Origin of the sequence: Halomonas sp. AOP12-B1-6, from assembly GCF_052379225.1 — a bacterium.
Lineage (GTDB): Bacteria > Pseudomonadota > Gammaproteobacteria > Pseudomonadales > Halomonadaceae > Vreelandella > Vreelandella casei.
Genome location: NZ_JBQSYK010000003.1, coordinates 228,384 through 342,256, shown reverse-complemented (window position 1 = coordinate 342,256; position 113,873 = coordinate 228,384). Strand labels below are relative to the sequence as shown.

Sequence of the window (113,873 nt, the reverse complement as noted above, 5' to 3'; positions counted from 1 at the left end):
CTAAGCAGCATAATGCCGTTTGCGTCGAGCCTCCAACGCTTAGTGAGCTTGCCAAAGGCGATACGCAGTGGATAGCGCATTGCGTGCACCAGAAAAGCTGGGTAGTGCCTGCATTAGAACGGCATTTTTTACGCCACACGCAGGGTATTCAAAGTATTCGTGAATTTCTTGAGCGTGCCTTAAGTGGTCGCTTAGGACACGGCGTGATTGGGTGCGATAGCTGGACCTATGCCTATCTTCAGCAGGTGATTGGGATCGACGGGGCGCCGGTATTTACGCTGCAGTCGATGCAAGGCGAACAGCTAACACGCTATTTTTCTAGTATCGCCGCAAGCGATGGCCAGTATCCGTCTGTCTACAGCACTCGGACCGGCAAGCAGATATTGCCGGCGTTAGAAACAAAGCGCCACCAGGCTGCGCATAAAGAGCTACAGCGCTTGGCAGCCCATTGCCGTGGGCATTTGGGCATTGCTTGGCACTACTGGCACGAGCGGCTGCGTGAGCCATCGTCAGGTGAGACACAAGCGCTGTGGCTGGTGGATGCGCTGGCCGATGCGGAGCTGCCTGCGGATACTGGCGATATCGCAACGCTCGTGCTGCATGCGCTATTGATTCACGGTGGTCTGGATGATCAGTCATTGGGGGAGGTGCTGCCGTTCTCTCATCACGAAGCGCTGAATGCACGGCTGGCGCTGCAGCGTAAAGGGATCGTTTCAAGCTGGGAAGGGCGTTGGCAGATCGCCCCACTTAGCTACGCTAGCGTTCGCCAATTATTAGAATCGCGCAATTATCTGGTCGATTCGCTTTAAGCCGGCTCTCGCTAAGCGGTAGGCCCACGGAGGGCTCCATGGACGACCAAAAAAAGTACGCAAGACTGTTTAACGATATCGATAGCCAAGCATTAATCACCGTGGGGCTAGTGCTGTTAAGTGCCATTGTGCTGATTATTGTCAGCCAGCGTGGGCTCAACTGGCTGGCTTCGCGGTTACACGGGCAGGTCCGCTTTCGAATATTTGCATTAGTGCCGCTAACGCGCCTGTTTGTGCTGATCACTGCGCTGGCGATTGTCACGCCGATTATTATCGAGCCGTCATTACGCAACATGGTAACGCTGCTGGGTGCGCTGGGTTTAGCCATTGGCTTTGCTATGAAGGACTACGTCAGTAGCCTAATTGCGGGAGTCGTTTCGGCCATTGAGCTACCTTATCGCCCTGGGGATTGGGTCAACATTGAAGGCACCTATGGCGAGGTCAAGCACGTAGGGCTGCGCACTGTCGAGATCCAAACGCCCGATGATGATTTAGTCGCGGTGCCGCACTTAAAGCTATGGGATCACGCCATTTATAATGCCAATAACGGCGGCACCAGTTTGCAGTGCGTGGCGAGTTTTTATCTTCATCCTGAGCATGAGGCGGGCTGGGTGCGCAAAGCGTTGCGCGATGTAGCGCTCACCAGCGCCTACTTGAAGTTCGACCAACCGATCATCGTCGTGGCTGAAGAGAAGCCCTGGGGCACCCACTACCGGATACGCGCCTACCCGGTAGACCCACGTCAGCAGTTTCTGTTTATTACCGACCTAACCGTGCGCGGTAAGACAGTGCTCAGTGCGGCAGGCGTCCGGTCAGCATTGTTACCACCTGATGCTACCCTGGATGCCCGCAACGCTGCGCAGTCAACGTATTGACTGGCTGGCTAACGCTTAAGCTTCGGTGGGCTCTGGCAGCTCGCCGCTGTGGAAGACATTTTGGACATCATCCAGCTCGTTCAACATGCCTAAGAACTTTTCAAACAGCGCCACGTCGTCGCCTTCAACCGGCGTGGTGGTTTGCGGCAGAAATTGAATTTCGTCAACTTCAAAGTCAATCTCACCGAAAGCGTCTAACAGCGCCTGTTTGGCCTTGGCATAATCAGTGTGCGGGGCAAAGACGGTAATGCGTTCGGCTTCTTGCTCAATGTCAGTGACATCAACATCTGCTTCCATAAGCGCTTCCAGTACGGCTTCTTCATCGCTACCGCTAAACGAGAAAATAGCGCAGTGGTCGAACATGTGGCTCACGCTGCCGGGCGTGCCAATTTTACTCTTGGTTTTGGTAAAGCAACCGCGAACGTCGCCAAAGGTGCGGTTAGGATTGTCGGTCAGGCAGTCAACGATCACCATGACATTGCCTGGCCCGAAACCTTCATAGCGCGCGGTAGAGAAATCTTCGCCGCCTGCACCGCTGGCTTTGTCGAGCGCTTTATCAATAACGTGGGAAGGAACCTGATCTTTTTTGGCACGCTCCATCAAGCCGCGCAGTGCAAGGTTGCCATTAGGATCGCTGCCACCCGCTTTAGCGCAAACGTAAATTTCACGTCCATATTTGCTATAGACCTTGGTCTTCGCATCGGCCGTTTTGGCCATGGATTCCTTACGGTTCTGAAAAGCCCTACCCATGTTGCCGTCCTGTGTTAGCCATACCACGCGCATTGAACGGGCGGTATTTTGAAATGTGAAAAGAGCTCAAAGAGCAAATTTTACCCAACAGCGTACCATGCTAACAGCGTTATTTAAGCCGCTCGCCAAAGAGCAGGCCTCACCTGTCGTATACTCGTGGTTTGCCCCCATGGGCTGACATTTGATCTCAGGAATAAAACGGTATGCCGCTGACACTCTGGTTATCATTAGCCGCTATCTGCGCCATGGGGGCGATGTCGCCAGGACCAAGTTTGGCATTAGTGCTACGCCATACGCTAGGCGGCGGGCGGTTGTTTGGCGTGATAGCGGCCATCTTTCATACGCTCGGCGTGGGGTTTTACGCACTGCTGACAGTATGGGGGCTAGGCGCGTTGATTGCCGGTTTTCCGATGCTGTTCCAATTGATCACCTGGTGCGGCGCCGCTTACTTAGCCTGGCTAGGGTTTCAAGCGCTGCGCGCCGGAAAAGCAGGCGCTTTGCATCCGGCTGCCATGGCGACGAGCAGAGGGCAGGCGGCTAAAGAGGGCGTGCTAGTCGCGTTAGGAAACCCTAAGCTGATCCTGTTTTTTGTTGCGCTGCTCAGTCAGTTTGTTAGCCCAGACATGAGTGCGTTGGCGAAAGCGATTATTGTGCTGACCGCGATGGTGATTGACGGTGGCTGGTACGTACTTGTTGCGGTGGTGCTTTCGCATTCAAGAATTCTGCCTTGGTTGCAAAAGAATGCCCACTGGATTAATCGTATTACCGGCGTTCTGCTCATCGTGCTGGCGCTGAGAGTGGTTGCCGGGCCGCTGGTGTAAACAGAATAGCCGTGGCATGGTAATCGCTATGCCGTTTAAGGTGTTTGTAGGGCCTATTTAATGACGATTTACGACCAAGACTGTTATACCCACCAAGCGAAACCGTTCAATCTGCGGGCGTTGCGTGGCCAAGTATTATTGGTGGTCAACGTGGCTAGCCAATGTGGCTTCACGCCACAGCTGAAAGAGTTGGAAACCTTTTATCAGCGCTATCGTGATCGTGGTTTTACCGTGCTGGGATTTCCATGCAATCAATTTGGGCGACAGTCCCCGGAGAATGCCCAGGCGTTCTGTCAGTTTGGTGAACAGCAGTATGGGATCAATTTTCCGCTACTAGAGAAAGTGCATGTGAATGGCGGCCGTGCTCATCCGCTATTTGTGTGGCTAAAGCATCAGGCGCCAGGCGTGCTGGGGACGCCAATGATCAAGTGGAATTTCACTAAGTTCTTGATTGGCCGCGATGGAAACGTCATTGCTCGCTTTGGCCCGCGTGACCACGGGCGCCCATTGCGATTGGCGTTGGAAAAAGCCTTAGATGAATCTTATCCGTAACGTGGCAGTATAAATGCGTTAAACCTGTTCGCCCCGTACCACGGCAAGTCGGTTCATTAGCGCATTCAGGCGGTGGCGCACCATCATGGTGGTCAATCCTGAAAACAACGCCCAGCTTTTACGCCGCCAGCCTTTCAGGCGCAAATTGTGGTTGACCAGCTGCTGCATAAGCTTGCGATCGTTAAATTGGCGCCATTCGCTAGCAATGGAAAGCTGATGGCGCGACATGACCGGCGCCATTTCCAAACGAAACATCCACTCCAATTCTTTAAGCGACATCTCGTAGCGTTGCACGACGTCCAGCATGCGCGAGTAGTCCCGTTCGCTGGGCTCACGGTCAAGCCACAGCGGCGCTAACGCTAGCCAAAGATCGCCGCGTTCGTCTACTAGCTGCTGTGCATTCATGGTGGCCTCGTATGGGGAGTCGTTGCTGGCATAAGGACGTTAACTGATATCGTGACGCGAAACTCTGGTGATCTCAAGCGCGGACAATAGCGCAAGAGCGGACAGCGCGCACGGAGACAGCTAGAATAACCCCATCAAGCCACGACATCGCGATGTCGATAGCCAAATTAATCTGATAACGAGGTTCGAGATGATTATTAAACCCAAGGTGCGCGGCTTTATTTGTACGACTACCCACCCGGTGGGCTGTGAGAAAAATGTTCTTGAGCAGATTGAGGCTACCCGTGCCCGTGGTTTAGATAAAAGCGCCGGCCCGAAAAAGGTGCTCGTGATTGGTGCATCGAGTGGCTATGGTTTGGCCGCGCGTATTACCGCAGCGTTTGGCTATGGTGCTGACACGCTGGGCGTGTTCTTTGAAAAGCCTGCTACTGATGTCAAGCCTGGCACCGCGGGTTGGTACAACAGTGCTGCCTTCGATAAATTCGCTAAACAAGAAGGCCTGTACAGCAATTCCATCAATGGCGATGCGTTCTCACACGAAGCGCGGGAAAAAGCCATTGAGTTGATTAAGCAAGATATGGGCGAGATTGATCTGGTGGTGTACTCGCTGGCATCGCCCGTTCGTAAAATGCCGGATACCGGTGAGCTGAAACGCTCCAGCCTTAAGCCGATTGGCGAAACCTACCGCGCCACGGCTATCGATACCAATAAAGATGCGATCATCGAAGCAGAAGTAGAACCGGCAACACAGGAAGAGATTGACGACACCATTACCGTCATGGGTGGCGAAGATTGGGAACTGTGGATGAGCGCGCTAGATAAAGCGGGCGTGCTGGCGAAAGGCGCTCGCAGCGTCGCGTTTAGCTATATTGGCACCGAAATAACTTGGCCGATTTACTGGCACGGTGCGCTGGGTAAAGCCAAGGAAGACCTGGATCGCGCCGCGACGGCTATTGATAGCCACCTGAAGGCCAGCGGCGGCGGTGCCAATGTTGCGGTGCTAAAATCAGTAGTCACTCAGGCGAGCGCGGCGATTCCGGTTATGCCACTGTATATCGCGATGGTCTATCGCATTATGAAAGAGCAGGGCCTGCATGAAGGCACCATTGACCAGTTGAATCGACTGTTCGGTGAGCAGCTTTACTCCGAGCAAGGTAAGCGCGGCGAGTTTACCACCGATGAGGTCGGCCGCCTGCGGCTAGATGATTGGGAGCTGCGTGACGATGTGCAGCAAGCCTGCCAGGACCTTTGGCCGGAAGTGACGACCGACAACCTGTTCGACATTACCGACTATGCGGGTTACAAACACGAATTCTTGAAGCTGTTTGGATTTGAGCGTAGCGATGTCGATTACGACGCCGATGTCAGCCCGGCAGTTAAGTTTGATGTCGTCAGTCTGTAAGCCTTAGGCCTTGTGACGTGTTTGCTTGATGCTGTTATTGCCGGGCCCTGTGCCCGGCAATTTGCATTGATGCGTCACTTTTTTGCAATAGGGGGCAGAACGCTGCTCTCCACTGCGTAATTGCGTAAGATAGACATTTCATCCAGTTGATGGCGGTTCTTCATGCAGCTCAGTGACTTATCATGCAGCCTAGCGCGCTAACGGCGCAGCCTAATGTGATCCGCAGGCGGGTAGCATTTCTGCTGCTGCCGGGCTTTTCGTTATTGGCCCACGCCAGCGCTATTGAACCACTGCAAATGGCCAACCAGCTGAGTGGCCAAATGCTTTACCACACCGCCACCTTAAGCATGGATAGTCAGCCGGTGCGCAGCGGTGCTCAGCTTTCGCTGCTGGCTCAGCATGCGTTAAGCGAGGCACCGGGCCCTATCGATTTGCTCTTGATCTGTGCGCCTACGCCGCTGCCCTATGCCTTGCCCGCTAAGCTCAACGAATGGCTGCGAGGCCATCAAGGCCGTGGCGTATCTTTAGGCGGTTTGGCCGGTGGCACGGAAGTGCTGGCGCGCTGCGGGTTGCTAGAAGGATACCGAGCGACGCTTCCATGGCAGCGTTTTGAGGCTTTTTCCCAGGCATACCCACAGGTAACGCTCTCCCAGCAGCTGTTTGAAATTGATCGCGACCGGCTGACCTGTGCGGGCGGCACCGCTGCCATGGATATGATGCTCACGCTGATTGGCCAGCATCACGGGGCGCGGCTGGCCGAACAGGTATCTGAGCAGTTTGTTTGCGACCGCATTCGCTTAGCCGATGAGCGCCAGCACGTGCCGCTGCGCAGCCGCTTAGGGCATGCCCCGCAAAGTTTGGTCGATGCCGTGACGCTAATGGAAGCCAATATCGAGGAGCCGCTTTCGACCCTTGAACTGGCTGAGCATTTGGGTATTTCTCGCCGCCAGTTAGAGCGGCTATTTAAGAAATATCTCCAGGCAGTGCCCAGCCGCTATTATCTGGATTTGCGATTGCAAGAGGCACGCAAGCAGCTGCGCGAAACCGATCGCGCGATTGGCGATATCGCCTTTGCCACAGGATTTTCCTCCGGCGCGCATTTCTCAACCGCCTATCGAAACCATTTTGGCATGACGCCAAGAGAAGAGCGTTTGGCTTAGCATGCATAAAACCAAGCGTGGTTATTCATAATTCCCTGTCACATTGCTGAAAGCAGATAACCACGTCAGCGCCTTATACTGTTTTTACCCCATTATTCTATTGGAGAGTTTGCCCCATGAGCACCATCCCAACTCGGCAGGATTTTGATCAATACATGACGCCTAACTATGCACCGCAGCAGATTATTCCGGTGCGCGGCGAAGGTAGCCGGCTATGGGATCAGCAGGGGCGTGAATACATCGATTTTGCCGGCGGCATTGCAGTGAACTCGTTAGGCCACTGTCATCCTGTGCTGGTTAACGCGCTTAAAGAGCAGGGTGAAAAGCTTTGGCATCTCTCCAATATCTACACCAATGAGCCTGCCCTTAAGCTTGCTAAAAAACTGGTAGAACGCACATTCGCTGACAAAGTCTACCTTTGCTCTTCAGGAGGAGAGGCGAACGAGGCGGCGCTGAAGCTGGCTCGTCGTTACGCGGTAGATCACCACGGCGAAAAGAAAGACAAAATCATTTCCTTCAATCAGTCTTTCCATGGCCGCACTCTCTTTACGGTTAGCGTTGGCGGTCAACCCAAATACTCGCAGGGCTTTGGCCCGATTCCTGGCGGTATTTTGCACGCTGAATTTAATGACCTGGAAAGCGTTCGCGCCTTAATGGGCGACGATACCTGCGCGGTGATGGTCGAGCCCATGCAGGGCGAGGGTGGTATTCTGCCGGCTACCTCCGCATTTTTGAAAGGCCTTCGCGAACTGTGCGATCAGCACAACGCCCTGCTGATTTTTGATGAAGTGCAAACCGGCGTTGGTCGTTGCGGGACGCTTTACGCCTACGAGCGCTATGACGTAACACCGGACATTCTCACGAGTGCTAAATCGCTAGGCGGTGGTTTTCCGGTAGGAGCGATGCTGGCAACTGAAAAAGTCGCCAAGTCATTAGCCTTTGGCACCCATGGCTCAACCTACGGCGGTAATGCGCTGGGGTCTGCCATCGCGTTGGCGGCAGTTGAATTTATCGATACTCCAGACGTTCTAGCAGGCGTGCAAGCGCGCCACGATCTTTTCCGTGAGCATTTAGAAACCATTAATCGCAAGCATGGCGTGTTTAAAGAAATACGCGGCATGGGGCTGTTGATCGGCGCTCAAATGTCGGATGCTTTTGAGGGTCGCGCTAAAGATATTCTGCCGCTGGCCATTGAAGAAGGCTTAATGGCGCTAATCGCTGGGCCTAACGTACTGCGTATGGCGCCTTCGCTGGTGATTCCTGAGGCAGATATTGTTGAAGGTATGGCGCGCTTAGAGCGTGCCATTGAGCGGCTTGTTACCACAGCATGAGTGAGCCACAGGCCGCGTTAACCGAGGGGGCGTCGAGAATGCTGGTAGTGCGACCCGTCAAGGCGACGGATCTCAACGCATTGGAGCAGTTAGCTGAGCAAGCCGTGCCTAAGCTAACCAACCTACCTGCTAACCGTGAGCGACTTCAGGAGCGCATTGCGCGCTCTTTGGATGCGTTTAGTGGTGACGTTGAGTTTCCTGAAAATGAGCACTATACCTTTGTGTTAGCGGACGATAGCCGGGAGGAGGTGCTGGGTACGGCCACTATTCGCGCCCAGGCTGGCGCCAGTGAAGCCTATTACACTTATCGTCAAGAAACGCTGATTCACGCCTCCCAGCAGCTCAACGTGCGCCGTGAAGTGCAGACACTCGCGCTCTCTCATGAAGTGTCAGATGCCACCTTGCTGTGTGCTTTTTCGCTTAACCCACGCTACAAGGGCACCAGTGCAGAAAGCCTGCTACGCCGGGCGCGGTTGATGTTTATTGCTCAGTACCCCGAACGCTTTTCGCGCATTCTAGCCGTGGCATTTCCAGGCTATTTGGATACCCACAGCGAATCGCCCTTTTGGGAGAGCGTGGGGCGGCATTTTTTTGCCCGTAGTTTTCAAGATATTAATCACGTGGCGGGAGTGCGCTCGAAAAGCTTTATCGCTGAGGTGATGCCTCAATTTCCACTTTATTTGCCGCTGCTTACGCCTCAAGCGAGGGCCGCGATTGGTCGCGAACATCCGGCTCATGAAGAGGCGCTACAGGAGATGTTGGCGGAAGGCTTTGTGCGCTCTCGTCACGTGGACATTTTCGACGCCGGGCCGATTGTAAAAGCGGAGCGCGAGCGGCTGGAAACCTTTCGTAGCGCCGCTTGGCACCCGGTACGCATTCGCCCTGAACATGCGCTGCCCGATGCTGAGCCGGCGATGGTCGCCAATCAAAAACTAGGCGAGTTCCGCTGCATTGTGTCGCGCTATGCGCTCTCGCCGACGGGTCAGCTAATGCTGTCTCCTGAGCACGCTGAGCGGCTGGGTGTCACCGAAGGGCGAGCGGTGCTTGCCGCGCCGTTGACATTACCCACCGCGGTAGACGCGCTTGATGAAGGAGAAATGTAATGCGCATTCGACCCATTGCCCGTGAAGATTTGGATGGGCTTCAGGCGCTTGCGCAGCAGGCAGGCGTTGGCTTTACCTCATTACCGGATAATCGTGAATTCCTCGCCGGTAAAATTGAAGCCGCCGCCAGCGCATTTGAAGAACGCACGCCGGTAGACGATCGGCTCTACTTCTTTGTATTAGAAGACGAAGAAAATGGCGAACTCGCCGGCTGTTGCGCGATTGAAGGCCAAGTGGGTCGTGAAGTGCCGTTTTATAACTATCGCCTAGGTACGTTGGCACACTCATCCATCCAGCTCGATTTGCATCGCACTATCGATACGCTGTTTTTAAGCTCCGACCACACTGGCGATGCAGAGGTTTGCTCACTGTTTCTGCGTCCTGAGTATCGTGGCGAAGCGAATCGTCACTTACGCAATGGCGCGCTGCTTTCAAAGGCTCGGTGGCTGTTTATCGCTCAATTTCGTGACCGCTTCCCGCAAAAAGTGCTGGCAGAAATGCGCGGCGTGTTCGATGAGAACAATACCAGCCCTTTCTGGGAGAGCCTGGGTAAGCACTTTTTCCCGATGGATTTCAGTGAAGCTGACCGCTTAACCGGTTTGGGCCAGAAGAGCTTTATCGGGGAGCTGATGCCACGGTTTCCTATCTATACAACGTTCATGGCCGAAGAGGCGCGCGCCTGCATTGGCCAGGTGCATCGCCATACCCGACCTGCGCTAGAAATGCTCAACAAAGAAGGGCTGCGCTGGGAAGGCTATATCGATATTTTCGATGGTGGCCCAACGGTAGAGGCGTATATCGACGACGTGCGAGCGGTTCGCAACTCGCGGCTGTGCCAGGTAGACGTTTCATCCAGCGCCCCGCAAGAGAGCGTCAGCCGCTGGCTGGCGGCTACTATCCAAATGCGCAATTTTACTGCCAGCTGGATAGGCCGTGCGCCCACGCATGACAACATCATTGTGCTTAGTGAGCAGGAAGCAAGACGACTAGGCGTCACCACCGGTGACTTCGTTCGCTTACTGGAAACCTAAATCCTGCAAAAATAAGCACGGCATAAGTTTGGTAACGTTAGGAGAGAACGATGCACGCTCAACAGCAGCAATTGATCAACGGCGCCTGGGTAGCCGGTGAAGCAGACACGTTCGCCAAGCATGATCCCATCTCGGCTAAGCAGCTGTGGCAGGGCGCATCGGCATCTAGTGAGCAGGTTGGCGCCGCGATTAACGCCGCACGGGGAGCGTTTCCTAGCTGGGCGCGCACGCCCGTTACTGAGCGTCAGGCACTGGTCGAGCGGTTTGCCGAGATTATAAAAGCGCGAGGTGAAGATCTTGCCCTGGCGATTGCCTCTGAAACCGGCAAGCCGCTCTGGGAGGCCCGCACCGAGGCCGGAGCGATGGTGGGTAAGATTGCCCTGTCGATCAGCGCATACCACGAACGCACCGGTGAGCGTGAAAAATCAGTGGGTAGCGCTAAAGCCGTTCTACGCCATCGCCCCCACGGTGTCATGGCAGTATTTGGCCCGTACAATTTCCCCGGTCATTTACCTAACGGCCATATGGTGCCTGCGCTGCTAGCGGGTAACTGCATTGTTTTTAAACCTAGTGACCAAACCCCGCTAACGGCTGATCTCACGCTGCAGTGCTGGCTAGAAGCCGGGCTGCCTGCGGGCGTTATAAACTTGGTGCAGGGTGGCGTGGCAGTCGGACAAGCGCTGGCTGCGCATCCCGGCATTGATGGCCTGCTGTTTACCGGCAGTGCCAACGTTGGGGGCATGCTACACAAGCAGTTCGCCGGGCAGTTGGATAAAATTCTCGCGCTGGAGCTAGGCGGTAATAATCCCCTGGTGGTTAAGGATGTGCCCGATCAGCGCGCCGCCGTGCTGGCTATTCTACAGTCGGCCTATCTTTCCGGTGGCCAGCGCTGTACGTGTGCTCGTCGATTGATGGTGCCCTTGGGTGACGTTGGCGACCGCTTAATCGAAGCGCTCTCAGAGGCTATTACCAAGCTGCACGTGGCGGGCCAGTTTGACGAAAATCCTGCGCCATTTTACGCCGGTTTGGTTAGCGTGGCTGCCGCGGACGGGCTGCTAAAAGCTCAGGACGCGCTGGAAGCACTGGGCGGCACGGTCATCAATCGTATGCAGCGGCTTCAGGAGGGCACCAGCTTGCTGAGCCCTGCGCTTATCGACGTGACGGGCCTGGACGTTCCTGATGAGGAGCATTTTGGGCCGCTACTCAAGATCCATCGTTACCACGATTGGGATGAGGCGCTTGAGCTTGCTAACAATACCCGTTACGGGCTCTCTGCCGGTCTGATTGGCGGTGATAAAGCCGATTGGGACGACTTTTTACTGCATATCCGTGCCGGGATTGTGAACTGGAATCGCCAAACGACTGGGGCTTCTGGCGATGCACCTTTTGGAGGCGTGGGCGACAGCGGCAATCATCGCCCCAGTGCTTACTATGCGGCGGACTACTGCGCCTACCCCGTCGCGTCCATGGAAGCTGACACCTTGGAGATGCCCGATACCCTGCCGTCGGGAGTCATCCTATGAGCACCGCTGCCATCAGCAATGTCAGAGAAGTCAATTTCGACGGTTTGGTTGGCCCTACCCACAATTACTCTGGGCTTGCGGTAGGTAACGTTGCCTCGATGAGCCATGGGGGCTTGGTGTCGAACCCCAAAGAGGGCGCGCTGCAGGGCCTGCTGAAAATGAAGTCGCTGATGGATGCAGGCTACGCTCAGGGCGTATTGCCACCTCAGCAGCGGCCTGATATCGGCGCGCTGCGTGATTTAGGCTTTAAGGGTAGCCACCGTGAAGTGTTGGCTCGCGCCGCCACCGAGGCCCCGCATTTGCTGCGCGCCGTTTGCTCCGCTTCCAGCATGTGGACGGCTAACGCAGGCACTATTACGCCCAGCCAGGATGCATGGGACAGCCGAGTACATTTCACTCCGGCGAATCTGCAGTCCAGCTTTCATCGTTACCTCGAACCACAAACGACGGGCCGCGTACTGCGGGCGATTTTTCACGATGAGCAGTATTTCGCCCATCACCCGGTGTTGCCCGCCACGCCTGATTTTTCCGATGAAGGCGCGGCCAACCATACGCGCCTTTGCGGCGAGCATGGCGAGCCGGGCGTTCATCTGTTTGTCTATGGCCGCCAGGCGTTTGGTGGCGAGCGTCAGCCAGCACGCTTTCCGGCAAGACAGACGTTAGAAGCTAGCCAAGCGGTGGCTCGCCAGCACGGCCTGACGGAAGCTCAAACGGTGTTTGCTCAGCAGCACCCGGACGCCATCGACGCAGGCGTTTTTCACAATGACGTGATTGCCGTTGGCAATGGCCCTGTACTGCTGTATCACGAAATGGCGTTTTTGGACGAAGAGGGCACGCTAGATGAGCTGCGCGCCAAAATGTCGACGCCCTTGATTCCCATACGCGTACCTCTCGATGCCGTCAGCATGGAAGATGCGGTAGCTTCCTATCTGTTCAACTCACAGCTGCTGTCTAATCCAGACGGTACTATGACGCTGGTTGTACCCAGTGAGTGCCAGGAGCGAGAAGCGGTCTGGCGCACGCTGCAAGGTTATCTGCTGGCGGGCAATAACCCGATCAGTGACGTGATCGTGAAAGACGTCAAGCAAAGTATGCGCAACGGCGGCGGACCTGCCTGCCTGCGTCTGCGCGTGGTGTTATCAGAAGCAGAGCGCGCAGCGCTTACCAGCCGCGTGCTGCTGACCGATGCGCTGTACGGCGATCTTACCGCTTGGGTCAATTGTCATTACCGCGACCGATTAGCGCCCGATGATCTTGCCGACCCGCAGCTTGCAGAAGAATCGCTGACGGCATTGGATGAACTGACGCAACTGCTTCAAATTGGCTCGGTTTATCCATTTCAATTAATTTAAGGTGCCGCCACGCTACTTAGATTTTGACCTTGCCAATATTAAGCAGGGCAATTCCGGTACCAATCAATACAATGCCTAATAGCAAGCCTTCGGGGGCAGCTTCGCCTTGCAAAAATATCGCGACCGGAACGCCTACTATGGCGCCCACCGAACCTAGTAAACTTAGCAGCACCGGTCCGCCGCTTTTCTGGAGCAAAAAGAGTAGAAAGAACTGGCCTGCGAACACTACGGATTGAAGCGCGATCAGTAGAAGCGGAAGGCTTTGCTCGGTGGGTATGCTAAGCGAGAAGCCGGGCAGCAAACCGACACCGAATAGGATAACAACTGCGGCGATTAACATGCCGGGGGCCAGCGCATCGCCAGAGACACCCGCTGGCCAGCGCAGTGTCCTATAAAGATTGCCGATCGCCAACAGTACTGGCCCCGCTAGCGCCAGGAGAATCCAGAGATAATCGGCATCCGGCGTGGAAAGCTTGTGAGCCGCTAAGGTGACGGCGCCTGCAAGGGCTGACAGCACGCCCGCCGCCCGCATTACCTGAAAGCGTTCCAGCTTTAAAATCAGTGCGCCAATGTAGGTGAGCAGTGGGGGCAGAGTAATGGTTAAGGCAACGAATCCTGCGCCGATATGCGGAATGGCGGAGAAAAAGATCAGGTTAGACCCCGCTACCCCCACAAACCCGGCCACGAAGTAATACTCAAGGGTGCGTCCCGTGATAGGTGGCAAGTTGCGGCGGAGTGCGGAGATTGTAATTAATATCAGCGCTGCGCCGATGATCGACCAAAATAAAAAAGCGAGTGCTGATAGCTGCCTTTCACCCGCCAGCTTGGCTAAATTGGTCGATAGGCCCAGCAAGGCACCGCCGGACAATAGGTATGCCAGTGGGGCTAGCCAAGCTTTTTTGGATTGAGTCTTGGGATCTGTAGGTGATGTCATTCGCATATTCTCAACGTCATATCTTGATATCAAGATATTTGTGAAGAGTCTTGACGTCAAGATAAAAAAGCGCAAAATGCAGACATGGATCATGTAGACAGCATTCTCAAACAGTGGCAGAAAGAGCGCCCCGATCTCGACGTGGTGCCAATGGGTACGCTTGGGCGGATTAAGCGGCTGAATCACTACTTAATGCGTGCCATGGAAAAGACATGGTCGAGATACGATCTGAATGGTGCCAGTTTCGATGTAATGGCAACGCTTCGCCGTGCGGGCGCGCCCTACGCGCTATCCCCCGGGGATTTGATGGCGTCCACGATGGTGACATCGGGCACCATGACGCACCGTATTAACGTGTTGGAAAAAGCTGGATTAATAAAACGGGTCAAAAACCCCGACGACGGTCGAGGGTTTTTGATCTCGCTTTCCCCGCAAGGGCTTGAAGTGATCAATGAGGCCGTGATTGCCCACATAGAGACGCAGGCACAGCTAGTCGCGGCCTTAACCGATGAGCAGGTCGTCCAACTGGATAACTTGTTGAAGCAGCTCTTAGTGGGTTTTGAGCAGCAGTAATAGCCAACATATTCGTATGCTAATCGTTATTTAATGTGAGCGTTAAAGTAACAACTTCTATCACGCTCCATTGCTTTTAAGTGCCTAAAGACGGCGCCGCTTTACCTCGACGATGGCGGCTAAGCTGACCTCGTGTAGACTCTTTACTGTCTACACAATCGATCAGCACAAGGCCCGACCAGCGCCATGACCCATTCGAACCACCATTTTTCCGATGCTGAGCAGCGTGGGCTGTACCGCGCTATACATGAGCGGCGCGATGTACGCTCGCAGTTCCTGCCTGATCCTATCCCACCAGAAATACTCGCGCGGCTTCTTAAGGCCGCCCACCATGCGCCTTCGGTGGGGTTTATGCAGCCTTGGGATTTCATCGTGATTGAAAGCCGAGACGTTAGAGAATCGGTACTGGCGATGTTTGAGCAGGAGAATCAGAAGGCTGCCGAGCAGTTTGAGGGAGAGCGCAATGAGCGTTACCGCGGTCTTAAGCTACAGGGCATTATGGAGAGTCCGCTTAATCTCTGTATTACCTGCGACCGCAGTCGGGGCGGCCCTAATGTGTTGGGACGCAATAGCATTCTAGAAACCGACTTATTTAGCACCTGCTTAGCCGTGCAAAACCTTTGGTTGGCGGCGCGGGCAGAAGGGGTTGGCGTCGGTTGGGTGAGTATCCTCGATCAAACGCAGCTGAGTGCTGCCCTCAAACTTCCTGATCATGTGTATCCAGTGGCGTACCTTTGCCTTGGCTATGTGAGCGAGTTTTTAGATCAGCCGGAGCTTGAAGCGAAAGGGTGGCGCTCGCGACTGCCGTTAAACGAGTTAGTGCACAGCGATAGCTGGGGCCAGCCGCCGACGGATAGCCAACTTGACGCAGCGCTGAGTGAACCGCGATAGCGCTTTGATCGCTGCTTGGCTCTCTCTGTACTCTGACCTTGGCTTCCTATAGCGGGGTGTCTCATTAGCCGCTATTGTATTCGTTCTTGCTTAATAAGGTAGAGGCAGCTAATGCACGATATTACTCTTCAGCGTCTCAGCGCCGACGACCCCAATATTCCGATCGTGGCAAGGTGGACCTTTGGCGCCTGGGGGCATTTGCACCCAGGGCTTACGTTGGAAGAGGCTATCGAGCTGACAAAAGCTGAATGCGGTAGCGCAGCGGTACCTTCTATTTTCGTCGCGATGAATGGGGAGTTGCCTGTCGGCACGGCCAGTCTGGTTGCCGATGATATGAGCATTCGCAGTGAACTGACTCCGTGGCTAGCCTCCGTATTTGTGGTACCCGAATGGCGGGGTAAGGGGATTGCTTCTGCCTTAGTGCAACGCGTAGAAGCCGAGGTGCTTGAGAGCGGTATGGAGCACTTTTATCTGTATACCCCTGATCAGCAGGCGCTTTATCGGCGTTTGGCTTGGCAAGAGGAAGAAACGCTTGAGTATCGAGGTGAAACCGTCACGCTGATGTCACGGCAGCTTGCGCAGTGACATCGCGACAGTTTTATAACAACAGCAATAGGTGATGCTATGCCTGAATTACATCAACTGACGGCGACGCAACTTTTGGACGGCTACCGAGCCCGTTCCTTCTCCCCAAGCGACGTGGCGGGTGCACTGATTGAACATATCGCCACGTGGGAGCCGCACATTAATGCGCTCTATGCTTATCAACCTGATGCATTCATTCGCGCCGCCAAGGCTTCTACTCAGCGCTGGGCCAAAGGCCAGCCAAGTGGGCATCTGGATGGTGTGCCAGTCACCTTAAAAGAATTAATTGCAACGCAAGGCATGCCCGTGCCCGGAGGCACAGGGCTTGGCGAGCAGGCGATAGCTACCGAGGATGCGCCAGCAGCGACACGCTTAAATGAAGACAATGCTCTGCTGCTGGCAAAAACGACATGTCCTGACTTTGGCATGCTCTCATCAGGTCTTTCGTCATTTCATGGTTTAACCCGCAACCCATGGGATTTAGCCTGCAATACCGGCGGTTCTAGCTCAGGTGCCGGGGCAGCCGCTGCCGCGGGGTTTGGCCCGCTGCATGTGGGGACTGATATCGGTGGCTCCATACGCCTGCCTGCAGCCTGGTGCGGCGTAGTGGGGTTTAAGCCCACGCTAGGCCGTGTGCCCATTGATCCGTATTATGTGGGCCGCTGTGCAGGGCCAATGACGCGCAGCGTAGAGGACGCCGCGCTAATGATGACTGTGCTCGCTCGCACAGACCGTCGCGATGCAATGCGCTTGCCCCCAGAAAAGATCCATTGGGCCGACTTAGCGTTAGACCTTCATGGCCTGCGCGTGGGTGTAATGATGGAGGCGGGCGGTGGGCTGCCTCTGGATGAAGAAATTCGCAACTACGTAGAGCAGGCTGCAAAGCAATTAGAAGCCGCTGGCGCAACGCTGGTTCCCCTCGCGCCAGTGCTGACACGTGAAATGCTGGATGGACTAAATCACTTTTGGCAGGGTCGTCAGTGGGGCGAGTTGATGAAGCTCTCGGCTAAAGAACGTGAGCAGGTGCTGCCCTCGATTCTCGCCTGGGCAGAGGGAGGGGCTCGCTTAACGGGTGTCGACGCGGTGCAAGGTTTTCAGCAAACCATGGTGATGCGCCGCGCGACAGAAGCCGTGTTTGATAAGGTAGATGCGGTGATTTCACCCACGACGCCCAATATCGCATTTCCAGCAGAGTGGTCATCGCCTACGAATGATCCATCCCAGCCGTTTGAACACATTTTCTACACCGTGCCATGGAATATGGGCGAGCAGCCGGCGATCTCACTTAATGCCGGGTTTAGCCGGGCAACGACTTCCTTCAATATGCCTATTGGCGTTCAACTGATGGGCCCCCGTTTTGCTGATCATTTTGTTTTAAAGCTAGCGAAACAGTTGGAAGACCGATTAGCGTTACCCATGCGGTGGCCAACACTGCCGGCCGTGAATTGATGTCATTCAATAATGAATAAGGGGATATCGATGAGACGCTTGATTGTGCTGCCTACCTCCAGGGCGGGCTGGTGGCTGTTAGTCGCTTTTGTGGCGCTGGTGTTAGCGGGCACATGGCCAGTGATTGGCTGGGTGAACCGCGCAACGCTGGTGATGGGGTTGCCGCTCATGGTGGTGTGGAGCTACCTGATTATTTTTGCCTGCGTGGCCGTCATGCTCGTTGGCAATCATATTGTAGAGAGAGACGATCATGAATAGCGTTTGGCCTCTGCTGATTACCTTAACGTATGTGGCTATCGCGATGATCATTGGCCTGCGTGCTCGCAATGGGTGTGCCAACAATGCCGATATGAACAGCCTAGAAGAGTGGGGCGTGGCAGGACGCAGCATGGGGCCGGTCACGTTATATCTGCTGATTGCCGCCGGGAGTGTCAGTGCTTACACCTTCATGGGCGCGCCAGGATGGGCCTATTCCAAAGGCGTGGCGGTGTTTTACGTAGCGATCTACCTCGCTTATTTGGCGCTGATAGCCTGGTATTTCGGGCCCAAGGTGTGGCAGTTCGGTGAGCAGTTTGGCCACGTAACCCAGGCAAGCGCGATTGCTGACCGTTATCAAAGCCCCGCGCTGGGCGCTTTAGCGGCGTTAGTGATGGCGATTGGCTCTGTCGCTTATGCGGTACTGCAAACGATCGGTTCGGCGTACATTTTGTTCGTAATGAGCGGAGGAGTGATCCCCATTTGGCTGGGTGTGCTGTCAGTGCTGGCCTGTATTGCGGTCTACCTGTACGCCAGCGGACAGCGGGCGATTGGCCGTACCAATGCGTTTCAGGGCGTACTCATGCTGATCGTTGCTTGGGCGGTTGGTTTATGGGCGGTCCATAGCGCTACCGGAGGGCTGAGCTTTGCGGGCGTATTTGAGCGCATTCAAACTGAACACGGTGAGTTTTTAACGCTGCCGGGGGCGGGCGGTGATATGAGCTTTAGCTTCTGGACGACATCGATCATCGTTTCAATGTTTTCGTTTATGCCGCCGGTATGGACCCAGTGGATGAGTGCTTCATCAGCGCGCACTATCCGCCGTAGCGCGACTTGGTTACCTACTTATTACGTGGTGATATTACCCATGGTAGTGGTGGGGTTTATCGGCATTTACTCACTGCCGGAGTTGGCGCGTGCTGATACGGTTGCCCTTGAATACGCGATGCAGCACTTGCCCGTCGTGCTAGTCGGATTACTGGGGGCGGGCACCTTGGCGGCATCGATGTCTTCAAGCGAGCCTTTTATCCACTCGGTATCGCTGTCACTTAGTAAAGATGTGCTTCAACCGGTGTTAAAACTCTCTGAAGGGGCGACTGGCAAGCTCGCACGGCTATTAATTCTACCCATCATGTTTCTGGTGGTTGCCCCATTGGCTATTGCTGAGCCGGGTAGTTTGGTGATGATTCTGTTAGTGGGGCTAGGGTTTGCCTCCCAGGTATTACCGGCGTTCATTGGTATGTTTTTCTGGCCGCGGGCTTCTCGTCTGGGTGTGATGGCTGGCATTGTGGCGGGATTTTTAGTCACCGTTGCGTTTACAACGCTATGGCCGCATCCGCTGGGCATTCATGCAGGCTTCTGGGGGCTAATGATCAACCTGCCAGTCTTTGTGGCTGTGTCTTTAATCACCCCAGCGACCAATGCCGAGATAGTTGAGCGCTTTTTTCGTATTGCTGCGCCGCGTGGTTTTACTAGGCTTGGGGGCGCGAAAAAATAGCCACGGGCAATGGCATTTACCATGATGAATGCATCCGTCAAATGATGGCGCCAAAGTCTCACCGGTTTGGCTATAACCCTTCATACTACCAACAAAAAGCCGGTTCACTCGTGAACCGGCTTTGCAGTATTTCTAAAGGATTTTTTTAATCATCTCGTGATGCAAAAATCAATTAACGCCTGCCGCGCCGCCGACTATGCCGCTACGAAAGTCGTTGTTACTGCCACTGCGGTTTTTGAGATGATTAGACACGGTGTCTTCAGGTGAGCCTGCCATTTCCCGGAACATGCCCATCGAGCCCAGCAGCGCCGACGATTCATAGGGTACGAATACTCGCTCGCCGTCTTTTGCCATGTTGGGTAATACTTTGATGTAACTCTGGCCGAGTAGATAGCCTACTACGGTCCGCTTGTTTTCTTCACTGTCGCCAATGGCGCTAAGTACCAGCTTGATCGACTCCTGCTCGCCCTGGGCGCGCAAAATTGCTGACTCTTTATCACCCTGAGCATTGAGGATGGAGGACTCTCGCTGCCCCTGAGCCATGGCAATCGCCGCTGATTTTTCACCCTCAGCTTCGGTGACGGTAGCACGGCGTTTACGCTCAGCGGCCATTTGCAGGCGCATGGCGGTTTCAACTTCTTCCGGCATGGCGATATCCTGCACTTCAACACGAGATATTTTTATACCCCACTTAGAAGCGGGTTCTTCCATTGCCGCTTGAATCTCATTGTTCACTTCCGCGCGGGATTCGAACAGCTTATCCAGCTCCATCTTGCCGACGACTGAACGCAGCGTTGTCTTGGCCAGTACCTCAACCGCCTGGCTCATATTGACAACCTCGTAGACGGCCCGTTTAGGGTCGATAATCTGGTAGTAGAGCGCGCCATTAATACGCACCGTCACGTTATCTGTCGTCACCACCGGCTGGCCGGGGAAGTCCATTACCGTTTCGCGGCGGTCGATCCGGATTTCGTCGGTGGTGATCGCGGTGTATTCATCACCGAGTTTGCGATAGCGCAGCATAGTGATGGCGCGGGGTTGTTCGATAAACGGGATAATAATGTTAATACCACTTTCCAATACGCGATTGAACGACCCAAGCCGTTCCACCACCATTACTTCAGATTGGCGGATAATGATTAAGCCTTTAGAAATAATCACGACCGCGATCGCAACAACAATTAGGCTTATTAATAAACCTGGGCTAATAGGTAAATCCATTGTTAGGGTTCCTTGCGTTGTGAGTTGTCTTCTTGAGGGGCAATGTCTGCAGGCTGATATAGCGTGACCAAAGCGGTAGTACCTTCAAAGCGCCTAAATACTACCGTTGTGCCGTTGGGGAACTCGATTTCACCAGTATCAAGATCGCGTAACCGGTAGAAATCGCCGTTTACTTTAATGCCGGTGGCATCATCAAAATCACGGCGCAGGGTCGTATAGTGATTGCCTTTCTCTACGCCAGTTCCTGTTGTCCCGTAGGCGACTCCGCGGGGTGAAAAGCGCGGACGAATGACCATAACGCATAGCGGTAGCAGCACCCCGGTAAAAATAGCCATGCTAAGCAGTTGCCAGGGGAGCGTTAATCCCAGTGCTGTAACGGCCGCCGTTAGCGCCGCGGCAATACCCAGTGCAAGCAGCACCATCGCGCCAGAAGTAAGCTCTGCCAAACTTAATAGTAGGGCGAGTACTAGCCAGCTGTAAGCCGGGTTCCAGTCCATGTGCTCTCCAATGCTATTTATCGGTAATGCTATACAGGGTAACCCACTTGGCACATATTGACCTGTGGGCAGCCTTTAGGTTTTAAACTTTAATTACCACTATTGCCCAAAAGAGCATTGCTATGCCGATTTATGCGAACACCCCATCGTCCACATCACGACCAGTCTCTGCCTTCAAAATGGTTCCAAGCCTATGTGTTGTAGCCGGGGTGCTGATGGCGCCGTCTATTTATGCCCAAGAGCTAGGTCACCATGGAGGCCACGGCGACCAAAGAGATGCTGCTCACGCCCATCAGGACAATCCTGCTATAGCTGCTTATAAAGCCGCCAATGATCAAATGCATGAAGATATGGCTATGTCGTTTACTGGCGACCCAGATGTGGATTTCGCACAAGGCATGATTCCCCACCACGAAGGCGCGATCGCCATGGCTGAAATTGTGCTGGAGTACGGCGAAGATGAAGAGATTCGTCAACTGGCCGAGGAAATTATTGCCGCTCAAGAGAGTGAAATTGCGTTCTTAAAAGAGTGGCTTGAGGAAAACGGGCAGCAGTAACAGGCACTTTAAACATCGCGGCAGATCGTTAATTCAGCCATGTTGCTATCAGATGTCTTTGGCGGCCTGGGCTACTTCATCCAGCGCCCAGGCCGAAGGCAATAACAGCGTAGCGAGTGTCAGTCCTACCAGTGTGGTCAGTAGATTTGGTCGTTTTTAATACCGTTAGGGCCCAAAGAACTTCATTGGAAAATAGGAGAGAGGTGGTTCGCGATTGAGCCACTCTCCCATCATGCGTTCACCTTCTTCGCGCTGTTCCGGGGTTATCTCATCACTGTCGCCGAAATAGCTTAGTGCGTTCTCGATATGTATGTTCGGCGCTTCTTCATTAACGGCAAGAAGAATGGCCCAGCCTTTAGCGGGATTTCTCTCCGTCTGGCACATGCCGTTTTTCTCTTCATCAGGCTCTATATAGCAATAAGCAAGCCATTGTCTAGCATTGATATGCCCAGCCTCAGAAGCCCTCACCATCCACTGCCAAGCCTCGTCATCATGGCCCTGGTCATGTAGAAAACGCGCCAAGCTACTCATGGCACGTGGATAACCCAATTCCGCTGCCCTACGATATAACTGCTCTGCTGCGTTCAGGCGCTCAGTATCGTCTGGATAGCCTGCACGGCCATCGCGGACTCGCCCTGCCAGCTTGAATTGTGCTTCCACGTTTCCTGCTTCAGCCGCTTTTTCCAGCCAATACTGAGGCTCAGCATCGTACCCTTGGGTGGCATAAAGCGGGTAGAGCGCAAACATTGCATTTGTGTTGCCTGCTTCTGCTAGAGGCAGGGCATCTGCAATTGCTGCTTCGACCCAGTCATCACCATCGTCTGGGCATATTTGTTGCTTTTCACATGCATCATGTAAGAGCAGCATGGAGTAGAGTTCGCCCTGCTGCGCGGCACGGTAGTACCACTCCTGCGAGTGGCTCGCTTCACCAAGATAAAACATTGCGTCTATGTCGCCCGCTTCTGCCGCTATTTCTAAATAAGGAATGCTCTCTTCGCGCTGAAGGGCATTGTAGAGCCTCATACCTTCATCTTTAGCAGCTTGCGCTTCTTTGTCCAATGCCCAGGCGGAAGATAACGTTAGCGTAGTTAACGTTAATCCTACCAGCTTAGCTAGCGTAGTTAGTCGCATAGTTAACACCATCATGCCTTCACCCTTCTTCACGTTGTTCAGACTCGATTAATAGAGCGCTTGCTATTTAATTTAATCTTGTGGGTGAATCCAGTATGAAATAATCCGGTCTTCTTCATAATCATAACTTAATTTCATTTCATAGATTCTGTGAAATCTGTCTAATGACCAAAACCATACCTTATTTGAATATTCACATGTCAATTTTTGTCTAGATTGGTAAGATTCTTTACACTCCTTTATATGCATTTTTTTCCAGTTAATGCGAAGGTTTTTGGCCATCCAGTTAAGCTGTATTATTTCATCTTCAATCCACTCTCTTGGGTCAGTGGTAGTTCGGCTAGTTTCCGAATAAGATGGCCATGCACCATCAAAATCCATTTGGAAAGGCTGATCGTTTTCATCGAATTCGTTTTGTTCCAAATAAGCCTGACGATATATCTCCCTATTGTGAGATGAAAGCAAGTACAATGTCGCTTGCTCATGATCCTGATCCTTAATGGCTTCTATGAAACTGACCATGGTGGAGGGCGGGGGAGGTCCTTTCGGTTGCATGTATAAAAATATTGATACCAAAAACGCCGCTAATATGGAAAAAGTAATGGCTTTGACTTTCATGTTTTAAAGAGCTCGCTTGTTAAGCGCCAATCAGAAGTGGTTAGCGCAAGATGCTTTACGGTGTTATGATGAATAAAGTTCTATTCTAAATCGACGTAATTCAGTCTCTACAAGCCTTTTTCTTGCTTCCTCATTATCACAGCTTACTGTACTGCATATATTCTCATTTAAATTATACTGAGAAATTTTGTCATGAGCTTCTAATGAGATGCTTTTGGAGGCTTCGATATCGTCTTCATGATAATATGCTTTAGCAATTTCAAGCTGGACGATTGCTTTGCTGAGAGAGTTAAGGAGATCAGGAAGGATTGCCTTTGCTTCTTCAATATTCCCTTGTCTAGCCAGAGAAATTCCATGACTTTCCAAGCGATGATTTCGAATTTCTGGTGTAGAAATAGCACTAATTATAATAAGTTTTACTTGGTTTTCAGAGAGCTCTTCAGATGCTCTATCCTCTAGTGAAAGTGCCTCTGAAAGTATATCTTCGGCCGATTGACCAGACGAAAAAGTAGGATTTTCGAGAATCTCTTTCCCTTTCTTCGTAGCCGCATACCGCGTACGAATTCTTTCAAGCTTGTACCTCGCTTGGCTATAAACAGCAAGTTTGTCGCTGATAGAAGCGTCATTTTCCAGCGCGTCTATTTCCGTTATATCCTCCATTAAAGACTTATAAAGACGGTTTGCTTCACGCTCCTCCTTTGAGCATCCTGACAAAAGTAAAAAAAGAAATAACATGATGATAAATTTTATCGAAGCTTTCATTTATTTCACATCCTTGATGCTGTCTATGTTTAGAGAGTTTTAAGTAACAATTGACATCTCAACATGTCCTTGCTCAGGTTCAGTTTGTGTATACTTGCATGCTTTCAATACTTATATTGCTGCTGTGGATTCTGGGGGGGTTATAAACCCGCCTCTACAATTCGTCGAAGCGATACTTCAGCAGAACACAAATACCCACTTCATCACCGTTTTCTGCTGCGATCTCAAGCGGAGGTTGCATCTTTTCCCACTGGTGGATACCTCACAGTTGCATGCCTTCCTCTTTGGCGGCTTGTGCCTCTTAATCCAGCGCCCAAGCCGCAGGCAATAACAGCGTCGCGAGTGTTAGTCCTGACAGTGTGGGCAGTAGGTTTGATCTTTTCGGTAACATTACGGGCCAAACTTCTCGGGGAACTGCGATAGCGAAGGCTCTTTTGTTAACCACTCTTCTTTAATAGCTTCGGCTTCATCTAATTGATCTTTGCTAAGTTTAGACTTAAAGTTATCTAGAAGTCCTTTCACCATTTCAAGATTCGCTTGTTGCCTTAAAGCAGACAAAATCCCTACACCTTTGACAATGTCTTTATTATTCTGACATAGCGCATCCCTTTCAGGCTCTAGATAGCACCAGCCAACTCCTAAACGTGCATCAACATGTCCTTTATCGGATGCTAGCTGCATCCATCTCCATGCCTGCTCAGGTTGTCCTAACTCCATAAAATTAAGAGAAAGGTTGTGAATGGCGGGCACGTAACCAAGCTCAGCTCCTTGGTTAAACCAATACTCCGCAGCTTCCAGGCGCTCAGTATCGCTGGTGTAACCCTCTTCGTCGTTGCGGGCTATCTCTCCGAGCAAGTTCATGGATTCCACATGGCCCGCCTCGGCGGCGCGCCGTAGCCATTTCATCGCTTCGTCTTCATCGGGGTCTTCAACGTAGTAATAAATATCGTACAGCGCGGCCATGGCGTCGGGGTCGTCTGCTTCGGCCTTGGGCAGCGTGAGCTCCAATGCCGCCTGGGGCCAGTCATCGCCATTTTCCGGGCAGACGTCACCCAGCTCGCAGGCCCCACCATCAAACAGGCGCAGCATGGCGTGGGGGTCACCATGTTGGGCGGCTTGGTGATACCACTCTAAAGCTGCTTGGTTCATCCCCATATGCCGTAAACGGTTCACTTCGCCTAGGTAGTACATCGCTTCGACATCACCCGCTTCTGCTGCTTGCTCTAAAAAAGGCGTACTGATAGAGCGTTGATGAGTATTGTATAAGCGCATCCCTTCATCTTTGGCGGCTTGTGCCTCTTCGTCCAGTGCCCACGCAGAAGGTATCATAAGCGCTGTGAGTGTCAGTCCTGCCAGTGTGACCAGTAAGTTTGATCGCATAATCTCATTCCTTATTTAGCGGCTTTCTGCAGTAGCACACACTTCCGTTGCAAGTCCTGCGACGTAGCCGCGGTAGTTAACTTTTGCTAAAGCAGCTTGCTGACTCCTTGTGCCAACCCGCTCCATAAATCCCTCCAAGTCACGTTTACGGCGCTGGTAGGCATGGCTCGGGTCGTCATGCCATGGCTTGCCGGTCTCGCTCATACAAATAAGCGCTTTGGCAAACAGATATTGTGAGGGCGTGGGGGCTTCTCTGCTAAAGCGACACAGTGTCCCATAAACGCCGGTCGTGACACCCTCTACAATCCAGCCTAAGCAGTTAGCAATGGCGATTTGCTGATAGTCCAATGCTTCATGAGCATTAAAGCTTTGGCTGTTGCCACCACTTCTTCCTCTACCGGGCTCTTCTACCTCAAACCTTCTTGGATCGCTAACGAGCAGGTATAGCAGTGCTCCCAGCGAATCAGGAGTGAGCTGCTGCACCCAAGCTTTCATCTGATCTAAATCCTCGCCATCGCGCGTTGCGAGTACATATGCAATCGGCCCCGCGTTCTGCCCACCGATCATGGCACTATAGAGCCGCTCGATACCTGCTTGGCCGCGAGCGGCAAGCAGACCGACATTCAGCAGGGTGGTGGTGGCGAGATAGCCCAGCCGGCCCATGCTTTGGTAGGCGTCATCATCGATCCAATCGGGTTGGACGTAGTTGTTATCCACCATGGCGCGATGGAGCATCACTAGCCACAAATCCAGGCTGTCGATATCCAGTTCGACGGAAAAACTGCCCCCAGCTCCTTTGCCGATCACGACGCGTGCGGCCATACGTAACACGAACTTGCCGTTCTGCATCCCCAGTGCTAAGCCAAGCCTTCCCCCTAAGCCTTCAGCCACTTCCATCGCAAGGGTGGCGGTGCCAAGTTTGCGCCACCCCGTCAGTGACTGACTGGCGCGCTGCATGTTCATCTCGGAGCGCGCCGCCCGGTTGGGGAGGATGCGTTCTAGGTTAGCGGGTGGCTCCCAGCTTAATGCGCAGCGGGTTTCGATACTCAGCCGGGCACCGGCAAAGGCCTCGATGGTTGCGCCTTCGGCTTCCCGTTTTGCCCAATCGACACCGCTCACGCTGAGGCCTTCCTCGCCAAGGGAGATGCCCGTCTCGGCCGCCAGTGCTAGGCTGGCACCCGCAAACCCTTTGGCAACTGCGTCCACGACTAAGACATAGCGGCCTAATGCGCGCTGTTCATCAACCTCGGAGAGAGTGGCGACCACCTGCTGAGCCTGCTCTTCTCGCGGCAGGACTAGTCGCCCCAGTGGCAGCTCCCCCCGCGCCAGGCTAAAGGTGCCCTTGGTTTCCCAGCGATAGGTGGCCTCGGCAGAACTCTTGTTTGAATCACTATCATCGAGTTGCCACATACCATTGGAAGGCCGCTTGATGGCAAGCTCGTCGCGCCGTGTGGTCTTCAGCCCGTTACTTCCGCCACTGCTCATTTCCAGTTCGCCGTCTAAGAACGTCAGTGTGGATTGCTGGGCGACGACATCCCAGGGGGTATCGCGGTCGCCGTCACTGCGTGGTTCGTTGAGATCAAACCTGGCCATGCCGACCAGCCGCATCATCTGGGCCTGAGCGCTGGCGTCGAACAAGCGCAGCCGTTCACGGCTCGGGCCGGTGAACAGAATTTTCTGCAGCGCGGCTCCCCACTGTTCTTTACTGGCGCCGTCGAGAGAGTCAACTTCATGCCCCTGCTCCTCAAGGTAGGCGAAAAAGCTTTCAGGCTGGAAAAAACCCAACGGCTCTTCATGCCAGTCGAAACGATGCTCTATTGGCTCACAGCCACGCCCTTGCAGCCATTGGGAGAGCGCGCTTTCAGGCGCCTCCCATAACTTTGCAGGCAATACCCCGTCCGCGCCCATGGAATTATCCAGCCGTTGCCGCTCGGTTCGGGTCATGGCGGGCATCAACTGATAAAGGCTGAGGTGACTGAGCGACTGGCCTGCCTGGGGGGAGCTAAACTCGCGTAATGGGAAATCACGGCGAACCAGCAGCTCGATCTCGCGCTTCTGGTAGCCCATAGCATGGCGGTCGTCTTCTATATCGGTATGCCAGATAAGGACGCGACCGGGCTCCATCTTGCTGACGGCGTCATCGGTCCGTGTGAACAGATCGCTTAGCGTCTCCTGGAGGTTTTCATAATGTTGCCGTTCTTGTTCGAACAAAAAGATAGGCAGTTTGGCATTGCCGGCGGTGCCGCTTTCCCATTCGCTGAGTTTTTCCTCAACCGCCTGGTGTAACTCGACGCTTTGCTTGAGCACTTTGCAGTAAGTGTCGAAGGCACTGACACCCTCGTCCAGCGCCTCTGTTTCGACGTTGGCTGCCGATAGCGCCAGTTCGGGGGTGGCGATACCGAGCGAAGCAAGGGTGAGGATACTCTCCAGATAGTCGCTATACTTGCTTTCCTGCTGCTCAGAGAGCTGCTGGACGTGGCCCACAAAGTTACATTGCTGCGCTGCCTCGTCAGGCGGCATGGATTCGCACAAACCAATGAAGGTTTGATACTCGGCGAGCACCTCTTGCAGCGAGAAGGGAGTGGCTTCTCCTTCGCTTCCAGGGTTGAAGTGATACTCGCGCTGAGCCAAGGCCCGGCACGAACGGTAGGTTTCCAACGCCTGCTCGATTTCTGTTTCCCAGGGACCATAGTAGTTTTCACCTTCGATACTATAGCCCGCTTCCTGCGCGCGATTTAGGCCCGCTTGGTAAAGGTCACGCAGTTCGTCTTCCAGGCGCACAGCGCTGGGGTCTCTGAAATGTCGCGCTAAGTGATCCAATAACGCGGGCGTCGTGAATTGCCAGAGCAAAGAGCGTTGGCGCGCAATGCGATCTTCCAAGCTCTCTTGGTCAACAGAGGTAATTTCAATTAGCTGTTCGAAACACGACTTATAACGTGCTCTTTCGCTGTCGTCGAGGAAGTTTTCGGCGCGGGTCGGCAGTAGGCACTCCATTAGTCCGGCTTCTTCGTTGAGTACCCGAAGTCGCTCGGTGGCATCCTCTTCTTGTGTCCACGCCTTAAGCTGTTCTGCGGCTTCCAGTAAGATGTCTGAGACCTCTTCCGTCAGCAACCAGAACGTATGCGTTCCTGGCAGATACAGAATATCGGCCCAGCATTGCTCTTTGCAGACGTGCGCTGCGCTTTTCCCGGCGCTTTCGCCGTCAGATTCCGGTGGCTCAAAGATGTTGACCACCATCGGGTCAAGATGGCGCTCTGAGGTTTGCTCAGTACTCATAACAGGCGCTCCAACTGCTGTACTTTTTGGCGTGAAGAAAGGGGCGTGTTCAGAATGTCGTCTATCTGAATATGCAGCCTTTCGCCTACGTCCGTAATAATGGGCAATAGCCGCTTTAAATGATCCGAGCGGCTGATGCCTGCCTGCATCGCTATTTTCATCCGTGCCAACCAAGCATTGGGTAAAGAAGCTAGCGGTGTCTTCGTCATTCGGCTCAACCACCACGCCTGTTGGCTTTCGTTCAACGCAGATTCCATATCAGCAGTAAGCTGCCAGCGTTCCGGTGCAGAGGACGTTGGCGCATCGGCCTGCCAAATAGACCACTGGCCCTGAGGTGTGGGGGTTGCCACTTGATGCAGAGGAGTTAACCAGTGTGAGTAAATGCTTGCGGGGGCGCTGGCGAGCAGTGCGATCCAGGCCGCAGGCTGTTGAAGGTTGATCAGTGATTTGCCGCTGTGGGGGTCATCCAGTACAAAAAGGGCCCGCAAGTGGTCTGCAATGCTATGTAGGGCTTGATTTGCTTGTGGCTGGCATACCCATCCCAAACCTTGCTGGCAGAGATTTTTGGCGTAATGCCAAGCTTCACTGCCTACTTCAACATCCAGTAGCCAGGGGCTGGCATCCAGTAGAGGCGAAAGCGGCGTGCCCGCAAATAGCGTGACAAAATCACGTTTGCCGGTAAGTGATAGCAGTAGTCTGCATTGCTCAGGCGACCGGCGCTGGTCAAGTACCACAAATCCGCGCTGCCTATTCTCCATCTCAGATAGGTTATCCACCGGACGGCACCGTTCTGCTAGTTGGTTTAACCAGCCAGGCATGGGCAATCCTCGCGCGAGCATTGGGTGTTACTGATCTTGCCGCAGAGAGGCATGATGGCCGCTTCACTTAGCTGGTAATCCTTCAGCTTGGGCAGCGAGGTGGGCGGTATCGCCTCATGCACCTCAGCCATCGCATGCCCGGGCAGTAGGGGAGCCTCCACCGCCTGCCCGCTGCCATTGCCAGGGCTTCCGCCAGCGTTGACGCGTACCTTGGGGCCAGCGATGGTAATGCCGCTACCATCTAACTTAAGAAAACTGCCGCCTGCGTTCAGGGTGAGTTCGTCACCCGCTTCAAGCACGACTTTGTGACCTGCCTTGATGTGCAGCTCGCGGCCGCTTTCGCTGAGCCATGCTTGGCCTGCGTCGATATGTAGCGTGCCGTCAACGCTGAAGTGCTGCTGGCCTTCGGTGTGTTCAAAACGGTTGCCGTGAACCGTGTGGTGGTCGTCGTTATCGACTTCGCTGATGCGGTCATTATTGACCTTCAAGAAGCTGTCGTTGCGGACCTCTTCGATACGGTCGTTAAGCGTTAACAGTTCCAGGTCTTTCTGGGCGTGCAGCCAAATCTGTTCTTCACCCGCTTCGTCTTCAAAGCGCAGCTCGTTAAAGCCTTCGGCTTTGTGGCTCTGGGTGCGCAGCACCGTGCGGGTTTTGTGCTCGGGAAGAGGGTAGGGCGTGGTGTTCACGGCGTGGTAGATACGCCCGGTGACCAAGGGCTGATCAGGGTCGCCTTCCAAAAACGAGACGATGACCTCGTGGCCGATGCGCGGAATGGCGATGCTGCCGTAGCCGCCGCCCGCCCAGCCTTGGGCGACGCGTACCCAGCAGCTGGCGTCTTTTCCAGCGGCTTCGCCGCTAGCCCCGGCGGTATTAGGTTCGGCGTAGCGATCCCAGGGGAACTGTACTTTGACCCGGCCGTGTTCGTCGCAGTGAATTTCTTCGCCTTCTGGTCCAACCACAAAGGCTACTTGAGGGCCATCCACGCGGGGCTTGGGATTAGGGGTGGCTCGCCAAGGGGCATCACCGGGAATTAGCGTGACCTGGTTGTAATAACGGGTCATCCCGTTGGCATCACCTTGAGTCATCCCATCTTCTTCCAGCGCCTGGGGCTGCTCGCCGTGGTGAGTAACGCTTATCGCCTGCCAATCACGGTTGAGGCTTTCAGTATCGTGATCTGTGAGTGTAAAGCGCAGGCCAGGCGCGAGCTCGGGCAGATCACTTTCAGCATTGGCGGTGATGGCTTCTCGGCGCAGCTGCTCCAGGCGAATGCGGGTGAAGGGCTCGCCGGAGGCGTCCTGCTTATAGCGGCCGGGGTAATCAAAATGTTCGTAGTCAGACTGCTGACCGTGTGTCTCGACATCGCGGCCCAGATGTTCGTGCAACTGCGCGTAAGCCGGGTTCTTGAAGCTGTAGTCTTTCAGCGTGGCGGAGGCCGCGGCGACGCGGGCCTTTTGGCTCAGCTTGCGTACGTGGCGGCTGGGAGCCGTGCCACCGGCTCGGCTGTGATAAGTGCGTTCGCCAAGGCTCGTTAGCACTTGCGGATCGTCGGCAAAGATCAGCCGGTGGGCGCCGCCATCGCTGCCTTCACCTCGTTCAGCAAATTCATGAAAGTAGAACAGACCTTCTTCGGCGGCGAGACGCTCGATAAAGGCGAGATCCGTCTCGCGGTATTGGACGCAGTACTCGCGTTCAGGAAGGGTTCGGTTAACCGCAAAGGCCAGATCGGTGATACCGCGCTCATCGCACAGGGTGTTGATGATGGTGAGCGGGTCGGCCTTCTGGAAAATTCGCGAGTTCTGGCGTAGCGAAAGCCGCCAAAGGGCGGGGCGCAGTACTAGCGAATAAAAGGTGCGCCTGTGGCCGCGATCACCTCGGCCAAATTCAGCGATGATGCCGTGCACGCGGCGCAGCAGTTCGCCATCCTGCCAAATAGTCAGGGTGGCTTCGCGGTCCAGAAGATCGGCGGCGTCTAGGCGGCCATCGCGGCTAGCCAGGTTCAGCGCCAATTCAAAGGGCTGGGAGAGCGTCTCGCGGTGGGTGAAATCGATCACCGCGATATCATCAACGCCGGGTAGCGTCACCGTGAATTGCAAACCGGTGCTGAGCGTCATGCCCCCTCCAGGGATAATTGACAAGGGTAATCTAAACAAATGAGAAACGATCAGGATAACGACCTGACTCCTCACAGCAACCCTTGGTCGCTATCTAGCGGCAATGTCTTACAAGCCGTGTAGGCAATGTCTTACAAAATCGGCGTTTGATGATTAAAAAGTAAACAACGTTGCCCTCATGAGCTGTGGCAGAGGTGTTATTCTGCCTGCCTTAGTCGCAGGTAAAAAAAAGGAGAGGGGCGTGTCGGGGGTGATCTACTGGCTGGACATGGCGGGGGTTATTGTTTTTGCGCTTTCAGGCGTTATTTTGGCATGCCGGTCAAAAATGGATCCGATGGGGATGCTGGTACTCGCGGCGGTAACCGGGATTGGTGGCGGTACCATTCGTGATTTAGTCCTGGGCGTACGACCGGTATTTTGGGTGGCGGATCCGACGTATTTATGGGTGATTTTAGCCACCGTGTGTGTGTCCCTGGTAGGGTTTCACTATATCCATCGCCTTTCTCGCGGCTTTTTACCGGTGGCGGATGCGTTTGGGCTGGCGTTATTTACGGTGATTGGCACGCATAAAGCGCTGTTACTCGGTAGCTCCGGCACGGTGGCTGTATTGATGGGCATGATGACCGGCGTGGCGGGGGGCATGATCCGTGATGTGTTGGCCCAGCGAGTTCCGATGGTGCTGCGCGAAGAGATATACGCCACTGCCGCCATGGCCGGTGGGATTGTTTACGTGGCGCTAGACGCCTTGAACGTACCGCTGACGATAACCATTGGCGCCTCATTAAGCGTGACGCTAGGGCTGCGCTTAGCGGCAATTCACTGGCATTTAGCGCTGCCGGTGTTTGCCTGGGTCACCGTGCCGCCAAAAACCCATGATGAGAGCACAACGCCGCTGTCTAGCCCGCAAAAAGCCAAGGAGCGGGTCAGAATGATTCGTCGAGAGCGTAAAAAACGCTAACACTATCATTCTGGTTGGTGAGTTTTTTGCCAATGATCAAACCACCGGCGCGGTTGTATCACGCGTAGAGTAGGTTCGCTGTCGACTAGCGCTACGCCAACGCCCAATGGGCCGATGCGGGCATAAAGTGCCCCGTTAGCGAGCTTGTCTTGCAGAGTAACGTCGGAGAGCAGCAGCAGCGGCCCGCCGGTAAGCGTAAGATCTTGTAGCCGAATACGCTGGTCGTCGATCTGCAGCCGAGCCGTGCCGTTGATATCGTGCACGTTTAACAATCTGCCTAGCCAATCACTTTCACGGGCACGGGCTAAGAACAGTCGTGCCAGCAAGCCGGTATCGCGCATTCCCAAACGCAGCTGGCTCGTTAGGTGAATAGGGTCATCCCATTCAAGCTGCGCTTGCTCCATACTGAGTTGTACCCACCAGCCGGCGTCCGGCGCACCTTGCTCACTTAGCCGAAACACGTTTTCTAAGCGTAGAAACGAGTCGTTGGCGGTGAAGCGCCGCGCTTGTAAATCGCCTTCGGTTAGATTTAAGTAAACTTCAACATCGCCACGTAACCGCTGATCAAGCAGCTCCATGTCAGCACCAAAGGCACGAAGCGTGATTTCCCCCTGGGCCTCTAGCCCATCAAGTCTCCATTCGCTGGCAAGGTTTGCTTGTCCACCTAGCAAGCGAACCCCGGCATCCTCGGGCAGATAGCGGTTGTAGCGAGTAAAGTCTGGCACATCGATAATCGGCATAGCGATGCGGGTGACGAAGTGCTCTGGCTGTGGCGACTTAAGCACCTCGCTAAAGCGGTCGGTTTGAGTGGTAAGCGCAAAGTGGCGGCCTTCAAGGTGGGGGCGGTCATCGTTTTGGCGCATCAGCGCGAAGTTAGGGATACCCAGCGATAGCTGAGCCTGCTCAGCGCTGTCCAACTGAGCGGTGAGTTCGCCGCGCCCGGTAGCCAAGTAGTCGAGAAAGGCGACCTCAAGCTGATTAGCATTAACGCGTAGCCGGGTAGGTGCTAGGAACTGTTTGTCGCGAAAGGCTCCTTGAGCAAAAAGCTGGCCGCTGCCTGCCAGCGATAGGCCATGAACATCGGGAAGAAAAGTATTTAAGAAGCCCAGTTGTTGCACGCTACCTTCAAGGGAAAACTGCCCGCTAGGCACGTTTTCGCGGCGTTGAAATCGGCCGTCGGTGAGAATCAAAATACTTTCCAGCTGCTCGTCAGGCTGCTCTAGGTTGGCCACTTGCCAGCTCAGCCGAGTGCCGCTGATATTCAACGCGGAGCCATCCAACGCCGCTTGTCGAATAGGCAGAAAAAGCTGCATATCACTTGTGAGAGTGCCGGTGCTTTCGCCGTGCTGCCAACGGGTGGTCATTCCTTCGCCGGATAGATGCACTTGCCCAGTCGCCTGCTCAGACGTTACCTGAAGCTGGCCGTGGCTGCTGGCTTGGCCGCTCAGCAGTTGAAGCGGGGCAGGCTCAGGTAATATCGCCCCCAGGTACGTTTGAAGCACGCTAATATCGGGTAGCTGTGCCGCTTGCCAACTGAGGGTTGCCGTTGCTTCTTGGCGCGCCCTTTGTGTGTCTAACGGGCTCTTTGCCGTTAACTCGATGTCAGCATCGGCAAGCAATGTTCGCTGATGGTGCGTTAGGGTCGCATTGGCGAACGTTAAGCGGGCGTCAATGTGTTCGTCAGGCGTGAGTCGTGCAGTAAGTGAGCCGCTGCCCTGTGCTTTAAAATCTAGCGTCTCGGCAGCAAGCAGCGGTGCCTGAATGGCCAGCGACGCCTGCTGAGGGCGAGCATCAACCAGCGTGGCGCTCGCCTCTATTTGTCCATTGCCGGAAAGCCGTATGCCTTTGCCGTCAAGCGTTGGCGCTAGATAGCGATCAAACATGTCCAGGCGAATCACGCGGCCCTGTAAGGCGAGCGTGACATTGGTGGGGAGATCAAGCCGGTCTAGCCGCTGATTGGGTATCTGAGTGGCAAGGCGTAGCTCAGCATTTTCAGCATAGGGATGAGTGTCAGCCAGCGTTACGTCAGCCAGTTGCGTCGAAAAATGTAGCTGATCATTCTCAACCGCCAGGCGGACTTGGCCTTTGCCGGTTGCCGTGTGGCGCGGGGGTGGGTTGTCTGCAATGAGCCAGCGCGGTGAGCCACTGGGTGTGCGTAGGCGCTGTTCATCGACCGCTAAACGCAGCGTAGGGGAATCCAGCGTTAAAACACTGCCGTGCTGTAACTCACCAGCGGTTAGATCAAGTGCGCCTGCTAAAGCCCCGCGCCCCTCAAGAGTCAGCCAGGGCAGGGCGTTGAGGTAAGGCATGAAAACATCCCAGGCATCTGCCTGCGCCTCAATCTGTAGCTGGGCAGAAAGCGCTGACAATAGATCGGGATTCAGTTCACCCGTCGCAGCGGCCACGGGTGTCACGCTGGTTAATGTTGCATCCGCGTTGAGATTGATATCGCGTACTAACGTGGCATGATCACTCAAGCGCACTAAACGACCGTCAGTAATCGCTAGGGAAAAGTCGGGGATCGCTAAGGTGTCGCGCGTTAACGTGGTATCCGCCACGTGCAGCTGGCCCTGCGCCTCAAGGGCAATATCACCTACGGTGAGGCGGCGGATGCCTTCGGCATCCAGCGCTTCGATATGCAGTTCTCCGCGTAATAGGGCGAATAGAGAGAGCGAAAGAGTCGCCCGCTCGGCTTCAATGCTGATGGGCAGCGCCGCATCTTCGCGTGCTAAATACAGACCCTCTACTTCCCAGCGGCCGGGGTGGCGGCTGGCGCCCTGCTCCCAACGTATTTCAATGCCATCAAATTGAGAAATGCGCTCGGGCAGCCACTGGCTGTTGAGCAGCCAATAGCTGCCTGCCACCCAGATAGCGATGATAAACAGTAGCCCAATCAACATACTTAATAGCAGGCGTGGTAAGCGTTTTTTACGCGTGTTGGCATTTGACATAGTGGCTTCCCTAGCAGATAACTCCTGTTGAGCCGTGTTTTATGGCATTATGCGCGACGTTGGGCACTGACGGGTTTTCGATTTCAACGCTAGGCAGGCAGCTAACGCCATGTTTAAGGATTTTTACGCGCAGCGCGGAGAGTATGTAGTGATCTCTGCAGAGCAGGCCAGCCGTTTCGCTAAAGGCGTGGCTGGCGACTACAACCCTATCCATAATCCGGGAGCGCGCCGTTTTTGCGTTCCTGGCGACCTGCTATTTGTACTGGTACTGACAAAGTTCGGTTTGTCGCGGCAGATGGAGTTTCGTTTCACCAACATGGTGGCGGCGGAGACGCCGCTTAAATTTTGCGAAGCGGATAATGGCTCCGTTCATGTTTGCGATGAGAGCGGGAAATGCTACTTACAAGTGCTGCGCAGTGGTGAAACCACCCACGACGTAGCCGCAGTGGAAGCCTTTGCGCGCTGCTATGTAGCGTTTTCGGGCAAAAACTTCCCGCACTATTTAAAACCGCTGATGGAGCAGCATGGGGTAATGTTCAACCCTAAACGCCCACTGGTAATCTACGACAGCATGGGCTTTTCACTCAAGCGCTTAGATGGTTTTTCACCGGGTTTAACGTTAAATCAATCGTCGCTGAGTGTTCAGGGGAAACGCGCGGATGCGCTGCTGGAGTTTTCCATTGAATCCGCCGGCGAAGCGGTCGGGGTCGGCTCTAAAAAGCTCGTGGTTAGCGGGCTTTGCAGTTACGACGCAGACGAAATGGCCGCGATTGTAGAAGAGTTTTATCGCCTAAAGGCCGCTTACGAAACGGCCTAGGCGTCAATGTGTTTGATGGCTGCTCTTACTTACTGATTAGGCTTTTCCTGTACCGTTAAGCCTACCGTGGTAATGCGACCACCGAGCGTTTCTAGCACTGCCAACGTCAGCCCTTCAATCTGTATCGAGTCGCCAGCATTCGGCTGGCCGGCTAAGGTATTGCGTAGCAGCGAATCCAGCGTCATATGCTGGTCCTCTTCTTGGATCAACAGGCCATAGGAGTGGTGTAAATCGTCTATCTTAGTGCTCCCCTTAAGCTTCAGCTCCTGATCCGGTAATTCGCTACTGATGTCATCCACGGCATCAGAGAGCACGCAGTCAATAAAGGGACGCGTTTCAGGACGAAGCACGACAAACAAATGATCGCCGGCCATTAACGTCGTTGAGCCTCGCGGTGGAATGACATCTTTACCACGGGTAATCATGGCGACCACGGTGGTATCCGGTAAGGCCATTTGTGAAAGCCGCCGTCCTGCCGCTCGCGGGTGTTCGCTCAACGTGTACTCAACGATATCAGCATCGACTTCTTCAATTGCCGTGATTTCAATACTGGCTGCTGACAAGGCGGGCGGTTTTTCAGTGAGCCTAAGCCGGCGCGCCACTAGTGGAAGCGTGGTGCCTTGGATAGTGGCTGAAATAAGCACCACGAAAAACACCACGTTGAAGATTAACTCCGCTCCTTCAAGCCCAAACATCAGCGGAAAAATAGCCAAGATAATCGGTACCGAGCCCCGCAATCCGACCCAGGCGACTAATGTAGTTTCGCGGGCGTTGAAGCCAAATAGACGCATAATCGGTATAACGGCAATCGGGCGGGCAACTAGAATCAGCACGGCGGCGATGATGAGACCTTCAAGCCAGACATCGAGTAGCGAAAGGGGATTGATCAGTAGTCCGAGCACCACAAACATCATGATCTGACTTAACCAGGCCAGCCCGTCGTGAAATAAGAAGGTGCTGCGCTGGAAGACAATTCTATGGTTACCAATCACCACGCCGGTTAAAAAAATCGCGAGGAAACCGCTGCCTCCAACATTAGCCGAGATGCCAAATGAGAGAAAGCCACAGGCCGCGACCATCACCGGATAAAGCCCCGATGCGACAAGATGTATACGATTAATTATTTTTACTGATGCCCAGCCGACTCCAAGCCCCACGAGTGCGCCAACCCCCATTTGAAGGACGAAAAGCTCCAGCAAGCCCACGCCTGGCTGCATACCGTTAACCAGTATTTCTAGCAGGCCTACGGTCAGAAAAATCGCCATCGGGTCGTTCGAGGCGCTTTCTATTTCTAAGGTGTATTTTAGTTTTTTGTTGATATGTATGCCGGCATTACGCAATAGCGAAAAGACCGCCGCTGCGTCTGTTGATCCGACAATCGCACCTAACAGTAGGCCTTCTAACAAGGGTAAATCAAGAATATAAGCTGCCGCTAACCCCGTAATAACGGCGGTGATTAATACCCCGAAAGTCGCTAATAGCGAAGCAGGTTTCCATACTTTCTTAATTGAGGATGTCGGCGTTTGTAGTCCGCCATCAAATAGAATCATCGCGAGAGCTAGCGTGCCGAGCGCATGTGCACCGGCGGGATTGTCGAAGGCGATGCCGCCAACACCACTCTCACCCGCTAACATCCCTATGACTAAAAACAGTACTAAAACAGGTAAGCCAAGACGCGCAGATAGCTTGCTTGATACGATGCCGACTAATATCAGTATCGCGGCAAGTAAAATGAGATGATCAACTTGAAACATAAACGTAGAGCCCTTTTAACTTCGCCCATAACACGAACAGGCAGTGAACTTTCTGCCATGTCGTGACTAATAAAACAACGGTTGACTAACCGACTTACGTGCTAGGCGGGGCTCTGCTGGGAGGAAGAGAGGCGCCAAAGTAATAACGATCGTTAGGCACAAAACCGTTAACGCCGCTTTGATGGAGCAGGGGCGGCATTAGCGTGGGGAAAACGTTGCTTAAGAATCCATCGTCTGAATGTAATTTAAAGATTTGTAGAGGATTATCATCCGCTTGCTGCTTGAGTGAGTCATTTCGAATCCGCAGCTTATCCGGAATATGCGCAACGCTCGCTTTATCCGACTGACTGTGCAGGCTTTTATGAATCTGCGCCACGCCTGCTAAATGAGGTGAGTAGAGGTGTTTAGCGGCACCCAACAGTAAGATCGAAAAACAGCAAAGAGTGAGTAGACGGGAAACCCATCGCGACGGATGCTCCTTGTGTTCGCAACGCCCATGCCGCATGGCATCTTCCTTGAAAAAGCCGTTTGTGAGGCGCCTTTTATACCTTAGGTGAGGAATATTTGCATCAGTCTGCGATGGGCAGGACATCAATATTTACCTCCAAGCAATGCTCACCACTGCCATTCATCACGCCTTTGAGCGGCGCTACGCCGGCGTAATCCCGGCTCCAGGCGAGCACGGTGTCGTCGGTAGGATCAGTTGTCTCAATTGGAAAGGCTCATTGACGCCACGCCGAAGATTTTGTTTACTCATATGATACCTGATTGACGTTAACGTCAACTTGCTGCTATACCCTGAGCACCCATTTATTATCGCTAACGTGTGTCAGCAACCGCTTTCCAACAATAAATATGCATTTTCAAGTAATAGGAGCAGCACTATGTCCGTTCGCCAAATCCCTATGGTTATCGATGGTCAGCCCGTGCAGTCACAAAGCCAAGAGTGGCACGACGTGGTTAACCCTGCGACGCAAGAAGTGGTCGCGCGGGTGCCGTTCTGCACGGCGGAGGAAGTGGAGCGCGCGGTTAGCAGCGCCAAAGAGGCGTTTAAGACGTGGCGTAAAGTGCCGCTGGGCAAGCGTATGCGTATTATGCTCAAACTCCAGGCCTTGATTCGCGATAACACGTCGGAACTCGCGGCATTGATTACCGAAGAGCATGGCAAAACTCTGCCGGATGCGGAAGGCGAAGTAGGTCGCGGGCTAGAAGTCGTAGAGCATGCTTGTTCGATTACCTCGCTACAGCTTGGCGAGCTGGCAGAAAATGCGGCGAATGAAGTGGATGTTTACACCATGCACCAGCCGCTCGGCGTTGGCGCTGGTATTACCGCGTTCAACTTTCCGATCATGTTGCCCTGTTTCATGTTTCCGCTGGCCATTGCGACCGGCAATACCTTTATTCTAAAGCCGTCGGAGCAAGACCCAAGCTCTACCATGCGCTTGGTGGAATTGGCCCACGAGGCTGGCATCCCGCCGGGGGTACTCAACGTGGTGCACGGTGGCCCGGATGTCGCCAATCAAATTGCTGATCATCAAGATATCAAAGCGCTTTCATTTATTGGCTCAACCCACGTAGGCTCGCTGCTCTATAACCGCGCGGCGGTGGCAGGCAAGCGGATGCAGGCGATGATGGGCGCTAAGAATCATTGCGTGGTTATGCCCGACGCTAACCGCAGCCAGGCCATTAATAATTTACTGGGCTCGGCATTTGGCGCCGCAGGCCAGCGCTGTATGGCCAACTCGGTGGTCGTGCTCGTGGGCGATGCTCGGGAATGGTTAACCGATATTGTTGACGCCGCACGTAATATGAAAGTGGGGCCGGGTACCCAGCTAGATGCAGACTTAGGCCCACTAGTCTCACCCGCTGCGCGTGATCGTGTGTTGCGCTTAATCGATGCGGGTGAAAAAGAGGGTGCCAAGCTGATGGTCGATGGCCGTAACATTCAGGTAGAGGGTTACCCTAACGGTAACTTCGTTGGGCCGACGCTGTTTGCCGATGTGACCGCCGATATGACTATTTACCGCGAAGAGATCTTTGGGCCCGTGCTTTGCGTGGTCAGTGTTGAAACGCTGGATGATGCCATTGCCTTTATCAATGCCAACCCTAACGGTAACGGCACCTCGATTTTTACCAACTCAGGCTGGGTGGCGCGTCGCTTTGAAACTGACATTGATGTGGGGCAAATTGGTATTAACGTGCCGATTCCTGTCCCGGTGGCATATTTCAGCTTTACCGGTTCTCGGGCGTCGAAGCTCGGTGACTTGGGGCCAAACGGTAAGCAGGCAATCGCATTCTGGACGCAAACAAAAACCGTCACGGCACGCTGGTTCGAGCCGGAGAACGTTTCCAGTGGCATTAATAGCACGATTTCGCTGGGCTAAAAGAAACGCCGATTTTAGCTATATTAGGCCCCGCTTAAGCGGGGCCTAATGGTCGTAGGGCAAAGCAATTAACAATAAAGAGGTGATTATGTTGCCATCATTAAGTCGCTTTAACGTGCCAGAAACGCTCGAGGCGTTGCCCGACGATATTCGTACTACGATTCTGGCCGTGCAGGAAAAAGCAGGCTTTGTGCCCAATGTTTTCCTAATGCTGGCCCATCGGCCCGCTGAGTTCAGGGCATTTTTTGCCTATCACGACGCGTTAATGGAGCGGGAGTCAGAGTCGCTCACTAAAGCAGAGAAAGAGATGATTGTGGTCGCTACCAGTGCGCGAAACCGCTGCTTATATTGCGTGGTGGCGCACGGTGCGCTGGTGCGTATTTATAGTAAAGACCCGCTGTTGGCCGACCAGGTTGCGATTAATCATCGCGTGGCGCCTATTAGCGAGCGCCATCGTGTGATGCTCGATTTTGCTATGCACTGTGCGATAGATGTGGGTGAAATGACCGACGAGTGGTCTGCGCGGCTGCTGGCCGTCGGCTTCAGCCAAGAGGATTGCTGGGATATCGGTGCTATTGCAGCCTTTTTTGGTTTGTCTAATCGACTGGTCACGCTGGCGGGTACGCCGCCTAATGAGGAGTTTTATCTGATGGGGCGCATACCTCGCGAGGCATCAACTGGTAACGTTTAAGCGTTACTTACCTTCACTTTCCTTTACTGAGGCGCGGTTTTCAGTGAGGATAGCGCCTCCACTCACTGTCGCCAGGGGAGCCCTTATCAACGGGGCTGAGAATGCGCGTTGCGCAGACCCTGGAACCTGATCCGGTTCGTACCGGCGGAGGAAGCGCGACATGCTTTACCTAACGTCAGCCGTACTTGGCGCGGCGCTGTGCTGCTTTGCTTTTTTAGGCCTGCGGACTCGCAGGGTTGATGGCCCGCTTGATGACTATATGACAGCTCGCAATTCGCAGACGAGCTCGACTCTCGGGCTTTCCTTTCTCGCGTCAGGCATGGGGGCGTGGATTCTCTTTGCGCCCCCTGAAATTGGTGCCTTCGTGGGCCCGCTTGCGCTAGCAGGCTACGCGTTTGGCTCCACATTACCCTTTATTATCTTAGCTCTTTATGGGCCTAAGATTCGCCGCGCGCTTCCCGAAGGGCGTAGCATCGCCGAATTTGCACAGGCGTGCTATGGCCTCGGCGTACGGCGCTGGGTCACGCTGGTGTCCATTGCTTACATGGCCTGCTTTTTGGCCGCCGAGCTAACGGCGATTGGTGCGATAACAGCATTGTTGTCTGATGTACCTCCCTCACTCGTGGTGATTGGCGTCGCGCTGACTACGCTTATTTACACGGTAGTGGGCGGCCTGCGCGCCAGCCTTGCCACTGACCGCTGGCAGGCCTGGCTGCTGCTGGTGCTATTGGTCGTGGTAGGCAGCATGGCGCTTTGGCGGCTTCCTGCATTGCCTAGCGAAGCGGCGATGCCTGCTATCCCTGTTACCAGCGCGCTCAGTGTGGCATTAACACTAGTGATTGCGGTAACGGCCGCCAATTTATTTCATCAGGGCTATTGGCAGCGCGTATGGGCTGCTAAGGATGACCACAGCCTGGGTCGTGGCGCATGGCTAGGCGGCGCTATGACGATGGTGGTGGTAATGGTTATTGGTAGTTTAGGCATTTTAGCAGCGATGAGCGGTGTTGCTCTGGGCACACCGCCTATGCCGTTTTTCGCACTGCTAACGGATGCACCCGCTTGGCTATCGCTACCTGCGCTGGTATTGGCTGTTACCTTGGTAGCTTCCAGTGTTGATACACTCCAGAATGGCATTGCCTCGCTTATCGTCGCACGCAGCGAAAAGCGCGGTGTTTCGCTGGAGGCAGCCCGCTGGGCGACGGTTGCATTAATGATTCCCGTGGTAGTGGTTGCTTTACAGGGATTATCGATACTGCGGCTTTTCCTTATTGCCGACTTACTGTGCGCCTCCATCGTAGTGCCGGTGTTGCTAGGGCTATGGCAACGGATGACGCCAATAGCCGCCATCGGGGGCGGCGTTGCTGGGCTGCTCGGGGCTATTTTGCCCGGGTGGTTAAGCCAAGGCAGTGTCAGCGCAGGAGTGGTGGCGGCGAGCTTTCCTGACAGCATTCCAACGTTAGGCCCTTTTCTGGGCGCATTGGTTATGTCAACGTTAGTTAGCGTGGCGCTTGCCTATGCTATAAAAAAACAGCCTGTGTAGAAGGGAGTCGCCTAGCGTGGGCTTGGTGTGCCGGGAATGCATCGCTATAGTGGATAAGTACGTAGAACGATTTGCGCTTCTGAGCGCTCGCTAATCGCAAGGACGACTATGATTAGAGCTATGCTTACTACGCCCGATGGTGCGGTTCACGAAGGCAATGAAGACTTGCTGGCCATGTGGCAATCCACGCCTGACAGCCATATCTGGATCGATATGCAGGGTGAGACGCAGGACAGTGAACGCACCATTTTAGAGGCTTTCAAATTTCATCCCATGGCGATTCAGGATGCTCATAAGGAGCGCCATCCGCCAAAGATTGAAGAGTTCGATAATCACACGCTGATTATCTACCGGGGTATTTCCTCCTTCGATGCTGAGTTGAATTATCTGCCGCAGCAGATATGTTTTTTTGTCGGTGAGCGCTTTCTAGTCACGCTTCACCCCGGTGAGGCGCTCAGCATTGAGCGGCTGTTTAATGAGCACGGCAAGAAACTGCTGGCGCATTCCCCTGAGCATGTCGCGCTGCGAGTGATGTATATTTCAGCCGGCTTTTATATCGATAGTCTGCTCGAATTTGAAACTGAGCTAAGCGATTTGGAGGATGAGCTACTCGAAAATGGCAACGATGCGCTCATGCGCAAGATCATCACCTATCGCTCTCGGCTGGTGAAAATGCGCCGAATCTTTAGCTACCATCAGGGAATTACCCAGGAGCTAACGGCTTACGACTACGAGCATGTGCCCCGCGAAGAAAGCGAGACGCTCCACGCGATTAATGATGTGGCGGATCGTTTCGAACGTCTCTATACCTTGACCCAGATGTACTATGAAATTTGCGGTGACTTAATCGATGGCTATATTTCTATTTCATCCCACCAGCTAAATATCACTATGCGTGTGCTGACGGTGATTACCGCGATCTTTGTGCCGTTGACGTTTATTGCCGGCATTTACGGCATGAACTTTGCCAATATGCCCGAGCTGCGCTACGAGTATGGCTACTTTTTTGTATGGGGAGCCATGTTGGGCATCGCTGGAATACTGATTTGGTTATTCAAGCGTAAAAACTGGTTTTAACGCCATACAACGGAGTCAATCTATGGCCGACACTGCACACAAGGTACCAACGACGATGGCTGCCATGCTCTTAACCGGGCATGGGGATATCGATAAATTGGAATACCATCAGGATGTCGCTACGCCGCAGCCCAGGCAAGGCGAGGTGTTGGTGCAGGTAACCGCGACGGCCAAGAACAACACCGATCGAAAAGCCCGGGAAGGTCTTTATCCCACCAAAGATAAGGGCGACGTCACTTCCTTTGCCATGGGCGGCACGCCGACGCTTACCTTTCCGCGTATTCAAGGCGCTGATGTGGCAGGCCGCGTGGTAGCCGTCGGTGAAGGTGTTGGCGCTGAGCGTATTGGTGAGCGCGGGCTGCTCGATTTTAATATCTACGCTGACGAGCGTCGCGATATCAATCTAACGCCGGATTATTACGGCCACGGTGCTGACGGTGGGTTTGCTGAATATATCGCCGTGCCAGCCGATCAGTTTTACGCTGTGCCGAATCCTGAGCTGCGCGATGCTGAGCTGGCGTCAATGGGTATGTGCTCGTATCAAACTGCTTACCACATGATGACAGCTGCCAGTATATGTGCCGGTGAGCGGGTACTGGTAAGCGGTGCCAGCGGTGGCGTGGGTACGGCGCTCATTCAGCTGTGCCGAATCGTTGGGGCCATCCCTTACGCCGTCAGCCAGCTAGATAAAGCCGATGCGCTAAGCGCCTTCGGCGCAGAGGCGGTGATTGATCGTGGCGACTTGCCGACGTTTGTTGAGCGAGTGCTGGCTACCACTAACGGCAAACCGATTGATGCAGTGATGGATCTGGTCGGGGGTGAGATGACGAACCTGTTTATCGATACCATGATTGTCGATATGCAGGGCCGTCAGAGCTATCCGCGTCTTTCAATAGCCGGTGCCAGCGGTGGCAATCTCAGCGAAATGATGTGGACCCGTATTTATCTCTACCAGGTGCAGATTTTTGGCGTCTCTCACGGTACTCGTGAAGAGGCTGAGCAGCTTGTCGAATGGATTCGTAGCGGCCTACTCAAACCGGTGCTTCATGCAGCGTTTAAACTTTCTGACCTGCATGCTGCCGAGCGTTATTTTGTTAATCGAGGTGGCAATTATCTGGGCAAAATTGTGCTGGTTCCCGATTCACAGTGGGCTTCCCACGGTGCGTCGTTCGCTCTTGAAAACACCTCTTCCGATGCTCAGGAGCAACGCTAGTGCATAATTTTCATACCATTCAGTTAATGGATACTCACGCCGGTGGTGATGTTAGCCGTATTGTTACGGGTGGTATTGATAGTTTGCCCGGTGCCACCGTTCGCGAGCAGATGGAGTACCTGCGCGATGACGCCGACGGATTGCGCCGCCTGCTACTAGAAGAGCCTTACGGCGTGCCGGAAATGTCGGTCGATTTATTGGTGCCAGCCTGCCATCCGGAGGCCGTCGCGGGTTACATCATTATGGAAGTGATGGGTTACCCCATTTACTCTGGTTCCAATACGCTGTGCACGGCCACCGCCGTACTAGAGAGCGGCATTGTGCCTAAGCAAGAAGGTATTCAGCGCTTCAAACTAGAAGCGCCCGCGGGCCTGGTGCAAATTGAAGCGAAGGTGCATAACGGCGTTGTCGAATCGGTCACCTGCAGCGGGTTGCCCAGTTATATCGACACCTATCGCGATACGATTAACGTGCCGAGTATTGGTAATGTGACCTACTCAATCGCTTATAGCGGCGGCTTTTATGCATTGGTAGATGCGACTGAGCTTGGCTTTAAGCTAGTGCGTGATGAGGAGCGAGCGTTGGCTGAGTGCGCTTATAAAATTGTTGAGGCAATTAAAGCGCAGCGCGGCTTCTCCCATTACACGCTTGGAGATGTGGGGCCATTGCCATTTTTGCACTTTATGGGCCCTGAGGAGAAGGTCGGGGAGGGGTATATACGCTCACGTTCCACCACGTATGTTCACCCTGGTGTTATCTGCCGCAGCACCACAGGCACCGGTACGTCGGCACGCTTAGCGCTAATGAACTATGAAGGGCGGCTGAACGTGGGGGATAAGCTAGAGACCGTTTCGCTGCGTGAGACGGGCTTTATCGGCACCTTCACGGGCACGCATCAAGAGGGCGATTATCACGTCGTCGAAAACACCATCACCGGTCGCAGCTACGTGTTGGCTCACTCTGATATCGTTATCAACTGTGATGACCCCATGGTGGCCTGTGGCGAGCTACATCATATATTGCGTGACCGCCATCAGCGTACAGAGTCTGGGACGTAGCCTTCTGCTTCCAGCCGTTCCCATACCGGGGCTTGTTCAGCCTCGGTCATAGCTCCCCAGCAGGCTATTTCATCTAGTGTACGGCCGCAGCCTTCGCATACCGATGTTGACGATTCTATTTGGCAGATTTGTACGCAAGGCGAAATAGGCCGCACCTTAGCGGGTGTATGGGCTTTAGTCATGATTGAAAGCTCTTTGGCATTAAGAATCGAGCGATGGCTTATGAAGCAGATACCTTGCCGCGCAGCGATTTGACTTTACCTTTGCGGGTTTTGTGGTCAACCCGGCGGCGTTGTGAGCCTTTAGTGGGCTTAGTGGCACGGCGAATTTTTTGCGGTTTGGTGGCACTCCGTATCAGCTCTCTTAAACGTGCCAGTGCATCTTCTTTATTTAGCTCAAGCTTGCGATGGCTCTGAGCTTTAATAATCACCACGCCTTCTTTGCTAATGCGCTGATCGGACAACGCCATTAGCCTTTCTTTGTAGAGTGGTGGCAGCGTGGAGCTCAGAATGTCGAAGCGCAAGTGTACGGCTGAAGCGACCTTGTTGACGTTCTGGCCGCCAGCGCCTTGGGCACGAATCTGGCTAATACCAATCTCCCAATCAGCCAGGGTAACGTCGCTAGAAATGGTGAGCATTCATGTCCTCTGTATTACTCATGAACCTATAAGGCTAGCACAATTGGCACAGAGGCGGGGCTTATTGGCTGAATGATACTAACCAACCCTAGCCAGCTAAATTATTGACTGACTGCCCATTGATATAAGCCAGTAGGTTGCTAAACGCATCGCCAAAGTAGAGCTCATAGCTGTCTTTTTCGACGTAGCCTAGGTGCGGTGTGGCGACTACGTTGGGCAATTCGAGCAGAGAGCTTGTGACGACAGGCTCCGTATCGAAGACGTCAACCGCGGCTTGGCCTGGGCGTCCGGCGCGCAGCGCCTGTTCAAGCGCCTGTGGTGCCAGTAGCTGAGAACGGCTGGTGTTCACCAGTAGGGACGTTGGCTTCATTTGGGCGAGTAATTCAGCGGTGACGATACCCCGAGTGTCATCGTTTAAACGAAGGTGAAGACTTAATACATCGGCGCGCTGGAAGAAATCCGCCTGGCTTTTGGCCACGTCAAGGCCAGCCTCAATAGCACGCTGGCGGGTGCTTTCTCGCCCCCATACCAGCACTTTCATGTCAAACGCCTGGCCATAGCGTGCGACTAAACTGCCAATTTTCCCATAGCCAAAAATACCTAGCGTGCGTCCCTTGAGGCCCGTGCCTAGCGTACGCTGCCAGCGGCCTGCTTTTAGGTTTTCAACCTCTGCGGGAATATTGCGCATCGCGGCTAGCACAAGTCCCCAGGTTAATTCCGCCGCGGCGTTAGGCGAGCCGGTGCCCGCCATCACGGTCACACCGTGGCGACGGCAGGCCGCCATATCAACATGCGCCGCGCCACCGCCCGTTTGGCTAATCACTTTGAGGTTCGGCAGGCGCTCAAGTAGGGCCGCCGTGATGGGCGTGCGTTCGCGAATAAGCACGAGTGCCTCTGCGGCCTTCAATCGCGTGCTTAGCGCATCCAGGTCGGTAAGGGTGTCATGATAAATCGTCACATCATGGCCTTCTAACTGCTTGAAGGCGTCTAAGCTGCGTACACAGTCCTGATAATCGTCTGGAATGACAATGTTCATTGCGAGAGCTCCTTGCTTGGCAGAGGGGCGCGGGCGTCATCAGTACTATTTAATCGGTATTGCCACCCAAAAAGCCCGATAATCAGTGCAATGCCTGCTATATCGGTCATCACTTGACCATTAATCAGCATCAGTGCAGCGGTGAGTAATAATCCACGCTCGAGCCAACTGCATGGGCGTAAAAAGAAGCCAATCGTTGATGCCGCAAGCGCCACTATACCGATAATGCCAGAACCCACGGCAAGGGCAATCTCAAGCACGGTTCCATTGCCTAAAAGAGGTGGATGGTAGATAAACATAAAGGGAATTAAGAAGCCGCCGAGCGATATTTTGGTCGCCGTCAGGGCCGTTTTAAACCAGTGTGAACCCGCGATAGCGCCGCCAATATAGGCCGCTAGCGCAACGGGCGGTGTCACGCCGGAAAGGATTGCAAAGTAGAGAATGAATAGATGCGATGAAAGGCTGGGCAAGCCAGCCTCAATAAACGCAGCCGCTACAACAGACGCAGCCAGCATGTAGGCTGCCACGGTAGGGAGCCCCATGCCGAGAATGATCGCCACTACCATTGCCAACAGTAGTGTGATTAATACATCGCCGCCGCTGACGACGAGAATCACAGATGAGACTTTAAGCCCTAGGCCGGTAAGGCTGATGACGGATGCAATAATCGCAACGCTACCGATGATAACGGCGATCATTGCAGCGGTCATCGCACCCGCTTCTAAGGCAGCGGGAATCGACTTCAAGCGATCCGTAAAGCTGCCGGGGCTGCGCCAGGAGAATAGGTAAATTAGTAGTGCTGTGAAATAAGCGGCGACGGCGGCAGTCGTGGGGGTATAGCGCAGCACCAGCATGGTGATGAGTACAATGATCGGCAGCAGCAGTGTTTCAATGTTGAACAGTCCCTCGCGTAATGTAGGGCGCTGGTCTTTGGGTATAGGGTTTAGCCCAAGGCGCTTAGCTTCGAAGTGAACGCTCATCCAGATGGCTAGATAGAAAAGTAGGGCGGGGATAAGGGCAGCACCGATGATTTCTAGGTAGCTCACCGAAATAACATCAGCCATGACGAAGGCCGCGGCACCCATGATAGGGGGTAATATTTGTCCGCCGGTGGATGCAGAGGCCTCTGTGGCTGCTGCGAAGCGTGGGCTATAACCGCTTTTTTTCATCAGGGGGATGGTGAATACGCCGGTAGTCGCTACGTTGGCAGCGGTGCTGCCGCTGATACTACCAAATAGGGCACTGCATAGAGTGGCCGCTTTAGCGGGGCCTCCGGCCATGCCGCCAGTCAGCGAATTAGATAAACGCATAAATGTATCGCCACCGCCAGTGGTTACCAGCAGCGCGCCAAACATAATAAATACCACGATCACCGTTGAGGAAGTGCGCATCAAACTGCCGTAAATCCCGGTTGGGCTCATGTAAAAAGTCGCCACTAAGTCGGCCCAACCAAATCCTCCATGTCCCCATACACCGGGTAGGTAGTTGCCAAAATAGGCATAGGAAAGCGCAATAAGTACCAGGATTGGAAACGCAAGGCCGATGGCTCGACGGCAGGCCTCAAGCAAAAGTAAAATGGCCAGAACCCCGAACACCAAATCATAGGTGGTCGGCATGAGGTAACCCAGCTCATAGATAATCCGATCAAACTGCATGATGTAGTAACCGCTAACCGCGATTGCCAGTATCACAGGGATGACATCAAACCAAGGCAGGCGGTGATTGTCTTTCGCACGGCAGGAGTAGCCCAAAAAGATTAGCGGCAGAGCGAACAAGAGGTGTATAGCATTTTGGGTATTAACGGCCCCCGTTATGGCGGCATAAAGGTGAAAAACTGCCATCGCCACTGCCATTGATCGCATCACCAAAAACCAGACACCCGTAAGCTGGCGCTTGCCCGAGTCTTCTGAGTACTTCTCAACGATCTTATTGCTTCCAGGGGTATCCATCGGATGACTCCCACGCTCACGTGTCTTTTAGCAACCACTGCAGGCGTGTATAAATATGATGATGTTTAAACATCCGCAGGCTATTAATCGCCTGCGGGTGCCAGCAGAAATTAGCGTGCTTCGGGAGGAATAACGTCTTCTGGGATTTCAAGGCCCAGCTCTTGGTAGTAGCGCAGCGCACCCGCATGAACCGGGAAGGTGGCATTATCAATGACGTCTTGCGGGGTCATTCCCTTGGCAGGAGCAAAAGAAGCCGCTACCTGTTCGTGGTTGTCCCAATAAGCTTTGGTGATGTTATAAACAATATCATTATCAAGAGAGCTATTGGCAGATACGCCCATATAGATTCCCAAGGATGTTGCCTCATCCATGCCGCGGTAGGTGTCTGCAGGGATAATTGATGGCGATAAGAAAGGAAGCTCGGTTGTGACAGTTTCAAGCTGCTCTTCTGACAGCGAAAGCAGCTGCAAGGGGCGCGAGGAGTGAACTTCTGTAAAAGCCGGTATGGGGGGAATGCCGTTATAACTAAAACCGACCAAGCGACCATCAATGACCCCTTCGGCTGCATCATCAATACGCATGCGCTGAAAGTCAGGCTCTACGCCTAAAATATCAAACACTAGCTCAGTGATGTACTCGCCGCCGCCGCCAATACTGCTGGGATTGAAGCGCTTGCCCGCGAGCTCTTCGAAACTCTTGATGTCGGCGTCTTGACGAACGGCCCAGTGCATTGTGGAGGGAGCAATCCAGTATACGAGGCGTACGTTTTCGTTGGGTGTGCTTTCGAACCGACCAATACCGTTGTACTGCTCGTAGCCTACCAAGGCTTCGGTGAAGGCAAGATCAAGCTCATTGCGGCCTAAGCGAATAGCATTTTCTCGCGTGCCGCCGGTTTCGCGCACGGTAATTTCATAAGGCGTGTTAGCACTGATAACCCGTGCGCCCTCTGAAATACCAAAGAACCAGCCAGTGCCAGTAGGAACCGCGCCCATATTTAAGGCATCTTGTGCTTGAGCAAGAGGGCTAGAAAGCGTGCCTAAGGCCAATATAGATGCAGGAAGGAGTAAGCGTGCTTTCAGCGTGAAAGGAATCATTGTTATTACCTCAAGCATTGAGATGCTTTTATTGTCTTGGAGTGTTCGATTCGGTGATGGCGCGTTAGCGTTCTGAGCTTCAGTCGCTTAGCTTAAGCGCTAAGTGCCACTTTTTAATTGTGCTTGCGAGACAGCCGGCCTTTATTATACATAACCATCCCAAGACTATAATTACCTTTTATCAGTGCGCTTGGATATTGGTGATTGATGAGCCTGCTTTCGTAAAGCGAGAAGGCTGGCGCTGTATGAGTACTAAATGCCTGGCAGCATCGCATTGTTCTGTCTCTTTTATGCTTGATTTGATGGTTGTGAAAATTTAGCAGATTCAACAAGATGGTCGATAAATAGCCTGGCGGCCATGGATGTTCGTTCTATATTGTTGACATAGATACACAGTGGGCGTTTTGCCCAGTCATCTCGAATAGGCAGTACACGCACCTGTAGCCCGCCAACATATTGGCGAATAGCACCTCGGGGAACTACGCCAATACCTAACCCTGCCTGAACCATCAAACATAGCGCGTCGTAACTGGTAACCTGAATACGTAACCGTAATGGCCTATTAGCTAAACTGGCCGCTTTCAACAGCTGCAAATTGATGGCGCTTGATGAGTGCAGACCTACATAGGCATGCTCAAGGCTATCGCGAAAATCGATGACGTCGCGATCGGCAAGTGGGTGATTTAACGGCGTGACAAGCACTAGCTCATCCGTGTGGTAAGGCAACTCTGCTAAGTCATAGCCATGAGGCAGCTTTGCGCATATGCCAATATCGGCGCCATTTGCCATAATTTCACGGGTAATAACCGGGCTGACTTTCTCTTCGAGCTGCACACCGATATCGGGATGCTTTTCAAAAAATGCCTGCGTCTCGCCAGGTAAGTACTGAGTGATGGCGGACATATTGGCAAAAATGCGAATAATACCCCGTTCACCGCTAGTGTAATCGCGCATCTGAAGCTCTAAGTCTTCAAGGTTATGCAGCACGCCTCGCGATAAATGCAGTAGTGCATTTCCCGCGGGCGTTAACTCTACGCCACGGTTGTTGCGGTGTAGTAGCGGCGTGCTGAAATGTGTCTCTAGTTCGCTTAGGCGTTTGCTTACCGCAGATGTCGCAATGAACTCTGCATCAGCAGCACCCGTAATAGTGCCCGTCTCTGCTACCCGGACAAACAGTCGCAAGGACATTGGGTCGAGTTTCATTTTGAGCTCCTACTTTTTGATATGGCTGCCAATGACCGTGAGCGATGCCGGGATTACTGTATGCAACGAGGCTCGATTTTTGACCAGCGTAGGCCTATATTGGCTTCCGGCTTATTAAATTACACACAAGATGATGAGAACTGCTGGGCAGCAGCTATTTTAGCGACTGAAGAGTGAGCCACAAATGAGCGACTACTTGCTAGATGAATCCCCATTAAGTCCAGGTGTTATATACCGCTTGCTGTCTGGCACTGTGTGCCCACGCCCTATTGCCTGGGTCGCGACTCAAGATAAACACGGCAATGCCAATTTGGCACCGTTTTCCTTTTTTAACGTAGCCAGCGTCAATCCACCTGTGCTGGCATTTTCACCTTTGTTAGACGGTAGTGGCGAACTTAAAGACACGGTTCGCAATTTAAACGACGTCGCGGAATGTGTCGTGCACGTGGGCAGTGAGGCGCTAGTCGAAGCACTCAACGTCACCAGTGCAAGCGTGCCACCAGACGAGGATGAGTTTGCGCTGGCCGGATTAGAAAAAGCTAGTATGCCCGGTGTGAGGGTGCCCCGGATTGCCAACGCGCCGGTTGCTTTTGGCTGCAAGCTGTTCGATATGATTCGATTTGGCGACCAGCCCTTAGCAGGCACCTTAGTGCTTGCCCAGGTGGTCTCGATTCATATTGATGATGCACTGTGGGACGGCCGTCATGTTGATATGGAGCAACTCAAGCCCGTGGGCCGATTAGCCGGCAGCGATTATCTTCGTATCAGCGATCGCTTTGCTATTGAGCGTCCTGCTTAGAAAAGACTTTCTATTGCTATTGGTTAAGTAATGGTAGCTGAAGAAGTTGCCCTGTAGTAGTGGACTACTACCCCTTGCCGGTAAGCGCTTGCTAGTCTCGTTTCACACCCTAGGCGTGTGCTCAATCGCTCGACCAATAACGATAAGGAGTAATAAGATGAGCAGTAAGCGCATTTTAATGATTACCGGCGATTTCACTGAAGATTATGAAACGATGGTGCCTTTTCAGGCGCTCATGGCCATTGGACATCGTGTGGATGCGATCTGCCCTGGAAAAGCCTCGGGCGACACGGTGGCTACCGCGATACATGATTTCGAAGGTGATCAAACCTATTCTGAAAAGCCTGGCCATCGCTTTGCTCTAAATGCCGATTTTGCGAGCACTAACCCCGCCGACTACGATGCGCTTGTGATACCCGGCGGCCGCGCGCCGGAATATCTGCGTTTGAATAAAGACGTGCTGGCGATGGTCCAGCACTTCTTTGAAACCAACAAACCTGTCGCCGCCGTTTGTCATGGTGCACAATTGTTAGCCGCGGCTAACGTGCTAAAAGGGCGTCAGTGCTCTGCTTATCCGGCCTGTCAGCCAGAGGTAGAGCTAGCCGGCGGCCACTTTGTCAATCTAGAGGTAACCGAGGCAGTGACCGATGGTAACTTGGTCACGGCGCCCGCCTGGCCAGCTCATCCGGCCTGGCTCGCCCAGTTTATGGTGTTGCTTAATAAGTAAGCCTGAATGGCAAGATAGCGACGTTCGCCCAGCACCGTGCTGGGCGAACTATGCGCTTGACCGCTATGCTATTAGCAAGTAACCCGCACTCATTAAGCCGCTAAGAGATAACGCCCATGTGTAAGCTCTTTATTAACGCTGACCCCGAGCTGTGGCGTAGCGCTACGCGCTCGCTACGCATTGACGGGATGGTGACCAGCGTACGCATGGAGAATTACTTCTGGCAACTTCTTGAAGAAATTGCCCTGCGTGATGACATGAATACGGCCCAGATGATTACTCGGCTTTATCACGAGTCCATCGATGCTGGGCACGATTTGGGCAACTTCACCTCGTTTTTACGCGTTTGTGCGCTGCGCTATCAGGCGCTTCAGTTGACCGGCGATATTCCTACGCGGCACCAGGTGCCCATCGCCACCTTAGACGCTGAGAAAATCCTAGCGCGTGAAGGTGGCCACCGGCTCGACTCAATACATTAAAGCGTTAGTTGAGACGCGCTTTTAATTCATCCAAAAAGGCTTGGATGCGCGCAGCGTTGGTACCCACATCGCTGGCACCTATTCTTGATGCCGAGCGCATATCTACCTGCACAGCGTTCTCGCGTTCCGTTAAGCGAATGACAACGTCATCCTCAAAACCAAACCAAGGTGTCGTTGCCGTGGCCTCTATGTGATCGTCGCTAATCCTGGCGATTCGCCAGCCAGCTTCTTCTGCCTCTGCTTGTGCCGCAGCCAGCACTGCCTGAGGCGTTGCTTTCAAAAGAAGAGGCTTGATCGCCGGGTAAGCTGCTTGCTGTTGCCGAGCGGTTGCTTCGCCGGGATAAGCGAGTGCATTAGGCGCTGCTTGGCGAGCGCTTGCTAGTGCTTCAAAAGCAGGCGGATTTTGCATATCGGTGGTGATATCGTGAATGGCGGGTAGAGACTGGGCACGCTGCCAGTGCTGCCAAGGCACATAAAGTAGCGCTGCCGCACTAAAAATAACGAGTGTTGCTATCACGGCTGGCGTGGAGCGGCGTTTGATCGCGCTAACGAGAAGTGCCACAAGGCTTAATGCAACCGCCGCCCCAGCGGCATAAACGCCGTTGCGTAGTAAGATAAATGCCTCACTCAACGAGATATGTTCACCGCGGTATGCTGGGCCTGATCCGGCCATCATCATGGCTGCTACGACGAGCAGTACAATGCTTAACCCTGCTAGCACACCTGGCCAGCGGCTAAGGTTGGGGTGAGAGGTTTTTTGGCGTGTTGTCACGTTTTCTCCTTATCACATCGTCTTCAGCTATTGTTAACGCAACTGCGCCATCAATGAGATTTTTATGACCGCTATAAAAACAGCGTTACGCGAATTGCTCGTGAGCGCACCGCGTGAGGCACTGCCTATGACCTATCAGCAGGTCGCTTCAGCACTATCGCTAACACCGCCTCGCACCATTGGCCAGGTTACTCAGTCACTTGAGCAGCTAATGCGTGAAGACGCTACGCAAGATAAGCCGTTCATGGCCGCATTAGTGGTTAGCCGGCGAGGCGAGGGGTTGCCTGCAGCAGGCTTTTTTGAGCTAGCTGTTGCACTCGGGCGCTTTCCTGCTGATCGTGCGCTGCATGAGGTGGCGTATCACGCTGAGTTTCAGCGAGCGGCCAGCGAACGCAGCCAGCATCAATCTTGACGCTGCCTGGGTCTCTGGCGCAGTGGCTCTAACAGCTCACTAAGGCCATTATGGTCAATTTCCTGCATCAACTGTAGCAGTTGGCCGATCTCACCTGAAGGAAATCCCTCCCGAGCAAACCAGTTTAGGTAAGGGCCAGGTAGGTCGGCAATGAGCCATCCCGCGTGCTTTCCAAAAGGCATGGTGCGTGTCACTAGCTTTTCCAGGTCTTCTGGTTTCATACGCTGAATTCCATCCGTTTTCATTTAAGTGATGCCATATGTTTCTGATGTGGCATATTTTTGTTAGACTTTCGTCGACAAATGATACCTATCTCGATAAAGGGCGACTATCTTTTCGGCACGTTCTTTATGTACCGCCAGGGGCATGACATGCAAAAACGTTTTAACCTTTTACTCTGCTCGCCGCTTTTAGCGCTAGCGGCTATGCCCATTTCAGCCGATGAGCCTGTTGACGTCGTGTTGATTGGTGGCGGTATTATGAGCGCCACGCTCGGCACCTATCTACAAGAGTTAGAGCCTGAGTGGGATATCCAGCTTTTTGAGCGCCTTGATCAAGTGGGTCAAGAAAGCTCAAATGCTTGGAACAACGCCGGCAGCGGCCACTCCGCCTTTATGGAACTGAATTATACGCCGGGCGATGGCGATCACGTCGAAATTGAGCGTGCGATCAACGTAACCGAGCAGTTCGAGCTTTCTCGTCAATTCTGGGCGCATCAGGTAGACCAGGATGTTTTGAGTGATCCGACCGCTTTCATCAACACCGTTCCGCATCATGCGCTTGTTTGGGGTGAAGATGATGTGGCGTTCCTACGCGAGCGTCATGCCAGCATGGTGCAAAATCCGCTTTATGCTGATATGGAATACTCTGAAGATCGTGACGAGATCGCTGGGTGGATGCCCCTCGTGATGGCAGGCCGTGATGACAACACTCCCGTTGCGGCAACGCGAATGCAGATGGGTACAGAAGTTAATTACGGCGCCCAAACAGAGCAGATGATTGAATCGCTGAGCGACAACGAGCATTTCACTTTGTCGTTGAACAGTGAAGTCCGTGGGCTTGAGCGCAATGACGACGATTCATGGCATGTAACAGTTAAAAACTTAGAAAGTGGCGATGAAACCAGCGTTGATGCTCGATTTGTCTTCATTGGTGCCGGTGGCGCCGCGCTGCCGCTTCTCCAAGCATCGGGTATCCCTGAAGCGAGTGCTTATGCAGGCTTCCCGGTAGGTGGTCAATTCCTTTACACCACGAATCCTGACGTTGTCGCTCAACATCAAATTAAAGTGTACGGAAAAGCCGGTGAGGGCTCGCCGCCCATGTCAGTGCCGCATTTAGACTACCGTAATCTTAACGGTGAACCGGCGTTGTTCTTTGGCCCGTTTGCGACGTTCTCAAGCAAGTTCCTCAAAGAGGGCTCCTGGACGGACCTGTTTGGCTCAATGACGTTCAACAATACTTGGCCAATGATGGAAGTCGGCCTGGATAACTTTAACTTGGTGCGCTACTTGGTTGGCCAGGTGCTGATGTCTGATGGCGACCGTATGGAAGCCTTGCAGGCCTTTTATCCAGAAGCCAACCCAGATGATTGGGAGCTGTGGACAGCGGGGCAGCGTGTCCAAATTATCAAGGATGATCCCGAAGACGGCGGCACCCTGCAGTTTGGTACAGAGGTTGTCATCTCTGCTGACGGCACCATGTCAGCCTTAATGGGAGCTTCGCCAGGCGCCTCGACGGCACCTTCTATTATGCTGAATTTGCTGGATACGGCCTTCCCAGCACAGATGGAAAGTAGCGAATGGCAAGATGCTCTGCGCCAGATTGTGCCTTCATACGGCCAGCATCTCGCAGAAAATCCTGACTTGTTGAGTGAGGTGCGTGCTTATACTGCGAGTACCCTAGAGCTGGACGAGCCAGCAAACTTGGCCGCTGCCAATGGCAGCGATGAAGCGTTGGAAGAAGAAGCAAACACCGACGCTGAGCCTCAACCCAACGGCGCCGGAGACGAGATTCAAGGTGACGTTGAAGAGGATGATGCTGAGATGAACGACGCACAGGACGCCGAGCAGCAAGACGTTACGACAGACGCGTAATGCGTGTGCTCTAACGCGTTTAACGTATAGATGCGCCAGCCCTTTTGGGCTGGCGTTTTTTTTAGGTTTTTTTAGCTTAGCCAATCACTGTTAAAGCGCTGTTTACGTCAGGCTTCAGCGCTAGAGAGAGGGCTGCTCGATGATGTGAGCGGTATCGTTAATTAAGTCGGCGAGCGCAGCCGCGGGCGGACTTAAATGCCCGCTAGCCCGGTGGATGAGCCCAATGTCGCGGTGAAACGTCCGCTCGGCTAAATCAATAGCCCGTACTTCTTTAGGCCAGCGTTTAAGTGCTCCCGACTGCGGGGCCAGCGCCACGCCCACCCCATTGGCCACTAATTGCACAATGGCATCTAACTCATCAACCTCGCATACCTCGCGGACATGGCAGTGGTTATCTCTTAAAAAGCGGTCCACCTGGCGGCCGCCAAAAGATGCGCGGTCATAGCGCACAAAAGGGTGAGTAGCCAGCATCTGTTGCCAAGGCTCAATCGGTAGTCGGCGCGGGACTATTAAACGAAAAGGCTCATGGGCAAGCGGCGTCCAGCGTAAATCGCTATGCAGCGAAAATGGCGGGCGAATGATCACCGCCATATCTAGCTCACCGGCATCGACCTGGTTCATTAACGCCATGGAAAGACCGGGGACTACCCGAGTGCAGCATTCAGGAAATCGGCGATGAAAGTTCGCCAAAATGTCGGGTAAAAACGTACGCTGAATAGAGGCAATAGCGCCAATGTTCACGCGAGTGTTCAGCTCTTGACCGGAGGGCGAAACCCCTAAGGTGCCATAAAGCGCAAGCAGCGTGTGGGCCTGCTGCAACGTTTCTTGGCCGCGTTGAGTCAGTATCGCCACGCGGCCTTTGCGTTCGAATAAAGCCACGCCAAGGGCGCTTTCCAAGCGTTTCATCTGAGCGCTGATCGCGGCTTGCGTCAGGCCTATTTTATTACCTGCCGCTGCGAAGGTGCCTTCCTGGGCAACGGCAATCAACGTTTTGAGCTCACGAATCATTCATAAATACTTTTTGTGGGTTGGTTAAAAAACAATTGATTTTATTTTTGCATATCACGTCTTAGGATAATGACACCGTGGCCTTGCAAGACGCTAGCCATTTTACCTAACGTAAAAATTTAGGAGATGCTCATGAGCCTTTCACCTTTTCACCTGGCAATTCCCGTGTACGACGTAGCGCTTGCAAGAGCCTTTTATAATGACGTGTTTGGCTTGGAAGAAGGGCGCTCCAGCGAGCAGTGGGTCGACTTTAATTTCTTTGGCCACCAGCTGGTCATTCATGAGCAGCCCAAAACGGCGGGCCAAGAGAGCGCGCATACCAATCCCGTTGATGGCCACAACGTGCCAGTGCCGCACTTTGGTGTGATCTTAACGTGGAGCGAGTGGGAAACGCTGGCTGAGCGTTTAAAAGCACGCGATACACAGTTTGTAATCGAGCCTTACGTGCGCTTTAAGGGTGAAGTAGGCGAACAGGCCACCATGTTCCTGCTCGACCCGTGCGGCAATGCGCTTGAGTTCAAAGCATTCAAAGATATGAGCCAGGTGTTCGCGAAGTAAGCTCCGAGCGGTATATCAACACTCTGTTCAGTTTTACGCCCGTAAGGCCTGCTCTTGGCGGCGATGCTGCAAGGGCGGTTCGCCAAAGTAGCGCTTATAATCACGGCTAAACTGAGAAACGCTGCGGTATCCAACGGCCGCAGCGGCTTGATTCACATTATGATTATCCTGCACGAGCAGTTGCTGCGCTTTGATCAAGCGAAGTCTTTTTAAGTACTGAGCGGGTGACGAGCGCGTCATCTGCTTGAAGTGTTGGTGAAACGTCGATGCGCTCATATTGGCCTGTTGGGCCAGCTGCTCCACGCTAAACTCACCGGCAACATTAGCATGCAGCTTCGAGAGCACCTGCACGATGCGTGAGTAATGGCCGTGCCCTAATACCAACGCCCTCAGTGCGGGTCCTTGCTCGCCCTTCAGTGCTTCAAACACTACATCGCGAATGCGGGCTTTGCCCATCGTGCTGCGCTCTACCTGTATTGGTAACGAGCGAGCTAAGCGAAGAACGGCATTTTGCATGCCCTCCGTCATGGCGACAGACGCCATTGGCAGCGGCGCCTGGGAATGATGACCAATATCGCCCATGGCAGTCACCATCTCGCTTAATAGTGCAGGATCAAGTCGAACGGATATGCCCAGCAAGGGAGATTCCGGTGAGCCGTAGGTTTCACATTCAAACGGCAGCGGCAGTGTTTGCACTAAGTAATGACCAGGATCGTAGTGGATTTCTCGATCGCCCAGATAGCCCGTTTTACGTCCCTGCGCAATGATGATTAAGCTTGGCTCATAAAGCAGTGGCGTGCGCACTTGATGGCGGCTGAGGCAGAGTAACGACACGCCAGGAAGAGGTGTTGCGGCCATGCCATCGCCCTCAACGAGGGGCTGGATAACATCAGCCAGCGCATTGCCTGCCTTGGCGGTAGAGGGCATGATTGCTTCTCTCTCTTTATGGTGGATTTTGTATAATAATAACGATTTTGGCGTTTTTTTTGTTATTTAATTACGCGCATGCGTAGGAATAGGCAAAAATGGCGTAGCTTTGTTTATCGCTATCCTCTCTGATTAGGCCAATAATAATGGCCGACTTTAAAGACCCTGTCTTGAAGACCCTGTCTTGAAGGCCCGTTCTTGAAGGACAAGTTTTGACGATGAGGAATCCACCGATGAGCCAAGCGCTACCCCAAGTACTTTCCTATGCGGCGTTTGCTGCCGACAAGCCGCTAGCACCTTTCACTTTTGAACGTCGCCAGCCACGCTCAGACGATGTGTCGATTGAGATTCTTTACTGCGGCGTCTGCCACAGCGACCTGCACTCTGCGCGTAACGATTGGGGCATGAGTCAGTACCCCGTTGTTCCCGGCCACGAAATTGTCGGCCGTGTAACGTCCGTTGGCGACAGCGTCGTGCGCTTCAAAGCCGGCGATCTAGTCGGCGTAGGCTGCATGGTAGATTCATGCCGTACCTGTTCTGCCTGTAAAGATGGCGTAGAGCAGTACTGCCTTGAAGGCTTTACCATGACGTACGGCGGTGAAGATCGCCAAGACGGCACCATGACTCAGGGCGGCTACTCCGACGCTATCGTGGTAAGTGAGCACTTTGTACTGCAAATGCCTGATGGCATTGATTTGGCGTCTGCGGCACCGATTCTATGCGCGGGCATCACTACCTATTCTCCGCTGAAGCACCATGGCGTAGGAAAAGGCCATAAAGTTGGCGTGATTGGCATGGGTGGCTTAGGTCATATGGGCGTTAAACTGGCGAAAGCGCTGGGTGCTGAAGTGACGGTGTTTACGCGCTCCGATGCCAAGGTTGAAGAAGCGAAGCGCAACGGTGCGGACCATGTTGTGGTTTCTAGCGATCAGGCGCAGATGGATGCCGTGGCTGAAAGCTTCGACTTTATGCTCGACACCATCCCGGTTCAGCACGATCTAAACCCTTACTTAACGTCGCTGAAGTATGACGGCACGCACATTATCGTTGGTTTACTTGAGCCGATTGAGCCTGCTATTGAAGCGTTCAACCTGGTCTTTAAACGTCGCGTTGTGGCGGGTTCTTTGATTGGCGGTATCGCTGAAACTGAAGAGCTGCTAGAACTTTGCGCCGAGCAAGGCATTACCTGTGATATCGAAATGCTCGATATCCATAAGATTAATGAAGGCTTCGAGCGCATGGAAAAAGGCGATGTACGCTATCGTTTTGTGATCGACATGGCGACGCTGAAAAACAGCCCGGCTTAAATCACTTTCCACCTGCTCGCTAAGGGCAGGCGTAAACGACATGCCCCGAGTCCTTGAGAGGACTCGGGGCATTTTTTTAGTCAGCCTTATTCGGTGCGTTTCTTATCAGCGTGCTGCTCGGCGCGCGTTTCGTGCTGCAAATACACCCGCTAAGAGCATCACGCCGGCCAGCAGCCAAGCAGGCCAGCTTCCGGTACGCGTAAACGGCGTTAAGCCTTCCATAGCGTAGAACTCGCCCTTGAGTGTGGCTGTCTGAAACTGCGGAGCGCGTTCAACGATATGGCCAGTGGGATCGATAATCGCCGTAATGCCGTTGCTGGTCGCGCGAAGCACGTAGCGGCCATTTTCTAGCGCGCGTAGCCGTGCCATCTGCAGGTGCTGATTAGGGCCGATAGAGGCGCCAAACCAGGTGTCGTTGGAGACGGTTACGATTACGTCGCTACTTTGCGCGCGACGGGCTACTAGCCCTGGGTAAATGATTTCGTAGCAGATTGCGTTACCAATATAGGTTCCCGCTGCCTGCATGGGCGCTTGTTCCGTCGCTCCTTTGGTAAAGGATGACATGGGCAGGTCAAAAAAGTTAATCGCCCCGCGCAATAAGCTTTCCAGCGGCAAGTACTCACCGAAAGGCACTAAATGCTCTTTCTGATAGCGGCCTTCGACATTGCCAACGCCAATCACACCATTGAAGTAGCGTTCCTGCTCATCGCGTTGCACGACGCCGGTCAGCAGGGCAACGTTGGGCGGTAGGTTCGCTTGCACTCGTTCCAATACAGGTCGAGCCTGAGTTTCCGTCATCGGCAGGGCCGTTTCTGGCCAGATGATTAGGTCAACATCATCGGCAACGTCGCGGGTCAGCTGGCTATAGGTATTAGCCGCTACGCGCTGGCCTTCTGAGGTCCACTTTACAAGCTGGGGTAGATTGCCTTGCAGCAATGCTACCCGCGTTGGCTCGCTGGCTTGCGTGGTCCACAGCGTGGGAAGTGCTAAAGGAATTAACCAAATGGCGGCGAGTGGAGCAAGCGTCCACCACTGACGGCGCAGCAGTAGCTCCGCTGCGAGTGCGCCGCTGAGTGCAACCAACAGAGACAGTAAATAGACCCCGCCAACGGGCGCCCAGGAGGCTAGCGGCGAGTCAACGTAGCCAGAGCCCAGCAGTAGCCAAGGAAAGCCAGTAAACAGATAGGTGCGCAGTATCTCGCCCAGTACCCAGGCCCCAGCAAAGCTAATAAACGCGAGGCGAGCGGATGTAAAGCGTCGGTAGAGCCAAAAAGTGCCGGCAAAAAATAGCGCCAGAACGGTAACAAACAGGGCAGTCAGAAATACTGCCAGTGGAACCCCGGTATAACCGTAGTCATGAATTGATACGTATACCCACGACGTACCGCTGGCGAACAGTGCAACGCCATATAGCCAGCCTTTAAGGGCCGCTTGAGCAGGCGTTAGCGTGTGCAGCCCAGCGTATAGCAGTGCAATCGCAACAGGCCCTAGCCACCATAGTTCGAAAGGGGAGGCGGTTAGCGTAGTGAAGCCGCCTGCCACCAGCGCGGCAAGCAGCTGTAACAAAAACGCGGGGGGTAAGCCCATAGCGATGACCTATCGTCGGTAAAATTTGAGGGAGTGGATAGAGAGACAATGAAATGGCGTGGATTAGGCCTGCTTGTCTTCTTGATCGTCGTCTTCATCTTCATCACGACGGTGATCACGATACGCCTCAAGCAGGCGTATACGCCGAGTATCCGCGTTGAGAATGACAAACCGCCAGCCACCGAGGATGGTATGTTCGCCGCGCCGGGGCAGATGGCCGAACTGTTGCATGACCAGGCCGCCGACGGTATCAAATTCGTCATCGGAGAATTCAGTACCAAAGCGCTCGTTGAAGTCTTCGATGGGGGTCAGTGCGCGAATGGCGAAATGGTCATTTTCAATCTCGCGAATATCGTCTTCTTCATCGGTATCGTGCTCATCTTCGATATCGCCGACGATCTGCTCAAGAATATCTTCGATCGTAATGATGCCAGCAGTGCCGCCGTATTCGTCTACGACCACCGCCATATGGTTATGCGTATCCCGAAACTCTTTCAGCAAGCTGTTAAGACGCTTTGATTCGGGAATAAACATGGCAGGGCGCAAGATGTCGTCTAACTTGAAAGCGTCGCGCTGGGCCTGCGTCTGCGAAAGCAGCGGCAGTAAGTCTTTAACTAGCAGTATGCCCTTGATGTCATCCAAATTTTCGCCGATCACCGGGTAGCGTGAATGGCCGGTTTCTTGGATTAACGGCAAATAGCCGTCGCTTGCTTGATCTAGGGCTATTGCCGACACCTGCGAGCGCGGGATCAGCACTTCACGTACCTGCTGATCGCTAATATCAAGCGCGCCTTCAATGATCATGATGGCGTCTTGATCAAGCTTTAATTTGCCTGCGGTATGGCGTAAAAACGTCATCAGCTCATCTCGTGAGCTGGGTTCGTCATTGTCTCCGGAAAGGGCGCCAAAGAGTTTCTCGAGCCAGGATTTTTGACTAGGGGTGCTCGATCGGTCTTCGCTCATGCGTCAAATCTCTTGTTTGCGGACAGACAGTTGCAATGTCAGGTGGCTAATTTATCAATGAAGCTGTTGTATCAGCTGAGCAAGGATAGTACCAGATTCATTGCAGGGTGATTGGACACTCCAATAATTAGGGCAGCCGCTTGCTAACGCTCCGAGCGACTATCGTCATCGCCAGCACCGGTATCCGTCGCATAGGGGTCGGGAATATTCAGCTCAGCTAGTAGCTCGCGCTCGAACTGCTCCATCTCCTCCGCTTCCTGGTCATCAATATGGTCATAGCCCATTAAGTGCAGGGTGCCATGCACGACCATGTGCGCGTAATGATGCTCCAACAATTTGCCTTGCTCGCTGGCTTCCTGCGCTACGACCGCGTGACAAATCACTAGGTCGCCTAGTAGGGGCAGCTCAATGCCTGGTGGGCTTTCAAAGGGAAACGACAGTACGTTAGTGGTTTTGTCTTTACCGCGATAGTCACGGTTAAGCGTCTGGCCTTCGAGTTCATCCACAAAGCGAATGGTCAGCTCACGTCGCTGATCATCAGGGTGGTGCGCAAAAACGCAGCCCACCCATTGGGTGAGCTGTATCAGCGAAGGAAGCAGCGGTTCGTTGATAGCCGCCTGGCGATCAATCACTATCTCGCTGAGTGTGCCTGCGCTCATCGTGAGCGGTCCCATGAATCTTCTCGGGCATGTATACGCGCATCGCGTTCTTGCTGGCGTGCTTCTTGGCGAGCGCGCTCTTCGACTTCCTGCTGGGACTCAAACATATCGTAGGCTTCGATAATGCGTTGAACCAGCGGGTGGCGTACAACATCTTTGGCAGCAAAGTGAGTAACGCCGATACCCTGGGTGTCTTTTAACACGTCGAGTACTTGGATCAGACCGGAGCGCTGGCCTTTGGGCAGATCGACCTGGGTAACGTCGCCCGTTATCACCGCCGTGGAGCCAAAGCCAATCCGGGTTAGGAACATTTTCATCTGTTCCGGCGTGGTGTTCTGGCTCTCATCCAAAATAATATAGGAGTTATTGAGCGTGCGGCCGCGCATATAGGCCAGCGGTGCAATCTCAATCACCTGACGCTCAATCAGCTTTGCGACCTGCTCAAAGCCGATCATTTCGTAGAGGGCATCGTAAAGCGGGCGCAGGTAAGGGTCGATTTTTTGAGCCAGATCGCCCGGTAGAAACCCTAGTTTTTCACCAGCTTCAACCGCTGGGCGTACCAGCAATATGCGTCGGACTTCTTGCTGGTTGAGTGCTTCGACCGCCGCGGCTACCGCTAAATATGTTTTACCCGTACCCGCGGGACCGACGCCAAAATTAATGTCGTGCTCACGGATACTGCTAACGTAGCGCTGCTGATTAAGCCCGCGAGGTTTGATCATAGTGCGCGGTGTGCGCATGATCACTTCATCGCTACTGCCGGTGCTTTCCTCTTCGTCTTCCAGTGCTTCAAGCCCTGATTCCTGAAGGAAAAGATGCACGGTATCCGCGTCAAGATCATTGGCTGCTGTTTCGCGATAAAGATGTTCCAGCACGTTGGCCGCGGCCTTAATACGGTTGGCAGCGCCGGCCAGCTGAAACACATTGCCCCGGTTGCGCAGCGTCACGTCCAGGCGGCTTTCAATCAACTTCAAATGCTCGTCCTGCTGGCCGCAAAGGCTAGCAAGGCGCTGCGGATCATTGGGTTCAAGGCTTAAGGTGAGAATGCGATTGGCCTGAGGTGTTGGCTGGCTCAAGAGTGGGGAACCCCTCGTTAGTGTGTGTGGTGTTCAGCTTACTGCCCCGACCGGGATCGGGGCAATTACCTGTGTTAACGATTGTGCTAAGCAAACGCTCAATAGCGCTCGGGCGACGCTAGCTCACCGCGTAGCGAGTTGGGGAAGGCTTCAGTGATTTCAACATCAACAAAGTAGCCGATTAGCTCGGTAGGGTTGGCTGCCCGGAAGTTAACCACGCGGTTATTCTCGGTGCGTCCCGAAAGCTGGCCGGGGTCACGCGGCGAAAAACCATTCACCAGTACACGCTGGGTGGTTCCCATCATGCGGCGGCTGATCTGCGCCGTTTGCTGGAGGATCCGTTCTTGCAAGATGGCCAGGCGCTGCTTTTTAACACTCTCGGGTGTTTCATCGGGTAGGCCTGAGGCGGGCGTGCCTGGGCGTGCCGAATAAACAAAGCTAAACGAGTGATCGAAGCCGATTTGATGAATTAGATTCATCGTGGCTTCGAAATCTTCTTCGGTTTCGCCGGGAAAGCCAATAATGAAGTCAGAGGAGAAGCTAATATCCGGGCGGTTGGCGCGGATACGCTCCATCTTATCAATGTATTCCGCCGCCGTATGGCCACGCTTCATCGCCGTGAGAATACGGTCAGAGCCGGACTGAACCGGTAGGTGCAGGTGGCTCACAAGTTCAGGGATATCCGCGAAAGCATCGATGAGGCTTTCAGTGAATTCAACCGGATGTGAGGTCGTGAAGCGCACGCGGTCAATGCCGTCTACCGCCGCCACGCAGGCAATTAACTCGGCTAGGTCGATCTCATCGCCCAGCTGATTTTCACCGCGGTAGGCGTTAACGTTCTGCCCCAGCATATTGATTTCGCGCACGCCTTGATCGGACAGGTGTATGACTTCATCCATTACCGCTTCAAAGGGACGAGAAACCTCCTCGCCACGCGTGTAGGGCACGACGCAGAAAGTGCAGTACTTTGAGCAACCTTCCATAATCGATACAAACGCCGAGGCGCCATCAGAGCTTGGCTTAGGCAGGTGATCGAATTTTTCGATTTCTGGAAAGGTAACGTCGACTGCGGCAATTTGATTATTGCTACGAGCATCCAGCATTGAGGGTACGCGGTGCAGCGTTTGCGGCCCAAATACCATGTCTACATGCGGCGCACGTTTGCGAATCGCTTCGCCTTCCTGGCTTGCCACGCAGCCGCCAACGCCAATCACTAGGTCGGGATTCGCATCTTTGAGCTTTTTCCAGCGTCCCAACTGATGGAAAACCTTTTCCTGCGCTTTTTCGCGAATTGAGCAGGTGTTCAACAGAATAACATCCGCCTCGCGCTCATTGTCCGTGAGTTCGAGCTGGTGAGATTCACCGAGTAGATCCGCCATACGGGAGGAATCATACTCGTTCATTTGGCAGCCGTGCGTTTTGATGAAGAGCTTCTTCGCCATCGGTACCTGTCATCTATGAGTCGTCGGGGGACGAGGATGAATGGAAAGTGATCGTGCGGCCCATGTTTGTCATCACCAGGCCGCAATCTTTAATAGCGGCATTATACGGATACAAGAAAGCAGCGGCTAGCGTTCCTCAATAATCGATACTTGACCATCACATTTCTATGGGTATACTACGCACCGTGTTTGAGCAGTTCCTCGATAGCTCAGTTGGTAGAGCAAATGACTGTTAATCATTGGGTCACAGGTTCGAGTCCTGTTCGAGGAGCCAATATTTTGCGTAAAGTATTTGGCAAAAAAGTACTTGGCAAAATTTTTGAAAACGCTGTGTTAAACACGACAACTTATTATGTTCCTCGATAGCTCAGTTGGTAGAGCAAATGACTGTTAATCATTGGGTCACAGGTTCGAGTCCTGTTCGAGGAGCCAAGTTGTACTGCCTTATTTAACTATCGCTGACGGCTTACCGTTAAAGATAGCGCAAGATTCCTCGATAGCTCAGTTGGTAGAGCAAATGACTGTTAATCATTGGGTCACAGGTTCGAGTCCTGTTCGAGGAGCCATCTAGTACGCCTCGCATCATTTACGTCTTGGTAAGCTAGCAACCTTTCCGCTGTACTGTATTCTTATCCCTCATTAACTGCATCGCTATATCTTAGCCCGCTGCCGAATGGCACCAGGGTGTTTTATGCTGTTTAGCAAACGGGTATGTGACGATTGAGTGCTTTAAATAATGTTTTGATGTCGTCAATTTAGCCATTAAAAAACGCCGGCCCGTTGACGGTGCCGACGTTCGTTAGCCCTGATGAATTAGCGTTTAGCGGCTAATCTGCGGTTGTCTTGGAGCTTGGCGTAGTCAAGTAATATTTCTGCAGATTCAAGCACATGAGCGCGATCGACGGACGTTTTTTCGTCTTCTTCGCCTTCGCTCTCAGTCTCAGCATCTGAGTCCTCTGTCGCATCTTCTACGCCTTCGCTGCGAGCATCCATCCACTCGTCTAGCTCATCAAGACCCAGTGCACGACGGCGCTGGTTTTCAAGAGAGAGTTGCTCGGCTTCTTGCGCTTCCATTTCGCGCTTACGCTGCTCGCGATTTAAGCTCACGCTGGTGTGCTGCTCGCGTAGTTGACGGGCCAGCGTTGACTGGCGCTCCAGGTAGCGGAAATTCGGATTGTTCTGCGCCCGGGTGTCGTGCTGGGCAATGAGTTTGTCCAGCACGTTTTCTGGCTCACCATAGCGACGATACTGCACGTTTTGTACGGTATCCCACTCTAGCGCGTTATCTAGGCTGCTTTCGCCAATCCGTTCGGGGTCAATCAAGCTCGGAAAAATAATGTCCGGTTCAACGCCGCGATTTTGCGTGCTGTCGCCAGAAATGCGATAGAACTTGGCGCGCGTTAGCTTAATTTGCCCGTGGCTTAGATCATTAAGCGTTTGCACCGTCCCTTTACCAAACGTTGATGTACCCAGAATCAGGCCGCGGCCATAGTCCTGTATGGCGCCCGCAAAGATTTCAGACGCTGAAGCAGAGAGACGGTTGACGAGAACGCCTAGCGGGCCGTCGTAGTGAGTGCCGGCTTCAGTATCGCCATACAGCTGAATACGGCCTTGAGCATCACGTACTTGCACCGTTGGGCCGCGATCGATAAACAGTCCGATCAGCGAATTAGCCTCTTGCAGTGCACCGCCGCCGTTGTTGCGAAGATCCAGCACAATGCCTTCTATGCCTTCTTCTTTGAGGCGATCGATTTCTCGCGCTACGTCACGCGTAGTGCTGCGATATTCTTCTTCACCAGCTTGGAATGCGTCAAAATCAACGTAAAAGGTAGGTACGTTGATCACCCCAAGGCGATGGGGCTCACCGTCGCGTTCGACCTCAATCACTTCGCCGTGAGCGGCTTGATCTTCAAGGCTAACGGTGTCGCGAGTAATTTCAACGGTTTGTGAGCGCGTCATATCAACTGCCTGAGCCGGCACTACATCCAGGCGAACGACAGAGCCTTTAGGGCCGCGAATGAGATCAACGACGTTGTCCAGGCGCATACCGACGACGTTGACCATCTCACCGTCTTCTTGGCCAACAGCAATGATGCGATCTGCTGGCTCCAAGATGCCTGCGCGTTCTGCGGGACCGCCGGGCACCAGGCTTGCGACTTTGACGTATTCACCGTCAGATTGAAGCAGCGCGCCGATACCTTCCAGTGAAAGGCTCATCTGAATATCAAATGACTCACTTTGACGAGGAGAAAGATAGCCAGTGTGCGGCTCAATGCTGCCAGTGACTGCCGCCATGAGTACGCCGAAAACGTCTTCGGGTTCAGTCTGGTCTATGCGAGTGAGCTGACCTTCGTAGCGTTGACGCAGGTTGCTTTCAATCTGCTCGTTATCCTGATCGGTTAGTGCAAGCGTGAGGGCATCATTTTTGAGGCGTTTGCGCCACAGGTCATCCAGCTCGCTTTGACGCGTAGCCCACGGAGCGTCTTCACGATCAATCTCTAGACGCTCATTGCTCTCAAAATTAAAGTCTAGCCCTTCATCAAGCTGTGCAAGCAGTGACTCCAAGCGCGAACGCTGCCGCTCACTGAATGCATCGTATAACGCGAAAGCCTCGTCCAAGTCGCCGTTGAAAATAGCGTCTGCCATGTCGGATTCTAAGTGACGGTAGGGCTCAATATCACTACGTAACAGGTAAGCTCGCTGATTATCTAGAATGTCTAAATAGCGCTGGAAGACGTCTTCTGACCACGCTTCATCAAAGTTAATATCAGCATAGTGGCCATAGCGGAGTGAGTCCGCGATTTCCACAGCCGCCTGGCGTTGTTCGTCGGTCGGCTCAAGTTGCGCTAATGCTGCTGGGCTGGTAATAACCAGCATGACAGCTAGGGCGACCGAACGCGAAAGCGTTGCAAACAAGCTCATCAGTCAAGCTCTCCCGGATTTGTGTACACTCATTCTTCCCTAGACTCGCGTATGACCCATGAGTTGCGTAGGGCCGAGGGATATTGTAGCAGGTCGTTTGCACGATGAGACTCAATCATTACTGTTATGAGGATTTCCATGTCCGAGACTTTCAACGCTGATCGTTTAACGCGTCTATGCGATTTTCTGCGCCGATCGCCGACTCCATGGCATGCCGCAGGCAATATGGCAGCACGCTTGGAGCAAGCTGGGTTTCAGCGGCTGGAAGAGAAGGCAAATTGGCAGTTGATGCCGGGCGAGCGCTATTACGTCACCCGCAATGACTCGGCGATTATTGCTTTTCAGCTGCCAGCGTCTGAATTAACCAGCCTGCGCATGATCGGCGCACATACCGATAGTCCTGGGCTGCACTTAAAACCTAACGCGACGCAGCGGTCTGCTGGCTGGCTACAGCTGGGCGTGCAGGTGTACGGCGGCGTGTTGTTAGCACCATGGTTTGACCGGGATTTGGGATTAGCGGGCAGGGTGCATGTACGTCATGCCGATGGGCGCTTAGAAAGCGTGCTGCTTAACGTTGATCAGCCGGTTGCTATGGTGCCGAGCCTAGCGATCCACCTTGATCGCGATGTGAACAGCGGCCGCGCGCTGAATGCTCAAACGCAGATGGCGCCCGTGCTGATGCAGAGTGAGACGGCCACACTCAGCGAGCTGTTGGCGCAATGGGTAAGCGAGCAGCATGGCTTAAATGATATTGAGATCGTTGATTTTGAACTAAGTTTTTACGATGTACAGCCGCCGTCTTTGGTCGGCGTAAAGCAGCAGCTGGTAGCAAGCGCACGCTTAGATAACTTGCTTTCTTGTTTTATTGGTTTGGAAGCGCTGTTGGCCTGCGATGGCGCTCAGGGCACGCTATTGGTAGCCAATGATCATGAAGAAGTTGGAAGCGCTAGCGCCTGCGGCGCCCAAGGGCCATTTTTGGCAGATGTGCTCAAGCGCATTAATGCTCAAGTGGGTGGCCGCGAGGGTGATAAAGGCAGTGAGGAATCGCTAATTCAGTTGATTCAGTCGTCTTACATGATTTCGTGTGATAACGCTCACGCACTGCATCCTAACTTCCGCGATAAGCACGATGAGCGTCACGGCCCTGCGATTAACGGTGGCCCGGTGATTAAGGTGAATGCTAGCCAGCGCTATGCCACCAATAGCGTGACAGGGGCGTTATTTAGAGATGTGTGCCGCGAGGCGGGCGTGCCGGTACAGTCGTTTGTAACGCGAGCGGATATGGGCTGTGGCAGCACGATTGGGCCAATTACCGCCACAGAGTTAGGTGTTCCCACCATTGACGTTGGCATCCCCCAATGGGCAATGCACTCCATCCGGGAAACGGCAGGTACTCACGACGTTGAGCACTTGACTCGCGCGCTGACGCTATTTCTAAATCGAGCGGTCTTGAGCTGACGTAGGTAGCCGAAGCAGGTAAGAACCTAAATAGATAATAGCAAAGCAAAAAGCCCGCTGATGTGATCAGCGGGCTTTTTTGTACTGCTTAAATGCGTTTGGTGGCTACGCCCTGATTTGAACAGGGGACCCCATCATTATGAGTGATGTGCTCTAACCAGCTGAGCTACGTAGCCTTTCAACGGGGGCGAATGATACCAGAGATATTTCGCTCGTCAACTGCTTCGTGCCAAGAATCATATCGGCAACCTGTCCAGCGTGGTCAATAGTGCTTTTTACTCACTCTTGTTTTGGCTCACTGCTCGAGTGTTTTTCTGGCGTTTCAGCAGTGTGTGAAATATGCGGGCGATCAAGGGCATTGCGCCAGGCGCGATGTAAGCCACGTTGAACATCGTCGAAGACCTGCTGAGAAATTAGCCGGTCTTGTACCATTTCTTCCATGCTCTCAGTACTTCGGCGGAGCGCAAAAAGTCGTAGCATGCGCTGTTCGAGACGATACGCATGGGGTCCAAACTGTGCTTCCGTTTGCTGGATCGCCTGGTCAACCGCGGTAATCCGGACGTCGAGTATCTCATCGAGCAAGGCGCACATGCGCTCACCGAAGAGTGGCGTTAGCCGCTGCGTATTGTAGTGGCGCAGCTCCTCAAGCGCGGCACGACGGCAAATCAGCAGCTCAAAACGGTTGGTCAGCAGCCACGACAGCGGCCAGCGTATGCGTAGGTGGCGGTTGAGCCAGATGCTTGGTTTTAGCCAGAGGCTGGTGGCCAGAATTTTACGTGCTTCTCGGTTGTATCCAATACGGCCGTCTGAGCGGACGGCATCAATAGTTCTGCCACTGTTATGCATCATGGCATCCAGGTTGTGAATGCTGGTGACGCCGCTGCCGTAGCGAGGAATAAGGTCGCGTTCTCGAATTGCCAGCGTGACCAGGGCGATGGTCATTCGGTCACGCTCTGGAAGGGCTTGATCAAGATCGAGCGGTGCCGTTTCAATGGCCATGTCGCGGTGATAGCGCGCAATGACTTCCTCAGTGATTGACGGAGCAATATGAAGATTGTGCGCGGTGCGCTTGACAGCATTTTCGACATCCGTGGTCGATAGACGAATCGCTTGCTGCTGAAGAGCGCTGTCGTGGTGGCTTAACTTATTGAGCTTTAGGCAGCGAATAACGCCGCGCAGGCTGGCGCCGTTAACTAATAGGCTGAATAGCACGAAGCCGGTAGCCAAAATAGCCACGAAGTGGCGGATCTGTTCGGGGAGTGCCGTTTGCTCCGCTATGCCCAGGGCCAGCACGAGCGTCACCGCACCGCGCAATCCCCCCCAAGTAATGGCTAGCTTGTAGCTGGCGCTGATAGGGGCAGAAAGTTTGAGCCGGCTGAGCAGTGGCAAAAAGCCGAATAAAGCCACTAGGCGGGCCAGTAGGGTCGCAACGATAACGACGGCGAGCATTGGTAGCCATGCAAGCGTAATGCCCTCCAGCATTTTCGGCACCTGCAGTGCGGCTAGCAGGAACACGGTGGCACCAGCGAGCGAGGCAATTTGCGCCCAAAGTAGCTGTAAATACGCCCAGTTGGCGGGCGAAGTGCGCGTTCGCCCTAGCCCGCTGAGCACTAGCCCCGTGGCCACCACCGCCACAACGCCCGATACCCCAATGCTTTCGCCAATAAGGTAGACGGGGTAGGGCAACGAAAGCGTTAGCGCCGTTTGTGCTTTGCCATCATTGCCAAAAAATGCCAGTACAGCAGCGCCAATTCTTCCGGCCGCGGCGCCAAACAGTAGGCCTCCACCGAAGTCGGCCGCGAGGGCCCAGGCGCCTGCTTGCCACGTCGCAGCGGCGGCATTGCCGGTGAGCGATGCCACCAGCACGCCAACGATAGCAATGGCGGCAGCATCATTAAGTAGGCTTTCTCCTTCAACTAAGCGTATCAGTCGTGCCGGGGCACCCACGCTGCGAAAAATCGCAATCACTGCCGATGGGTCGGTCGTCGCAATGACCGCTCCCAACAACAGGCCGGTCGAGAGTGCCACGCCGCTCAATAGCCACACCGAGACGCCGACCATACCGGTGGCAATAAAAACAGCGACCACTGCCAGCAGCAAAATAGGTGCCGCATCCGGCATCATTTCGCGGACATCAACACTCAGTGCCGCTTGAAAAAGCAAGGGAGGCAGGAATATCCACAGGTAGATTTCGGCAGGTAGTGATGCGGTCAATAGCGGGTCGAACTGATGGATCTCTGGCCACAGTGTTGACAGGGTGGCGTATGAGAAGCCGAGCGTCATGCCCACTAGCGCCAATAATGTCGCTTCAGGAAAGGCCGTGCGCGCAGAGAACCACTGCACAAACGCAATAATGGAGAGTAGTAAGCTACCCAGGATCAGTAAATTGAACAGTATTTCCATGGATAATACGTTCCAGCCAGATAAAGTCTGGGGCAAGTATCGATGGCTTGAGGCGATGCTTTCTTAAGCACATCGTTTATCAGGCGTGCCGCACGGCCCTGAGCGCATTGATGCGCCTAGGGCCTGCGGCGTCGTGACAATTAGACGTTGAAGCGGAAGTGAACTACGTCGCCATCTTTAACAATGTACTCTTTGCCTTCCAGACGCCATTTACCGGCATCTTTGGCGCCCTGCTCGCCGTTTAGCGAAACAAAGTCGTCGTACGCGACAACTTCGGCGCGGATAAAGCCTTTTTGGAAGTCGGTGTGAATCACGCCGGCGGCCTCAGGGGCGGTGGCGCCTTCTTTAACCGTCCATGCGCGGACTTCTTTTACGCCGGCGGTGAAGTAGGTTTGAAGGCCCAATAATGAGTAGCCTGCACGAATGACGCGATCCAGTCCTGGCTCTTCCATGCCCATTTCGCTTAAGAACATAGAGCGTTCTTCATCGTCCAGCTCGGCGATTTCAGCTTCCAGCTGATTGCACACGGGTACCACGAGTGCGCCTTCCTCAGCGGCGATTTCATTAACAATGTCCAAATAGGGATTGTTCTCGAAGCCGTCTTCGTTGACGTTAGCGATGTACATGGTGGGTTTCAGCGTTAAGAAGCCAAAGCTCTTCACCTGGCGCTGTTCTTCTTCGCTCAAGCCAAAGCTGCGCAAAGGAAACCCTTCCGCTACGTGCGGCTGAATGCGGTCTAGGATTGCTTTAGTAGCAATTGCATCTTTGTCGCCGCCTTTCACCGAGCGAACGAGGCGCTGGCTGGCTTTTTCAACGGTATCGAGATCGGCAAGGGCGAGCTCGAGGTTAATCGTTTCGATATCGGCGCGTGGGTCGACGTGGTTGGCTACGTGAATGACGTTGTCATTATCGAAGCAACGCACAACATGAGCGATGGCTTGGGTTTCACGAATATTGGCCAGGAATTTATTGCCTAAACCTTCGCCCTTGGAGGCGCCCGCGACCAGGCCGGCAATGTCGACAAACTCCATCGTGGTCGGCAGTACTTTTTGCGGCTTGACGATCTCAGCAAGCTTGTCGAGACGCGGGTCCGGCATCGGAACGATACCCACGTTCGGCTCAATGGTGCAGAAGGGGAAGTTCTCTGCATCGATGCCTGACTTTGTCAGTGCATTAAACAGTGTGGACTTGCCGACGTTGGGCAGACCGACGATGCCGCAGTTGAAACCCATAAAATGTTCCTGAAAAGTGTTTGTGTAAATAAGGCGGTGAGGCGTGAAAGTAATCGCTATTCTACGAGATGCGCTAGCCGTCAGCCACCGACTTAACGATGGCCTTTCGAAAGCTTACTCTGGCTTAAGGCTATGTAACTTATTCATGGCTTTTGCCCAGTCGCCTGATAGTGCTAATGGCAGGGTGGCGATGCACTCATCTGTGGCGCGAACAATGGCTTCTTGTTCGGCCTTGCCGGGGCGCCCTAGAACATAATTGGTCACCTGGCGTGCTTCACCGGGATGGCCAATGCCAATCCGTACGCGATGAAACTGCTTCTGATCACCTAATGCGCTGATAATGTCGCGCAGCCCGTTATGTCCGCCGTGCCCACCACCGGTTTTATAGCGTGCCTGGCCGGGAGGCAGGTCGAGCTCATCATGAGCGACCAGTAAGTTTTCAGGCGTAAGCTTAAAAAACTGACACAGTGCTGCCACGGCGGCGCCACTGCGATTCATAAAGGTAGCGGGATTGAGTAGATGTAGCTCATGCTCGCCCATCCGCACTTTTGCATAGTGGCCGAAAAACTTTTTTTCCGGGCGCAGTTCACCGTGGGCAATTTGCGCAATGGCATCGACTAGCCAGAAGCCGGCGTTATGTCGCGTGGCTTCATATTCAGCACCTGGGTTGCCTAGCCCAATAATGGCCTTTACCTGGCTCATCTTCCCACCTCCAAAAAATTTCCAGAAGAAATTTTCGGCGTCGCGTAAGCGGCGGCCCGAAGGGCGGCTACCAGTGGTGGCTTGCCGCAAAAAAAATCAAGCGCCGAGGCGCTTGATTTTAACATCATGTCAGCATCACGAGGGCCATGCAGGCATGGCCCCAATAGAGTGCTTAACAGGGTACTTACTCGGCGCTGGAACCTGCTTCGCCTTCGCTTTCACCGGCTTCTTCTTCTTCTTCAGCACGCTCTTTTACTTTAGAGATGCTTAGTACGGCATTGTCGTGCTCTTCACCGTGAGACAGGTCAACAGAAGTGACGCCGGCCGGCATGGTGAGGTCTGACAAGTGTAGCGTCGTACCCAGCTCAACCGCTGCGATGTCGACTTCGATGAAGTCAGGCAGATCTTTCGGCAAGCAGCTGATCGCAATGTCGTTGGACAGTACGTGAAGTTCGCCGCCTTGATCTTTGATACCGACACATTTCTCTTCGCCCGTGACGTGCAGCGGCACGTTCATGGTGATTTCGTGAGTAGCATCAACGCGCAGGAAGTCAGCGTGGGTCAACAACGGCTTGAAAGGGTGGCGCTGCAGATCACGAACAACAACCTGCTCTTCTTTGCCGTCGATCATTAGCTTGATCACTGAAGAGAAGAAAGTCTCGTCTTCGATCGCTTTGTAGAAAGCTGTTTTTTCTACAGAGATAGACTGCGCGCCTTTCTCGCCACCGTATACAACGGCTGGCACTTGCTGGTTCGCACGACGCAGGCGGCGGCTCGCACCTTTCCCCAGGTCGTTACGAACGCTAGCTTTTAGGATGAAATCAGACATGGAATTGCCTCTTAGTTTAAGTAAGGAAGGCGCTGCCGACCGCGACCAGATGACAGCGTTTCCGTGGCCCCAAAAGGGGGCTATATCGTCAGACGATTAGTGGAACATCGCGCTGACGGATTCTTCGTTGCTGACGCGACGAATCGCTTCTGCGATCAGGCCGGCAACGCTCAACTGGCGAATTTTTCCGCTACGACGTGCAATGTCAGAAAGCGGGATAGTGTCGGTCACCACCACTTCATCCAGTACGGAGTTGGTAATGTTGTCGACCGCAGGGCCAGACAAAATTGGATGAGTTGCATAAGCCACAACGCGCTTGGCGCCATGCGCTTTAAGCGCTTCACCGGCTTTGCATAGCGTGCCTGCGGTGTCGATCATATCGTCGACGACGACGCAGGTGCGGCCTTCAATCTCACCAATGATATGCATCACCTGGGCTTGGTTAGCCTGAGGGCGACGCTTATCAATAATGGCAAGATCGGCATTTAGCTGTTTGGCGATGGCGCGAGCGCGAACAACGCCACCTACGTCTGGAGAAACAACGACTAAGTCACTGTAATTCTGACGCTCAATGTCATCCAGCAGGATGGGTGAGCCATACACGTTGTCGACCGGTACGTCGAAGAAGCCTTGGATCTGGTCAGCGTGCAGATCCATGGTCATCACGCGGTCAACGCCTGCTTTAACCATCATGTCGGCAACGACTTTGGCAGAAATAGGCACGCGAGCGGAGCGTACGCGACGGTCCTGGCGTGCATAGCCAAAGTAGGGGAGTACCGCAGTGATGCGGGCTGCTGAGGCGCGACGAAGAGCATCGACCATCAGAATCAGCTCCATTAAATTATCGTTTGTCGGTGCACAGGTAGACTGCAGAATGAAAACGTCCTTGCCACGTACATTTTCATTGATCTCGACTGCGATTTCGCCGTCGCTAAATTGACCCACCGTGGCGTTACCCATCCGGCTGTCCAAGCTCTCGGCAATTTTTTGAGCGAGCTCGGGATTGGCGTTCCCAGTGAAAACCATCAATTTTGACACGCGCAGCCACCTTTGCAGTATTGGGGATCGGGGGATAAAACGCTGACCAACCCTAGGTTGGCTGGGGTACCAGGATTCGAACCTGGGAATGCCGACACCAAAAACCGATGCCTTATCACTTGGCGATACCCCAACAATAAACGATTGCGATGACAGAGCGCTTTCAGCTGCCCAGAGCTTTTGTGAAATAGCCCAAGTCATCATGTAGGGGGGAGGTGTTGAGTCCGTGCGCTACCCACGTAGGCCAGCGTTTAGCTGACAAATGAGCGATTGCCTGTGCGGCCTGTTGCGTCTGAAACGCAGCAAACAAACAGGCACCCGTGCCGGTTAGGCGACTAGGCGCATACTGTTCGAGCCAGTCGAGCGCTTCCGCAATCGGCGGATAACGCTTCTTTACGACGGCTTCACAGTCGTTGCGCCACTCCGGTGCTCCCCCCTGCAGTGCGCGCGCCATAGTAATGGGGCGGCTGTCACGTGTCAATTGCGGGTCTTGGAAGACGCTGGGAGTAGAGACGCTAATGCCCGGATGAATAATCACGAACCACGGAGCATCAAGCGTGACCGGGGTAAGTTGTTCACCAACGCCTTCTGCCCAAGCGGTGTGCCCATGCACAAAAACCGGTACGTCGGCTCCCAGCTGCAGTCCGAGCTCGGCTAACGCGTTAAGAGACAAGCCTAATTGCCAAATATGATTGAGCCCCACCAAAACAGTCGCTGCGTTGGAGCTGCCGCCGCCCAGTCCACCGCCCATCGGCAGGCGTTTTTCAACGTCTAGAGTAATACCCAGATGCGAGCTGCTATATTGCTGCAGTAGTCGCGCGGCGCGCACGATCAAGTTGTCCTCGTGATCAACGCCGCTAACCTCACTGGTGAGGTGGATTTCACCATCATGCCGAGGCGTAAAGGTAATATGGTCGCAGAGGTCAATAATCTGGAATAGCGTTTGCAAGCTGTGATAGCCGTCTTCACGACGGCCCACAATATGCAGCATTCGATTAAGCTTTGCCGGTGCTGGTAGCGTTAGTGATGCGATCATTTAGGCTCTTTTGCATGCGCTTAATTACTCGCCGCTGGCTTGCCATTGATTCACCACTAGGGTGATGCGAACGTCGTCATAGTGCATGACTAGCCGGCGGGGCAGCCATAGTTCATCGACTCTTTCCCAGTCCCGGTAATCGATTTCCCAGCCGTCTTGAGTCAGATGGCTGGGAAAGCCCAGTTCGTCGGTTTCGATTTGATAACTGCCATGTTCACCGGGTAGGCCGCGCACCCAGTCGGGCATGGCGCTGACCGGTAGTGCCCAGCCAAGCTGTTCCTCCATGAGCGCTTCGGGCGTTTCAGCTTCAAAACGTCCGTCGCTGTTGGAGAGTGAAAAACGTCCTTCACGGCCTTCAAGCACGTTGCGTCCGCCGCCAAAAGGGCCGCTGATCAGCATGCGGAAATAGTGGGGGTGCTGGTTCCAGTCAAGGTTGGCGCTTATGTTTTCTTCCGGTGTGCGCAGGCCAGCCTTGCCTACCAGTGTCCAAGTATCAAACGCTTCAACGTCGGCCTGTTGGCGCTCCCACTGGCCGGATTGGCGGCCGCTTTCATCGATGGGGCCTTGGGATGCACAGCCAGCGAGTAACAGCAGCGCCATGCCCGTCAGCCAGAGGCGTGAAGAAGGAAGAGAAAGCGGAAGGCGGGATGAAAGGGACGTCATTGTCAGCATAAACAGGCTCCATGTTAAATAAGGGTAAGTGCAAGATGAATTTTTTAGTGTAAGGAGTAGGGTACCATTATTGATCAATACCCTTCTCAGTCAGCACGTTGATTTTAACGTGTCATTGATGATTTTTGTTAAGGCGTTAGCTCCGGGTGACGCTGCAGTAGCTCGTCAATTAGCGGATGCCGATCGGTTCGCTGCATGACTTGCTGGAGAACTCGGCGCGCTTCTTCATCACGCCCTAGCGCCTGGAGTACTTCTGCTAAATGCGCCCCGACCTCTTGGTCCGGTAGTTGCGCGTAGGCGCTTTCTAACCAAGATAATGCTTCTTCTAAATTGCCAAGGCGGTAGTAGGCCCAGCCCATGCTGTCGAGTACGGCAGGATTGCTGGGCTCTGCCTCATAGGCACGTTCAATAAACTCAAAGGCCTCTTCCAGGCGGTCAGGCAGATTTAACTCAATCAGAGTGTAGCCCAGTGCATTAAGCGCTTCGGCATTGTTTGGGTCAGTGACCAGCACTTGGCGTAAGTCGCTTTCCATGCCGGCAATGTCGCCCGTTCCCCAGCGGCGCATTGCTCGCATATAAAGTAGCGCTTCGTCGTCAGGCGTGCGTGTTATTTCTCGATCTAGCAGCGCTGCAGCATCTTCTCGCTGATTCGCTTCATCCAGCAGCTGCACTTCGAGCATTGCCAGCTCAGTGAAATAACGCTCCGAGCGCATTCGTTCAATGCGTAGAAAGGCGCGGGCATCAAGCAGGCGGTCTTCTTCAAGTAGCATTTGGGCCGCTGTCGCACGCGCGGGCATAAATTCATCGCCCTCGCTGACTTGACGGTAATACAGCAGGGCGTTGTCGATATCGCCCTGCTCCTGGGTGATGGCGCCCAGCAGGTAATACGCTAAGTTGGGTACGTCGGGTTGGCCGATCAGCGGCTGGAGTAAACGTTGGGCGGGGGCGGGGTGGCCCTCTTCAAAATAAAGCTGGGCGAGGGCTAAACGCAGCTCTTGATTGCCGCCATGGCTTTCTAGCAGCGCATCCGTTTGAACTTCGGCAGCGCTGATATTGCTAAGCCGAATTTCCGCCTGCGCTAATAGCAAAATAAAGCGGACATCGTCAGGGGCCAAGCTAAGGCCCTGCTCGGCAGCTTGCTGAGCCGCTTTAAGATTACCTGTCTCAAAGGCTAGCCGCGCTTTCGCGAGCCATAGCGCGGCGGACTCAGGTTCGAGTGCTTCTACTTGGTCAAGCCGCTGCTGAGCGCTGGCGGTGTCGCCAAGCGCCGCTTCAATCAATGCGGTCGCCAGCACTACATCGCTGTGATGCTCTAATTGCGCGGCATTGGGTTGGGCTAGGTGGTCGCGCAACTGCTGGGCGATTAACGTTAATGGCGCATTTTCAGCGACGGCAATCTCTGCAAAGGCGGTTAAATCGCCGTGGCCGCCTGCTTCAGTAATTGAAAGCCGCTGGGCTAGGCTGTCGAGCCAATCACCGCGCTGCAGTGAAAAAGCCGCCAGTAGGCGATTAGGTGTTTCTGCTTGAGGCGCCAGCTCGCGCCAGCGCAGTGCAGAGGCTTCTATTAAAGAGGTTTCATTGCCAAAGCGGGCGGCGAACGTCGCCCGCTCAGCGAGCGCAGGCTCTTGGTAGCGCTGCGCGGCATCCAGATAACCTTGGCTGGCGTAGCGGTAGTCGCCTCGCTGGCCAGCAAGCTCTGCCCCTAGCAGTGCACTGAGCCCTGCCGCATCGAGCCCGCGGGTGATCGGCGGCGCGGTGCGCATTGGATCGTCTGTCCATGGGCCTAGCGGTCCATCCTGCGAGCTGGGTGCCGATTGGCAGGCGCTTAGCAGCAGCGCAGCAGCGGTCATGGATAATAGGGTCGAACCCCTTAAAATAGAGCCCATCGATGTGGTGCCCAGTAATGTAGAGCGAAGTCGCATGCGTCTCTCAATTAAGTGGCCGAATGCTCAGCATAGCGGCTTGCCTGCCTGCGGCAAAGTGGTGTGGGCCAGATGATAGCCTGCTGTGATAGAATGTTCCTCCTTGAAAAAGTGATTGGCAATCTTTATGCATACTGAATGTGCCTCACTTAGACCATAGCTAAGACTTGTTTTAGCAAGCCCCAATTGACGTTACAGCTGCCTGCTTAGATCAGCGGCTGACGAAAAGTCCGACACACTAGCGAAGACGCATAACGCATGACGCTTCTTGCCCTGGGAATAAATCATCGTACCGCCACCGTGGCCGTGCGTGAGCAGGTCGCTTTTACGCCAACGCAGCTTGATGCCGCGCTGGCCGAATTGCGTGGCCTGCCGCAAATTAGTGAAGCGGTCGTGCTATCCACCTGTAATCGCACGGAGCTTTACTGTGTCACGGATGCGGCTGGTGAACAGGCAGTATTGAATTGGCTTGGGCGCTTTCATAATCTTCGCGTCGATGAGCTGACTCGCTGTGCCTATCATTATTTAGACAACGATGCGGCGCGCCATTTGATGCGCGTAGCCGTTGGCCTGGACTCTATGGTGCTGGGCGAGCCGCAGATCCTGGGGCAGTTAAAAGATGCCTATCAGCAGTCACGTCAGTCCAAAGGTTTGGGCGGCGAGCTTGAGCGACTCTTCCAGCATACTTTTGCCGTCGCTAAACAGGTACGCACCGAGACCGGTATTGGCAAAAACCCTGTTTCAGTGGCGTATGCCGCTGTCAGCATGGCCAGCCGTATTTTTGATGATTTCAGCCGTTCGCGGGCGCTATTGATTGGCGCCGGTGAAACCATCGAGCTAGTGGCTCGGCATTTAAATGAGGCGGGCGTTCGTCAGCTGACCGTTGCGAATCGTACTCGTGAGCGCGCCGAGCGTTTGGCAGGGCCCTTGGGTGCGTCGGCGATTACCCTTCAAGAAATTCCTGAAGCGCTTGAACATGCCGATATCGTGATCTCCTCTACCGCATCGCCGCTACCTATTCTGGGCAAAGGTATGGTGGAGCGGGCGCTTAAAAAGCGTCGCCACCGGCCGATTTTTATGGTGGACATTGCTGTACCTAGGGATATCGAACCCGAAGTCGGCGAGCTGGCGGATGTATTTCTCTACACCGTTGATGACTTGGAAGAAGTGATCCAAGAGAATCGTCGTCATCGCCAGGTAGCCGCAGACCAAGCCGAATCATTAATTGAGCACGGCGTCGGGAGTTGGCAGCACGAGCGGCGTATTCGTAACGGCGGCGAGTTGATCCGCGACTATCGCCAGCAGGGTGAGGCGCTGCGTGATCTTACCCGCGACCAGGCCTTAGCGCGGCTGGCAAGTGGTGAAGACCCCGCTAAAGTCATTGAGCGCTTAGCGCACCAATTGACCAACCGCCTGCTTCATCAGCCGACACAGGCAATACGCGATGCTGCGTCTGAAGAGCGCCACGAGCTGCTGAATGCGGCGACGCGCCTACTTCTGCCCGCCAAACCTGCCTTTGAAACCACGCCTGTGCCTAACCGTCAGAAGGATGATACGCCCGCATGAAAGAGACTTTGCGCCAACGCTTAGACAGCTTTACGGAACGCTTTGAAGAGCTGGCGATGCTGCTGTCTGATCCAGAAGTGATCAATAACCAGCAGCGTTTTCGCGACTACTCGCGTGAGTATTCCGAGCTAGAAGAGCTGGTAGCTGCCTGGCAGCAGTATCGTGACGTTGAAGCCAATATGCAGGATGCCGAGCAGCTTAGCGGCGATAGTGATGCGGATATGCGTGAATTGGCCGAGATGGAGCTAAGCGAAGGGCGCGATCGGCTAGCTGAGCTGGACATTGAGTTAAAGCGTTTACTTGTGCCTAAAGATCCTGATGATGGGCGCGGGGTGTTTCTGGAAGTACGCGCGGGGACCGGCGGCGATGAGGCGGCTATTTTTGCCGGCGACCTATTTCGCATGTACTCACGCTATGCCGAAAAGCGCGGTTGGCGAGTGGAAGTTGTCAGCGCCAGCCACGGCGAGCAGGGTGGTTACAAAGAGATTATCTCCCGCGTTAAAGGCGATGGCGTATACGCACAGCTGAAGTTTGAATCCGGTGCTCACCGGGTGCAGCGCGTACCCGCAACCGAATCACAGGGGCGTATTCATACCTCTGCCTGCACGGTCGCGGTGATGCCAGAAGTCGATGAGGTCGGTGATATCACGATTAATCCCGCCGATCTGAGAGTGGATACCTACCGCTCCAGTGGCGCCGGTGGCCAGCACGTTAACACCACCGACTCAGCAATCCGCATTACCCATTTACCTACCGGCGTCGTGGTGGAGTGTCAGGAAGAGCGTAGCCAACATAAAAACCGCGCCAAAGCGATGTCGCTGCTGGCGGCGAAATTGAAGCGCAATGCCGTCGATGCTCAGCATCAAACGCAGTCGGATGCGCGGCGTTCGCTGGTAGGCTCTGGGGATCGCAGTGAGCGGATCCGCACCTATAATTTTCCGCAAGGGCGGATTACCGATCACCGGATTAATTTGACGCTTTATAAGCTCAACGAAGTGGTGAGCGGCGAACAGCTTGACGATGTCATCAGCCCGCTGATTCATGAGTATCAGGCGGAACAGCTTTCTGCTCTTCAGGACGCCTAATGCTGTTTGATGCGCTGCTTAAACAGGCCGCTCTGCGCTTGCAGGCGGCGGGCTCGCTTTCACCGCGCGTCGATGCAGACGTGCTGTTAAGCCACGTTACAGGGCGTGATCGAACCTGGCTTTATACCTGGGGCGACCAGCGCTGTCCGACTTGGGAGCATGCGCGTTTTGATGCCCTCGTGGCGGCACGCGCCCAAGGGACGCCTGTTGCTTACTTAATTGGCGAGCGCGAGTTCTGGGGGCTGCGTTTAGCCACCTCGCCCGATACGTTAATTCCCCGGCCTGATACGGAAACCCTAGTAGCGCAGGCGCTTAGCCGAGCGACAGCATCGGCAGGCCGCCTGCTTGATCTTGGTACAGGCACTGGCGCTATCGCGTTAGCGTTTGCCAGTGAGCGGCCAAGTTGGGAAGTGCTCGGCATGGATGTGCGCGTCGAAGCGGTGGCATTGGCCGCCCGTAATGCACAGTCGCTTGCGATTACCAATGCCGCGTTTTGCCAAAGCGACTGGTTTAGTGCTTTAAGTACCGATGAGAAGAGCGTGGCGTCGTTCGATATGATCGTGAGCAACCCACCTTATATTGCTGCCGATGATCCACATTTAGCGCAGGGCGATGTACGCTTTGAACCTCGCTCTGCACTAGTGGCGAAGGCCGATGGCATGGCCGATTTGCTGCACCTGGTAAATGCCGCTCAGCGCTATTTGGCGCCGTCCGGCTGGTTACTGCTTGAGCATGGCTACACCCAGGCGGATAAAGTACGCATGGCGCTCAGCAGCGCGGGCTATCAAAACGTTGAAAGTGTTTGTGACCTAGGCGGACATGAACGCGTTACTCTTGGGCGCTTAAAATAACGGCCTGATTATTAGCAATGGATTCTGGCATGAAACCTAAAAATAGAACGCTGGACCGTATCGATCTTAAAATTTTGCGCTCCCTGCAAGAGAATGCGCGCATTTCCTACGTTGATTTAGCCTCAGAGGTTGGGTTGTCCACAACGCCTTGTCTTGAGCGCGTTAAGCGACTGGAGAAGGCCGGCATTATTCGTGGCTACCAAGCGATTCTTGATCCACGAGCCTTAAAGGCCAATTTATTAGTCTTTGTTGAGATCAGCTTAGAGACACAGTCGCCCGCCGTTTTTGATGAGTTTCGTCGCGCGGTCGAAAAACTCCCCCAGATCCAAGAGTGTCATCTTGTCTCAGGCCAGTTCGACTACATCTTAAAGTGCCGTATCCCCGAAATGGCCGCCTATCGGCAGCTATTGGGAGATGTCGTGTTAACGCTACCGGGTGTAAAAGAATCCAAAAGCTACGTGGTGATGGAAGAGGTAAAAGAAAGCTTTAATTTACACGTTCCCGCCTATGAGGAATTTGAGGATAAGTAAGCCCATGATGGATGACCAGGCGCTGCTGCGCTATAGCCGCCAGATCATGCTGCCCGAGGTTGATATAGAGGGCCAAGAACGCCTGCAGTCGGCCCACGCGCTGATTGTTGGCGCAGGCGGCCTTGGCTCACCGGTTGCGCTCTATTTGGCGGCTGCGGGCGTGGGGAGCATCACCATTGCCGATGCTGATCACGTTGAGCTTTCCAATCTTCAACGCCAAATCGCTCACCAGCAGGCTAGCATCGGTGGCAATAAAGCGCGCTCAGCTCAAGCCAGCATGCAGGCGCTTAATCCGCACTGTCGCGTTATCGCGTTAGATCAGCATGTAGCCGGTGGCGCGCTTGAACGCTTAGTCGCGTCTGTGGATGTCGTGCTGGACTGCACCGATCGTTTTTCAAGCCGCTATGCAATCAATGCAGCATCACAAATGACCGGTGTGCCGTTGGTTTCTGGCGCCGCCATACGATTTTCTGGGCAACTGGCGGTATTTGACCCCCGCCGAGCTGATTGCCCCTGCTATGCCTGCCTTTACCCGCCGGATGATAGCGGCGACGAAGCGCTCAGTTGCTCAGAAAGCGGCGTCATGGCGCCTCTTGTCGGCTTAATTGGCTGCTTTCAAGCGGTGGAAGCTTTCAAACTACTCAGCGGCGCCGGCACAGCCCATCAAGGGCTATCCACGTTTGATGGTTTGAGCGGCCAATGGCGCCATTTTCAGGTTCCAAGAGACCCTGCCTGCCCGGTATGTGCATCGCTTCGATAAGGACAGTTGTTGGGCTACTTTACGCGCGGGCTGAAACGCGCAGACGAACATAGTCGGCTGTCCAGTTTCCTTGCTCATCACGCAGGCTGTGCTCAAGAAGCATCAAAGTATCCTCTAGTACGGCTTCGCGTACGCTCTCATCCAAACCATGCATAAACGGGCTGGCAAATGTTTTTAACCATCCTGCCATGCCGGTCGGTAGCGGCGTTGGGCGAGGAATCAGAGCGATACTCTCAACCTCAAAGCCGGCACGTTCTAACTGCTTCGTATACTCGGTGGGGGTAGGGAAATACCATGGATGACGGCCTTCTATGCTAATGCCACGCAGGTGCAGCGCAGCGATCAGTGCCGTGCAGATCGCCGCTACATTACCGTGGCCGCCAAATTCGGCTACCAATCGACCGCCCGGTTTTAATGCCCGTTTAACGCCCACTAAAACCGGCTGCGGATCAAGCATCCAGTGCAGAGCCGCATTGCTGAACACTGCGTCAAACTCATGGTCAAAATCCAGCTGGTGGGCGTCAACGATTTGCGCGGAAATGCCACGCTGACGTGTTGCGTTTACCATGTCTTCTGACGCATCGACGCCTAGTACATTGGCGCCAAGCTGCACAAGGCGTTCGGTTAAGGCACCGTCACCGCAGCCAAGGTCCAAAATGCTTTCACCGGCTTGAGGCGACAAAAGCTTAAGTACGTCGCCGCCTAGCTTCGGTACAAAGTCAGCATTCTCGGCATAGCCACTGGCATTCCACTTTTGGCCAGGCGCATTTTGAGGTGTATGAGTCATGTCTGCTTTCTAAGCCTCGTGATTATTTCATCAAGTGTCAGTCAGTATGCAGCATACGCTAGTCCTGCCAGGCTGTGAGATACTGTTGACCCATATCCAGTCGTTATATCGGTAAGTGTTAATCAGAAAAGTGCTATTCAGAGAAGCGAGGTTCCATGAACGACGTTATTGAACTGTTAAAATCCCATCGCTCGGTCCGTAAATTTAGCGATCAACCGATTCCGCGAGAGCTACTGTTAGAGCTGATTCAAGCGGGGCAGGGCGCAGCAACCTCCAGCCATGTTCAAGCCTATACCGTTATTCATGTGAAAAATGCGGCGAACCGCGAACAGATTGCGGAGTTGGCCGGTGGGCAAAGTTATATTACTACCTGCGCAGACTTTCTTGTGTTTTGTGCCGATATGAAGCGGCCCACTGAGGCATCTGAGCTCACGGGTGCCAACGTCATTCGCGGCATGACCGAGCAACTGTTGGTAGCGACGGTAGATACGGCGCTAATGGCGCAAAACGTAGCAGTGGCGGCTGAGTCTGAAGGGCTGGGCATTTGCTATATTGGCGGCATCCGCAATAATCCCCAGGCGATTAGTGATCTGCTGCGACTGCCTGAGCACGTTTATCCCGTGTTCGGAATGTGCCTTGGCTATCCTGATCACGCCCCTGAAGTTAAGCCTCGTTTAGCGGTGGAGGCCATTCTGAAGGAAGACTACTACACTGAAGACAGCGAGCAGGTTCAAGCTTTTGACGCGACTATGCAGGCTTACTATCAAGCGCGTAGCAGCAGTAATAAAGACACTGACTGGTCGCATAATCTTAAGCCACTGTTCGATAACAAGCTGCGTCCTCATATGCGTGATTTCTTGATCAAGCGCGGCTTTGAGATGAAGTAAGCCGTAAGGGTATGTGAGGTGCAGCATCCTGCTGGATAGGCTGTTCGGAAAAGAGAGCGATCAACTGCTTATTGGACGCTCTCTTTTCTCGTTTTTAGGAGCTCTACCGTATGCGTGTATTTTCCAATCCCGTCGGTGCAGGCTCTCTTTGGTTCGACAACCTCGCGACTGCTGATGGTACTCCTGTTGCTTATGATCCCCAGGCAAGGGCCTTTGTGCCCATGCCGCCTTTCTGTATCAATCGAGAGATCATCGGCTGTAATTGGATTGCACCTAAAAAAGGTGCTTTTTGCCGCTCTTGTGCGATGACGGCGCTAGCACCAGACCCCAAACTTCCCGATGCGATGGCTAACTGGGCGAAAACGGAAGCAGCAAAACGCTGGGTGCTGGATAACCTAGGTCGCTGGCACTGGTTTCGCCCTGAAGACGCAGGCGCACCGCCGGTTTTTCATTTGTTAGCCGAAGGGAAGACACCGGTGCCCATGGGGCACATAGAAGGGGTGGTGACCATCAGCGTGGCAGAGGTAGACCCTGTATTGGTTACAACGCGTCGTGAGGCATTAGACGAGCCGTATCGCACGATGATCGGCCACATGCGCCATGAAATATCGCACATGCTCTGGTGGCGGCTTAGTCTGCGAGAAGATTTTCTTGATGCCTTCCGCAAAACCTTCGGTGACGAGCGCCAAGACTATACGGCTGCGCTTCAGCGCCACTACAAGGAAGGCCCTCCCTCGAACTGGAAGGAAAGCTTCCTGACCACCTATGCTTCTGCGCACCCTCATGAAGACTGGGCTGAAACGGCTGCACATCTTCTGCATTTAACCGATATAGCCGATAGCTTTGCTGCATCCAATCTTTCTTCCCCGGAGCTCCCTAGCCATCAGTGGGAGCCATATGCAGAGCCGAATGCTGAGCGTTTGATTTACGTGGCAGCGGGGCTCACTGTCGGCGTTAATCATGTAAATCGCTCTATGGGTTTGCCCGATCTTTATCCCTTTGTGCTTTCAGAAGCCGCCCGACATAAGCTTGCTTTCGTCCATGAGTGGCTGCGTCGAGGTGCGCTGGGACTATAAGCGTATTTTTAGCAGCATTAGCTAGCTTGATTGAAACTGCTGAGCCTTACGGCCAGCAGTTCCTTAAGCTGTGGATCTAAGGCTTGCCTAATGTACGAATAAAATGGCATTAGATCTTTGTGCATTGTTTCTTCAGCTTTAGCGTGATCGATGTAGAAAGCATTGCGCTTACCATGCATTTCGATAGTTTCTCCCACTTTCGTAAACTTAAAGCCAGACATAGAAAGGAGCCGTGGAAGTCGTGGCTCCATCATGGCAAAGACATGTCGCTTGTTCATTAGACCTACAAGCGAGTATGTTGAAAGAAATAACGCAATGACGATTAAGCGAAATGTTTTTCTTTCTGCATTAGTAAATTGATAGTCGATATCATTGAAGTCCAGCGTCTCATATTTAATGGCTTTATGGCGAAACGCCCTGGCAATAGCAAAACGTGATATTTCACAAATACTGTTATAGGGCAGCTTTGCTGGATGTAACGTTTTATGGGGTAAGTGTTGCTCGCCAAAATCTTGTAGAGGGAGCCGTTTTATATTGGCGTTAGTACAGGGGGCGGGGAGCACTAGACGAAGACAGCCAGCCGCTAGCCCTGAACGACGATGCTCTATCAAACAGTGAATTGAATGAGCATCGTGAATGTCCAGCTCAAGGTTGTTACTCGATGATTCAGGTGCTTGATAGCCAATTTCCTGACAATAAACGTCATGACGAAGTTTGTATATTCGGCGCTTTTCAATGTTCGTAATGGCTATTTTGAAATTAAAATCATTTTTAAAAGAAGCGAAAAAATCATAAGCGGTAGTGCTGCTATTCCCCTTTTGTTGATTTTTTTCCATCAATGATTTTCCTTGGCTAATAGAGTTGTTAATATAAATTAAGAAAAGCGCTGGTCTAATTTAAATATTTATCTGATGGTGGCAAGTCAGAGAAAGCATTGCCAATGGCGACTGGCTGACCAAGATAGAATCCCTGACCATAAGTGATGCCATAGGATTTTAATAACGGTAACAAAGCTTCTTGATCGACGAATTCAGCGATAGTTTGCTTTCCAAAACCTTTGGCTATGTCAGCAATAGCACGCACAATCACGCGGCTATCGGGGTTGGTCAGCAAGCTGTGAATAAAAGAGCCATCAATCTTGATGTAATCAATGGGCAACTGCCCTAAATAATGGAGGCTGCTGAAGCCGATGCCAAAGTCATCTAGCGCGATGCGACACCCCAGCTCACGTACGGATTGTAAAACGCCACGTGCCGTCGAGAAGTCGGTCACAGCCACTGTTTCAGTTACTTCCAAAATAAGATGATGAGGGTCTGCGCCGCTAGCCGCCAGCTCGTCTGAAAGATACTGCTTTAGTTCCTCGTCGTGTAGTGACTGGCCTGAAAGGTTAACCGCCAAGGTAATGCCGCGTTTCTGCAGTTGACTAAGGGCCTTCAAGCTTTGACGTAATACCCAGCGGTCAATGAGTACGATTTGACCGCTTTGTTCGGCAACGGGAATAAAATGTGCTGGTGAAATTAGACTGCCGTCGATATCACGCATACGTAGCAACACCTCATGGTGTTTCACGTCGCTATCTTCCAAGCGCATAATCGGCTGTACCATCAGCTCGAAGCTGTTTTCTTCAAGCGCGTTGCGTATGCGCTCAACCCAGTAGACCCGCTCCTTGAGCTCGTCTTTGGCATTCTCCGCTTGGGAAAGTAAGTGCCAATGCTGAAGGCCATTTTCCTTGGCTTTGTACATCGCGACATCTGCACTGGCCATCATGTCCGCGGGCGTATGGCCATGCATTGGGAAGAGGGCAATGCCGATACTGGCGGTAACACGATGACGCCGTTCTCCTGCGGTGAAACCGAGATTTTCAAGCAGTTGCACGATATATTGCGCGATCTTGACGCTTTGTTCTGCGTTGGTATCTTCTAGCAGCAGAGCAAACTCATCACCACCTAAGCGGGCAACAACGCCATGTCGACCAAGGTTATGAAAGAGAGTCTTGGCCACTTTGCGTAGCAGCTGGTCGCCCACATGGTGCCCACTAAGCTCGTTAATTTCTTTAAATTGATCTAAGTCCAACAGCAGCACAGCACCGTTAGCGTGCATAGTGCGTTCCATGGCAGCTTGCAGCGAATTTTGGAAATAACGACGATTATACAGCTCGGTGAGAGGATCTCGTTCGGCCAGCCAAGTTAAACGCGCCTCGGCAGCCTTGCGCTTCGTTATATCAAGCCCCACCGATATTCTTGACGGTTGCTCGTTGCTGCCAGCCTGCAATGGAGCGTGATACCACACGATGGTATGCAGGCTCTGGTCTGGCATTAGCAGCGTTTTTTCTTCTTGCTGAGAAACGTTTGGCGTATGGGCTGTTGAACTGCCAGCTTCAAAGATGTCACTAAAATTGCGTCCGAGTAAGGACCGTTCATCGAGTCCTAGCATCAACTGAGAGTATTCATTGACCAAACTGATACGTCCTGTGATGTCCTGAGCCACGATGAACACCTGAGCCGTATTCAACAGGCTGTTAACGAAGTCACGTTCCTTTGCTAGTTCTTCAATACGCTCCGCTAGTTGTTCGCCACGCTCCTGAACTTGCGTCTCTAATGTTTCGAGTTGATGGGAAAGTGCCAGTGTTGTGCTTTCTAGCACGTCAATTTCGTCAGGAAGACGCCGCTGTCTTTCGGGAATGGCGGAACGTATATCGCTGAACTTGCCTCGTGCCAGTGTCGGCAGAAGCCCTGCCACTCGACGTAGCCGAGCCATGGGGCCAAGGAGTATGAATAACAGCAGTAACTCCGCTAAAATCCAACCAAGGACGCCAACGAACAGCAGGGTGCGCGTGTCCTGATTAATCGTATCAATTTGTTCAGTGATATCGGATATCAATAAGAAGTAGCTGTTATTAATAATATCGGCATCTTCTTCCATATTGACGGCACTTAATTCTAAACTTCTCCCATCACTTTCAAAAATGGCCGGCGCTTCTAAAAGGCTAGGTAACGACAAAGTCTGTGCGGCCTGTTGTAAGAGTGCCAAGCTATATTCTTGACGCGTTAGCGCTGTGATACGACCATTCCAGCGTTCTAAATAGCGTTCATCGGCAATATCGCGCTGATCATCCGCCCCTGTGACGACCAGTGCCACTTCACTACCTGAAACCTCGTTGGCCTCCCTGGTCACATCGGCTAATGATCGGGTTAATACGAGCATGCCGACGCTTTCACCCTCGACTAATACAGGCACCGCAGCAAACTGCTGACAACTGGTTGAGCACCGCAATGTGGTGAGCGGTATCTCGGTATTGATCACACGCCTGACCCAACTCAATATGGGCAACTGGCTTTCGCTTGCCCCCATTCCCCAGCTGCCTAGAACTTGACCGTGGGTGTCCATCACCAGAACTTCATCAATGCCCGCTTCAAGTTGTAGCGCGGGCCATTGCGAATTTAATGCTTGCCCGACCGTTTCTGAATCCCCCGCTTGCAGTGGAGGCCCCAGGCTTGAAGAGGCCGCCGTTAACCCCGCTAATTGGCGAAGATTTTCTGATGAGTGCTGTAGGGCTAAACGAATTTCACGCTGTTGGCGTTCATGGTGTTGGTCTCGGCTCTCCTTAAACTGGCGAGTTAAATTGTCGTGGCCTAGGACGGTAAACAACGTCACTAGTGCCAGAAGCAGTAAGCTGCTTAGCGTAATGACACGCCAAGTTAGGCTGAGTCGATGAGATTTGTGAATAGGAACAGTGGTTTTGATCACATTCAGCTTCCTAACCTAGTGAGCATGACGTCAGAAACGAAGCGATAGTTGGAATAAGAGCATATTCCAACGACGGCTAGTCTGTGATGAGTCAGGGTTATCTCGGATAGGTAGCCAGCCAGTGCCATCGACATGGTGGTACTCGCCTGCCAGCATTATTCTTGGATGCGGGGTCCACTGAAGGCCAAACGTCAGGTCATCTGCAAATTGGGTGTGGGCTGGAATGGCACCACCGGTGCTTTGTTCAAACGACCGCCCTCTACGATCATCGCGATTATTGGTCAAGCTGTCATACCGAGCTAACCATTGCCAGTTACTGGCAAACCGACGCGTGTATTGGATATACCAGCTTTCTCCAATGACATCATTAACCCAGGGGTTTTCTACCCCGCCAAGTTTGGTTGATCTAAGCGCGAACTCGCCGGTCAAACTCCAAAGCTCTTCGTTGTATTGCAAGGACAAGATAGCGGGGCGGAAGCGGAATGCGACATCAGACTGCAGCGGCGTACCTGAGTCAAAGCGCGCTTTTGCCTGTGCAGCACTCAACGCTGCAACAATACGGCCGCCGTCATGCTCATAACGAATCTGCCCAATAGCAGACTGTTTAGCGTCCAAACTACCTGGCACATTTTCTAGTCGCAGGGCGCTTTGTAAATCGTCACCCGCTTGAGCCTGGCCAATCCCTACTTGAGTACGTATCACGCCAGCAGATAATCGTGCCTCGTGATAAAGGCTTATGCCATCACCGGAAAGCGCTAACGACCGCGTACGATCAAAATAAATGGATTGGGGCAATAATATACTTGGGCGAGTAAAGGCTACGTCGCGTGTCTGATTATAAAATCCTAACGGGTTTTTAAAGCGTCCTACCTGAACACCCAGCGTGTGTTTTTGGTCGGAGATTAGCTGGTAATCAATGAGACCGTAATCGAGCACGGGGCTTGCATCGCCAATATCGCCACCTGCTCGTCGGCTGAGTACCTGGGCAGCCATCAGCACATTTTGATGCGGGCGTAATGATGCATTCAGGCCTACTTCAGTAAATTCCAGGCTGCCTTCATTATGGCTACTAGGGCCAAAGAAGTTGTTATCGTCAGTCACGATCAGCGCTTGGCTAAGAAAACCATGCACCTGGAAAGTATCCAGAATGTCCTCGTTGCTCTGGCTTGGAACGGGAAATACCAAGGCCAGTGCAGCGACTAGTGCCGCGATTGTGCGGTACTCATTCCATCGAAATGACTTGGACACTATCATCCAGATACTCCCTTTCAAGATAGCCAATGGCGCCGGGCGTTGTTGCAACGCGCTGGCGCATCTCCTCCTGATCGCGTACAGAGCTAGGAGCCTGTCCGGTGCCTGAAAATACCATTCGGTCCCAGGCCAGCTGTAGCTGATGTGGGTAAACGGCCAAATGTTCTTTAGCAAAGCGGGCATGCACAGGGTCGTTATTATTCAATACAAAGACTCGCACAGCTTGCCCGCTTGGCCATGTGCGTTGACGCATGGCGAAAATAGCGCGGGTGGCATCAGTATTGAGTCCGCGAGTAGCAACATCTGGGTGTGCAACCAGAAAAATAGGTGCTTCCCGCGCCATGGCAGTAGTGCTCATAAACGTGATGCACACCATTAAAACAGTGGTAATCACTGTTAATAACGCTATCCGCGCGATGAAGCGAGTCAAGAAAGATGATGGCATTGGTATACTGGCGGCTTGAGAAACGCCAGGATCATGCACCATACAGGTTCTGACTGCACTTTATATGAGTATGATTGTATGGCGATCTCCCTTTTTAGCTTTTTTTAAATATCGTTTTTTATGTCGCGCGCTTAGGGTATAACGAAATGATAAGCCTCAGAAAAACACCGCTGTGTCGTTGTTACGGAATATACGCAAACACTACATCAATTCAAGAAAAATAACAGGAAGTTATGTCAATGATAGACGATCAGGCATGGTGGAGGCTGTGGGGTTGACTCAACGGATAGCCAAAGCTCATTCACGCACATAACCGATTGAAATTTTTTAGAATTACACCTGTAGGCACTGCTCTGACCCGCTATTGCATTTTGCCTGCGGCAGTATCTACCTAAAATGCTTTTAGTTAGCGGTTAGCTGTCTATGTGACACTGCAATAAAGCCCCTCTAAATAGGACGATCCACCATGTTCACCGGCCTAAGTGCGTTTCCGCTAACCCCTATGAATGAAAAGGGTATCAAAGAGCGTGAGCTAATATGTTTAGTGGAGCACTTAGCCAACGCTGGGGTGGACTCCATTGGCGTGCTGGGATCGACCGGCAGCTACGTTTATTTAAGCCAAGAAGAGCGAGCGCGTGTGGCCCAGCTTAGCGTGGAAAGCGCAGCCAGTGTGCCTGTTGTGGTGGGTATTGGTGCACTACGTACCCGCGATGTGTTGGCCAATGCAGAAAACGCCCAGAAAGCAGGTGCCAGCGGGGTGCTGCTAGCTCCTGTTTCCTACCAAAAGCTTACCGATAATGAAGTATTTGATCTTTATGAAACGGTTTGCCGTTCGCTGAGTGTGCCGCTTTGCGTCTATGACAACCCTGGCACTACCCATTTTGAATTTAGCGATGAACTGCATGGCCGTATTGCTCAGCTATCGCAGGTACATTCAATAAAAATTCCGCCCGTTGCGGATGAGGTAGAAGTAGCTCGCGCCCGCGTCGAGCGGCTGCGTAAGTTGATTCCTGACGGTGTCACCATAGGCATCAGCGGCGATGCGGTGGCAGGAGTAGGATTACGGGCAGGCTGTGATGCCTGGTACTCCGTTTTTGGCGGGTTGTTTCCCCAACAGGCGCTGGCCATTACAGGTGCCGCTCAAAAAGGGGACATGCAGCTTATTCAAACGCTTTCGGAAGCTCTTGAACTGCTATGGGCACTTTACCGCGACTATGGAGGCAGTTTGCGAGTGGCGGCGACCATTGCTGAGATAACCGGCAAAGCGAGCCAGCCCTGTTTGCCGCAGCCACTTAAAACGCTGCAAGGCGACGATCGGAAAAGAGTGGAGCACGTGTTGGAGCAGCTTGGCTTAGCATAAACCTGCGTAACAAAAACGCCCGGTCAATACCGGGCGTCATGACAACGAATGGAACGCTTAGTCCACAAGCTCAAGCAGGCGATCAGGATAGTTAGTGAACAGACCGTTCACGCCCATTTCCATTAAGCGCTCCATCTCATCGGTTTCATTGATGGTATAGACGTGCACCTGTAGATCGTTTTCATTGGCTTGACGAATAAAGTCAGCGTCAATGACTTGCTCACCTTCGTAAATGAAGTTAGTGCCAATACCCGCTGCGTAATCCGCGATATTCTGGAAATCTTCATCAGTGATGTCTTGTGGCCCCGGCGTTACGCCGGTCCATTCCACAAGGCGCGAATTATCGTCGTCGCTGGGGTAGTACCACACCAGTTGAATGAGCGGCACGTTCTCGTTTAATGCGTGTACTTTCAGCAAGCTATCTTGTTCGAAAGACTGTATCAACACGCGACCACTTTCAATCATGTCGTGCTCTTCAAACGTGGCGACCAAGGCTTCTTCTAAGCCCGGATTCAACTGAGGCGACTTGGTTTCCAGGTAGTAGCGGGCATCGTGGCCAAAGCGTTCAAACACCTCATCAAGCGTGAGTATTTGAGTGCCTTCAAACGCTTCATCGGCTTGAGCTGGATAGGCTTCGTTAAACCATGAGCCGGTGTCCAATGCCTTAAGTTCTGCCAGGGTGTGCTCGTTAATACCGCCTTCGCCGTTGCTGGCGCGGCTGATATCGTCATCGTGAAAGGCCACCAATTCGCCATCGGATGTGATTTGGACATCGAATTCTAAATAATCAGCACCCCATTCGTGGGCGAGTTCCAGCGCCGCCATGCTGCTCTCCGGCGCATGTCCGCTGGCGCCACGGTGAGCAATTACTTGAAATGTCTCAAGATCCTTTAGCTGCTGCTCCAGTGGCGCGGTATCGGCTAGGGCGCTACCTGAGGCAAGCGTGACTGCTAAGAGGCCCAGGGGGAGCGAGGCAGTTAATGGATGGTGTTGCATAGAAGCTCCTAAGTTGAATGTTTGTTCAGTAACCTTACACGGGTGCAGCGAATCAAGCCAAGAGAGGGCCGTGCTGAGCCTTGTGTTGAAAGTTGAATAAAAGGCTCTTTGGGTTCAATGATTAAAGTCCGTTTACGCACAAAGAACCGCTAGGCTTTATAGTCGCTACGCGTATTTAAAACCTGGCGCCGAGACGCAGTAATGATCACAACACCACGATGGTTATCGACGAGCATCAGTTTTCTAATAGCACTGCTGGTAGGCGTATTACTGGGCAGCGTAGTCCAAACCCAGATCAACCTTGCCGCGCTTCAGGGCATGGGAGTACAGATACCTGCAATGCTTGACACCACCGTTAATGATTTACTCACCTTTGCACCCCTCTACGCGCTGTTGTTCTCCGTAGGCTTTATATTTTCTCAAACAGCAGCAGTGCGGCTCTCACGCTGGTCAGGCGGCAGGTTCCAGGCGTTACTTAGCGCTGGCGCCGCAGCGGTACTGATGACGCCGTTCAAGGCGTACCCAGGCACCGTGTCACCTTGTCACCGGTGCTGGCGCGGACGCCCTCTATCGCCCCATCCGGTATGGCGCTTTACACCGGCGAGCTGTTTCCCGAGTGGCAAGGTGATCTGTTAGTCGGTGCTCTTGTTAATCAAGAAGTACGCCGGGTGCGCCTATCTGATGACGGCTCACATGCGGACGATATAGAAGGCCTTTTTGGCGAACGGGAAGAACGCATTGGAGATGTGCGCGTTTGGCCCTGAAGGCGCAATTTATCTACTGACCGACAGCCCGGAAGGCCTGTTGTTACGCGTCACGCCAGTGGAGTAGAAGGCCGGCCAGCCGTCAATTTTTAAGCGCTATCACGTGTCTCTTATAACGTTGAATTACTGCGTCCAGAGGCATCGATCACCGCATAATGTACGCCTTGCTGTTGTTCGGTTGAGAGGTTCTGGTATGAACAGCTAAATAGTCGCCGTGCGTACTGCTCAAAAAGGTCGGCAATGCTCGGCGGTGTGCTTTTAATTTGCTTAGCCGTCGCCAATCCCGTCACGCTTGTTAAGTTTCTATACTTAGCCATAAGCTGGTTGCGCATTGCATAGCAGTGCTCCGCTGCTTCAAGCGAGTTGATTCGACCTACTGAAAGGTCCACTTTAGCGGCTGAGGAAACACGCTGAATATCGGCTATATAACATGCTCGGGTATGAGCATCGTTAATAGCTGCAACATTGGTATGGCGTTTTGCCTTAATCATCGTTGTCTCCAGGTGCTTGATCATTATGGCGTTACCATCTCAAGCTCTCGCTTAAGCCATGTCGCAAGTGATTCGCTGTGGCGATGGTGGATGTTGTGAGCATTGGTTGGCACAGGTAGCCATAGGCAGAGCCTGGCGGGAGTTTCGATACCTCCCCAGGGCGCCACAAGCCTGCCACTTCTCAAGTCATCTTCCACTAATAGCCGCGGCGCAATAGCGATACCCAGTCCGGCCACTGCTGCTTCCATTAAGTAGTACAGATGATCAAATCCTTGGCCTTTGCTTAGCGCCTGCTCAAGCTGCGCCAGCTCAAGCCCATGAGCGTTGGCCCATTGTGGCCAGGCTTGGGGGCGAGAGGCGGTGTACAGCAGCTTGGTTGAGAAGAGCGTCTCGGGCCGTTTTGCATCAAGCTGGGCTGCTAACTCTGGGCTTGCCACGGCGCAGATATGTTCCGCCATGAGCTCGATAATCTCAATATCTGCGGGCCAAGGCGGTGTGGAAAATGCCAGCGTGGCACTGGCGTTTGCCTGCTTGCCAGGCTGCTCGGTTTCACTCACAACCACTTGAAGCTTCAACTGAGGGAGTGCTTCGTGAAGCCGATCCAAGCGGGGTATGAGCCACCGCGCCAGCAAGCTGCCTGGGCAGGCGAGTGTGAAGGGCTGTTGTTCCACTTCATTCTTGAGTACTGCACAACTATCGCGAAGGCGAGAAAATGCTTCACCAACACCGCTTTGTAGCCGCTCGCCATGCTGAGTAAGCACAATGCCACGGCCTGCTTTGACGAAAAGCGAGACGCCAAAATGTTCATCTAAACTTTTTAACTGGCGACTAACGGCGCCGTGGGTAACGCTTAGTTCCTCAGCAGCGGCCGTCACACTACCCAGCCGGGCCGTGGCTTCAAAGGCGCGCAGGGCGCTAAGCGGTGGCATGCTATGTTGCATGGTATGTCCTGCTGACAGTTGACCTGAGATCACGTATTGCTGATATCTTATCGATTTTTATCTCCCCCTGCCTGCGTTACTTTCACTGCACTGTTTTTACTGAACGGTTTTTACTGAACGGTTTTCACTGAACTGTTTTTACTGAACTGTTTGATAACGCATTCAGAGGTCGTGATGAATCAACCTGTAGACGTATCCAAGAGCCTGCCCGATGCCAACGGCCTGTTTGGCAGCTTCGGCGGCCGTTTTGTCGCCGAAACACTAATGCCGCTGATTTTAGAGCTGCAAGATGAGTATTCCACCGCTAAAAATGATCCTGAATTCCAGCGCCAGCTGGCCTATTTTCAGAGCGATTATGTGGGGCGGCCAAGCCCGCTCTACTTCGCTGAGCGGCTGACCGAGCACTTCGGCGGCGCCAGCATTTATCTTAAGCGTGAAGAGCTTAACCATACCGGCGCGCACAAGATCAACAACTGCATCGGTCAGGTGCTGCTTGCCAAGCAGATGGGTAAAAAGCGCATTATTGCCGAAACCGGCGCAGGCATGCATGGCGTGGCCACGGCCACGGTGGCGGCGCGTTTTGGCCTTTCATGCGTGATTTACATGGGTACCACCGACATCGAACGCCAGCAGCCTAACGTTTTCCGTATGAAGCTATTGGGGGCCGAGGTAATACCGGTGACTTCTGGCACCGGCACGTTAAAAGACGCCATGAACGAAGCACTGCGTGACTGGGTCACCAACGTTGACGATACCTTCTACATTATTGGCACCGTTGCTGGGCCCCATCCATACCCTGCCATGGTGCGCGACTTCCAAGCCGTGATTGGCCACGAAACCCGCACGCAAATGCTCGAGAAGCAGGGTCGTCTACCCGATTCGCTGGTGGCCTGTATTGGCGGTGGTTCAAACGCGATGGGCCTGTTTCACCCGTTCCTTGATGACACTGGCGTAAAGATGATTGGTGTAGAAGCCGGTGGCAAGGGGGTTAAGAGCGGCCTGCATGCGGCTAGCCTCAACGGCGGCACTCCCGGCGTGCTTCACGGCAATCGTACCTATCTGCTGCAAAACGAAGATGGCCAGATTAGCGATGCCCACTCGATTTCCGCCGGGCTGGATTACCCCGGCATTGGGCCAGAGCACGCCTGGCTGCACGAGCAGGGGCGCGTAGAGTACGTTTCCGCTACCGACGATGAAGCGCTGGAAGCCTTTCAGGTTTGCTGCCGCCAGGAGGGCATTATTCCTGCCCTGGAAACCGCCCACGCCTTAGCAGAAGTGGCCAAGCGCGCACCCACGCTGCCCCGTGATCACTTAATGGTGGTGAATTTAAGCGGCCGTGGCGACAAAGACATGATGAGCGTGGCCCATTATTTAGGAGATAAGTTCAAATGAGCGCAGCACAGGACAACGCGATGAGCGATGCCACGCACAAGGTTTCACGTCTTGAAGGCTGCTTCGCTAAGCTCAAGCAAGCCAACCGCCCCGCGCTGGTGAGCTATCTTACGGCCGGTGACCCGGACGCCGATACCTCGCGCCGCCTGCTACACGGTTTGCCAGCCGCTGGGGTGGATGTAATCGAACTGGGGATGCCGTTCAGCGACCCCATGGCCGATGGCCCCGCGATTCAAAAAGCCGCGCTGCGTGCCCTGAATAACGGCCAAACCCAAGTCAAAACACTGGAAATGGTGCGCCGCTTTCGGGAAGAAAACAGCACCACACCGATTGTATTGATGGGCTACTACAACCCTATTTATTGCTACGGCGTTGAGCGCTTTCTTGCCGATGCCGTACGCGCCGGGGTGGATGGCCTGATTGTGGTTGACCTGCCCCCAGAGCATGATGACGAACTCTGCCAGCCAGCGGCTAAGCACGGCATTGATTTTATCCGCTTGGCCACGCCGACCACCGATGCCAAGCGGCTGCCCAACGTGCTGGCTAACGCGTCAGGATTTATCTACTACGTCTCAGTGGCGGGCGTGACCGGCGGCAGTGCCCCCACGCCGGAGCGTTTAGAGCGCGCCGTTGCCGATCTGCGCGAACACACTGAACTTCCTATTGCCGTTGGCTTTGGCATTCGCACGCCAGCGCAGGCCGCCGCCATTGGCCGCTACAGCGATGCGGTGGTGGTGGGCTCCGCGCTGGTCGACTGTATCGAACACGCTAATACGCCCGACGAAGCTGTTCAGCGGGTACACGACCTAGTGAGTGAACTGGCCGCAAGCACCAGGGCGTGCCGGATGGTCAATGAGCTGCTGAGTGATTAAACGATGCCGCCATTAGCGCGCAGCGTTTGACCGTTGACCCAGCCACCCTCAGGAGAGGCAAGGAACGCCACCACATGGGCGATATCGTCAGGCGTGGCGAGGCGCTCAAGTGGTGGCATCTTGGACATACGCTCAATCAATTCGTCAGATTTTCCATCCAGGAATAAAGAGGTGGCGGTGGGGCCGGGGGCAACCGCATTAACGGTAATTGAACGGCCACGCAGCTCTTTGGCGAGAATCGCGGTCAATGTTTCGACAGCCGCTTTGGTCGCAGCGTAAATACCGTAAGTTTCAAGCTTTAAGCCCACCACGCTGGTCGAAAGGTTGATGATTCGCCCACTGTCTCTCAGGCGGTTAGCTGCTTCTCGCATGGTGTTGATCGAGCCTTTCAGGTTGGTATCGATCTGCTTATCAATCCAGCTATCGTCCGTCTGTGCCAACGGCGCAAGCTTCATGATACCGGCATTGTTCACCAGTACGTCGATATGGCCGAAATCAGCCTCTATGCGTTCAAACATCTGGCGTACCGCTTCGGAATCTGCAATGTCTGCTTGTAGCGCTAGTGCTTTGCCTCCCGTGGACTCGATATCATTCACCACACTTTCTGCGGCAGCGGTATTACCGGCATAGTTAACGATGACCGCGAAGCCATCTTGAGCCAGGCGTGTTGAAATGGCGGCACCAATGCCACGAGAGCCACCTGTTACCAGCGCTACTTTTGGGTCAGCCATTATTTTTCTCCATCTTTATGTAAGTAAAAATTAGTGCCTCGTGGATGACGCGCGGATAAGCACAGAAAGCTTGGTATGGCATGCGGTCATGCTAAATTAGTCGTCATTGCTTGCTGATAGATTAATAATAGTACGCCCATGAAAAGGATTCGGGCATTCGAATAAGATTAGCCAGGGTTTAAATAGCCGATTTATCTCCAGCGGCTTAAGAGTCTGGTTTTCTAGTAGCGAGGTACAAACAAGTGGCTTTTTCAGATTTAGAAAGAGATGCTCTTTTGAGCGTGAAGGGTGTTGGCCCCACCGTCATTAAACGTTTTGAAGAGATTGGTATCGATTCATTCAGTGATCTTGCCGTCCACCGTGCCGACGAGATAGCCGAAATGGTTGCATCCATGCTGCAAACAACTTGCTGGAAAAATAGCCCACAAGCAAAGTCAGCTATTGCCGCCGCCATTGCAAGAGCGCAGCAAGGGTTATAAGTCCAGCCATGTGAAGAGTGATGTCTGATTTACAGCGAGTCGCCTTGTCGGTGATAACTGAATGCTTTGTTGATGAATTGATCACATGCTTGCATGTGAGGCATGTCGACATGAAGCCCCGAGGTGCCATTAATATCATTGCACCCTGAAGAATGAAAAAACAAAGGAGCAGGCAATGAATCAACACGAGAAGCTCAATTACGTCGAGTTTGCTGCGAAAGACTTGGCCGCGACAAAAGCTTTTTTCTCAGCGGCATTTGGTTGGGCGTTTGTCGATTACGGCCCTGAATACACCGCGTTTTCCAACCAAGGGCTCGATGGCGGTTTCTATCAAGCGCAGGCCTGTAACCAAACCTCAAGCGGCGGTGCACTGCTGGTTTTCTATAGCACGGATATTGACGCAACGCTCAACAACGTTGAGAAGAGCGGCGGTGAGATCACGCGGCCTGTTTTCGAGTTTCCCGGCGGCTGCCGTTTTCACTTTCAGGAACCCAGTGGCAACGAGTTTGCGGTTTGGTCAGAGGCACGCAACTAGCGCATAGCTAAAAGTTGATTGTTACGGGCCAATGGATATTGAACATGGTGAACTCGATAGTAACCAGCCAAGTTAGGTCGCCGTAAAAGTGATAGAAGTGATAGAAGTGATAGAAGTGATAGAAGTGATAGAAGTGATAGGGGTGAGAGGCGCCCACACATCCCATGGCGCTAATCAAAAGATAACAGCGAGAAGCGCCCCAGCCAGGGCGCTTTTTTTATAGCTGTTTGCAAGCTAGCGACAATACTTACGCAGCGATATTAATCCCATATATTCAAAATAAGAATATTAAATATTTTTTTTATTCTTTTTTGAAACTCCATATTGCACTAAAATGGTGCTCTTTCTGAGCCGGGCCGCTGGGTGCCTGCTGCCTCGTTAGGCTACCAATAGGAATGTCATCATGAGTGAGCAAGCAAGTGATCAGGAGGGGGTGCACTTCAAACGCAGCATGCAGACGCGCCATTTGGTGATGCTCTCTTTGGGGGGTGTGATTGGCACCGGGCTATTTTTAAGTTCCGGTTATACCGTGCAGCAGGCAGGGCCTATCGGTGCAGTATTGGCCTACTTGGTGGGCGGCATTATCGCGTGGCTGGTGATGATGTGTCTCGGCGAACTGGCTGTGCATATGCCGGAGTCGGGGGCTTTCAGCGCCCATGCCAGCCGTTATATCGGCCCCGGCACCGGCTATATGGTGGCTTGGATGTACTGGCTCACCTGGACGGTGGCGTTGGGGTCAGAGTTTACCGCCGCGGCGGTTTTTATGGGGCGCTGGTTTCCCGATATCCCCGGCTGGTACTGGAGTGGCCTATTTGCGGCGATAGTCTTTGGCGTCAATGCGTTTACCACTCGCTTCTTTGCCGAGTCTGAATTCTGGCTCTCATTGATCAAAGTGATTGCAGTAGTGGTATTTGTATTGGTGGGCGCGATAGCGATTATTGGCTGGGTGCCGCTGCATAATGAGGCGGGTGTTGAGGTTGCCTCGCCGGGTCTCTCGGCACTATGGGGAGAAGGCGCCATGCCGCCCAGCCTGATGGCCATTGGCACCACCTTGCTAGCGGTGATGTTTGCCTTTTCCGGCACCGAACTAATTGGGATTGCCGCCGGTGAAACCGTCGACCCGGCTCGGAATGTGCCCAAAGCCATTCGCGCGACACTATGGCGATTGATCCTGTTTTTCGTGGGCACCATCGTCGTGATTGCAGCGCTATTACCTCAGGATCAGGCTGGGCTCAGTCAAAGCCCTTTTGTGGCCGTCTTTCAGCGGCTCGGTGTGCCGGGCGCCGCCGATATTATGAATTTTGTGATCATTACCGCGCTGCTGTCAGCGGCCAACTCTGGGCTTTATGCCTCCTCACGCATGCTATGGACGCTCTCGGATCAAGGCACCTTGCCAAAATCGTTGAGCCGACTCAATAAGCGCGGCATTCCGATGAATGCCGTATTACTCAGCATGGTCGGTGGCCTGGGGGCGCTGTTTTCCAGCATTTATGCCGCTGAGAGCGTTTATCTGGTGTTAGTTTCGATTTCCGGTTTGGCCGTGGTGGTAGTGTGGATGGCCATTGCCCTTAGCCAGTTTAATTTCCGCCGCCATTACCTGCGTGAAGGCGGGCGGCTGGAAGATTTGTTGTATCGCACGCCGTTCTACCCCTGGGTGCCGTTAATCGCATTTGCGGCCTGTTTGGCAGCGTGCATTGGCATCGCCTTTGACCCACAGCAGCGCGTGGCGCTCTATTTCGGTGTGCCCTTTATTGCCCTGTGCTATCTGGTGCATTTTGTGCGCCACCGTGGAGCTGCTGATCGTTCCGCGACGTCAAACAGCGCTGTGAAGTCACGCCCTTAAGGAAACGTCCCTATGAGTGAATTGAATCCGATCAACGCCCTGTTGGCAGAAGTGCCCTTTATAGTCATCGACGGTGCCTTGGCCACTGAGCTGGAAGCGCTAGGCTGTGATTTAAATGACACACTCTGGTCGGCGCGCTTGCTGGCCCAGGCTCCGGAGAAAATCCGTCAGGTTCATCAGGCGTATTTTGAAGCCGGGGCCGACTGTGCCATTACCGCCAGCTATCAGGCCACAGTGCCGGGTTTTATGCAGGCGGGGATGACGGAAGAAAAGGCGCGAGCGTTGATTCAGCTATCGGTCACGCTGGCGCAAGAAGCGCGAGATGCGGTCTGGCAGCCCGGCCAAACCGACCGGCCCAAGCCATTGGTAGCCGCATCCGTGGGCCCGTATGGCGCCTATCTAGCCGACGGCAGTGAATACCGAGGCGGCTATGACCTCAATCGCGCCGAGCTGGTTGAGTTTCATCGCGAGCGTTTTACGCTGCTGTTAGACGCGGGCGCGGATCTATTGGCCGCTGAGACCTTGCCTTCCCTGGAAGAAGCGTTGGCCATTACCGATTTGCTGGCCGAGCACCCCGGCGCCCAGGCCTGGATCACGTTCTCAGCGAAGGATGGCCACCACATCAGTGACGGTACGCCAATAGCAGAGTGTGCGGCCGCTCTCGCCAACTGCCCAGGCGTGGCGGCCATCGGTGTTAACTGCACCGCGTTGGCCCACATCGAATCATTGATTCAAGAAATCCGCCGTGAATGTGATCTGCCGATATTGGTGTATCCCAACTCGGGGGAAGCGTACGACGCGGTGACTAAAACCTGGCACGCCGCCGCTTGCGAGCATGCCTCAAGCAGCCCTTCTGGCTTGGCGCAAGGGGTTGAGCGCTGGCTAGCCGCCGGGGCATCAGGCATTGGCGGATGCTGCCGAACAGCGCCCAAGGATATTCAAGCGCTGGCGCAGTGGCGGCGCGCGCGCTCAATCACCGTATGAGTCAGCGTAAGGCGTGGCTTTTCTTATGACCGCTGTGAGGGCGAAATGAGCAATAGCACTATCACTATTGGCTTGGCGCAACTGCCGGTAGCAAAAGGCGCAGTGGCTGAGAACCTTGAAACTCACCTTGCCTATATAGACCGCGCGGCCAAACAAGGCGCCGATGTGGTGGTCTTCCCTGAGCTTTCGCTGACTGGCTACGAGCTTGAACTGCTGGAGCGGCTTGCGTTACCCAAAACGTCAGGGGTATTCAGCACATTAGGCAAGGCGGCCGCCCGTCATAACATCGTGGTTATTGTGGGCTGCCCGCTGGTAAACCCAGGCCACAAACCCTACATCGGCGCCGTGATCGGTTTCCCCAGCGGAGAGTGTGAGTTTTACGCCAAGCAGCACCTGCACGACGGCGAAGATGCTTACTGCTCGGCGGGCAATGAAAGCTATCTATTCAGCGTCAACGATGCGCGCATTGCTCTGGCAGTGTGCGCCGACTTCGCCCACCCCGCGCATAGTGACGCGGCCGCCGCCCAGCATGTGGATCTCTATATCGCCAGCGCGCTGATTTCAGAGGCGGGTTATAAAGCAGATGCTGAGCTGCTTTCAGGTATCGCCCAACGCCACCAATTTCCCGTACTACTTTCCAACCACATATCCATCACGGGCGGCTGGCAAACCTGCGGTAACAGTGGCGGTTGGAACGCACAGGGCGAGCGCGTTGTCGTCGCTAACGGCTGTGAGCACGGCATAGTGCTGTGCCATCTTCTGCAAGGGAAGCTAACCAGTAGTTAAGTAGTCTCGGCGAGTGTATGAAATCGTCGATGATGAGCGTGTCGTTTACGCTGTTATTCAGTTTTCATTAATACATAATTCGCAGGCTATCCTGTCACTCATCAACAGCTAACCGCTGAGCACGTTTTGACGCCCGATTAAGAGAGCTAGCATGCACTACCGCACCATGACCATTGAAGACTACGATGCTGCCGTAACCTTATGGCGCAACACTGAAGGCGTGCGCTTGCGCGATGCGGATTCCCGTGAGGGCATCGATAAATACCTGCGGCGTAACCCCGGCCTGAGTCTTGTGGCTGAGCAGGGGGGCGATGTGGTGGGTACTATCATGGCGGGCCACGATGGCCACCGCGGCTTTATTCAGCACCTGGCAGTGGCGGCAGGCTGCCGTCAGCAGGGCATTGGGTCTGAACTAGTTAACCGCTGCCTGGATGCGTTACGGGCCGAGGGCATCCAGAAGTCGCACCTGATGCTATTGGTGGGGAACGACGCTGGTAAACGCTTTTGGAAGAACCTGGGCTGGGAGTTTAGAACCGATATTGAACTCTACTCGTTTATCCTCAGCGGCGGCCCCAATGCTTAACACTCGTGCAGGCTGCGCATCAGTCAATTTATGCACAGCCAGACTGGGCATCGTCAGCCCGTACAACAGTGCTACGCTTATTTAATAAAGAATTCCAAGGAGCGGTATGCGCCACGCTGAGCTAAACGATCACGGCACGTCAAACGACCACGATGTGCCACGCTTTACCACTCCCGCCGGTGAGATCATCGGTTGGCGGGACCGCGGCGTTATCCGTGCCACGGGCATTCGCTATGCCCGTACCCAGCGCTTTTGCGCCCCAAAAGATGAGCTGCCATCAACCGCGCCCATCCAGGCCACCGAGTGGTCGCCTTGCTCGCCGCAAAACATCATTCCCGAACTAAACGCTGTGCTGGGGATTAGCGCCCAAGAGTTCTCCGCCTGCGAAGGCGCGCTACATTTGTCGGTTACTTTGCCGGAAAGCCCCTCGGCTACGCCGCGCCCCGTGATGGTCTGGATACACGGTGGTTCTTACGTGTTTGGTGCCGGGGATCTAGCGGTGTTTGACGTACGCCCGCTTGCACTTGAGCAGGACGTGATTGTGGTATCTGTAACCTACCGGCTTGGCCTGTTAGGTTTTCTGGGCGGCTACGCTAACCGGCCCGCGAACCTGGGCTTGCTCGATATGATCTCAGCCCTACGCTGGATAAACACCAACATCGCGGCCATGGGCGGTGACCCCGCCAATATCACCCTGTTCGGACAGTCCGCCGGGGGCGACGCGGCGGCGCATCTGATGATTGCCGAAGGCACCAAGGGATTGTTCCAGCGCGCCATTATTCAAAGCGCGCCGCTGGGCATTAGCCGTGGCCGGGCAAACATGTACGCCAAGATGAGCCAACAGGCGGCCACGGTAAACGACGATGTACCGCTTGATGAGATTTTGCGCCTACAGACGCAAATAATGGAATCCGTCCGTGGTTTTGGCCTGAAAGCGGCCATGCCGTTTGGTACCCAGTACGGCCACTACCCGCTGCCTACTGAAGCCGAGGCCGGTGCGGCCTGGCGTCGCGCGGCCGCAAAGATTGACCTGTTTATGGGCTACACCGCGGAAGAGAACGCGCTGTTTGTGGTGATATCGCCCAGCCTAATGCGGCTTCGCAACACGCCCTTGGTGGGGGAGGCGCTCAGCAAGGCGATGGTGGCCGTCACCACACGCAAGGTCTACATACGCGATGCGCACACGTTTGCCCGCCGCCATGTGCAGGCGGGTGGGCGCGCTTACCTGTATCGGCTGGATTGGTGCAAGGGCCGCTACCCGTTTGGCGCCGCCCACACGATCGACCTGCCGCTGCTACTGGGCGAGCCATCCAGCTGGCAACATGCCGATTTGGTAAAAGGCGTGGACGAGGCCACCCTGCTTGAACACGGCCAGCGCATGCGTGCGCTATGGGCCGCCTTCGCCCGTAACGGCGAACTTCCGGCTACCGGCCACATTGAACCGCAGGTGCTTGAGTGGTGGGAGGTGACCTAGGCTCTGTCTGAAAAGTGCCTGCGTTCAAGAACGCATTTGCCGACTGGCACCCGGCGGCTGGCCGGTGACGCGCTTAAAAGCACGACTGAATGCCGCTTGAGAGGTATAGCCGAGTCGCTGGGCGACAACATCGATGGGCACTCTTTCGTGGGTTAACCATTGACTGGCAAGACGCATCCGCAGCTCCGTGGCATAGCGCAGGGGCGGCATGCCGATGGTGGTTTGAAAGCGTTGTGCGAAGACGGAGCGAGAGACATGAGATTCCGCCGCCAACTCTGCAACAGTCCATTCACGGCCAGGCTGGCGGTGCAGCGCCAGTATGGCGCGCGCAAGACGCGGATCACGCAATGCGGCAACCAGACCAGAGGCGTTTTCACAGCCGGACTCAATCCACCCGCGCACGATCATCGCGGCCGCCACCTCCGCGAGCCGCGCCAGAATGCCTGCAAAGCCGATTCGACCGGCGCAGATTTCGCGTTTCATTGAATCGAGAATAGGCAGTAAGCCGGGGTAGCGATCTGTCTGCGTGTCAGCCACCATGAAGGTTGGCATCAATTTACCCAGCCCCTGCATTCCGCCCAGATCGAACTCCATGCAACCGTAAAAGATAACGGCGCTGGGCGTAGAGTGCGTACTGGGGCAGGTATTGACCCCGCTAACGGCTTCGCCAAGGGGCGCGGCATCGAACTTATCGATGCTCTGAAATGACGCCTCCGCATCCGATAGAAGCTGATGTCTCCCACCTTGAGGTATAAACACAGCGCTTCCCGCGGGCAACTCATGCAACTCACCATCACCCGTACGCAAGAAGGCTGTACCAACAGCCTGGAAGTGGAAGTAGGCGTATCCTGGCTTTGCTTCGAAGCCTAGGCCGAAAACGGGGCCTGTCTGAATGCGACGGTATTGAACGCCACGCAGGCGCATACCTGTCAGCAGTTCGCTGATCAGATCAGACGATAGGGCAAATTGGTCTTTCTCTGTCATGTTAGGCGTTTCGATCAAAAAGTTGAGGTTTATGATCATAGATCATCCAGGGTTTGAGCTCTAGACTTCCCGCTACCGTTTTTTTCAGGGATTTTTCGAGATGACCAATGAGGTTTGTGATGCCGGGCAAACGCCCAATGCTAGCAATGCGTCTGTTTTAGAGCCTGCAGCACCCGCGTGGATGGCCGTGTTTTCACTGGCAATGGGGGTATTCGGGTTACTGACGGCGGAGTACCTGCCCGCTAGCCTGTTGACGCCGATGGCCGCCGATCTTGGTATATCGGAGGGACTGGCGGGTCAGGCCGTGACGGTGACGGCAGTGGCGGCCTTGTTCGCCGGGCTGCTGGTACCCAGGTTAACGCGGAGATTTGATCGGCGCGTTGTCTTGCTGGCGTTTACCCTACTGATGATCGCTTCCAACCTGCTGGTGGCGTTGTCCTCCAGCCTGACCGTATTGCTGGCGATGCGCATTCTGCTGGGCGTCGCATTAGGCGGCTTTTGGAGCATGGCGGCAGCCGTGGCTATGCGGCTGGTGCCAGCAAATTTGGTGCCGCGAGCACTCTCTATAATATTCAGTGGCATCGCTATCGGGACGGTGGTTTCGGTGCCGTTGGGCAGCTACTTGGGTGGGCTATATGGCTGGCGCAGTGCATTTTTAGCCGCAGCGGCGGTTGGAGGGCTAACACTTGTCTTCCAGTGGTTCACGCTGCCCCGTATGGCACCACGCACCATGACGCACACGGCGTCGGTTCTGGAATTGCTTCGTCGCCCAGGGATAGGGGTCGGGATGATGGGCTGCGTACTCGCCCATACAGGCCAATTTGCATTGTTCACCTATATTCGCCCTGCGCTGGAAAGCGTCGCCGATATTGATGTTGACGGTCTGTCTCTGCTGCTCTTGGGTTTCGGTGTCGCCAACTTCATCGGTACGCTGCTGGCTGGCTGGATGATGGAGCGTAGCCTGCGCGCTACTTTGGTGCTCATGCCTGCGTTAGTCGGCTTGGCGGCCTTCGGTATGATCTGGCTACCCATCAATGGAACAGGGCTGATGCTGTTAGTGGCCCTGTGGGGCTTGGCCTTCGGCGGCGTGCCAGTTGCCTGGTCAAACTGGGTAGCCCGTGCCGTCCCTGATCAAGCGGAGACAGCAGGAGGCATGGTGGTCGCTGCGGTGCAATCTTCAATCGCTACCGGTGCCGCATTGGGGGGGATCGTGTTCGGTTTTAATGGGATCACAGGCGTTTTCATGACGGCAGGCGCGGTGATGCTACTCGCTGCACTCGTGATCTTTCTGCGCGTTCGAGTCGAGCTGCCGCAGCACGGTGCGACGGCAGGCGCCGGAATAAATGTTTAAATGACTTTTTAGGCTAGGTTTGCTCCGGTTTGTTTCTAGGCATGACGGGCACCACCCGGAGCAATATAGTTAAGAAAGCGGCTCAAAGAGGGCAAGGATCACCAGCTGGACTGCAAGATCGACGGCGTCGGCGACATGATGGTAACCGCCTATTTTGTGAAAAAGGCCTAAACAAAAATCGGGTTTCTTCTATCCACCTGACGACGCAGTTAGCAATAACTATCCAACAAGGAGACACTAATGAAAGCCATCGTGTTTGACGTATTTGGCACTATTGTTGATTGGCGCTCCAGCTTGATTCATCAGTTCAGGGAGCTAGAGAAAGAGCTGGGGGTTGATCTACCCAGTGAAAGGCTGGCTGATCAATGGCGTCAGCTTTATGCGCCTTCCATGGACAGGGTACGCAGAGGGGAAATCCCCTGGACGGTATTAGACGAGCTGCATCGAGAAAGCTTAGTCAAACTCCTCGATCAACAGGGGATTGCGCTAGACGAAGCGACCATTGATCGCGTCAATCACTTTTGGCACCAATTAGCGCCCTGGCCAGATGTACCACAGGGCCTAAAGCGCTTGAAAGAGCACGCCATCATCGCAACGCTGACCAACGGTAATGTCTCATTAATGGTCGATGTTGCCCGTCACGCCAAACTACCGTGGGACATGATCTTTTGCGCCGAGTTATTCCAGCACTATAAACCTGACCCAGAGGTCTACTTAGGGGCTTGCCGTCTGCTACGCCTACCGCCTGAAGAGGTAATGCTATGCGCGGCGCATAATACTGACTTGCGTGCAGCCCGTGCAGTGGGAATGAAAACGGCGTTTATACCCCGCCGTACAGAGTATGGGCCTCAGCAGAGCAAAGATTTAGAAGCAGAAGAAGCGTGGGATTTTGTGGCTGAAGACCTTTTCGCGTTGAGCGAGCAACTAGGGAAATAACAATGTGGGCCAGCGGCGTTCGCGAGCCATTAAGCGGCTGTTGAATAAGCTGAACAGTGAGCTTCATTAGAAGGCGGCTTTAGCCCGCGACCACTCCAGTACCCAACCAGCAAAGCGATAAAAATGGCCACCACCCAAGCCACTCTGCCACTATCGCCGACCAGCAAGCGGATGTTTACCTAGCCAGCGCTCTGATCTCCCCAGGCGGTTACGCCAACGATGCAGAGCTGTTCGCCACCATCGCCCAACGTCACCAACTGCCGGTACTGCTCGCTAACCACGTTTCTACCACGGGCGGATGGCAAACCTGCGGCAACAGCGGTAGCGAAAGTAGTGCCCAAGGCTAGCTCAGTAATGCCTAACTAAACGGTCAACCGGACGCCAAAAGCCTACCGCTTTTGGTTCCCTCTACTGACGCTCCAGCGCCGATTACCTTAGCGTAATATCAGAGATGCCTAAAAGGCAGCAATTGGCCGAGCTCGGCAGTCAGACATGATGTTGCCTGACTGCCGTCCACAAAATTCGACAATAAATTTATGGAGTTTCTTTTCTACCGCCCTTAGCCCTGTCGACCTTTCCAGAACATTTTCCAAACCTGTGAAAACACGACCAACAACAGTAGCGCGATAATCCCTTGCGAGATAGGACGAGTAAATAGGGAGCCCACGTCGTCTTGAGAGAGCAACATTGCTAAGCGTAAGTTTTGTTCCGCCATTGGCCCTAACAGCACCCCCAGCACTACCGGTGCGAGCGGAAAGGCCAGCCGATGGAGTAAATAGCCGAGCAAACCAAACCCTAGCATGACATATAGGTCCGTCATATTTCCTTTGACGGTATAAACCCCTACCGCCATTAGCACTAACGTGGTTGGAACCAATAGGGCGGTAGGCATGCGCAATACCTGCGCGAACAGGCGAGTGGCCACCATGCCGCCCAGTAACAGTAGCAACATGGCTGTTAGCAGCATCTGCCACATAAAGCCGAAGACCACATCAGGCGACTTCGTAAACAGTTGTGGGCCGGGTTGTAGCCCATGAATCATTAGCGCACCTAATACCAGCGCAGCGACCAAGTTGCCCGGAATCCCTAGTGTTAAGGACGGAATCATCGCAGAAGCATTGTCGGCACTGTTGCCTGATTCGGCAGCGGCAACACCCACTGGGTTACCCGTGCCGAAAGAGTCGGGGTTTGCGGATTTGCGCTTCGCTTCGTTATAACTCAGCAATGCTGCTAGGTTGCCCCCGGCACCTGGTAAAATGCCAACACAGACGCCTATCAGCGAGGAACGTGTCCATGTGCGCCAGTGCTGACGTATCAGCGTTAGTGCATTCCCGCTAGCATCGACTTTGAAGCTACCTGCATCGTAGTAGGTCGCGTTGCGTTTTTCGGCCATTTCCAGCACTGGCGGAATCGCGTAGAGGCCAATGAGAACAATGATCAGGTCGAACCCACCGCTCAGGTAGAGCGACCCGAAAGTGTAACGCTCCATGCCGCTGATGGTGTCGACCCCCACTAGGCCAATAATGATACCCAATAAGGCGCTGAGCATGCCCTTGCTGATCTCACTGCCCACCAACACGGCGATGCTGACAAGACCAAACACGGCCACCCAAAAATACTCCGTTGGCCCAAAAGCGAGCGTAACCTGCGCTAAGAGGGGAGCCAGGGTCATTAGTGCAAGGGCGCTAATAATTCCCCCAACCGCTGACGACCAGCACGCTGTCTTTAGGGCCAGCCCACCTTGACCATTGCGAGTCATGGGGTAGCCATCGAATGTTGTTGCGATGGCTGCTGGCGTTCCTGGGATTTTTAGGAGAATAGCGGGAATGGCGCCACCGTACATCGAGCCATTGTAGATACCTGCCACCAACCCTAAGGCGATCACAGGATCAAACCCATAGGTCAATGGAAGCATGAGCGCAATTGCCATGACTGGATTTAGCCCCGGCAGGGCTCCGATCAAGATACCTATCAGCGTACCGACAAAAAGACTGACCACGGAGCCTAATTGCAGGACGACGGGTAACGCATTGAACAGGGAATCAAACATATAGTGTCACCCTATTTAGGAAACCAGGAAAAATTCGACGGGCAAGGGGCGTTTTAGCATGAGTGCAAACAACCCGTATAACAGGATGATGAAGCCCACCGTGATACCTAGCACGACACTAGGGCGCCTTTCACCCAACACCAGCGCCAGTAGCATAATGAAGAGGGTGCTAGTGGAGTAGAACCCTACGGTAGGCATGGCCAGGTAGTAGATCAGGCAACAGACGACTGTCGCCATAAACCGTCCAGGATGATCGATTAAAGCAATGGTGATGCGACTCG

At 53.8% G+C, this 113,873-nt stretch carries 106 protein-coding genes, 5 tRNA genes, 1 pseudogene and 1 riboswitch (2 of these 113 cut by a window edge); of the genes and pseudogenes, 58 read left to right on the top strand and 54 right to left on the bottom strand.

All coding sequences use genetic code 11. The features are described from left to right. Together ACT3TR_RS10685 and ACT3TR_RS10680 are read left to right on the top strand one after the other, a co-directional pair. On the top strand, window positions 1-809 hold the 3' portion of the coding sequence (locus ACT3TR_RS10685) for a hypothetical protein (protein ID WP_444625227.1). 337 nt of this gene lie to the left of the window's left edge; the window shows 809 of its 1,146 coding nt (coding positions 338-1,146); its start codon lies off the left edge, out of view; the stop codon is at window positions 807-809. A gap of 38 nt (window positions 810-847) precedes the next feature. Continuing rightward, window positions 848-1,684, top strand: a complete 837-nt coding sequence (locus ACT3TR_RS10680) for a mechanosensitive ion channel family protein (protein WP_096278697.1) — start codon at window positions 848-850, stop codon at window positions 1,682-1,684. 15 nt (window positions 1,685-1,699) lie between these two features. Here the strand turns inward: ACT3TR_RS10680 and ACT3TR_RS10675 are convergent, their stop codons facing one another. Beyond that, the gene (locus ACT3TR_RS10675; RefSeq protein ID WP_096278699.1) at window positions 1,700-2,434 is read right to left on the bottom strand and encodes a YebC/PmpR family DNA-binding transcriptional regulator; all 735 of its coding nucleotides are present in this window, start codon (window positions 2,432-2,434) and stop codon (window positions 1,700-1,702) included. Between the two features lie 203 nt (window positions 2,435-2,637). On the opposite strand from ACT3TR_RS10675, the gene ACT3TR_RS10670 reads away from it, so the two are divergent. Together ACT3TR_RS10670 and ACT3TR_RS10665 are read left to right on the top strand one after the other, a co-directional pair. Next, a complete protein-coding gene (locus ACT3TR_RS10670; RefSeq protein WP_096278702.1) occupies window positions 2,638-3,255 on the top strand; it encodes a LysE family translocator in 618 nt (205 codons plus the stop codon). Window positions 3,256-3,315: 60 nt separating this feature from the next. Continuing rightward, window positions 3,316-3,807 carry a glutathione peroxidase gene (locus ACT3TR_RS10665; protein WP_096278704.1) on the top strand — a complete coding sequence of 164 codons (492 nt, stop codon included), beginning with the start codon at window positions 3,316-3,318 and terminating at the stop codon, window positions 3,805-3,807. An 18-nt stretch (window positions 3,808-3,825) separates the two neighbouring features. On the opposite strand, the gene ACT3TR_RS10660 is transcribed toward ACT3TR_RS10665, so the two are convergent. Further along, on the bottom strand, window positions 3,826-4,212 hold the full coding sequence (locus ACT3TR_RS10660) for a DUF7079 family protein (protein ID WP_096278706.1): 387 nt from the start codon (window positions 4,210-4,212) through the stop codon (window positions 3,826-3,828). Between the two features lie 190 nt (window positions 4,213-4,402). Here ACT3TR_RS10660 and fabV point away from each other — a divergent pair, with 190 nt between their 5' ends. From fabV to astB, 7 genes are all read left to right on the top strand, one after another. Then, complete coding sequence (fabV, locus tag ACT3TR_RS10655; protein ID WP_444625228.1) at window positions 4,403-5,614, top strand: enoyl-ACP reductase FabV; 1,212 nt, start codon at window positions 4,403-4,405, stop codon at window positions 5,612-5,614. 182 nt (window positions 5,615-5,796) lie between these two features. Then, the gene (locus ACT3TR_RS10650) at window positions 5,797-6,774 is read left to right on the top strand and encodes a GlxA family transcriptional regulator (protein ID WP_444625229.1); all 978 of its coding nucleotides are present in this window, start codon (window positions 5,797-5,799) and stop codon (window positions 6,772-6,774) included. A gap of 116 nt (window positions 6,775-6,890) precedes the next feature. After that, the gene (locus ACT3TR_RS10645; RefSeq protein WP_444625230.1) at window positions 6,891-8,105 is read left to right on the top strand and encodes an aspartate aminotransferase family protein; all 1,215 of its coding nucleotides are present in this window, start codon (window positions 6,891-6,893) and stop codon (window positions 8,103-8,105) included. Between the two features lie 38 nt (window positions 8,106-8,143). Continuing rightward, a complete protein-coding gene (locus ACT3TR_RS10640; RefSeq protein WP_444625395.1) occupies window positions 8,144-9,208 on the top strand; it encodes an arginine N-succinyltransferase in 1,065 nt (354 codons plus the stop codon). Next, window positions 9,208-10,239, top strand: coding sequence for an arginine N-succinyltransferase (gene astA, locus ACT3TR_RS10635; RefSeq protein WP_444625231.1), 1,032 nt, complete (start codon window positions 9,208-9,210; stop codon window positions 10,237-10,239). The genes ACT3TR_RS10640 and astA overlap by 1 nt, the downstream gene beginning before the upstream one ends. Window positions 10,240-10,289: 50 nt before the next feature. Next, a complete protein-coding gene (gene astD / locus ACT3TR_RS10630; protein WP_444625232.1) occupies window positions 10,290-11,762 on the top strand; it encodes a succinylglutamate-semialdehyde dehydrogenase in 1,473 nt (490 codons plus the stop codon). Next, window positions 11,759-13,114, top strand: a complete 1,356-nt coding sequence (gene astB, locus ACT3TR_RS10625; protein ID WP_444625233.1) for an N-succinylarginine dihydrolase — start codon at window positions 11,759-11,761, stop codon at window positions 13,112-13,114. Before astD ends, astB begins: the two co-directional genes overlap by 4 nt. Window positions 13,115-13,130: 16 nt before the next feature. On the opposite strand, the gene ACT3TR_RS10620 is transcribed toward astB, so the two are convergent. Then, on the bottom strand, window positions 13,131-14,048 hold the full coding sequence (locus tag ACT3TR_RS10620) for a DMT family transporter (protein WP_444625234.1): 918 nt from the start codon (window positions 14,046-14,048) through the stop codon (window positions 13,131-13,133). Window positions 14,049-14,132: 84 nt separating this feature from the next. On the opposite strand from ACT3TR_RS10620, the gene ACT3TR_RS10615 reads away from it, so the two are divergent. The 6 genes from ACT3TR_RS10615 to ACT3TR_RS10590 all read left to right on the top strand — a co-directional run bounded on the left by ACT3TR_RS10615 (window position 14,133) and on the right by ACT3TR_RS10590 (window position 19,299). Further along, entirely contained in the window at window positions 14,133-14,621 is a 489-nt protein-coding gene (locus tag ACT3TR_RS10615; protein WP_444625235.1) for a MarR family winged helix-turn-helix transcriptional regulator, read from the top strand. Window positions 14,622-14,807: 186 nt separating this feature from the next. Continuing rightward, window positions 14,808-15,512: a 5,6-dimethylbenzimidazole synthase gene (bluB, locus tag ACT3TR_RS10610; protein WP_444625236.1), complete on the top strand. Its 705-nt coding sequence runs from the start codon at window positions 14,808-14,810 to the stop codon at window positions 15,510-15,512. A 111-nt stretch (window positions 15,513-15,623) separates the two neighbouring features. After that, window positions 15,624-16,097 carry a GNAT family N-acetyltransferase gene (locus tag ACT3TR_RS10605; RefSeq protein ID WP_096278729.1) on the top strand — a complete coding sequence of 158 codons (474 nt, stop codon included), beginning with the start codon at window positions 15,624-15,626 and terminating at the stop codon, window positions 16,095-16,097. A gap of 39 nt (window positions 16,098-16,136) precedes the next feature. Further along, on the top strand, window positions 16,137-17,546 hold the full coding sequence (locus tag ACT3TR_RS10600; protein ID WP_444625237.1) for an amidase: 1,410 nt from the start codon (window positions 16,137-16,139) through the stop codon (window positions 17,544-17,546). 30 nt (window positions 17,547-17,576) lie between these two features. Next, window positions 17,577-17,804 (top strand): hypothetical protein, encoded by a 228-nt coding sequence (locus ACT3TR_RS10595; protein ID WP_441684642.1) that lies wholly within the window; start codon window positions 17,577-17,579, stop codon window positions 17,802-17,804. Further along, a complete protein-coding gene (locus ACT3TR_RS10590; protein WP_444625238.1) occupies window positions 17,797-19,299 on the top strand; it encodes a sodium:solute symporter family protein in 1,503 nt (500 codons plus the stop codon). The genes ACT3TR_RS10595 and ACT3TR_RS10590 overlap by 8 nt, the downstream gene beginning before the upstream one ends. A 168-nt stretch (window positions 19,300-19,467) precedes the next feature. On the opposite strand, the gene ACT3TR_RS10585 is transcribed toward ACT3TR_RS10590, so the two are convergent. Next, window positions 19,468-20,520 (bottom strand): SPFH domain-containing protein, encoded by a 1,053-nt coding sequence (locus tag ACT3TR_RS10585; protein ID WP_444625239.1) that lies wholly within the window; start codon window positions 20,518-20,520, stop codon window positions 19,468-19,470. A 2-nt stretch (window positions 20,521-20,522) separates the two neighbouring features. Continuing rightward, complete coding sequence (locus tag ACT3TR_RS10580; protein WP_444625240.1) at window positions 20,523-21,017, bottom strand: nodulation efficiency, NfeD-like protein; 495 nt, start codon at window positions 21,015-21,017, stop codon at window positions 20,523-20,525. Between the two features lie 215 nt (window positions 21,018-21,232). On the opposite strand from ACT3TR_RS10580, the gene copM reads away from it, so the two are divergent. Beyond that, on the top strand, window positions 21,233-21,574 hold the full coding sequence (copM, locus tag ACT3TR_RS10575; protein WP_444625241.1) for a CopM family metallochaperone: 342 nt from the start codon (window positions 21,233-21,235) through the stop codon (window positions 21,572-21,574). 165 nt (window positions 21,575-21,739) lie between these two features. On the opposite strand, the gene ACT3TR_RS10570 is transcribed toward copM, so the two are convergent. The 7 genes from ACT3TR_RS10570 to tssI form a co-directional block, all read right to left on the bottom strand. Continuing rightward, complete coding sequence (locus ACT3TR_RS10570) at window positions 21,740-22,705, bottom strand: tetratricopeptide repeat protein (protein WP_444625242.1); 966 nt, start codon at window positions 22,703-22,705, stop codon at window positions 21,740-21,742. 72 nt (window positions 22,706-22,777) lie between these two features. After that, complete coding sequence (locus ACT3TR_RS10565) at window positions 22,778-23,323, bottom strand: hypothetical protein (protein WP_444625243.1); 546 nt, start codon at window positions 23,321-23,323, stop codon at window positions 22,778-22,780. 63 nt (window positions 23,324-23,386) lie between these two features. Then, a complete protein-coding gene (locus ACT3TR_RS10560) occupies window positions 23,387-24,085 on the bottom strand; it encodes a hypothetical protein (protein ID WP_444625244.1) in 699 nt (232 codons plus the stop codon). 390 nt (window positions 24,086-24,475) lie between these two features. Beyond that, window positions 24,476-25,465 carry a tetratricopeptide repeat protein gene (locus ACT3TR_RS10555; RefSeq protein ID WP_444625245.1) on the bottom strand — a complete coding sequence of 330 codons (990 nt, stop codon included), beginning with the start codon at window positions 25,463-25,465 and terminating at the stop codon, window positions 24,476-24,478. Between the two features lie 15 nt (window positions 25,466-25,480). After that, window positions 25,481-28,741 (bottom strand): hypothetical protein, encoded by a 3,261-nt coding sequence (locus ACT3TR_RS10550; RefSeq protein WP_444625246.1) that lies wholly within the window; start codon window positions 28,739-28,741, stop codon window positions 25,481-25,483. After that, window positions 28,738-29,517, bottom strand: coding sequence for a DUF4123 domain-containing protein (locus tag ACT3TR_RS10545; RefSeq protein WP_444647232.1), 780 nt, complete (start codon window positions 29,515-29,517; stop codon window positions 28,738-28,740). Before ACT3TR_RS10545 ends, ACT3TR_RS10550 begins: the two co-directional genes overlap by 4 nt. Window positions 29,518-29,543: 26 nt before the next feature. Beyond that, complete coding sequence (tssI, locus tag ACT3TR_RS10540; protein ID WP_444625248.1) at window positions 29,544-31,670, bottom strand: type VI secretion system tip protein TssI/VgrG; 2,127 nt, start codon at window positions 31,668-31,670, stop codon at window positions 29,544-29,546. 241 nt (window positions 31,671-31,911) lie between these two features. Between tssI and ACT3TR_RS10535 the strand changes: the two genes are divergently transcribed. Continuing rightward, window positions 31,912-32,628 carry a trimeric intracellular cation channel family protein gene (locus ACT3TR_RS10535; RefSeq protein ID WP_441684658.1) on the top strand — a complete coding sequence of 239 codons (717 nt, stop codon included), beginning with the start codon at window positions 31,912-31,914 and terminating at the stop codon, window positions 32,626-32,628. A 5-nt stretch (window positions 32,629-32,633) separates the two neighbouring features. On the opposite strand, the gene ACT3TR_RS10530 is transcribed toward ACT3TR_RS10535, so the two are convergent. Then, the gene (locus tag ACT3TR_RS10530) at window positions 32,634-35,579 is read right to left on the bottom strand and encodes a hypothetical protein (protein WP_444625249.1); all 2,946 of its coding nucleotides are present in this window, start codon (window positions 35,577-35,579) and stop codon (window positions 32,634-32,636) included. Window positions 35,580-35,688: 109 nt separating this feature from the next. On the opposite strand from ACT3TR_RS10530, the gene ACT3TR_RS10525 reads away from it, so the two are divergent. Continuing rightward, window positions 35,689-36,396, top strand: a complete 708-nt coding sequence (locus tag ACT3TR_RS10525) for a DUF3581 family protein (RefSeq protein ID WP_441684662.1) — start codon at window positions 35,689-35,691, stop codon at window positions 36,394-36,396. Window positions 36,397-36,425: 29 nt separating this feature from the next. Here ACT3TR_RS10525 and ACT3TR_RS10520 read toward each other — a convergent pair whose 3' ends face one another. Together ACT3TR_RS10520 and ACT3TR_RS10515 are read right to left on the bottom strand one after the other, a co-directional pair. Beyond that, complete coding sequence (locus ACT3TR_RS10520) at window positions 36,426-38,150, bottom strand: potassium/proton antiporter (RefSeq protein WP_444625250.1); 1,725 nt, start codon at window positions 38,148-38,150, stop codon at window positions 36,426-36,428. A 94-nt stretch (window positions 38,151-38,244) separates the two neighbouring features. Then, a complete protein-coding gene (locus tag ACT3TR_RS10515) occupies window positions 38,245-38,655 on the bottom strand; it encodes a hypothetical protein (RefSeq protein ID WP_441684665.1) in 411 nt (136 codons plus the stop codon). 379 nt (window positions 38,656-39,034) lie between these two features. On the opposite strand from ACT3TR_RS10515, the gene ACT3TR_RS10510 reads away from it, so the two are divergent. From ACT3TR_RS10510 to ACT3TR_RS10485, 6 genes are all read left to right on the top strand, one after another. Beyond that, the gene (locus ACT3TR_RS10510; protein ID WP_444625251.1) at window positions 39,035-40,534 is read left to right on the top strand and encodes a CoA-acylating methylmalonate-semialdehyde dehydrogenase; all 1,500 of its coding nucleotides are present in this window, start codon (window positions 39,035-39,037) and stop codon (window positions 40,532-40,534) included. 88 nt (window positions 40,535-40,622) lie between these two features. Continuing rightward, complete coding sequence (locus ACT3TR_RS10505) at window positions 40,623-41,225, top strand: peroxidase-related enzyme (RefSeq protein ID WP_441684669.1); 603 nt, start codon at window positions 40,623-40,625, stop codon at window positions 41,223-41,225. A 63-nt stretch (window positions 41,226-41,288) separates the two neighbouring features. Then, window positions 41,289-41,396: riboswitch (TPP riboswitch) on the top strand. Further along, window positions 41,386-42,765, top strand: a complete 1,380-nt coding sequence (locus tag ACT3TR_RS10500) for a sodium:solute symporter family transporter (RefSeq protein ID WP_096278771.1) — start codon at window positions 41,386-41,388, stop codon at window positions 42,763-42,765. (Overlaps the previous riboswitch by 11 nt.) 108 nt (window positions 42,766-42,873) lie before the next feature. Further along, window positions 42,874-43,842: a magnesium/cobalt transporter CorA gene (gene corA / locus ACT3TR_RS10495; protein ID WP_096278773.1), complete on the top strand. Its 969-nt coding sequence runs from the start codon at window positions 42,874-42,876 to the stop codon at window positions 43,840-43,842. Between the two features lie 22 nt (window positions 43,843-43,864). Beyond that, window positions 43,865-45,055, top strand: a complete 1,191-nt coding sequence (locus tag ACT3TR_RS10490) for a zinc-binding dehydrogenase (RefSeq protein ID WP_096278775.1) — start codon at window positions 43,865-43,867, stop codon at window positions 45,053-45,055. After that, window positions 45,055-46,113: a proline racemase family protein gene (locus tag ACT3TR_RS10485; RefSeq protein WP_444625252.1), complete on the top strand. Its 1,059-nt coding sequence runs from the start codon at window positions 45,055-45,057 to the stop codon at window positions 46,111-46,113. Before ACT3TR_RS10490 ends, ACT3TR_RS10485 begins: the two co-directional genes overlap by 1 nt. Here ACT3TR_RS10485 and ACT3TR_RS10480 read toward each other — a convergent pair. The 6 genes from ACT3TR_RS10480 to ACT3TR_RS10455 form a co-directional block, all read right to left on the bottom strand. Beyond that, the gene (locus ACT3TR_RS10480) at window positions 46,089-46,295 is read right to left on the bottom strand and encodes a DUF1289 domain-containing protein (RefSeq protein WP_444625253.1); all 207 of its coding nucleotides are present in this window, start codon (window positions 46,293-46,295) and stop codon (window positions 46,089-46,091) included. The genes ACT3TR_RS10485 and ACT3TR_RS10480 overlap by 25 nt on opposite strands. 38 nt (window positions 46,296-46,333) lie before the next feature. Continuing rightward, window positions 46,334-46,750 carry an alternative ribosome rescue aminoacyl-tRNA hydrolase ArfB gene (gene arfB, locus ACT3TR_RS10475; protein WP_096278779.1) on the bottom strand — a complete coding sequence of 139 codons (417 nt, stop codon included), beginning with the start codon at window positions 46,748-46,750 and terminating at the stop codon, window positions 46,334-46,336. A gap of 88 nt (window positions 46,751-46,838) precedes the next feature. Beyond that, window positions 46,839-47,786, bottom strand: coding sequence for a D-2-hydroxyacid dehydrogenase family protein (locus ACT3TR_RS10470; protein ID WP_444625254.1), 948 nt, complete (start codon window positions 47,784-47,786; stop codon window positions 46,839-46,841). Further along, complete coding sequence (locus tag ACT3TR_RS10465; RefSeq protein ID WP_444625255.1) at window positions 47,783-49,735, bottom strand: TRAP transporter permease; 1,953 nt, start codon at window positions 49,733-49,735, stop codon at window positions 47,783-47,785. The genes ACT3TR_RS10470 and ACT3TR_RS10465 overlap by 4 nt, the downstream gene beginning before the upstream one ends. A 110-nt stretch (window positions 49,736-49,845) precedes the next feature. Continuing rightward, entirely contained in the window at window positions 49,846-50,829 is a 984-nt protein-coding gene (locus ACT3TR_RS10460; RefSeq protein WP_444625256.1) for a TAXI family TRAP transporter solute-binding subunit, read from the bottom strand. Window positions 50,830-51,117: 288 nt separating this feature from the next. Then, a complete protein-coding gene (locus ACT3TR_RS10455; protein WP_096278787.1) occupies window positions 51,118-52,032 on the bottom strand; it encodes a LysR family transcriptional regulator in 915 nt (304 codons plus the stop codon). Window positions 52,033-52,216: 184 nt separating this feature from the next. Here ACT3TR_RS10455 and ACT3TR_RS10450 point away from each other — a divergent pair, with 184 nt between their 5' ends. From ACT3TR_RS10450 to ACT3TR_RS10440, 3 genes are all read left to right on the top strand, one after another. Beyond that, on the top strand, window positions 52,217-52,831 hold the full coding sequence (locus tag ACT3TR_RS10450; protein ID WP_444625257.1) for a flavin reductase family protein: 615 nt from the start codon (window positions 52,217-52,219) through the stop codon (window positions 52,829-52,831). Window positions 52,832-52,988: 157 nt separating this feature from the next. Next, window positions 52,989-53,558, top strand: a complete 570-nt coding sequence (locus ACT3TR_RS10445; protein WP_444625258.1) for a DJ-1/PfpI family protein — start codon at window positions 52,989-52,991, stop codon at window positions 53,556-53,558. A 116-nt stretch (window positions 53,559-53,674) separates the two neighbouring features. Continuing rightward, complete coding sequence (locus ACT3TR_RS10440) at window positions 53,675-54,037, top strand: ribbon-helix-helix domain-containing protein (protein WP_441684683.1); 363 nt, start codon at window positions 53,675-53,677, stop codon at window positions 54,035-54,037. A gap of 4 nt (window positions 54,038-54,041) precedes the next feature. Here ACT3TR_RS10440 and ACT3TR_RS10435 read toward each other — a convergent pair whose 3' ends face one another. Then, window positions 54,042-54,809 (bottom strand): DUF1499 domain-containing protein, encoded by a 768-nt coding sequence (locus ACT3TR_RS10435; RefSeq protein ID WP_441684685.1) that lies wholly within the window; start codon window positions 54,807-54,809, stop codon window positions 54,042-54,044. A 64-nt stretch (window positions 54,810-54,873) separates the two neighbouring features. On the opposite strand from ACT3TR_RS10435, the gene ACT3TR_RS10430 reads away from it, so the two are divergent. Beyond that, the gene (locus ACT3TR_RS10430) at window positions 54,874-55,221 is read left to right on the top strand and encodes a hypothetical protein (protein ID WP_096278791.1); all 348 of its coding nucleotides are present in this window, start codon (window positions 54,874-54,876) and stop codon (window positions 55,219-55,221) included. Here the strand turns inward: ACT3TR_RS10430 and ACT3TR_RS10425 are convergent. Further along, complete coding sequence (locus tag ACT3TR_RS10425; protein ID WP_096282316.1) at window positions 55,212-55,442, bottom strand: DUF3820 family protein; 231 nt, start codon at window positions 55,440-55,442, stop codon at window positions 55,212-55,214. The two genes, ACT3TR_RS10430 and ACT3TR_RS10425, sit on opposite strands and share 10 nt — an antisense overlap. A gap of 150 nt (window positions 55,443-55,592) precedes the next feature. On the opposite strand from ACT3TR_RS10425, the gene mqo reads away from it, so the two are divergent. Further along, window positions 55,593-57,314, top strand: a complete 1,722-nt coding sequence (gene mqo, locus ACT3TR_RS10420; RefSeq protein ID WP_096278793.1) for a malate dehydrogenase (quinone) — start codon at window positions 55,593-55,595, stop codon at window positions 57,312-57,314. A gap of 120 nt (window positions 57,315-57,434) precedes the next feature. Here the strand turns inward: mqo and ACT3TR_RS10415 are convergent, their stop codons facing one another. After that, entirely contained in the window at window positions 57,435-58,322 is an 888-nt protein-coding gene (locus tag ACT3TR_RS10415) for a LysR family transcriptional regulator (RefSeq protein WP_096278795.1), read from the bottom strand. 132 nt (window positions 58,323-58,454) lie between these two features. Between ACT3TR_RS10415 and ACT3TR_RS10410 the strand changes: the two genes are divergently transcribed. Beyond that, the gene (locus ACT3TR_RS10410) at window positions 58,455-58,880 is read left to right on the top strand and encodes a VOC family protein (protein ID WP_096278797.1); all 426 of its coding nucleotides are present in this window, start codon (window positions 58,455-58,457) and stop codon (window positions 58,878-58,880) included. Between the two features lie 33 nt (window positions 58,881-58,913). Here the strand turns inward: ACT3TR_RS10410 and ACT3TR_RS10405 are convergent, their stop codons facing one another. Next, window positions 58,914-59,807, bottom strand: coding sequence for an AraC family transcriptional regulator N-terminal domain-containing protein (locus ACT3TR_RS10405; protein ID WP_441684691.1), 894 nt, complete (start codon window positions 59,805-59,807; stop codon window positions 58,914-58,916). A 233-nt stretch (window positions 59,808-60,040) separates the two neighbouring features. Between ACT3TR_RS10405 and ACT3TR_RS10400 the strand changes: the two genes are divergently transcribed. Continuing rightward, complete coding sequence (locus tag ACT3TR_RS10400) at window positions 60,041-61,114, top strand: NAD(P)-dependent alcohol dehydrogenase (protein WP_444625259.1); 1,074 nt, start codon at window positions 60,041-60,043, stop codon at window positions 61,112-61,114. Between the two features lie 105 nt (window positions 61,115-61,219). Here ACT3TR_RS10400 and lnt read toward each other — a convergent pair whose 3' ends face one another. From lnt to miaB, 5 genes are all read right to left on the bottom strand, one after another. Continuing rightward, window positions 61,220-62,701: an apolipoprotein N-acyltransferase gene (gene lnt, locus ACT3TR_RS10395; protein ID WP_444625260.1), complete on the bottom strand. Its 1,482-nt coding sequence runs from the start codon at window positions 62,699-62,701 to the stop codon at window positions 61,220-61,222. A 63-nt stretch (window positions 62,702-62,764) separates the two neighbouring features. Next, window positions 62,765-63,664, bottom strand: a complete 900-nt coding sequence (locus ACT3TR_RS10390) for an HlyC/CorC family transporter (protein WP_096278805.1) — start codon at window positions 63,662-63,664, stop codon at window positions 62,765-62,767. 143 nt (window positions 63,665-63,807) lie between these two features. Next, on the bottom strand, window positions 63,808-64,323 hold the full coding sequence (ybeY, locus tag ACT3TR_RS10385; RefSeq protein WP_444625261.1) for an rRNA maturation RNase YbeY: 516 nt from the start codon (window positions 64,321-64,323) through the stop codon (window positions 63,808-63,810). Then, entirely contained in the window at window positions 64,320-65,399 is a 1,080-nt protein-coding gene (locus tag ACT3TR_RS10380; RefSeq protein ID WP_096278809.1) for a PhoH family protein, read from the bottom strand. The genes ybeY and ACT3TR_RS10380 overlap by 4 nt, the downstream gene beginning before the upstream one ends. A 98-nt stretch (window positions 65,400-65,497) precedes the next feature. Continuing rightward, complete coding sequence (gene miaB, locus ACT3TR_RS10375; RefSeq protein ID WP_096278811.1) at window positions 65,498-66,841, bottom strand: tRNA (N6-isopentenyl adenosine(37)-C2)-methylthiotransferase MiaB; 1,344 nt, start codon at window positions 66,839-66,841, stop codon at window positions 65,498-65,500. Window positions 66,842-67,039: 198 nt separating this feature from the next. On the opposite strand from miaB, the gene ACT3TR_RS10370 reads away from it, so the two are divergent. The 3 genes from ACT3TR_RS10370 to ACT3TR_RS10360 all read left to right on the top strand — a co-directional run bounded on the left by ACT3TR_RS10370 (window position 67,040) and on the right by ACT3TR_RS10360 (window position 67,407). Continuing rightward, a tRNA-Asn gene (locus ACT3TR_RS10370) sits at window positions 67,040-67,115 on the top strand. 82 nt (window positions 67,116-67,197) lie between these two features. Next, window positions 67,198-67,273 (top strand) — tRNA-Asn (locus tag ACT3TR_RS10365). 58 nt (window positions 67,274-67,331) lie between these two features. Further along, window positions 67,332-67,407 (top strand) — tRNA-Asn (locus ACT3TR_RS10360). A 247-nt stretch (window positions 67,408-67,654) separates the two neighbouring features. Here the strand turns inward: ACT3TR_RS10360 and ACT3TR_RS10355 are convergent. Beyond that, window positions 67,655-69,763 (bottom strand): carboxy terminal-processing peptidase, encoded by a 2,109-nt coding sequence (locus ACT3TR_RS10355; protein WP_444625262.1) that lies wholly within the window; start codon window positions 69,761-69,763, stop codon window positions 67,655-67,657. A 138-nt stretch (window positions 69,764-69,901) separates the two neighbouring features. On the opposite strand from ACT3TR_RS10355, the gene ACT3TR_RS10350 reads away from it, so the two are divergent. Then, complete coding sequence (locus ACT3TR_RS10350) at window positions 69,902-71,221, top strand: M18 family aminopeptidase (RefSeq protein ID WP_444625263.1); 1,320 nt, start codon at window positions 69,902-69,904, stop codon at window positions 71,219-71,221. A gap of 99 nt (window positions 71,222-71,320) precedes the next feature. On the opposite strand, the gene ACT3TR_RS10345 is transcribed toward ACT3TR_RS10350, so the two are convergent. The 10 genes from ACT3TR_RS10345 to ACT3TR_RS10300 form a co-directional block, all read right to left on the bottom strand. Continuing rightward, window positions 71,321-71,397 (bottom strand) — tRNA-Met (locus ACT3TR_RS10345). 103 nt (window positions 71,398-71,500) lie between these two features. Continuing rightward, complete coding sequence (locus ACT3TR_RS10340) at window positions 71,501-73,624, bottom strand: cation:proton antiporter (RefSeq protein ID WP_096278817.1); 2,124 nt, start codon at window positions 73,622-73,624, stop codon at window positions 71,501-71,503. Window positions 73,625-73,764: 140 nt separating this feature from the next. Further along, a complete protein-coding gene (ychF, locus tag ACT3TR_RS10335) occupies window positions 73,765-74,856 on the bottom strand; it encodes a redox-regulated ATPase YchF (protein ID WP_096278819.1) in 1,092 nt (363 codons plus the stop codon). A 114-nt stretch (window positions 74,857-74,970) separates the two neighbouring features. Further along, entirely contained in the window at window positions 74,971-75,558 is a 588-nt protein-coding gene (gene pth, locus ACT3TR_RS10330) for an aminoacyl-tRNA hydrolase (RefSeq protein ID WP_096278822.1), read from the bottom strand. A gap of 184 nt (window positions 75,559-75,742) precedes the next feature. Beyond that, window positions 75,743-76,387, bottom strand: a complete 645-nt coding sequence (locus tag ACT3TR_RS10325) for a 50S ribosomal protein L25/general stress protein Ctc (protein WP_444625264.1) — start codon at window positions 76,385-76,387, stop codon at window positions 75,743-75,745. A gap of 96 nt (window positions 76,388-76,483) precedes the next feature. Beyond that, on the bottom strand, window positions 76,484-77,425 hold the full coding sequence (locus ACT3TR_RS10320; protein ID WP_176483380.1) for a ribose-phosphate pyrophosphokinase: 942 nt from the start codon (window positions 77,423-77,425) through the stop codon (window positions 76,484-76,486). Window positions 77,426-77,483: 58 nt separating this feature from the next. Then, window positions 77,484-77,558 (bottom strand) — tRNA-Gln (locus ACT3TR_RS10315). 30 nt (window positions 77,559-77,588) lie between these two features. Continuing rightward, a complete protein-coding gene (gene ispE, locus ACT3TR_RS10310) occupies window positions 77,589-78,461 on the bottom strand; it encodes a 4-(cytidine 5'-diphospho)-2-C-methyl-D-erythritol kinase (protein ID WP_444625265.1) in 873 nt (290 codons plus the stop codon). A 24-nt stretch (window positions 78,462-78,485) separates the two neighbouring features. Further along, window positions 78,486-79,133 (bottom strand): lipoprotein insertase outer membrane protein LolB, encoded by a 648-nt coding sequence (lolB, locus tag ACT3TR_RS10305; protein ID WP_096278828.1) that lies wholly within the window; start codon window positions 79,131-79,133, stop codon window positions 78,486-78,488. Between the two features lie 128 nt (window positions 79,134-79,261). Next, window positions 79,262-81,055, bottom strand: coding sequence for a tetratricopeptide repeat protein (locus tag ACT3TR_RS10300; protein ID WP_444625266.1), 1,794 nt, complete (start codon window positions 81,053-81,055; stop codon window positions 79,262-79,264). A gap of 258 nt (window positions 81,056-81,313) precedes the next feature. On the opposite strand from ACT3TR_RS10300, the gene hemA reads away from it, so the two are divergent. Genes hemA through ACT3TR_RS10275 form a run of 5 tightly spaced genes read left to right on the top strand, consistent with a single transcriptional unit; the run spans window position 81,314 to window position 85,847 of the window. Beyond that, a complete protein-coding gene (gene hemA / locus ACT3TR_RS10295) occupies window positions 81,314-82,621 on the top strand; it encodes a glutamyl-tRNA reductase (RefSeq protein ID WP_096278833.1) in 1,308 nt (435 codons plus the stop codon). Beyond that, entirely contained in the window at window positions 82,618-83,706 is a 1,089-nt protein-coding gene (prfA, locus tag ACT3TR_RS10290; protein WP_096278835.1) for a peptide chain release factor 1, read from the top strand. Before hemA ends, prfA begins: the two co-directional genes overlap by 4 nt. Beyond that, a complete protein-coding gene (gene prmC / locus ACT3TR_RS10285) occupies window positions 83,706-84,557 on the top strand; it encodes a peptide chain release factor N(5)-glutamine methyltransferase (RefSeq protein WP_444625267.1) in 852 nt (283 codons plus the stop codon). Before prfA ends, prmC begins: the two co-directional genes overlap by 1 nt. Window positions 84,558-84,586: 29 nt before the next feature. Further along, window positions 84,587-85,087 carry an Lrp/AsnC ligand binding domain-containing protein gene (locus ACT3TR_RS10280; RefSeq protein WP_096278839.1) on the top strand — a complete coding sequence of 167 codons (501 nt, stop codon included), beginning with the start codon at window positions 84,587-84,589 and terminating at the stop codon, window positions 85,085-85,087. Between the two features lie 4 nt (window positions 85,088-85,091). Further along, window positions 85,092-85,847, top strand: a complete 756-nt coding sequence (locus ACT3TR_RS10275) for a HesA/MoeB/ThiF family protein (protein ID WP_444625268.1) — start codon at window positions 85,092-85,094, stop codon at window positions 85,845-85,847. Window positions 85,848-85,866: 19 nt separating this feature from the next. Here ACT3TR_RS10275 and ACT3TR_RS10270 read toward each other — a convergent pair whose 3' ends face one another. Continuing rightward, window positions 85,867-86,634 (bottom strand): class I SAM-dependent methyltransferase, encoded by a 768-nt coding sequence (locus ACT3TR_RS10270; RefSeq protein ID WP_441685185.1) that lies wholly within the window; start codon window positions 86,632-86,634, stop codon window positions 85,867-85,869. Between the two features lie 155 nt (window positions 86,635-86,789). On the opposite strand from ACT3TR_RS10270, the gene nfsA reads away from it, so the two are divergent. Continuing rightward, window positions 86,790-87,521 (top strand): oxygen-insensitive NADPH nitroreductase, encoded by a 732-nt coding sequence (gene nfsA, locus ACT3TR_RS10265; RefSeq protein ID WP_096278845.1) that lies wholly within the window; start codon window positions 86,790-86,792, stop codon window positions 87,519-87,521. 110 nt (window positions 87,522-87,631) lie between these two features. Next, entirely contained in the window at window positions 87,632-88,597 is a 966-nt protein-coding gene (locus tag ACT3TR_RS10260) for a zinc-binding metallopeptidase family protein (protein ID WP_444625269.1), read from the top strand. 17 nt (window positions 88,598-88,614) lie between these two features. Here ACT3TR_RS10260 and ACT3TR_RS10255 read toward each other — a convergent pair whose 3' ends face one another. The 4 genes from ACT3TR_RS10255 to ACT3TR_RS10240 are packed head-to-tail and all read right to left on the bottom strand — an operon-like array spanning window position 88,615 to window position 93,953. Continuing rightward, entirely contained in the window at window positions 88,615-89,433 is an 819-nt protein-coding gene (locus ACT3TR_RS10255) for a PEP-CTERM/exosortase system-associated acyltransferase (protein WP_444625270.1), read from the bottom strand. A 55-nt stretch (window positions 89,434-89,488) separates the two neighbouring features. Next, window positions 89,489-92,344 (bottom strand): EAL domain-containing protein, encoded by a 2,856-nt coding sequence (locus ACT3TR_RS10250; protein ID WP_444625271.1) that lies wholly within the window; start codon window positions 92,342-92,344, stop codon window positions 89,489-89,491. Between the two features lie 30 nt (window positions 92,345-92,374). After that, entirely contained in the window at window positions 92,375-93,598 is a 1,224-nt protein-coding gene (locus ACT3TR_RS10245) for a hypothetical protein (protein ID WP_444625272.1), read from the bottom strand. Next, entirely contained in the window at window positions 93,567-93,953 is a 387-nt protein-coding gene (locus ACT3TR_RS10240) for a hypothetical protein (RefSeq protein WP_444625273.1), read from the bottom strand. The genes ACT3TR_RS10245 and ACT3TR_RS10240 overlap by 32 nt, the downstream gene beginning before the upstream one ends. 553 nt (window positions 93,954-94,506) lie before the next feature. On the opposite strand from ACT3TR_RS10240, the gene ACT3TR_RS10235 reads away from it, so the two are divergent. Beyond that, on the top strand, window positions 94,507-95,400 hold the full coding sequence (locus tag ACT3TR_RS10235; RefSeq protein WP_444625274.1) for a dihydrodipicolinate synthase family protein: 894 nt from the start codon (window positions 94,507-94,509) through the stop codon (window positions 95,398-95,400). 57 nt (window positions 95,401-95,457) lie between these two features. Here the strand turns inward: ACT3TR_RS10235 and ACT3TR_RS10230 are convergent, their stop codons facing one another. Beyond that, window positions 95,458-96,396 carry a glycerophosphodiester phosphodiesterase family protein gene (locus ACT3TR_RS10230; RefSeq protein ID WP_444625275.1) on the bottom strand — a complete coding sequence of 313 codons (939 nt, stop codon included), beginning with the start codon at window positions 96,394-96,396 and terminating at the stop codon, window positions 95,458-95,460. A 548-nt stretch (window positions 96,397-96,944) separates the two neighbouring features. Here ACT3TR_RS10230 and ACT3TR_RS10225 point away from each other — a divergent pair. Beyond that, window positions 96,945-97,160 (top strand): PQQ-dependent sugar dehydrogenase, encoded by a 216-nt coding sequence (locus ACT3TR_RS10225; RefSeq protein ID WP_444625396.1) that lies wholly within the window; start codon window positions 96,945-96,947, stop codon window positions 97,158-97,160. Between the two features lie 110 nt (window positions 97,161-97,270). Here ACT3TR_RS10225 and ACT3TR_RS10220 read toward each other — a convergent pair whose 3' ends face one another. Together ACT3TR_RS10220 and ACT3TR_RS10215 are read right to left on the bottom strand one after the other, a co-directional pair. Beyond that, window positions 97,271-97,651: a hypothetical protein gene (locus ACT3TR_RS10220; protein ID WP_444625276.1), complete on the bottom strand. Its 381-nt coding sequence runs from the start codon at window positions 97,649-97,651 to the stop codon at window positions 97,271-97,273. A gap of 23 nt (window positions 97,652-97,674) precedes the next feature. Next, window positions 97,675-98,592: a LysR family transcriptional regulator gene (locus ACT3TR_RS10215; protein ID WP_444625277.1), complete on the bottom strand. Its 918-nt coding sequence runs from the start codon at window positions 98,590-98,592 to the stop codon at window positions 97,675-97,677. A gap of 174 nt (window positions 98,593-98,766) precedes the next feature. On the opposite strand from ACT3TR_RS10215, the gene trpB reads away from it, so the two are divergent. Then, window positions 98,767-99,984, top strand: coding sequence for a tryptophan synthase subunit beta (gene trpB, locus ACT3TR_RS10210; protein WP_444625278.1), 1,218 nt, complete (start codon window positions 98,767-98,769; stop codon window positions 99,982-99,984). Then, window positions 99,981-100,856, top strand: a complete 876-nt coding sequence (gene trpA, locus ACT3TR_RS10205) for a tryptophan synthase subunit alpha (protein WP_444625279.1) — start codon at window positions 99,981-99,983, stop codon at window positions 100,854-100,856. The genes trpB and trpA overlap by 4 nt, the downstream gene beginning before the upstream one ends. On the opposite strand, the gene ACT3TR_RS10200 is transcribed toward trpA, so the two are convergent. Then, window positions 100,853-101,587 (bottom strand): SDR family oxidoreductase, encoded by a 735-nt coding sequence (locus ACT3TR_RS10200; protein ID WP_096278864.1) that lies wholly within the window; start codon window positions 101,585-101,587, stop codon window positions 100,853-100,855. The two genes, trpA and ACT3TR_RS10200, sit on opposite strands and share 4 nt — an antisense overlap. Before the next feature lie 242 nt (window positions 101,588-101,829). On the opposite strand from ACT3TR_RS10200, the gene ACT3TR_RS10195 reads away from it, so the two are divergent. The 7 genes from ACT3TR_RS10195 (at window position 101,830) to ACT3TR_RS10165 (ending at window position 108,271) form a co-directional block, all read left to right on the top strand. Continuing rightward, entirely contained in the window at window positions 101,830-102,066 is a 237-nt protein-coding gene (locus tag ACT3TR_RS10195) for a helix-hairpin-helix domain-containing protein (RefSeq protein ID WP_444625280.1), read from the top strand. Window positions 102,067-102,241: 175 nt separating this feature from the next. Further along, the gene (locus tag ACT3TR_RS10190) at window positions 102,242-102,601 is read left to right on the top strand and encodes a VOC family protein (protein ID WP_441685208.1); all 360 of its coding nucleotides are present in this window, start codon (window positions 102,242-102,244) and stop codon (window positions 102,599-102,601) included. Window positions 102,602-103,004: 403 nt separating this feature from the next. Then, on the top strand, window positions 103,005-104,444 hold the full coding sequence (locus tag ACT3TR_RS10185; RefSeq protein WP_444625281.1) for an amino acid permease: 1,440 nt from the start codon (window positions 103,005-103,007) through the stop codon (window positions 104,442-104,444). 12 nt (window positions 104,445-104,456) lie between these two features. Then, window positions 104,457-105,428: a homocysteine S-methyltransferase gene (mmuM, locus tag ACT3TR_RS10180; RefSeq protein ID WP_444625282.1), complete on the top strand. Its 972-nt coding sequence runs from the start codon at window positions 104,457-104,459 to the stop codon at window positions 105,426-105,428. 45 nt (window positions 105,429-105,473) lie between these two features. After that, window positions 105,474-106,214, top strand: a complete 741-nt coding sequence (locus ACT3TR_RS10175; RefSeq protein ID WP_444625283.1) for a carbon-nitrogen hydrolase family protein — start codon at window positions 105,474-105,476, stop codon at window positions 106,212-106,214. A 151-nt stretch (window positions 106,215-106,365) separates the two neighbouring features. Further along, window positions 106,366-106,797 carry a GNAT family N-acetyltransferase gene (locus ACT3TR_RS10170; RefSeq protein ID WP_444625284.1) on the top strand — a complete coding sequence of 144 codons (432 nt, stop codon included), beginning with the start codon at window positions 106,366-106,368 and terminating at the stop codon, window positions 106,795-106,797. 106 nt (window positions 106,798-106,903) lie between these two features. After that, complete coding sequence (locus tag ACT3TR_RS10165) at window positions 106,904-108,271, top strand: carboxylesterase family protein (RefSeq protein WP_444625285.1); 1,368 nt, start codon at window positions 106,904-106,906, stop codon at window positions 108,269-108,271. Between the two features lie 24 nt (window positions 108,272-108,295). On the opposite strand, the gene ACT3TR_RS10160 is transcribed toward ACT3TR_RS10165, so the two are convergent. Further along, entirely contained in the window at window positions 108,296-109,294 is a 999-nt protein-coding gene (locus ACT3TR_RS10160; protein ID WP_444625286.1) for an AraC family transcriptional regulator, read from the bottom strand. Between the two features lie 61 nt (window positions 109,295-109,355). On the opposite strand from ACT3TR_RS10160, the gene ACT3TR_RS10155 reads away from it, so the two are divergent. From ACT3TR_RS10155 to ACT3TR_RS10145, 3 genes and pseudogenes are all read left to right on the top strand, one after another. Then, entirely contained in the window at window positions 109,356-110,606 is a 1,251-nt protein-coding gene (locus ACT3TR_RS10155; RefSeq protein ID WP_444625287.1) for an MFS transporter, read from the top strand. 75 nt (window positions 110,607-110,681) lie between these two features. Next, window positions 110,682-110,777: pseudogene (locus tag ACT3TR_RS10150) on the top strand (PhnA domain-containing protein); the annotation flags it as partial. A 69-nt stretch (window positions 110,778-110,846) separates the two neighbouring features. Then, window positions 110,847-111,542: a haloacid dehalogenase type II gene (locus ACT3TR_RS10145; RefSeq protein ID WP_444625288.1), complete on the top strand. Its 696-nt coding sequence runs from the start codon at window positions 110,847-110,849 to the stop codon at window positions 111,540-111,542. A 179-nt stretch (window positions 111,543-111,721) separates the two neighbouring features. On the opposite strand, the gene ACT3TR_RS10140 is transcribed toward ACT3TR_RS10145, so the two are convergent. From ACT3TR_RS10140 to ACT3TR_RS10130, 3 genes are all read right to left on the bottom strand, one after another. Next, window positions 111,722-111,883, bottom strand: a complete 162-nt coding sequence (locus ACT3TR_RS10140) for a hypothetical protein (RefSeq protein ID WP_444625289.1) — start codon at window positions 111,881-111,883, stop codon at window positions 111,722-111,724. 218 nt (window positions 111,884-112,101) lie between these two features. Further along, window positions 112,102-113,592: a tripartite tricarboxylate transporter permease gene (locus tag ACT3TR_RS10135; RefSeq protein WP_444625290.1), complete on the bottom strand. Its 1,491-nt coding sequence runs from the start codon at window positions 113,590-113,592 to the stop codon at window positions 112,102-112,104. A 15-nt stretch (window positions 113,593-113,607) separates the two neighbouring features. Then, window positions 113,608-113,873 carry the 3' portion of a tripartite tricarboxylate transporter TctB family protein gene (locus tag ACT3TR_RS10130; protein WP_444625291.1) on the bottom strand. It continues 184 nt past the right edge of the window, so only the last 266 of its 450 coding nucleotides appear in the window; its start codon lies beyond the right edge, outside the window — the gene reads right to left on this strand; the stop codon is at window positions 113,608-113,610.

Coding starts and splice junctions, on each gene's coding strand:
- ACT3TR_RS10680 (WP_096278697.1), top strand. CDS start 848: ATGGACGACCAAAAAAAGTACGCAAGACTGTTTAACGATATCGATAGC.
- ACT3TR_RS10675 (WP_096278699.1), bottom strand. CDS start 2,434: ATGGGTAGGGCTTTTCAGAACCGTAAGGAATCCATGGCCAAAACGGCC.
- ACT3TR_RS10670 (WP_096278702.1), top strand. CDS start 2,638: ATGCCGCTGACACTCTGGTTATCATTAGCCGCTATCTGCGCCATGGGG.
- ACT3TR_RS10665 (WP_096278704.1), top strand. CDS start 3,316: ATGACGATTTACGACCAAGACTGTTATACCCACCAAGCGAAACCGTTC.
- ACT3TR_RS10660 (WP_096278706.1), bottom strand. CDS start 4,212: ATGAATGCACAGCAGCTAGTAGACGAACGCGGCGATCTTTGGCTAGCG.
- fabV (WP_444625228.1), top strand. CDS start 4,403: ATGATTATTAAACCCAAGGTGCGCGGCTTTATTTGTACGACTACCCAC.
- ACT3TR_RS10650 (WP_444625229.1), top strand. CDS start 5,797: ATGCAGCCTAGCGCGCTAACGGCGCAGCCTAATGTGATCCGCAGGCGG.
- ACT3TR_RS10645 (WP_444625230.1), top strand. CDS start 6,891: ATGAGCACCATCCCAACTCGGCAGGATTTTGATCAATACATGACGCCT.
- ACT3TR_RS10640 (WP_444625395.1), top strand. CDS start 8,144: ATGCTGGTAGTGCGACCCGTCAAGGCGACGGATCTCAACGCATTGGAG.
- astA (WP_444625231.1), top strand. CDS start 9,208: ATGCGCATTCGACCCATTGCCCGTGAAGATTTGGATGGGCTTCAGGCG.
- astD (WP_444625232.1), top strand. CDS start 10,290: ATGCACGCTCAACAGCAGCAATTGATCAACGGCGCCTGGGTAGCCGGT.
- astB (WP_444625233.1), top strand. CDS start 11,759: ATGAGCACCGCTGCCATCAGCAATGTCAGAGAAGTCAATTTCGACGGT.
- ACT3TR_RS10620 (WP_444625234.1), bottom strand. CDS start 14,048: ATGACATCACCTACAGATCCCAAGACTCAATCCAAAAAAGCTTGGCTA.
- ACT3TR_RS10615 (WP_444625235.1), top strand. CDS start 14,133: ATGGATCATGTAGACAGCATTCTCAAACAGTGGCAGAAAGAGCGCCCC.
- bluB (WP_444625236.1), top strand. CDS start 14,808: ATGACCCATTCGAACCACCATTTTTCCGATGCTGAGCAGCGTGGGCTG.
- ACT3TR_RS10605 (WP_096278729.1), top strand. CDS start 15,624: ATGCACGATATTACTCTTCAGCGTCTCAGCGCCGACGACCCCAATATT.
- ACT3TR_RS10600 (WP_444625237.1), top strand. CDS start 16,137: ATGCCTGAATTACATCAACTGACGGCGACGCAACTTTTGGACGGCTAC.
- ACT3TR_RS10595 (WP_441684642.1), top strand. CDS start 17,577: ATGAGACGCTTGATTGTGCTGCCTACCTCCAGGGCGGGCTGGTGGCTG.
- ACT3TR_RS10590 (WP_444625238.1), top strand. CDS start 17,797: ATGAATAGCGTTTGGCCTCTGCTGATTACCTTAACGTATGTGGCTATC.
- ACT3TR_RS10585 (WP_444625239.1), bottom strand. CDS start 20,520: ATGGATTTACCTATTAGCCCAGGTTTATTAATAAGCCTAATTGTTGTT.
- ACT3TR_RS10580 (WP_444625240.1), bottom strand. CDS start 21,017: ATGGACTGGAACCCGGCTTACAGCTGGCTAGTACTCGCCCTACTATTA.
- copM (WP_444625241.1), top strand. CDS start 21,233: ATGGCGCCGTCTATTTATGCCCAAGAGCTAGGTCACCATGGAGGCCAC.
- ACT3TR_RS10570 (WP_444625242.1), bottom strand. CDS start 22,705: ATGCGACTAACTACGCTAGCTAAGCTGGTAGGATTAACGTTAACTACG.
- ACT3TR_RS10565 (WP_444625243.1), bottom strand. CDS start 23,323: ATGAAAGTCAAAGCCATTACTTTTTCCATATTAGCGGCGTTTTTGGTA.
- ACT3TR_RS10560 (WP_444625244.1), bottom strand. CDS start 24,085: ATGAAAGCTTCGATAAAATTTATCATCATGTTATTTCTTTTTTTACTT.
- ACT3TR_RS10555 (WP_444625245.1), bottom strand. CDS start 25,465: ATGCGATCAAACTTACTGGTCACACTGGCAGGACTGACACTCACAGCG.
- ACT3TR_RS10550 (WP_444625246.1), bottom strand. CDS start 28,741: ATGAGTACTGAGCAAACCTCAGAGCGCCATCTTGACCCGATGGTGGTC.
- tssI (WP_444625248.1), bottom strand. CDS start 31,670: ATGACGCTCAGCACCGGTTTGCAATTCACGGTGACGCTACCCGGCGTT.
- ACT3TR_RS10530 (WP_444625249.1), bottom strand. CDS start 35,579: ATGTCAAATGCCAACACGCGTAAAAAACGCTTACCACGCCTGCTATTA.
- ACT3TR_RS10525 (WP_441684662.1), top strand. CDS start 35,689: ATGTTTAAGGATTTTTACGCGCAGCGCGGAGAGTATGTAGTGATCTCT.
- ACT3TR_RS10520 (WP_444625250.1), bottom strand. CDS start 38,150: ATGTTTCAAGTTGATCATCTCATTTTACTTGCCGCGATACTGATATTA.
- ACT3TR_RS10515 (WP_441684665.1), bottom strand. CDS start 38,655: ATGCGGCATGGGCGTTGCGAACACAAGGAGCATCCGTCGCGATGGGTT.
- ACT3TR_RS10510 (WP_444625251.1), top strand. CDS start 39,035: ATGTCCGTTCGCCAAATCCCTATGGTTATCGATGGTCAGCCCGTGCAG.
- ACT3TR_RS10505 (WP_441684669.1), top strand. CDS start 40,623: ATGTTGCCATCATTAAGTCGCTTTAACGTGCCAGAAACGCTCGAGGCG.
- ACT3TR_RS10500 (WP_096278771.1), top strand. CDS start 41,386: ATGCTTTACCTAACGTCAGCCGTACTTGGCGCGGCGCTGTGCTGCTTT.
- corA (WP_096278773.1), top strand. CDS start 42,874: ATGATTAGAGCTATGCTTACTACGCCCGATGGTGCGGTTCACGAAGGC.
- ACT3TR_RS10490 (WP_096278775.1), top strand. CDS start 43,865: ATGGCCGACACTGCACACAAGGTACCAACGACGATGGCTGCCATGCTC.
- ACT3TR_RS10480 (WP_444625253.1), bottom strand. CDS start 46,295: ATGACTAAAGCCCATACACCCGCTAAGGTGCGGCCTATTTCGCCTTGC.
- arfB (WP_096278779.1), bottom strand. CDS start 46,750: ATGCTCACCATTTCTAGCGACGTTACCCTGGCTGATTGGGAGATTGGT.
- ACT3TR_RS10470 (WP_444625254.1), bottom strand. CDS start 47,786: ATGAACATTGTCATTCCAGACGATTATCAGGACTGTGTACGCAGCTTA.
- ACT3TR_RS10465 (WP_444625255.1), bottom strand. CDS start 49,735: ATGGATACCCCTGGAAGCAATAAGATCGTTGAGAAGTACTCAGAAGAC.
- ACT3TR_RS10460 (WP_444625256.1), bottom strand. CDS start 50,829: ATGATTCCTTTCACGCTGAAAGCACGCTTACTCCTTCCTGCATCTATA.
- ACT3TR_RS10455 (WP_096278787.1), bottom strand. CDS start 52,032: ATGAAACTCGACCCAATGTCCTTGCGACTGTTTGTCCGGGTAGCAGAG.
- ACT3TR_RS10450 (WP_444625257.1), top strand. CDS start 52,217: ATGAGCGACTACTTGCTAGATGAATCCCCATTAAGTCCAGGTGTTATA.
- ACT3TR_RS10445 (WP_444625258.1), top strand. CDS start 52,989: ATGAGCAGTAAGCGCATTTTAATGATTACCGGCGATTTCACTGAAGAT.
- ACT3TR_RS10440 (WP_441684683.1), top strand. CDS start 53,675: ATGTGTAAGCTCTTTATTAACGCTGACCCCGAGCTGTGGCGTAGCGCT.
- ACT3TR_RS10430 (WP_096278791.1), top strand. CDS start 54,874: ATGACCGCTATAAAAACAGCGTTACGCGAATTGCTCGTGAGCGCACCG.
- ACT3TR_RS10425 (WP_096282316.1), bottom strand. CDS start 55,442: ATGAAACCAGAAGACCTGGAAAAGCTAGTGACACGCACCATGCCTTTT.
- mqo (WP_096278793.1), top strand. CDS start 55,593: ATGCAAAAACGTTTTAACCTTTTACTCTGCTCGCCGCTTTTAGCGCTA.
- ACT3TR_RS10415 (WP_096278795.1), bottom strand. CDS start 58,322: ATGATTCGTGAGCTCAAAACGTTGATTGCCGTTGCCCAGGAAGGCACC.
- ACT3TR_RS10410 (WP_096278797.1), top strand. CDS start 58,455: ATGAGCCTTTCACCTTTTCACCTGGCAATTCCCGTGTACGACGTAGCG.
- ACT3TR_RS10405 (WP_441684691.1), bottom strand. CDS start 59,807: ATGCCCTCTACCGCCAAGGCAGGCAATGCGCTGGCTGATGTTATCCAG.
- ACT3TR_RS10400 (WP_444625259.1), top strand. CDS start 60,041: ATGAGCCAAGCGCTACCCCAAGTACTTTCCTATGCGGCGTTTGCTGCC.
- lnt (WP_444625260.1), bottom strand. CDS start 62,701: ATGGGCTTACCCCCCGCGTTTTTGTTACAGCTGCTTGCCGCGCTGGTG.
- ACT3TR_RS10390 (WP_096278805.1), bottom strand. CDS start 63,664: ATGAGCGAAGACCGATCGAGCACCCCTAGTCAAAAATCCTGGCTCGAG.
- ybeY (WP_444625261.1), bottom strand. CDS start 64,323: ATGAGCGCAGGCACACTCAGCGAGATAGTGATTGATCGCCAGGCGGCT.
- miaB (WP_096278811.1), bottom strand. CDS start 66,841: ATGGCGAAGAAGCTCTTCATCAAAACGCACGGCTGCCAAATGAACGAG.
- ACT3TR_RS10355 (WP_444625262.1), bottom strand. CDS start 69,763: ATGAGCTTGTTTGCAACGCTTTCGCGTTCGGTCGCCCTAGCTGTCATG.
- ACT3TR_RS10350 (WP_444625263.1), top strand. CDS start 69,902: ATGTCCGAGACTTTCAACGCTGATCGTTTAACGCGTCTATGCGATTTT.
- ACT3TR_RS10340 (WP_096278817.1), bottom strand. CDS start 73,624: ATGGAAATACTGTTCAATTTACTGATCCTGGGTAGCTTACTACTCTCC.
- ychF (WP_096278819.1), bottom strand. CDS start 74,856: ATGGGTTTCAACTGCGGCATCGTCGGTCTGCCCAACGTCGGCAAGTCC.
- pth (WP_096278822.1), bottom strand. CDS start 75,558: ATGAGCCAGGTAAAGGCCATTATTGGGCTAGGCAACCCAGGTGCTGAA.
- ACT3TR_RS10325 (WP_444625264.1), bottom strand. CDS start 76,387: ATGTCTGATTTCATCCTAAAAGCTAGCGTTCGTAACGACCTGGGGAAA.
- ispE (WP_444625265.1), bottom strand. CDS start 78,461: ATGATCGCATCACTAACGCTACCAGCACCGGCAAAGCTTAATCGAATG.
- lolB (WP_096278828.1), bottom strand. CDS start 79,133: ATGCTGACAATGACGTCCCTTTCATCCCGCCTTCCGCTTTCTCTTCCT.
- ACT3TR_RS10300 (WP_444625266.1), bottom strand. CDS start 81,055: ATGCGACTTCGCTCTACATTACTGGGCACCACATCGATGGGCTCTATT.
- hemA (WP_096278833.1), top strand. CDS start 81,314: ATGACGCTTCTTGCCCTGGGAATAAATCATCGTACCGCCACCGTGGCC.
- prfA (WP_096278835.1), top strand. CDS start 82,618: ATGAAAGAGACTTTGCGCCAACGCTTAGACAGCTTTACGGAACGCTTT.
- prmC (WP_444625267.1), top strand. CDS start 83,706: ATGCTGTTTGATGCGCTGCTTAAACAGGCCGCTCTGCGCTTGCAGGCG.
- ACT3TR_RS10280 (WP_096278839.1), top strand. CDS start 84,587: ATGAAACCTAAAAATAGAACGCTGGACCGTATCGATCTTAAAATTTTG.
- ACT3TR_RS10275 (WP_444625268.1), top strand. CDS start 85,092: ATGATGGATGACCAGGCGCTGCTGCGCTATAGCCGCCAGATCATGCTG.
- ACT3TR_RS10270 (WP_441685185.1), bottom strand. CDS start 86,634: ATGACTCATACACCTCAAAATGCGCCTGGCCAAAAGTGGAATGCCAGT.
- nfsA (WP_096278845.1), top strand. CDS start 86,790: ATGAACGACGTTATTGAACTGTTAAAATCCCATCGCTCGGTCCGTAAA.
- ACT3TR_RS10260 (WP_444625269.1), top strand. CDS start 87,632: ATGCGTGTATTTTCCAATCCCGTCGGTGCAGGCTCTCTTTGGTTCGAC.
- ACT3TR_RS10255 (WP_444625270.1), bottom strand. CDS start 89,433: ATGGAAAAAAATCAACAAAAGGGGAATAGCAGCACTACCGCTTATGAT.
- ACT3TR_RS10245 (WP_444625272.1), bottom strand. CDS start 93,598: ATGATAGTGTCCAAGTCATTTCGATGGAATGAGTACCGCACAATCGCG.
- ACT3TR_RS10240 (WP_444625273.1), bottom strand. CDS start 93,953: ATGAGCACTACTGCCATGGCGCGGGAAGCACCTATTTTTCTGGTTGCA.
- ACT3TR_RS10235 (WP_444625274.1), top strand. CDS start 94,507: ATGTTCACCGGCCTAAGTGCGTTTCCGCTAACCCCTATGAATGAAAAG.
- ACT3TR_RS10230 (WP_444625275.1), bottom strand. CDS start 96,396: ATGCAACACCATCCATTAACTGCCTCGCTCCCCCTGGGCCTCTTAGCA.
- ACT3TR_RS10220 (WP_444625276.1), bottom strand. CDS start 97,651: ATGATTAAGGCAAAACGCCATACCAATGTTGCAGCTATTAACGATGCT.
- ACT3TR_RS10215 (WP_444625277.1), bottom strand. CDS start 98,592: ATGCAACATAGCATGCCACCGCTTAGCGCCCTGCGCGCCTTTGAAGCC.
- trpB (WP_444625278.1), top strand. CDS start 98,767: ATGAATCAACCTGTAGACGTATCCAAGAGCCTGCCCGATGCCAACGGC.
- trpA (WP_444625279.1), top strand. CDS start 99,981: ATGAGCGCAGCACAGGACAACGCGATGAGCGATGCCACGCACAAGGTT.
- ACT3TR_RS10200 (WP_096278864.1), bottom strand. CDS start 101,587: ATGGCTGACCCAAAAGTAGCGCTGGTAACAGGTGGCTCTCGTGGCATT.
- ACT3TR_RS10190 (WP_441685208.1), top strand. CDS start 102,242: ATGAATCAACACGAGAAGCTCAATTACGTCGAGTTTGCTGCGAAAGAC.
- ACT3TR_RS10185 (WP_444625281.1), top strand. CDS start 103,005: ATGAGTGAGCAAGCAAGTGATCAGGAGGGGGTGCACTTCAAACGCAGC.
- mmuM (WP_444625282.1), top strand. CDS start 104,457: ATGAGTGAATTGAATCCGATCAACGCCCTGTTGGCAGAAGTGCCCTTT.
- ACT3TR_RS10175 (WP_444625283.1), top strand. CDS start 105,474: ATGAGCAATAGCACTATCACTATTGGCTTGGCGCAACTGCCGGTAGCA.
- ACT3TR_RS10170 (WP_444625284.1), top strand. CDS start 106,366: ATGCACTACCGCACCATGACCATTGAAGACTACGATGCTGCCGTAACC.
- ACT3TR_RS10165 (WP_444625285.1), top strand. CDS start 106,904: ATGCGCCACGCTGAGCTAAACGATCACGGCACGTCAAACGACCACGAT.
- ACT3TR_RS10160 (WP_444625286.1), bottom strand. CDS start 109,294: ATGATCATAAACCTCAACTTTTTGATCGAAACGCCTAACATGACAGAG.
- ACT3TR_RS10155 (WP_444625287.1), top strand. CDS start 109,356: ATGACCAATGAGGTTTGTGATGCCGGGCAAACGCCCAATGCTAGCAAT.
- ACT3TR_RS10145 (WP_444625288.1), top strand. CDS start 110,847: ATGAAAGCCATCGTGTTTGACGTATTTGGCACTATTGTTGATTGGCGC.
- ACT3TR_RS10135 (WP_444625290.1), bottom strand. CDS start 113,592: ATGTTTGATTCCCTGTTCAATGCGTTACCCGTCGTCCTGCAATTAGGC.